The organism is Mastigocoleus testarum BC008, from assembly GCF_001456025.1.
GTDB classification, from domain to species: domain Bacteria; phylum Cyanobacteriota; class Cyanobacteriia; order Cyanobacteriales; family Nostocaceae; genus Mastigocoleus; species Mastigocoleus testarum.
Window position 1 is genome coordinate 115344 of the sequence record NZ_LMTZ01000002.1, and the last position, 83586, is coordinate 198929.

Sequence of the window (83586 nt, forward strand, 5' to 3'; positions counted from 1 at the left end):
TTGTAAATTACCTTGCAATTGTCCTTGTAAATCTGGGTGAAGTTGATTTAACTGCACCCCACTTGCATCTACAAATGCTTGATAGTTACCTTTTGCGATCTGAATATTATCTATGCTCGCTTCACCGCCAGCAAGATTCAACTTTGCTTCACCGACAGCTTCAACATGTTTGTGGATATCTTCTGGTTGTAGAGACTCTAAAGAACCTGTAACTTTTAATTCACCGTTTAAACCTCCCTGGACTTGTGATGGAACTGGAGCTAAGGATTGCAAGGGTAAATTCCGAGCAGTAATCTGAGTACGATAGCGATCTCCGACTACCTTTATATCAGATGCTGTTAATGTACCGCTACCAACATCTAAACGAGCTTCTCCTTGACCGTGAATCCCTTGTGTTTGCAAAGATGTTAAAGAACCAGCAAGATTAAACTCACCGGTTAATTGTCCCTGAAAATGTTTGGGTAACTGGGGAGCTAATTTTTCTAAAGGTATTTTATTTGCTTGTAATTTTGTCTGATATTGACCATTGGCGACTTGGATCTCTTTTGCATAGATCGCACCACCGGGAAGACTTAACTGTGCGTTTCCATTCGCTTTAATACTACTCGGGCTAAAAGACTCTGCGGAACCAGTAACATCAAACTCGCCCTTGACAAATCCCTGCAACTGTCCTGACAATTGGGGAACTAATTGTTGTAATTGAATATTATTCGCAAATAATTTTGCCCGATAAGAACCATTATCTAGTTCGATATTCTTAGCATTGACAGTACCCCCAGCAAGATTTAACTTACCCTCACCTCGAACCCGTAAATTTTTTACATTTGTCTCTTGACGCGAACCAGAAATTTGTAAAGAACCATCCAAGGAAGCATCAAGGGGGTCAAACGGAGAAACTTGTTCCAATAACCGCGCTAGCTGTACCTCATTCGCAACTAATTTGGCATTAAACTCTTGCTCGTTTAATTCGACTTCTGAAATCGCTACCGTTCCCCCAGCCAAAGATATCCGTGCATTTTGCGAACGGATGGTTGCAACCCCAAAAGAATTAGATTTACCACTAATAATTAAACGACCCTTAAGTGTCGCATCGCCCAATGATATATTTTCTAATAATTCTGGGTTTGCAAAACGTTCTACCCGTACCCCATCAGCATCAGCGATCGCCTTCCAAACTTTTTCATCCCAATTACCCCGAACGTTAACCCTACCACCAGCTACAGCTAGCTTCACATCTCTAAAAGATACACTTTTGTCCGGGGCAACAACCACCTCACCGTGCATCGGATAAGTAGCCTGGGGTGCTCGAAATTGTACCGTTGTCTGAGCACTACTGGGGGTTCCATTAATGCTAACTTGCGCTCCAACATTACCAATTCTTATTGGTGGGATTGTCTGATAGAGTTTAGCGATCGCATCCCCAGAAAAGTTCTTGGCTTGAAAATTTAACTTAACTTCTGGTTGTTCGCCCAGTTGAATTATCCCTCCCCCGATCGCCTGTCCACCAAGCACCGCTTCACCTCGAAGATTGGTGAGTTTAACTAAACCAGATGCGGGAGTAAAAGAAAATTGTCCGCTGGCACTTTTTAAATTTACTTTATCAATTTTTGCCGCTTCAATACTGCGAACATTGCCTAATAATAATGGATTATATAATTTGCCTGTTAATTTTAAGTCTGCTTTTAATAAACCAGTTGTATCAATCGGTAAAGTGAAACCAAGAGTTTTTTGAGCTATTTTACAATCAACCCCATTGACTTTTGCCTTCAGATCGTAACCATTAACAGTATGAATGGTTCCTTGACCCAGCAAAGGAAGTTTGCCATAATTCGTTGCCACATCCCGGAGTGTCATTTTCAATCCATCAAAATGTACGCGTCCATGGGACTTAACAAAAGCTTTAGGGGCTTGGGGTACTTTTAAATTAAGGTCTTCAAAATCTGCACGACCAGACAACAACGCCTGCTTTCCCGGAGACCACTGAATATTTAAATCCCCCCGAGCACGACCAGCTTGAAAATTAACTGGTAAAGGTATTAAGCGTGTAATATCTGACGCAAATATTTCTCTTGCTTTAAGATTAAAATTAAATGCTAAAGTTTGAGGGCGGGCTTCCCCTTCTAAAGCTACGCTTCCCCCTAAAATCGGATTACCTTTAACACGAAACTTAACTAACTGGTAGTCATCTGATAACTGGGCTATACCGTGAACTCCATCAAGTTTCAAGGATATTGCAGATTTATTCCCATTTAAACCAGTTGCACCTTGGGATTTGGGCACAGGAAAATTCCTGACTTTTCCTTCTTGGGAACGATAAGGTACCAAAACTAGATTGGCATTGTGCAATCGTATCTTATCTAAATCAGTTTTAATAAATCCTTCCTGACCCGTATTATTTATACTTATGTCAACCCAGGCACCTTTTTCGTCTTGTTCAATATAAACATCAGGGTTTACTAATGTTACATCGAGCTTTAATTTGCGATGAAATAGCAACTGTAAAGGGTCAAATCCAACTTCTACAGCTTCAGCAATTACTCGGTCAGAGTCAGTTGCAGTCTGTGGAATCATCGAAGCCCCAAATTGTACTCCTATAAGGGAAAAATCTTGAACATCTCCCAACTCGATTGGACGTTTGAGAATATTAGTTAAGCTTTCTTCCGCTAATGGCGCTAGTTCCTTCTCAACAAAATTTCGCAATCGCCAAAGCCCACTAGCCATTGTCACAGCTAAAATTCCACCAACGGCCATACCTGTGCGACTGATAAACAATAACCGAGTCGATTTGTTATTGAGAGAAATAGTCATGTGGTTTTACCGTTTACTAGCCCAATTTCAGGAACGCGTAATAAAAAATAATCTTTATGCAACAACTTTTATTTCCAATCCAGCATACACACCTTAGCTCAGATTATGACTCGAAACAGGTGATTCATTCAGTAGCGTGGGAATATTGGGGGAAAAACCCCAGAGAATAAAGATATCTCTTCATCATTTTGAAGTTTTAATATTTTGAGTTGAAGTTTTAAAATTTTGAAGCTTTGTTCGCAAGCTGTTATTAAGCATCAATTAATTACTTATGCAATTTTGTAGTCACAACCGCTAACAACTTCATATGGAATAATTTATTGTTGGGGTAACCTAAAAACTAACTCACTTAACCGGTTAATATCAACAACCTGGAGCTTGTCAGTAGCTTTGCCTGTTCGGCTGAAATGTCAGATCCAAAATACATCTAAAATTAATATGCTAAGTGATTTTAATCGAGTCAGGAAAATATCAGGAAAGCGATCGTTTAACCTCGACTTTCTGAGTTCTACAACCTAGAACTTTAATATGAATAAATTCAAAAAGAAAGGTAGATAAGACCCATGCGTGTATTTGTATTACTTTTCAATGCGGGAACGGAAAATGAAGGAATTCATACAATTCGCATTGGCGATCGCGATAAGGTGCTAATGTTTGAATCAGAAGATGATGCAAATCGTTTTGCATTGATGCTAGAAGCACAAGACTTCCCTTCACCCACTGTAGAAGAAATTGACTCTGAAGAAATAGATGAATTCTGTGCTAGTTCCGGTTACGAATCAGAATTAGTCCCTGCTAACGGTTCTTTGGTACTTCCTCCAGAAGCTAATGTGGACAAAACTGACTGGGAAGAAGATAAGCAGGATAAGCCAGAAGAAAGTTCCGCAAAAACAGAAGAATCAGCAGAAAATGAAAGTCCACAAACAGGTGAAATGTCAGAAGACGAACTTGACAAGATTCGCCGCAAACTAGAAGGATTACTGTAGTTTGTTATGTAGTTTGTTATGTAGTTTATTATGTATTCAATCATCATAATCACCAGTGGTCAGAGATGATTCTACAGAATAAAAATGACCGTTAAATTAACCATTTCGAAAAAATTATAGTTAGATAGATGACAAACTTGCACGAACGCGGGCATCTTTTGACAGAGCAGATTAATCCTGACAGTTTAAATTTAGATCTACTTAGTTCAGAAGAATTAGTAGAGCTATTTAATCGGGAAGACGAAAAAGCTGTTGCTGCTGTTGCATCCGCAAAGAAACAATTATCAGAAGCCATTGAGCAGACTGCTAAAAGTTTAAGTCAGGGTGGAAGATTATTTTACATTGGCGCGGGTACTTCTGGAAGATTAGGAGTACTGGACGCATCTGAATGTCCGCCAACTTTTTGTACCCCTCCTGAACTAGTACAGGGTATTATTGCCGGTGGGGATAAATCACTCAGACGTAGTTCCGAGCAACTAGAAGATAATGTTACCGATGGAGAAGCAATTATTCGCGAATACCAAATTAGTAAGCTAGATGTAGTAGTTGGTATTACAGCAGGTGGAACAACTCCTTACGTTCTCGGAGCCTTGGATGCAGCTTGTGCTCTGGGAGCAACAACAATTTTTATGACTTGCGTTCCCCAAGATCAAGTTTCCAGTCCAGCAGATATTGATATTCGTTTGTTAACCGGACCTGAAATTTTAGCAGGTTCTACTCGCCTCAAAGCAGGTACAGCAACAAAACTAGCCTTAAATATCCTTTCTACTGGTGTAATGGTACGTTTAGGCAAAGTTTATGGTAATCGCATGGTAGATGTTGCAGTCACAAACCAGAAATTACACGACCGTGCTTTGCGAATTCTGCAAGACCTCACTGGTCTAACTCGCGATACTGCTAATGTTTTGTTAGGTCGCAGTGGAAAACGAGTCAAATTAGCCCTATTAATGCATTGGACTGGCTTAGGGAAAGAAGCTAGCGAGCAACTTCTATCAGCACATGATAATAATTTGCGTGCCGCAGTAAACAGCCACAAGCAACATAGTAAATCTAAGTCGAAAACCTGAATTCCTACTCCTAAAATGTGGTAATTTTCTACATTAAACAGAATAACAGCATATTATTCTGCCGTAACTACCCGGAAATCAATAGGGTTTTTAGCTACTTTTTTTAGCTACTAAACCTTGTTTTCTGTCAAGCTAAGTTTTAAAAAACCATAACTTAGACCCTTCATCTATTGATTTTAGATGTAATAAAAATTACTTTTTTTCTTGCTTATTGGTTTTTTCAGTATAATCAAAAACATTAAATCCACGGTTCTTATCTCACTGAGTTAATTCAGGGAAAATACGACTAAAATCAATTCATAAAACATAATTTAAATACATAATACTTGTTGTAGTGTTTGATACTATTTTGTCGGTAAATAGAAAAAAATATAATTTTCAATATCTTATCGAATGCATAAAATTGCTTATGAGAGCATAATACAACAATCCATGTCTTAGAAAATGCTTTAAGAATGTAAATAACTAATACTACATTTATAGTCCAAGTAGTAAATAAATAAAATTGATTTACATTGGTATTAAAAAGTAATTTGTTATAGAATAATTACTTTCAATAACAAGCTTGAATTTCAGTGAAAATACTAACTGTAACTGTAAATGACAAGTTTAGTTATAAGTGTAACCTCTGTTGGCGTTGAAGATTGTACTCTAGATAATCGAAAATGCGAACTGCTATAAACAAGGAGTACTATTTTTAATGACACGTCCGGAACTTGGAGATTTATGCTCCGTCGTATGTTATAAAAGTGCAGTTGTAGGGATGGAAGAGGCTCTAGGAGAGAAAGCAACTGCTATTGCTTTAACTGCTGCTGGTCGTTCGCGAGGTAAGCAGTTAGCAAAAGAATTAGAACTAGCAAATTTATCAAGCTCTTTAGACACAGTTACCAGTAAAATTGGAAGTGTACTCGGTAAAGATGGGTTTCGTCTTTGTAACGTAGAAAAAATCATCTCTGAGGGCGATATTATTAGAGTTATTGCTTCTGAAACATTGTGCTCTGCCGCTGAACCCCAAGGCTCTCTGCGCAAATGTACATTCACATTGGGTGCGGTTTGGGGAATTTTAGAACAAGTATTTGGTAAACGCTTGCGAGGTAAACAAGTAGAATCTGTGTTGCGCGGAGGTAGTCATGATGTGTTTGAATTTTCTGTTTTAGGATAATCAGCCCCGGAAACATATTACTTAAACAATAAATTGATTTAACTATTCAAATTGCAAACATAGATTAAATATAGAAATAAATACTCTTATTCAATTAATGAAAAACCAAGAGGCTATCGAAAATGGCAATTAATTCCGCCAAGTTAGAAAACATTTTGCAAAATTTTGTCAGCGGTACTAATGATATTCAAGGTGCAACTCTTGTAACTCCTGATGGATTATCTCTTGCTGCAGCTTTACCTCCGGGGATGGATGATGAAAGAGTATCGGCAATGTCAGCGGCAATGCTATCTTTAGGAGAGCGAATTGGAAGTGAATTGGATAGAGGGATAACAGAACGTATTTATGTTGAAGGAGACCGGGGAATTGGAGTACTGACTAACTGTGGCGAGGAAGCTTTACTTTTAGTACTAGCCAGTCATTCGGTTAAACAAGGATTATTAATGTTAGAAATTAAACGTCTTGTTTCAGAACTTAAGTTGATTTTAATGTAGTATATTGCCCAAGTGATTCTTGTTTTATATTAATAATTCGCGCGAAGGTTAAGTTCCCAGGAAAATCTAAACATATTTTCTTGGGAACAGTCCCATCTGATTTTTTTTTGACTTTAAAAAAATACCAGCTAAATTTGTCATTTATTTTAATTAAAAAAGTATATGGAAATAATGCGTTTAGTTGTGACTGGACCTGTGGGTGCGGGAAAATCAACATTTATCCGTTCAGTTAGCGAAATAGAAGTCGTGGATACAGATCGCCACGCAACAGATGAAACAGCATTGCTCAAGCAGAGAACTACGGTTGCTTTTGACTTTGGAAGATTACAGTTCGGTTCTGATATGGCACTACACCTCTATGGTACGCCTGGTCAAGAAAGATTTAACTTTATGTGGGACATGTTAATTCGTAAAGCCCATGCTTATATATTGTTAGTAGCCGCTCATAGACCGAGTGAATTCCGTTATGCTCGTCGTGTAATCAACTATATGAATCAACAAGCGCAAATTCCAATGATTATTGGTTTAACCCACATTGATTGTCCGGGTGCTTGGACTGAAGAAAATGTTGCTATTGCTCTTGGCTACATACACGAACATAACAGACCACCAATAGTCAGTGTTAATCCAACGGAAACATCATCTGTAGCAAAAACAATTATGACTCTAGTGCAACACTATATGAATAATTCAAAGAAGGAAGCATCATCTATCTCGGGATAAATTTAAGTCATATTTTTGTTTTTGTTTGACCAAACTAAGTAACTTAATAATAAAAATTTATACTTTGGATCAATAATTTGGATCGATAATTTAGAATTTATTATTAATTGCAAATAACTAACACTATATCCACAGTTAGTTATGATTTTAGTCTTAGTTGTTTGCTAATTTATTCGCTACCAAGATTGGCAAAAATTTAGAATTTAGAAATCCATCAAAAAGTCCGTAAAGATACACTCATAAAAATATAGTCATAAAAATAGAGCTATAAAATCAAAAATACTGAAACTATTTTTATACTATTTAATCAAAATTCTTTAATTACATTAAAACTTAAATAACATAGTATAAAATTAAACAGTACCAGGGTAATTACTAACTATTGATATTTGATAAGGGAAGATATGGCATTTACTGGTTATTTATCACAATTTTCTTTACCAGAGTTATTTCGGTTTTTAGAAGAAGGATATAAAACTGGTTTACTCACAATTCGTAAATTAAATTCTAACTATTCACAATCTAACTATTCACAATCTAACTATTCGCCTTCCACTGACTCAAGTTCTAATAATTTACATCCTAATTTAACAACTGAAACTCATTATATTTGGTTGCAACAGGGTCGTATATTAGCTGCAGCTGAATCTTTAGATAATCAGGGTTTAATATCAATACTTTCCAAGCGAGGCTGGAATAAGAGTAACTTAACTTTGAAGGATTTTGAGGAACATTCTTCCACTAAAACAACAATGGGTTTGTATCTCAAATCTCAAGGGATAGTCAAAGCAGAACAGTTGATGCTTTTATTTCGCGCTCAAGTAACAGAAAAAATTTCACCTTTGTTTGAGCTTAATAATGCAGAGTTCAATTTTGAAGAAAATTCTCCCCTTCCATTAGCGGAAATGACTGGTTTAAGTATACCTGCAACGGAAGCTACGCTTATGGGTTTGCGTAATTTAGAAGAGTGGAATCAACTATCAGCAAAACTACCAGATCCAACCTCTAGCATTTTGGCTAAGACCCAAGAAAGACCAAAAATCCGCTTAGAGCATAAAGAATCCCAAGTATGGAAACGTGCGAATGGTAATTCATCTGTACGGGAAATATCCGAAGAACTTAAGTTTCCTCTAGAAAAGGTACAGCAAATAGCTTTTCGATTAATTGTTAGTAATTTAGTTGAAGAAGTTTTTATGCTAAAGGGTAGTAATAGTCTCGGAAGTAGGGATAAGTTAGGGGAGCAACTGCAGAGTCATAGCAGTAATAATGATAAGGTAAAAGTCTTTTCTGAAACAGATACTTTAAGTAAGGTTGCAGAAGCTAAAGACACAGAGAACAAAGTCAAAGAACTTCAATACCAGCAAAATACTCAACATTTGAGTACTCAAAATTTAGTAAATTCATCATACTCAAAATTATCTCAAACAAAAAAACAGGAAAATAGTTCTGTTACGAGCCCAAAATTAGAAACAGAACTCGGCACTATAAGTAAAACTAATATGAGTCAATCTTTTCTCCAAAATTTAGTTGGTTTTCTCCAGAAAAAAATTGAAAATTAAAATTATCTTTTGTTTGGAAGCAATTGAAAGGATTTTTTGATGAATTCATCTTGAGAAGCCAATATCATCACTACAAATATTTTGAGGTTTAACGACCTAATTTATCATTGGTTAATATCAAGTCAGTGTTCTCAATATTTCTAGGTAAAGTTATTTAATACGAACAGCGATTATGCTTAGACTACACTTAACTCCAGTGTTATGGTGTGTTATGTAATCTTAGATAAATTAAGGTAAAATGCCTTCTAGAGCGGAGCAGGTCGCCAACATAGTTGAGCGTAGATCGCGCTATCTTCCGGAAAAAATCGCCACAGTTGAGAAAAAGCTTCAGGCAGAAGCATCAGCGTTGTACAATTTAGAAACTCAACGAGAAGCGTTACTGCAAGACAACACTAATAATCAAGTCTTAGAAGATCTAAAGGCGATTGATTTTGGTGATATTCAATCTGGTATTAATTCTGAATTAATTGTACTGTCTAAACTTAGGAGCAGATTTTCCAGGAATACCCTAAACATTGGCGTTATGGGGTTGATGGGACAAGGAAAAAGTACCTTACTCAAAAGTTTAAGTGGACTTAGCGATCGCGAAATTCCTGCTTATGAAGGAGCAGCTTGTACAGCGGTTCGGAGTGTGGTTTGCAATCAAGTAGGTTCTGTTCAAGTTAGAGTTATTCTCCATTCAGAAAAAACTTTTTTAGAGGAAGTAATTCTTCCTTACTACAGAACGCTCAAACTCAAGCCCGAACCGTGCAACTTGAATGAATTCGCTCTAGCATCTCTACCAGAACAAGCACCCGTTGGAGCGACGGATGAAGCAGTTTATCAACATCTACTATCTGACTATTTCCAAAACTTAGAACAATATCGACATTTAATTGTTCCGGGAATAGAACCTCAACAGAAAGTTATACCTGTAGAGGAAGTCGCTGAATATGTGAGACAAGAACGCAATACCCAGGGAAAACTGATTACCTTCAAACATTTAGCTGTGCGCGAAGTTAATATCTTTTGTCCTTTTGAAAATCCTGATGTTGGTCAAATTGCTCTAGTTGATATTCCCGGTTTGGGAGATTCTAAACTGGGTGATGAAACGGTAATGCTAGAAACCCTGGGAAAAGCTGTAGATGTTGTCCTATTTATTACTAGACCAGATCCGCAACGCTACCAATGGCGTAAAGTTGACACAGACCTTTATGATACTGCTGCTCGAGAGTTAAATAATCTTGCAGGTAGAGCATTTATGGTTATTAACCATAGCCAAAGAACAGACAATATGCATGCTTGTAGGGCTCTCAAGGATAGCTTGCAAATGCAAGTAGTCAGTTGTGAAATTGCTGATTGCTCAAACTCTGATGATGCTAACCAAGTCTTTGATCGCATTCTTAATTACTTGGCAGAGCATATTTTAGAAATTGATCAAGAGTATGCTCGGCAAAGCCAAGAACGGTTGCTGAAAATTCAGCAAGATATCGATTTAATTATACAGTCTGCTCGGAAAGTCTTTAGCGGTACTGACAATAATTTATCCAGGATGATTGATGATACCTATGATGATTTGTTCGGTACTGATCGAGATGGATGGTGGCGAGAAATCACCATTGCTTTCCAAAATTTAAGACTGGAATTTGCAAAGCGCTGTCAATTACCATCCCATAGTTTGGAATCCAGTATTGAGAGAGTTTATCAAAATTGTAAGGAAAATGCTGGAATTTTAACTGCTGACGATCCTGAAAATGAAATTAATCAGCAGATTCAAGCTAGTAACCCGATGAAAGCTTACGGTGATTACCGCGACTTGCTGCGTACTCTACTTTCCGATCGCTTTAACAATTTAGATGAGGGACTAAAAGAGTCAACTGACGAAGTCAAAGCACGAATAGCAGAGATTTTAATCACATCGGGAAAATTAAGTATATTTCCTAATTATTCAGCAGACTCAGAATTCATCAAAGCTTTTAGAGAATTCTTGGAACAAGAACATTCAGACTTGAGAAGACTTCTGCTAGGTTTCCAAATCATTGATAGTTTTGAACTTTCCTACAGTGGCTTAATTGAACCACAAATTTATCAACATTTGGTTGAACTTAGTAATATTCAACTTCCCAATGACGAACCTCAAGATGTAACTTTAAAAGTTGGACCAAATACCAATGCTGACTTGATTTTCAATGCCCTACAGATTGACTACGACCGTACAGTTGCCAGAATTAAAGCTGCTTTAGAAGAGCTAATTTATCAACCCAGCATTGCTGCTTACGCAAGAATTGAAAAGTTTATTGATAATATTATTTATCACAAAGAAGCTCAGAAAGATTGGAAAAAATTTCTCCGGCGAGTAAGAACTAAAGTCTGGGCACAGGAAATTGGCAAACTTGAACAAGAACAAAAGCTTCAACAGGACTGGTTGAATAGTGTTAATAAATTAGAAGAGGTTAATCGTGTAGAAACAATTCAATTTTTAACTTGAATTTTCCAACTACCGGTTGATTTATAAAATTTTCTTAACACAGATAAAACTTTATTGTTCAGCCCGGATTTGTTTTTATGAGTAATTTGCAAGAACTAAATATTATCATGCTTGCACCTAGAGGGGTTGGCAAGACCAGTTTGTTAGCCGCGATGCACGAAGAATTTGATAAAACCTTTGATAGTGCGGGGCTGACAACATGGGTAAGTGACAGTAAAACATTAGATGCGATCGAGGAATGTAAACGTCAGCTCCGAAATATGGACTACCGGTTACAGAAGCTAGTTGAACCAACCCCACCCCAACTTAATCCTTGGGAAGATGAAGGATTTTTTTTTGAAGTGGGAAGTGGCGGTAAAAAGTTCATGAAAATTCGCTTTACCGATCCTTCTGGAGAATATTTTAAACCGACTGCGACTCCCGATCAAAAGGAGTATGTCAAGCAACAGTTAAATCAATGTGATGCGGTGATTATTCCTATTGATGCAACTGCTTTGATGGAAAAGAAAACAGGGAGAACGAAGAATACAGAAATTGGACCTTGGCATGAAACAAAAAATGATCCTGTTCGTATTACCAAACTATTAAAAGATGCCTATGAAAGTTTAACAAGACCCAGGCTGGTTGTCCTAGCCCCATTAAAGTGTGAAAGTTACATGAAAACCGACAAGGATGCTAACGATTTACTTGATCGCATCAAGATCGGCTATCGGGAATTATTAGATTTCTTCAAACAAGATGAGCAGTACCCCAAAGTCGCAGTAGTGGTAACACCCGTGCAAACCATCGGACACATTGCTTTCTCCCATGCTGAAACCATTGATGGTTACACTCGGGTCTTTTACCATAAAGTACCCCTAGATGCGCCTTATGCACCAAAAGATGGAGACCAACCGCTGCGCTATGTATTGCGGTTTTTGTTGAATGTATCCAATCAAAGTCTCAAGTTAGAATTGGAACGAGCAAAAGAAAACCTTGATGAACTTGAAAAAGAAGTTGGCGTTCAAGAAGATCGAGTTGATAGCGCCCAACGCAGGCTTAATCTAGCAGAACAGCGCCTGAATCAGCGCAATCAACTTTGGGGACCCTTGAGGCTCATAGCTAACTTTTTCGATGACGTTCATACAAGTCATAGTGAAGCTAATGACAATTATACGGATCGAGTAGATGCTTTAAAAGAGACACAAGAGCAAAAGTTTGCCGTTCAAGGTAAAGCAGATGCTACAGAAGCTCAGATCCAAGCTTTTAACGCAGCTATTTCCAAATTTGCCATTGATTGTAAACAAGAACGGGGCTTTGCGATTTTGCAAGGTAGAGCTAAATGGTTACCAATACCTAGATGAAAAATCTCTAAATTAATGATAATGTGAGGCTCCTATGAGTCATAGTCAAGTAGAAATTTACGTTAGAAGTTCTCCATTAGGCGAAGTTGGTATTCATTGGCGCAATATCAGCAAACCCGAACAGCCGAAGGAAGAGCCAGATGTGCTTAAGCAAAAAGTTATTGAGAGAAATGACGGTAAACAGGTAACAATTAATTCTCCAATCAATGATACTAAGCCGTTCCTTATTTTGGCTCGATATCAAAATAAAGTACTCCTAGAACTCACTGGACTGGATGCAGCAGAAGCTCGCTCGAGAAAAATGGGGCGGAGAATTTCTGAAATCGTTCTGTGGGTTGGCGATGATTCACCAGAAACAGAGTCTCAACTAAGAAAACTAGCTGCTTGTGCTTTACTAAGTTTTTGGTCAAAAGAGTCAACTTTTTTGAGCGCAATTCGTAGTTCAATTGACTTTGATGGACTCAATGGTTTTAAAGTTAATACCCAACAAATTGAAGAGTTATACGCTGACGCTAACACCCATTTAGATCGCCTGCTGTCAAAAGTATCCCCGAAAGTTGTTAATATTTCTGAGTCAGTTTGGTCAACCCCGAAAACAATTGATATCGAAAGCGAATTATACAATCTGGTAAACCAAATTAATCAGACTTCCTTACCTGAAACCAAGCAACCTGTAGTAGTAGTTACTGAGTTCAAACAAGAGAGCGATCGACAACAAATTATTTACAAAGGTAATATTTGGGTTGAAAAAAAAAGACCACCAGCGCCAATCCCAGAACCAGTACCAACCCCAAAACCAGTACCACCTCCAGAACCAGTACCAACCCCAAAACCAGCAGCAAAAATTCGCCTAGTAATTTTGAGGATTATTCTACCGATCCTAATCGCGCTAGCAATCTTGCTAATAACTCAAAGTCCAGTTCTAACTCCAACTCACAGTCCAAAACTAACTCCAACCCTAACTCCAACACCAATCCTAAATCCTCAGCCTGTAAAAACCCCGCTATCGCCCGACAATCAACCCCAGTCTTACCAAATTCAATCGCCAGACGCTTAACAGGAAACGATTTTGATGTGGTGCATAACGCAATCAGTCCTTTGCTGGAAAAAGACGTTTATAAACTTTATCTTTTAATTGAAGCTTTAAAACGGATCGACAAAAATGAGAGTTCCCGTGGGACAACCAAGATATTGAATGATGTAGAGAAGTATCTTAAGCAATCCTTGAACTCTTTAAATACAGATGATTTAGAATCCTTACAAGAAGAATCTGGTGAATTACTCCAAAAATTCTATAGGTGGCTGATACAAGGATTTGAAATTCATACAGAGATAAATTATCTTAGCCCGAACCGCAAAAAAGAACTGATAGCACTAGGTTACTTCTTGCAGGGAGAGTTATCAACACAAGAGGAATTCAGCTATATAAAAAAGGTTTTACGTTCTTATTTGGCAATAATTGAAAGATTCCGTAACCCTTCATCTACTCAGTAATAAGGTGTATTTAATTCATTTAAGCTGATTTTTTACACACACGACACACATGACAGCTTTATGAATCAGCCGATTGGTAAATTTCCGGGATTTACTGCATGAATATATTCGCTACCCGATGCTGGAAAACCCCTTTGATAGCAAGCTTCATCAGGTTTACCCCAACCTAATTGTAAAATTATTTCCAAGAAATCAGACTTTTCAAAAGCATTTAAAGTCGCCCATTCAGTTCTGAGAATAATTCTACCTACATCAACTCGCTCAATTTGTTTATGTTGTTTACCACTATTAAAACTCAAATATAAATCCATCCCCGGGGAAACTCGTTCCCAAAACTCTAGGATGGATTGTTTTGCTTCCTTTAAAATTTCCAAGTCACCGGAGATAGCAATTAATTGAGGATGAACTTCAGGATAGCGCAAAGTCTTACCTTTAACCTTTACTTCCTGTAAAATAATTCCAGAAACTTGGTATTCCCGTTGATAATCATGAATTGCGGCTTTAAATTCTTGATAAGCGGTAAATTTTTGCAGTCCATCTGTTCTGATAAATTGATCGATTACGGGATTACCAGAAACAGTAACCTCTAACTTCAATCGTTCTCCTTTAAGACAAGCTTGGCGTTCGGAAGCCAAAATTTGAATTAAATCGTCAGTATTATAAACCTTTGACATCAGATCCCACTCTATCTGTCATTGGGTATTCAGCGATATAAACCAGTTAAACTTATTGTCCAATAAATTATTGTTTTCCCAGTCAACTTTTATTTAAATCTATCAAACCATAGCAATATTATCTCTCAAGTCCCATTAATCTGTAGTATCTAATATAACTAAAAATTAAGGGGACAGACTGACTTGCCTGTCCAAAAAATTATTGTGCTAACTCGCTACTGAACTCATTAAATGAGCGTCGCTTCAGTTCTATGGACTCAGTGCGTGGTAGTAAATCAAACACTCTCCTAAATTCATCATCTATTTTTTCATAAGGTACTTGACCCTTCTCATTTAAGATTACATCTCCAGCCTTATTAAAAGCTACAACTTGGGGAACACCACCGGTATAGTAGTAACCTGGTTCATTAGGGCTATAGGTTTTTTTCTGAGAGATGGTATCTACATCTACTGGAATAATCTCTACCGCCTTACCATAGTAAGCTTGAACTTGGGAAACAACGATCGCATATTTTTTGCAATCACTGCTATCATCAACATAAAAAGTTAAAATTGCAGGCTTATGTTCTGCTAAAGCTTGTGCCAAGGTAGCTTGTGGTGGTACTAAAGAACCATTCCCGGCATACACCACAAAAATATTGCCGTCATACCTGTCATCATCAATACCTGCAAATGCTGGCTGAGTAAAGACGACGAGCAGAGAAAATAATATTGAGAAAAGCAACAAAAACTGCCGGAATCTACAAATAAATCGACGTAAGAATTGCAACCTGACTTGAATCATTAAAACAACCTTTGCTTTGATATTTTCATGCTGAATTATGCTGACTAGGGAACTAATCGGTAGAAATATAATTACTTCCACTACTCATCAACTTTTAAGATAACGTTTAACAGTTAACAGTTTATGGCTAACGCCACGCCCTTACGGGCTATAGTTACCAGTTACCAGTTACCAGTTAATAATTTATGGTTAATGCCATATCATCAGTTAGCTGTTTTCTGTTCCCTATTAAAAGAAACAATGACAAATAAATTTTGTGATGTGAAGACTGGCTTTTTGATTAGGGATTGGTTAAACTCGCGCTTATTATAAGACATGCCCGATTCATAATGTAGAAAGTACCATGCAGTACATTTACCTCAGATCGGGGATAAAGCTTTTGCTTAAAGCACAGTTAGGTATTCTGTTTCTAATTCAAAACACTATAAACAACTATTGTTTGACTTGAGTACGTAAAGTGGGAAAAGATATTCAATTTGCAGATAAGTTGCGATCGGGATTGGCGGTATCGGTCGCCAAAAGCGTCACCTTTTTTGTGCGATCGCTACGTTTAGGTGCAGCGTCAGTTTTACCTGGTTCTATCGCTCGTCGGATTGAACCGCAGCTTTTGACATTATTAAGCCAGCAGGTAAAAAGTGGAATTATCTTGATTGCGGGGACAAATGGTAAAACTACTACTTCCCTACTATTAAGAAGCATTTTGGAACGTAAAGGATATCGAGTTGCACATAATGCAACGGGTGCAAATCTGGAAAATGGTTTAGTTACAGCGCTAATGGAGAGTGCAAATTCTGTTGGCGGTTTAAATGTAGACTATGCCATTTTGGAAGTAGATGAAAATATTGTCCCCAAAGTACTTACTCCAATTCAACCAAAAATTATTCTTTGTTTAAACTTATTTCGCGACCAACTCGATCGCTATGGGGAAGTTGATAGTATTAGCAAACGCTGGACAAAAGTGATTTCTACCTTACCTGCAGATACGGTAGTTATTCCTAATGCTGACGATCCCACTTTATGCTATCTCGGTCAGCAGTTGAAACAAAAAGTATCATTTTTTGGTTTAAGTGAACCCGAACAGTATTTAGAAAAAATCCAACACGCGGTTGATTCAATTTACTGTCCCCGTTGCGGACATTCTTTAGATTACCAAGGTGTGTACTTGTCCCATTTGGGAGATTTTACTTGTCCTAGTTGTGGTTTCAGTAAAAGTCAACCCACACTTAATAGCCAAGAATGGGAACAAGTTTTGGTTGGGTTATATAACAAATACAATACCTTGGCTGCGGCAACAGCTGCTGTTGAATTGGGAATTGACGAAAAAACAATCCACAATACAATTCCAACTTTCCAAGCAGCATTTGGACGCGCAGAAGAATTAGAAATAGATGGTAAACGAGTAAGAATTTTATTATCCAAAAACCCCGTTGGGACTAATGAAACCATTCGCGTAGTTACTCAAAGTAACGATAAAACCACCCTGCTGGTACTTAACGACCGAGTACAGGATGGTGAAGACGTATCTTGGATCTGGGATGTTGATACCGAAAAACTGGTTGAACGTGGTGGAACTCTAGTGGTTAGTGGCGATCGCGTTTACGATATGGCTTTACGCCTGCGCTATAGCGAAAACACCGCTGACAGTAAGTTAAACCTAATAATCCAACAGGACTTAAAACAAGCAATTGATATAGCTTTAAAGAACACCCCAGATGATGAGACATTACACATCTTACCGACATACACAGCGATGTTAGATGTGCGAGAAATCTTGACAGGGAAGAAGATACGGTGATTTGGGGAAGAGTAACTAAGTAATGAGTAATGAGTAATAAGTAACAAGTAATAAGTAATGAGTAATAAGTAATAAGTAATGAGTAAAAAATTATCAATTACCAATTACCAATTACCGATTACCAATTACCAATTACCCATCCCCTATTACTGCAACTTAACTGCTGCACACTGTAGGGGTAAAACTTCTTCCAAAGTTAATTCGTGGTCTGCAGTTAAATGGCTATTACAGCAAATAGTGCTGAAATATACTTGCTGACCAACTACTTTGGAAAAATGTTGTTCTAATAGCAATCTTGAGGTGATATCGCCTAGTAAATCTCCTAAATCTTTAGTTAACTGGTCTTTATCATCGCGGTGAACCATTCTATATTTAAAAGGCTTTTCACCAACCAATTTTCTAATTTCTGAATCAAAATTATCCGGCTTACTTTGGACGTAAGCAAAAGACACTTCCTCTAAAAATTTCCAAGCTTCTGGAAAAATTCTGCGGATATTTCCTAAATGATCCTCAGTTTGGTAGACCAAAGTGGCTGTTTTGCAATCCATTACTTTTCCCTGAATAATTGTGGTGTTTACAACCAAACAAAAACAGTTTTAATGTTTATAAACTGTGCGGTATACAAGAAAATTGCTGCTCAAAAGTTAACTTTTTAGAGCTAGTCAAACAAAATATTTCTGCTTGATTTGGATAGAATCTATCCGTAGATAGGCAATTTGTTAGTCCACAGTTGTTATTTCACAATTTGTTAACCCACAATTTGCCTACTTACAAAATTCTTCTATCGCCACTGCTCATGATAACCACAAAAAATTGGCATTCAAACTCATTGATACATATTTTTTTATACTTGACACATTGTAAAACCTAGTACTAGATGCGAGTAAATACAGTTAACAAAAGAGTATGTTGATACAACATTTTAAAATGCTGGCAAGATATAATACTTTAGCGAATCACAAGTTATATGGTGCATGTTCCCAGCTTTCAGACAAAGAACTGAAACAAATAAGACCAGCCTTTTTCAAAAGTATTTATGGGACACTCAATCATATTCTCATTGGTGACAGAATTTGGATGGGACGCTTTACAGGACAAGAAATTTCTTCTACCGGACTTGACCTTATTCTCTATGATGACTTTGAAGAACTGCGGAAAATACGTGTATTAGAAGATGAGAAAATAGAAAATTTTATGTCTCATTTAAATCAAGATTTTCTGACCAGGACAATAAGCTACGTAAATAATCAGAATAAGGTTTATACCGATCCAGTTGATATGCTATTGTCACATTTTTTTAATCATCAGACACATCACCGGGGCCAAATTCACGATATGCTGAGCCAGACAGAAATTGCCCCTCCTGTTCTAGATATGCACCGCGTCTTACGACCGTAAATCAATCAAAAAAATCCCATCAACAAAACCAACCTAAATATTTGGTAGCTAATGCTGCAGCTTAACGCTATACGTTAATATGCCGAAAATCAACTTGAGCTTTATTGCTGTTTATTAAAACTTTTAAACTTATTAAATCTATGGCTAATCAAGAATTAGAATTGACTATTGGGTGGTTATACCCCACATTGATGAGCACCTATGGAGATCGGGGTAACGTTATCGTTATAGAACGTCGCGCCCAATGGCGGGGATATAGTGTCAGGATTCAAGCCTTAGACCAAAATGCTACAGCAGAAGATATCAAATCAGTTGATGTAATTGTTGGTGGAGGAGCCCAGGATCGTCAACAAGAAATTGTTATGCGTGACTTACAAGGTGCAAAAGCCGACGCCATGCGGGAAAAACTCGATAGTGGAACTCCCGGTGTATTTACCTGTGGTTCGCCACAGCTATTAGGACATTATTACGAACCAGGCTTAGGAAAGCGTATTGAAGGTTTGGGAATATTGGACATGGTATCAGTACACCCCGGTGACGATGTCAAGCGCTGCATTGGTAATTTGGTCATTGAAGTGACAGCTTCCCGTTTAGCTAAAGAATTAAAAGAAATATTGGGAGGAGCTACTCCTTATCTGGTTGGTTTTGAAAACCACGGTGGACGTACCAGGGTAAATACACAGGGAGGAAAGGTCGAAGTACTAGGAAAAGTGATCTACGGCTTAGGTAATAACGGAGAAGATGGAACCGAAGGCGCTTTTTATCAAAATGCGATCGCAACTTATTCCCATGGACCACTGCTACCAAAAAATCCTTTTGTCGCTGATTGGTTAATTCAAACTGCATTACGCTTAAAGTATCAGCAACCGTTCGCACTCAAACCATTAGAAGACAAATTGGCGATGAAAGCTCGAGAAACAATGTTTAACAGATTAAAAGTCGATTTAGCTACTCCTGCTGTTGGAAAATAAATATTTCTCTGAAAAAAATATCTGAAAATAAGAGTAACTGGGAAGAAAAACCTTATGTTTAGCTTCTTATTTGTTATTTTCCAAGTTATCTAATTACACCTAATACTGTAAAAAAGCACATGAGAAGCATTCATAAAAAGCAGAAGGCTATTTTTAACGGTTAGGAAATATCACCTTCAAGTAACTCTTTACAATTGTTGAACCTAGCAGAAACCAAGCACGTAAGCAAATCTAGTTTTTCTGATTTACGCCTGATATGGACTATGGATTTATATTTTATGAATTTATATTTTATGAATTTATATTTATTGACAAAATACAACAAATATCAGATTTTTTTCAATTAAATTAAAATTATTTTTTCAGAAAACACTGGGTTTTGTGTGAAATATCTTATAGAGGAAATATAAAATCACAAAGCATTTAAATGAAAATATTACAGTCATTAACTGCAGCAGCTATTGGCTTAGGCTATGTTTTCGCTACATTACCAGTCCAAGCCAGAGAGTGGCACCCTCAAGCTGTAGTAGATGGGGTGTATTCTGGAATTCAAAAGATTCACGGTTATAAAGCTACTCCTAGATTAATTTGGAATATTCGCGAAAATTCTCGCACTCGCTGCGGACGAATTCACAGTAGTCATTATTGCAAACTGGATCATACCGTTTACATCATGAGACGAGATATCCGCATGGCTTACCGGTATGGAGATGCAGCATTGGCTTACATTATTGCCCACGAATATGCCCATGCAATGCAGACAGCACATGGATTTACCCCCAAATATTCCCCACTCACAGAATTACAAGCAGATTGTTTAGCTGGGGTATATTTGGGTCTAATACCTGATATCGTTTTTGACGCAAAAGATATTCGAGAAATAGCGACTTTTGCTTACAGCATTGGAGATTATGCTTGGGGTAGCAGACACCATCACGGTACACCCAAACAAAGGGTAAAAGCTGTTAGCATAGGTATGCAAGGTTCTTTAAATGGTAAAGGAGTAGAAGTTTGTCGTCTCTCTAGATAATATTCTTGAACTGGGATTGCAAATAATCCTAAGATTTAAAGTTAAATAAAAATCAATAATTTAGTATATGTTAATACCTTCAGTCAGTTGATTTGAACTTAAATAAATGTATGCTACCTAAATGGTTTTGGTTACACTGGCGATTTTCTATTGTTTTATTATTTTTAAGCACAGTATGTATAGCTTTTGGATTAAATTTATATGTAAGTTTAATTACTAGTAGCCGACGTTATACTAATTATTCCGAAGTTACTTCACAACCCATAGCAATTGTCCTTGGAGCCGGGATATTTCCCGATGGTACTCCCACACCAATGCTGGCTGACCGCGTTTCAGCAGCAGCAAAACTTTACAAGCAAGGACGTGTGAAAAAACTATTAATGAGTGGTGATAATAGCCGTGAGGATTATGATGAAGTCACAGCGATGCAAGATTATGCTGTAAAACTTGGTGTACCACCAGAGGATATAACTCTCGACCATGCAGGTTTTAGTACCTATGAAAGTTGTTACCGTGCTAAGAAAGTTTTTGGAATTGAGCAAGCAGTTATAGTTACTCAAAGATTTCATTTATCTCGCGCAGTCTATCTTTGCAATCGTCTGCATGTAAATTCCATTGGCTTAGGTACTCCTGATTGGGAAGTATACCCTTTTAGAAATGTTATGTTTTATTCATTGAGAGAAAAATTTTCTACCTTGAAGGCATTGTGGGAAGTTCATATTACCCGCCCGCAACCAACTTTTCTCGGTCCCTTAGAAGATACAAAATAGCTCAAATTACACCCAGAAAATGAAATATTTCCAAATGCTTGCGAATATTTTATTCAAGCGATAGCACAATTATGCGTAGTAGCGTACCGCTTTACAATCGCGACGTTAAGTGGGATGCAATCATAGCAGAAGATAGGAATTGAGAGTGGGATTTCTTTTACCATTGAGTCTAAGTTTCAGCCTTTGAATTGTAAATCACTTATTTACAATCCTCTGTAATTCAATAAAAAATGAATTCAGTTAAAGTTAATTAAATCAAAGTCGATTCAATTTAGATTATTCTTGATATTTCAACCTCAAAATAGCTCGCCAATCTCTGATAGCACTATCCGTCCACAACCAATTTTTCCCTAGTTCATTTACCTGAAATCCCAAAGGGTCGTGGTCAAGTACGGTATTTCTCATTTTAATTGCTTCATTAAGATATTGTTCTCGTTTCCCAGGGGGTTGTGATGAAGCAGCTTTATAAAAACCCAAAGCTAATCCTGCGTAAGCTTGCAAAGCATTATTGGATAGTTTTTGTTTACCACCAGAAGAATTTACACTACTCGGAGCCCTAGAACGATTCTTTGGCTGAATTTCTAAACTCAATGCTTGGAGCCAAGCATCATTCGCTCGATTGAGATTACCCTCTGCATAGTAAGCAAATCCCACAACATTTTTATACAAAGATGAATTAGGGTCTGCTTTAACTGCACTATCCCAATAACGACGTGCATCATCTACTGTGTAGCCATTACGGGTATTTCGTTGTTGCACAAATTGCCAAGCTAGTCGACCCCGTAAAAAATTCACAGATGGATTATCAATTTGCGGTAGGGGTATTGATTTTAAAACTGCTCGAGCTTCATTTAAGGTTCCCCGGTTGAGTAATTCTTCAACTGCTTGTAAACCCGCTTCCAGTTTTCCCTTATTTAATTTACCTGTTGCGTACCGAGTCACAACCCCTGTTGCATCTTCTTTAAGATTTATTTCGGGAATTTTGGGTTCCTCCATTAGCAATTCTTTATCTTGAGGGGAACTTGGTAAATTAGATATACCTCCCTCTCGCCACAACCAACTTAAACTCACAAGTGTAATTGCAGTGATACCAAGTGCACCAACAGCAGACCATGAATTCTTTCTAAAAAAATGCTTGAAGTTAAATACAGCAGAATTATTATGTCTAGAACCAGTAATTTTTCGATTAATATGTGACGATTGAGCGCTGTGGGTAATATCTTGGTTTACTTGTTCTAATCCAGCTACTTCGTCCCATTTTGCAACTTCTTCAGTTCCCAAGGAAGCTATTTGAGAAATTGGTCTTTGTTCAAAGCTGCTATCAGTATCCGAGGCGAAACTGAAATTATCTTGCAGATTACCTGCAGCTTTATCATTTACAGACTGCTGTGCAGAATAGGGTTGCTGCGAAGACACATCATCACCAACCTCCTGAATTAACTCAGCGTTCATCATGGGTTGTTCTGTTGCTGCTTGCTCATCCAATTGACGAAACAAATCAGAAACAATTGCGGAGTCTTCCGCATAGGAGGGATCGTTATATTCAACATCATCAACCAGATCGCCCCAAGTATCTTCTCCTAGCCAATCTAAACCCGAAGATTCTTCTGGTTCATATGAAGAAATTAAATCATCAATCGGTAAAGGAACTGCAGGAATATCTGATTCATCTATTTTCTCTGAGTAAGATGTGGATGATGCACTTAAAACCGGGTTATATTCGTTGATAAATTCGTTGGGAGAAGAATTAAGGCCATTGAGATTGCCATTAAAATCTGACTGAAGATATAAAATTGGCAAAGCCCAGTACATTTGGTGAGAACCATAGGTGGAAATTAAACCTTGGCGCACTCGAGAAATGCATAAGTCCACACTATAACCCTGTGAAAGGTTACGGTAGAACAGTTGTGTAAGGTTGAGGGCTACATCATCCGGAATGCGTTCTGACATTGCCAAAACACTCCGAATACCTCTTTTAACTAAAGTTTCTGTTAAATTGCGTTCGCCAGTTTCACTATTCCGAGCAGATGAAACGCCATAGGCTCCCAAACAGGAGTTAAAAACTGCCATTTGGATATTATTGTTGACAAGTAAACCAGCCAAATCGTCTCCAGTCAGAGTTTCTGTTAGCCCTGTTCTGCTACTAACAAGATAAATTTCTCCACCATTGGGACCGACGTTACTGTGACCGGAATAATGGAGAATATGATATCTTCCTTGTTCTAGGGCTTGAGTTAGTTCTTCTCGACCTGGTTGTTGTAATAAGGTAAGTTGAATTTCCGGCAGATGATTGCCACTTTCTCCACTACGATGTAACTCAGCCTGCAGCTTAATTGCTTCTTGTTTCAGTTGGTCAAGGCGAACTTTATCAGTAGGAGAAGCAATGACCATTAAAACTTTTATACTACCTTCCTCTGAAGGAATGGGTATATTTTTTGCCGATAAACGGGAACTCATACCAATCCCGCTCTGATAGCGAGAAAATGCCACATAAGGTCCTGTCGCAAGGGGGCGATCACCTGCATGCATCACCTCCCATGGAAGGCTAGCCAGTTTATTATCTTTGAGGCCCAAACGTAAACGCAGTATCTTTTGATGATTTTGGGCAATACCTTGGGCAGTAATCCAACTATCCCTGAGAGTGCCTTGAAACAGTGCATTATAAAATTGCTGACCCAAAGCAACTAAGTTCACGGAGTTTCTAGCGATCGCATCTCCTTGTAAAACTGAAGTTAAAGGGTCGTTCATAAGATGTGCAGCAGCACTTAGCCAGTCAGCAACTGGCCAAGAAACCAGTTCTTCTGCTAATGGCACCCCAGGCGCGACTTGTTCCGTCCGCACCAAGTAGTCATCCTGCCCTACTGGGGTTACGGAAATATGAAATTCCTGGGTCACAACTTCTCCTGTTTGCCTACCTTGCCTGGTATGAAACTTTTATGTTTCAAATTGATATTTTGCTTTTTCCAATTACTAAGATGCATCCTGAAATATGAATGTTTCTCAACGTGGTAGTTCAATATATCTTCTACTACAATTTTATCTAGAATATTTATTGTATTTTTCTGAGTACAACCTCCATAGTCTGACAGTCAATGCCAGTTATTGATTTTTATATTCAAGTTAATTCATTAAATTATATTGCTGCTAAATAATTAGTAGAGATGCAGGTAAATTTGTCCGGACAATACTGCAACATATTAGAACAAATATTGGTAGATGCACCCTGATATCATCAAAATCCCTAGCTGGCTGCCACCCACTAGGGTTTTTTTTAATATACAGTAGAATTCTACGAGTCAGTTGACATACTACTTAGAAGTGAAAAACCTTTACATCTGCTCTTCACATTCTTATGCTTCGAGTAACTGACTCGCAAATTTATGTGATTTGACTAATTAATCAATATTAACGACTAACAAATTATTAGGAGAATTTATCCGGAAAACTATTACTAATTTTGGAATATTAAATTGGTAGATGCACCCTGATAATCCATTCCCCTTGCTGGCTCAAACTGGCGCGGGGATTTTTTTGTGTGTATAAACCCAATTTATTTTTTTTACTTAAATTACCCGGATATTGTGAGTCGGATTGAGTACAGAGTATTGGTAGATGCACCCTGATAATCCATTCCCCTTGCTGGCTCAAACTGGCCCGGGGATTTTTTTTGCGTATATAAACCAATTTATTTTTTACTTAAATTACCCGGATATTGTGAGTCGGATTGAGTACAGAGTATTGGTAGATGCACCCTGATAATCCATTCCCCTTGCTGGCTCAAACTGGCCCGGGGATTTTTTTTGCGCATATAAACCAATTTATTTTTTACTTAAATTACCCGGATATTATGAGTTGGATTGAGTACAGAGTATTGGTAGATGCACCCTGATAATCCACTCCCCTTGCTGGCTCAAACTGGCTCGGGGATTTTTTTGTATATATAAACAGATTTATTTTTTACTTAAATTACCCGGATATTAGAAGTCATATTGAGTACAAAGTATTGGTAGATGCACCCTGATAATCCATTCCCCTTGCTGGCTCAAACTGGCTCGGGGATTTTTTTGTATATATAAACAGATTTATTTTTTACTTAAATTACCCGGATATTAGAAGTCATATTGAGTACAAAGTATTGGTAGATGCACCCTGATAATCCATTCCCCTTGCTGGCTCAAACTGGCTCGGGGATTTTTTTGTATATATAAACAGATTTATTTTTTACTTAAATTACCCGGATATTAGAAGTCACATTGAGTACAAAGTATTGGTAGATGCACCCTGATAATTCATTCCCCTTGCTGGCTCAAACTGGCTTGGGGATTTTTTTTTGCGTATATAAACAGATTTATTTTTTACTTAAATTACCCGGATATTGTGAGTCGAATTGAGTACAGAGTATTGGTAGATGCACCCTGATAATTCATTCCCCTTGCTGGCTCAAACTGGCTCGGGGATTTTTTTGCGTATGTAACAGATTTATTTTTTACTTAAATTACCCGGATATTAGAAGTCATATTGAGTACAAAGTATTGGTAGATGCACCCTGATAATTCATTCCCCTTGCTGGCTCAAACTGGCTTGGGGATTTTTTTGTGCATACAATTCTAACTTTAGTTTTAACTAAATTGCCCGGATATTATAAGTCTAATTGAGTACAGAGTATTGGTAGATGCATCCTGATAATCCATTCCCCTTGCTAGCTCAAACTGGTGCGGGGATTTTTTTTTGCTTGAAACTTACCCAATAATTGTTTTTACTAAAATTGACCGGATTTTATTAATTAGATCGAGAACAGAGTATTTATAGATGCACCCTGATAATCCATTCCCCTTGCTGGCTCAAACTAGCGTGGGGATTTTTTTTTGCTTGAAATTGACCCAGTAATTGTTTTTGCTAAAATTGACCGGATTTTATTAATTAGATCGAGAACAGAGTATTGATAGATGCACCCTGATAATCCATTCCCCTTGCTGGCTCAAACTAGCGTGGGGATTTTTTTTTGCTTGAAACTTACCCAATAATTGTTTTTACTAAAATTGACCGGATTTTATTAATTAGATCGAGAACAAAGTATTGATAGATGCACCCTGATAATCCATTCCCCTTGCTGGCTCAAACTGGCTCGGGGATTTTTTTTATGAATATCCTTCCAATAACGGTTTCTACTCAAATTACCCGGATTTTGTTAATTAGATTAAGAACAAAGTATTGGTAGATGCACCCTGATAATCCACTCCCCTTGCTAACTCAAAATGGCACGGGGATTTTTTTTACTGACATTGGGTATCTCTGAATTTTACTCAAATTACCCGGATTTTATCAACTAAATCGAGAATAAATTAGTGGTAGATGCACCCTGATAATCCATTCCCTAGTTGGCTGCCACCTGCTAGGGTTTTCTATTACTTTTTTATCGCTTTTAAGCCTTAATTTGAAAAAAAACTGATGAGAACTTGGGCTTAACAAGCATCATAATAAATGCATAACAAGGAATTAGGTATAACCTAATACTCTATTAATGTAATAGACTAAATCTCCATAATAATTTCCGAGACACACAATTTTTTAGTGCTGTAAATTAGACTAGCATTAAACTAACAATATTTTAAACCATTGCCAACTTTTTTTTTTAATTATTCGGTGATTTTAAAAAATATGAAAAGTATGAAAAAATACGTTAATGGATTGATATTTTATGTCTTGCAATTAAAAAAAATCTATTATTAAAGCCTTCGAGACTGTTGTTCCTCAAGAGGGGGTTATTAAAGTGTATTAATTTCCACTCTTTAAGGGTTCAAAAAGACTAAAATATTATGCTTTATTTCAGAAAATCTTTATGATTTGAAAGCCAATTAATCTTAAAGATATAGGTTAAGTCTTCAAGAACTCTATCAATATATACTTGATGGAGTAAATAGAGATACCTGGCGATGAAATATAATTGATTACATTTTGTCTTTCAATCAAATTCTCTTTGCAGGTACAACATTATCCTAATGTGAAAAGGATACTCCCTTGTGAAATTGCATTGAAATAGCAAATCAAAATTCTAAGATTATGATTGGTTTATTAATTGCAATTAATTATCAAATAATTAAAATAGTTTTAATGGCATGCTATCAAAATATTTTTCCATCTATTAATTGATAATTTTTCTAATTAACCGGAAAATAAAAGAATAAATAAATTCTCAAATCAATTATTATTCCCATACGAACTGTATTGCTATCAATATTTTTTTACTCTTTTTGAAAGCTGGTTAATTATATCTATAAATATAACAAAATAAAGAATGTCAACATTGTTTTCATAGGGGATAATATCTAATATTTTATTTTTTACATTTATCAAATACGACTCAAGAAAAATAAAATATTAAGAGGATGATATGTGATAATATTTTACTCGCATGGGCGAAATAATTATGGGCGAAATAATTTATTTATTAAAGGTAAAACAATGGCTTTATCTGTGATTAAATTTTCTAGTGAAGACTGCGGTATTTGTCACAAGATGTCATTTTTTGACAAAAAAGTAGCTTCTGAACTAAATTTGGAATTCATCGACGTCAAGATGCAAGATACAGCTACATACAGGAAATATCGTCATATTTTGTTGGGCTTGTATCCTGATAAGTCACAAATGGGTTGGCCTACATATGTAATTTGTGATCATCTAGAAAATGAGTTAAAGATTTTTGGAGAAGTTAAAGGAGGTCATGCTAAAGGAGAATTTAGAAGTCGCTTACAAGCCCTTCTTAACGGTATAGAAGCGACTCAAAACTAATAAGATTAAATAAGATTAAAAGAATTCACCTCCAGCACAGGACCAATTGCAGCATTAGTCATAATATCTTCACGAATCTTGCCATTAACTTCTGCTTTTTGTCCCGACTGGAGTAATTTTTTGTCTGCGCCCCTCATGATTTGGTAGGTTGTACCTTCTTCAGTAACTAAAGCCCAAGCACCCATACCAATATCTCGACGCTCTATGGTGCCCTTCACAGTAATACTCATACTTTTTCTCAACTAGTGCCTTTCAAAATTGTCATGAAAAATTTGATAGAGTCCTCAAATAAAACTCTTTGAATTATGAGGTTCTTCTAATCCCCTCAATTTAAATCCCCTCCTAAACTCCCCTCAGGATAATTGTTGGGGGAATTTTTTTCGGAGAGGAAATTGTTTATACCCTTTGAACAACTATGTATCTTATGGGAAAAAATCTAGAAATACCATAGGAGGAGAGGGTATTTTAAGACTAATAACGCTTATATTGTGGCTTGTTCTCGATTATTGGCAGCTAAACGTGCCAGACCAAAGCAAAGTACAGCATTAACAATTAAAAATCCACGAGCGGCTATACCATTTCCAAATCCCCACACAGCCGGATCGAATATGGAGCTAACCGCCAAGCAAGAAGCTATCCCTAAAGATGTACCAATGGCAAACCACTTCCAACGAGTATTTCCTAGAAGTAACGCCATTAAAACTATAGGAACCAGTATGCTTGCAAAAAATGGATTTAAGGGATCGGTCCCTTGAAAAGTATTACCCAATTCAGGGATCGAACTACCCAGAAGCCGGAATGGCCATTGGGGAAGATCGAAAACATAAATTCCTTTCAGGAAGAATAGACCGGAACTACCGGCAATTAAACCACTAGATAAAGTCCAACTCCAAGCGAAGGGAAAGTAAACTCGTAAAAACCAAGCGAGTAGATAAGAACCTATAACCATCAAAATTTTGGGTAACAAAGCTACCACGCCGCCATCAATCCAGAAACGGGGGTTGATATAACCGTTATCCCGCAACCAACGGAAGAAATCTTGGAAACTGATTTGTCCTTGAGCCGCTAACTTAACTGCTGCTTCTGCATTCAATTTTCCGGCTCCATAGTAATTTAAGCCATCATCTTGAACTTTACGAGCAGATTGTTCCAGCACGCTCAAAACTTCACTTGGATCGTTAATACCTTTAGCTTTAATTAATGCAGCAACAGCAGATACGTGGGGTGCAGCCATGCTGGTGCCTTGTAAGCCCATGAATGTGTTCGTACCCTTATTATCGGGATCGATGGTTTCTTGGAGAATTTTTCCTGCATCGCTACCGCCAGGGGCAGAAATTTCCACTCCAGCACCGTAGTTAGAGTAGGGAGCTTTTTCACCATCTGGACCAAATGCCGAAACACCGATCGCGTGGGGATAACGGGCTGGATATTCTGCACCATTATCACTAGAATTACCAGCAGCAGCAACAATAACTACACCTTTCTTGTGGGCATATTCAATTGCTTCTTTCATTAATTGATTTTCGCCACCGCCACCTAAGCTCATATTAATTACGTCTGCACCATTATCGGCGGCAAACTTAATCGCTTCGGCAATATCAGCAACGGTTCCAGCTCCAGATTCATCCAACACCTTCAAGGGCATTATCTGAGCTTCATAGGCAATTCCGGAGACACCATAGCTGTTATGAGTTGCTTGAGCGATAGTACCGGCAACATGGGTACCGTGTCCGTTATCATCTCTAGCGTTCGTTGTATCGTTAACAAAATTGTATCCTTGAACAAATTTTGTTTCGTTCAAATCTCGTACTTGAGTTACACCAGTATCGATAACAGCAACTGTGACCCCATCACCTTTAGTTTCTTGCCAAGCCCCTTCCACATTGATATTGTGAAAATTCCATTGCTTGTCGTACATTGGGTCATTGGGGAAACCAAAAACAGTTTTCCTTTCAGCTGCTCCTTCAGATTGAAGAACTTCTCCTAGACGAGCTGTTTCGCCAAGGGGAGGAATTTCATATATATAATTTGGCTCAATAAATTCTGTAGCTTTAGCAAATTCCGATTTACGTAGTTGCTTGAGTAGTTGGGGGGTACCCTCAACAATATAAACATTATCCTTCTTGGAGAATTTGTTATCTAACTTTGGAGTAACATCGAATTGTTGCGCGATCGCATTTAAATTCTGCTTCAATGTCTCCTGAGAGATATCTTCACGAAAATCCAGCAGGATAGAATTATATTCGCCTTGGGTTGCTAATCCTTGAAAATTTAAAAAATTGAACAAAGCAAATCCCAGTCCAACCAAAAACAAGCAAAATAAGATAAACTTTCTCATTTTAAACCCATAATTGTTTTGCTAGTTTACTGACTACCTTAACTCATACCTAAACCTATACTCACTCCTAGTGCTTTGATTTTATAAAATGGTTACATAAGTCACCTAAAGAAATGATATTTTGAGCAATTCTTTTCAAGTAAATTGCGATCGAGGCAATACCAAACAATAATTCAAACAAAAACGAACAAATTCTTTTGATTGACAAATAGATTCGGATATTAAATATGGAACGCGGACTTTTATGGTTTCCTCTACTGATAGCTTTCTTCTGGTTAGCTTGGGAAGGTTGGAAGGAATTTCAGAAAATAGAAACCTATCGCAGTTGGGCTGAACAGTTTGAACAGGCAAAATACGATATATATTCAGTCTTAGGTCAAAAAGATAACAAAATTACTTGGGGCAAACCCACAACTAAAGGTCCAATACAATTAGAAACATTTTCTTTAGATAATGTAGAGAAGTTAAATATCTTGATAGATGAAAAATTAGTAGATATTGGGAGCCTACCAAGTAAAGGGAAAAAAATCGAATTAGAATTTGAGTTTAATAAAACAGAAAAATCAGTGCGGATTCCATTTACAGAAATACCTTTAGCAGCAGAATGGGGTAAGTTTTTACAGGAAAAATTGCAATCGGAGCCTAGTGATTAGTCATTACTAACACCTTGTTATTCCTTTGTTCCTGTTTCTATTTCTCAATTTCTACTTCTCAATTTCTACTTCTCCTCAATTTCTAAGTTGTTCAAATTATGAGTGTTGTAAAATCATCTTCTGTACCCACTGCTTTGACTATTGCTGGCTCTGATAGTGGTGGTGGTGCAGGGATTCAAGCCGACTTGCGCACTTTTGCTTTTCATTGCGTCCATGGAACAAGCGCAATTACCTGCGTTACTGCTCAAAATACTTTGGGAGTGCAACGGGTAGATGCAATGTCAACCGAAGGCGTAATTGCTCAAATACAGTCAGTTGCAGAAGATATTGGCGTAGGAGCAGCAAAAACTGGTATGTTACTAAATCGAGAAATTATTGCTGCTGTTTCCCAACAAGTAAAAGAATTACAAATTCATAATTTAGTTGTCGACCCAGTGATGGTATCGCGGGCTGGGGTGCAATTAATTGATAATGATGCTGTTAATACTTTGCGTGATACTTTAATCCCCCAAGCTAAGATTGTGACTCCAAATCGCTACGAGGCACAAATCTTAAGTGGATCGGAGGTTAATTCTGTGGATGATATGTGTTTAGTAGCTCAAATTATTTGTGAAAAAATAGGAGCAAAAGCTGTACTGGTCAAAGGTGGTGGAATGAAAGCTGAGGCTCGGGGAGTTGATGTTTTCTTTGACGGACAAAATTCAGAAATATTACAAACTATTATGGTAGATACCGATAACACCCATGGCACTGGTTGTACCCTTTCAGCAGCGATCGCTGCTAATCTTGCATCTGGCAAAGATCTACTAAGTGCAGTCAAACAAGGAAAAGAGTATGTAACTGCAGCCCTGAAATACGCCCTAAACATTGGTGCAGGTCAAGGACCTGTGGGGCATTTCTTTCCTTTGCTGAAATAAAGGTACACTATATTTACAACAAAAAAGTATTTACAACAAAAAAGCTGCACCTGGGTAAAATTTTCCTGTTTAATTCTGACTCTGTATTTTTTTATATTTATTTACAGAGTTATTGAGCAAGCAAATCATAAATATAAAAAGCTACTAAGAGTTACCTGAATTTATACTGATTTTAAATTATACTTAAAAATAATATGAATTCATTGAGAATTGTAAACCGAAAACTTTGCTTGCGAAGAAGTTTTCTATTATTCTAGGGCATAGTGCCTACTTTTTCGGAATTTTAAGGCGAATTCAGCTGTTATTTTCTACTTTTTGTCAAATTTAACTCTTTTTTTATCATAGTTTGCACATGAGAAGTATCTCCAATCCCGTTCCGGGAAATATCCCAACAGCAAACGCCCATCATCATTCACCTTCTGTACCCTTGTCTGTGTACCGTGAATTAGCAGTTGAATTACAGGCTGCGCAGGCAAAAATAGATAATTTAAACGATCAAAATCGAGAATTAACTCGGGAGAATCAAGAACTTCGGCAAGAAGTTAGCAAAGCTATCAGCACAGTTTTACGATTACAAAATTTTATTGATTCTCAACAACAAAGCCGAGAATATCAAAAACCTCACATAGAATATAATTCACCTTCCTACGAACGAGTTGAACAACCTTCCCACAAAAAAGTTGAACAGCGAAGTGAAAATCCTCGACGAGTGGCGAGAACTTCTCATAAAAAGAAAGTTGCTCGTCCTCGTCCCCCCGTTGTCCCACCACAAATCAAAATTCCTGATTCAAGATCCGAACAAGTATTAATAGAAGAACAAGAGGTACGTCACTATCGTCAACGTCAAACCCAATCTTCAGAGGTGAATGGCTGGTTTTTGGCTTTAGCTATTATCTTGATCGTCTTTACAGCCTTTGGTGCGGGCTATTTTATTGTCAGACCCCTATTAAAACGTTAATGAAATTTAATATTTAGTGAAAATGCATCTAAATCACCAAAACATATATGGTTATTTGCTGTAGTTTTGGGTTATAGGAGATACATGTTACAACAATAAGTTGATTGGGATAAATAATTGGTGTAAACCTTCGCAATCGTAATATTTATTGAATTAACCTCAAATTGGTAGAATTAGCATCTACTGCAAATTAATGCTGCAAATAGTACGTATCAATTTTGATGTGAAATATTAACTTGATGTGAAGCATCAATATTAAACTACTTGCTCAGCATCATTAAAATTAGCGCAAGCTAAATCAATGTTAATTCAATAAAAAATAAATAAAACTGTGGAAGTAAGGAGATAAACAATGAAAAAAGTAGAAGCTATCATTCGCCCATTCAAACTTGATGAGGTCAAAATTGCCTTAGTGAATGCAGGTGTAGTCGGGATGACAGTTTCTGAAGTGCGGGGTTTCGGACGACAAAAAGGGCAAACCGAACGCTATCGCGGTTCTGAGTACACTGTGGAGTTTTTACAAAAATTAAAAATCGAACTCGTAATTGAAGATGATTTGGTAGATCTTGTTGTAGATAAAATTATTTCCGCAGCTCGTACCGGTGAAATTGGCGACGGTAAGATTTTCATTTCCCCAGTAGAACAAGTCGTACGAATTCGTACCGGGGAAAAGAATACTGAAGCTGTTTAAAGAAGAGAACAGGGAACAGGGAACAGTTAACTGATGACTGATAACTGATTCATCAAAGCAGTAAAAGCCTTACCTCGATGACTAATTGAGCGCTTCAACTCTGGTGTCATCTCAGCGTATGTTAATTGATGTTCGGGAACGAAAAATACTGGATCGTAACCAAATCCACCACAACCGCGAGGTTCATGGAGAATTTCACCCGGACACAAACCTTCAGTTTCTAGGGCGATAGTACCATCAGGACGGGCTATTGCAATCGCGCAAACAAATTGGGCTTGTCGATTATCTTGGTTTGCTAGTTCCTTTAATAGCCGAGTGATGCGATCGGTATCTGTTTTGCCATAGCGAGCAGAATATATACCTGGTGCACCATCTAGAGCGTCGACTTGTAAACCAGAGTCATCGGCGATCGCCCATTTTTTTGTTGTGATCGCTACTTGGGATGCTTTTAAACAAGCATTAGCAGCAAATGTATCGCCTGTCTCTTCTATTTCAATTTCTGGTGGTTTTAGGGCTAATTCCCATTTGGAATCGGCAAGATAAGCTTGCATTTCCTTTAATTTACCCGGGTTACCGGTAGCTACAACAAGTTTCATCGGTTGGTGATTGGGGATTGGGGATTAGGGATTGGGAAATAATTATAAACAAATAATTTGTTTTAATAAAATTCTTGTAGAGACACGACATATCGCGTCTCTATATATACCGGAATTACAGGAAATATAGCGCTATGCACAAGTAAAAAGCTTACAAGTCATAGCTTTCATAATTTACCAATTTTATAACCTTATTGTGTAGCGCTATATTTAGGCTTCGAGTTGAACTACTAAACTACTCCGCCCAACTTTTTGCCCAAGCTAATGTTTTATGAACTGTTTCTAGGTCTGCAGCTTCACAGTAAAGTCGTAAAACTGGTTCTGTTCCACTAAAACGAATCATTAACCAGCTATTATCTTCAAGCCGGAATTTATAGCCATCGATGGTTTTGCAATCAACTACTTTCTTATCCAAGATTTCCGTTAAGGGTTGGCTCTCTAATTGCTTGAGCAAACGTGATCGCACTTCCATATTTGCAAGTGGTAAATCGATGCGATCATATGCGGAGAAAAATCCAACTTGTTGTTGTAGGTAGCGGTAATAGTCGCTCAAATCTTTACCTGACTCAACCACTGCTTCCAAAACATACAACGATGAAAGCAAAGCATCTCTTTCAGGAATATGGCTTCCATAACCAATACCACCAGACTCTTCACCACCAAGTAATACAGCAGAATCTAACATCCGGTCGGCAATGTATTTGTAACCCACAGGTGTTTCATAAATCGATAATTTATGAAGTTCTGCAACTTTCGGGATTAAATCCGAACCACTGACAGTTTTGACGATTTCGCCACCAAAATTACGTCTAACCGTTAAATGATCGATTAATATCGGGATCAAGATTTGGGAACTAAGAAAATTCCCTTCACCATCCACAGCAGCAATGCGATCACTATCCCCATCAAAAACTAATCCTACAGTCAAACTTGTGGGATTGGCTGCTCGGTGGGAGCCCATTACCTTAAACAAGTGGGAAAGATATTTCGGTAAAGGTTCCGGTGCACCACCTTCAAACAATGGATCGCGATTGCTGTTAATTTCTTTTACTCCATCACCTAACAGCATACCCAGACCACCAGCAGCAGAACCGTGCATGACATCGCCAAATACGGTCAGTTTACCTTCTCTGATGGCACCGCGAATTTTTTCAATATTGACTTTCGTTTGTAATCCCTGACAATAACTTTCCCAAGGATTAAATGTTTCTTCAGTCCCTGCTGTGTTAGCAGGTTTTACTCCTTCAGGTAATAATGCTTCTATTTTCTTGGTAACTTCTGGAGGTACGGAACCACCAAAAGCACTTTTGACCTTCAACCCCAAATATTCTCCAGGATTATGAGAAGCTGTAATTACTAATGCTCCCAAAGCATTTTGTTGTTTCGCCGCCCAGCTAAAAGCAGGTGTAGGTGCAAAGGTTTCGCTAAATACAACATCAAAACCTGCAGCCTTAACAACATCAGCTACTTTACGAGCAAAATTTTCTGCCATAAATCGTCTGTCATAACCGACAATAATTTTTCGGTTACCGACATTTTTACCATATGTATCAAATAAAACTTTAGCAGCGATAGGCGCGACCCAAGCTACACGCTCAAAAGTGAACTCATCACCAATCACTCCTCGCCATCCGTCCGTACCAAACTTGATTGATTTAACTGCAACTGGCATTGAGTAATCCTACTATCTGTATATGCAATTTCTCTTGGGATGGATTTTAACACCTTTATTAGTCAACAGTTAACAGTCAAAAGTTATCGCTATATAGATAATCAATTAACCATCAATAGGGAATAATTACGCAGATCAGATTGAACTAAAAATAAAGATTTTCTTTGAAGGTTACAAATCAAAACAAATTTTCTAATTATCAATTACCAATTAACTGTTCTCACCGTTCAATATGAACTATTGCTAAAAACATCCGTATTTTCTCTCAAACAGTCAATAAAAATGCTATAATAAATGCAGTGATAATACGTAAAACATAAAAATCCAGCGCGATTTAGACTCGATTTTGTCAATATTGGTTTTGTCAATATTGGTAAACAGATAAAGAAAAAAGTACAACTGTCAAACATCTATGCCAGTTGTTCGGAGAAAAAATTACCTCGAATAACACAATTGGCACTGTGACTAAGCCCCACATCAGATGTTTGACAGCGGTACAAAACTTCACACCCTAGGATTTTGCCTTTAAAAGTCTTCCACAAATTGGCTTATGCGGCTAATTACAGGGTCATCCTCTTGAGGAGGAGTTTTAGGAGTAGGAGGAGCAGGTTTGACTGCTTCAGCTACCACCTTTGATTCGTTTGGACTTGGAATGGTACCGCCTTGATGAACTGATACTGCTAACTGTGCGATTTGTTGGCTGAGTTGCATCATGTGGCGTTCCATCATCTCCAATCGATTAGATTCTTTGGCAAAGAAACGTTCCTCAAGATCTGCCATTTGACGTCTCAATTCAGCAATCTGCTGTTCTATGCTCCCAACGGGAGCATTTTCTACAACTTTAGAACCAGGCTTGACAGAATCTGGGACGCATAAAGCTTGCCACAAAGCTTCTTTACAAAGGTCGCTGAATGTCTTATCTGGATCTTCTTCCAGATACCTTTCTACAAGGTCTAACAAACTCTCATCAGCAACACCAGGGTTGAAAGTAACTGATTTAACTACTTTTTTTGACCATTGGAACATTAGCGTTAAGCCCTAGAAGAGCGGGAGGAAGAGAATTGAGCCTCTCCATAAATGAATTGTCCTAAAGCATTTGCTTGTCTGGAGGGCGCAGCTAAGTGAGCATTAATTTGTGCTTCTTTGAGCAGACGCTGTACGTCTTCCCAAAAGAACTCGCCGCCACCACCAGTTAAAATTACATCTGTAACACGTTCTGGCAGCCATGCTAACACACGGCTACAAATTTCACGAGAAAACATTTCTCTCAAATTCGGTAGGAAATCATCCAGGTTTGTAGGTTTGCTAGCACCTCTAGGACGATATAAACGTTCGCCTTTAGGCTTATTTACGGCTGAGATTAAAGATAAGGACTGACTGTCAGCTCCTTCTATTTCTTTGGCAACTAGTTCGTAAAATTTATTCATTCCGAAGTCTTCGCTCTTGGAAGCACCTCTTGCAAAGCGGAAATTATCTATCATTAAACAGTCGGTTGTTTGATGCCCGATATCTACAATTGCGACAGAAACTTTAGTAAAGTCAGGAGTAGCTGCTCCTTTCTTGGGTTGGGCTTCACACCACAAAAGGCTACCGTAGCCCTCCGGCATAATCCAAACCTTATTGACATTTAACTTGACTTCTTCCCCACGAAAGTTCATCACATGAGGTCCGCTAACTTGGGATATCAACTGTGATTTTTCTTTTTCAAACTGCTCTTGGGAATGATAAGGAATACTTAAAACAATTGAGATGTCGTCTTTAAGTTTAAAATAACCAGCACATGCTAATACTTTGATCAACGCATCTTCAACTTTGGATTGACCTACTCCTAAATTCGCTCCAAAGTCAGCTGCTAGTTGACCGACGGCGTATCCATCTCCTTGATACTCCAACCATAAATCCATTAGCGGATCGGTCGCACGGGCTTCGAATACTCCACCTCGGACCTGCTCCATAGTCATTCGTTTGACGTTAGCCGAAACGAATATAACATTACCAGGATCCCGGCTTATACAACTTTTGGTAGAAGTTCTTCCCAAATCTACACTCAGGATACCTTTTGCCAATACGGTGCCATTTGGTTTGGGTGTTGTTGTGGTTGTGTTTATGGGGGTGGAAGCCGATACTCTATTCATAGGTATGGCTGCGGCGTTCATTGGGGTAGCTGCTGAAGGTTGGTCTGTCATGAAAATTCCTAGTTTCTACTAAAGCTCTAACAAGTTATCATGCTCATCTTACAAAATGCGGGCATCTGAAATAATTGGCAGCGTTAAATATTGCTACAAATTAAGACAAAATTACGGAGTTTATGAACATCATCAAACCCGCTAGATGCCTGAATTACTGTTATGTTGCCACCAAACGACTAATTCCATACTTGATAATGGTATTTTTTTAGACAAATTTATGAATGTCTATTTTTATTTGGCAGCGGTATTGGCTATGTTTCTGTTCTTTTGGTAGATTTAATCACCCTGGAGATGATACAAGTGTTCTTAGTCCCAAGTCCTAAATTCTAAAAAAATTTGACCTTGGAGCTTAAAATTTATCAATAAGTTACCAGCTTATTGTTAAACAATTGATGAGTATATTAGCAAATCTACTCATCAATTGTCATAATTTCTTGTATCAAATATTAATAAAAATACGTATTATTCCTAATACTAAAGAAAATCAGACCGTAGATCGTACAATCTAATCAATAGTATTCTTTTATCGTTAATTGTCATATTTGTCAGCCCTAGTTAGTAACAATTATTTGCTTAAACAAACAAAAGGAGGAATTGACAAAGCCTCCTCCCTTTGATATGTAGTCGAGAAATAGTTTGAAACTTTTATACTGTAGGTGTCAAAGACTGTGCGGTCGTCTCAGACTGCCAATCTAATGGGTTCAAAACTTTATCTTCTAATGCCATTTGTTCGATTAAGCTTGCTAGCCGCAGGGCTTTAAGTGCTTGTTTACCACCAACTGATGGTTGATTACCACCACGTACGCAGTTAACAAAATGTTCTAATTCAGCTCGTAACGGTTCAATGTTGCTGGTGTAGACTTTTTCGATCACACCATCTTGCTTGTATAACATTTGCCGAGAATCATTTGTCCTATTACCGCTAATATGCCGATGAATCAGAATTTCGTTTTGCAGGAAATCAGCTTCGGTAAATGAGTTCTTGCAATGGGCAACAATGCGTCTAATCTTACGGTGAGTTATTTTACTGGCGGTTAATGTTGCTACAATACCATTGGCAAATCCCAAGGTGGCAGTAACATAATCGAGAAAACGATTCTCAGGAGAACGATTACCGCTAGCTGTAAGTTTGACAACTTGGGAACCAGCTACTTCTAATAAAAGATCGATGTCATGGATCATTAAATCCAGAACCACAGAGACATCGTTTGCTCGATGAGAATAAGGACTCATCCGGTGAGCTTCAAGGGCTAATATTCTTTCTGTTTTGAGTACTTTGCTTAATTCTTGAAATGCAGGGTTAAAACGTTCAATATGACCTACTTGTAATATGCATTGTGATTCCGCAGCAGCATTAACCAATGACTCTGCTTCAGAAATGCTAGCAGCAATTGGTTTTTCTAACAAAACATGAACTCCTGATAAAAGGCAGTTCATGCCTACAGCGTAGTGTAAACGTGTCGGAACAGCAATACAAACTGCATCAACTAAAGGTAAGAGTTCTGTGTAATCCTCAAAAAAACGTACCTTATATTTACTAGCCGTTTCCAATCCTCGCTCAACATCAATGTCTGCTACACCTACGAGTTCAACATCTTTCATTAAACTCATAACACGAGCATGATTTTGTCCCATGTTACCCACCCCGATCGTGCCGATACGGATCGGTCGTGGCTGTTGGCGCTGTGTATGGGAATTCTGTTCTGACACACAGTTGCTCTCTTGCACTATTGTTAATCTCCTCAACCACCAAATTTAGAGACGCTACAGTCTTTGGCGTTCAGATTTAAACACCAGTTTTGACCCGTCTAAAACCATCCAGATGGTAACATGGAGGTTCTATTTATGAAGAATTTCAAAGTTTACTGTGAGTTCCCGGCACTTGAGATTGTTTTGTTTGTTTGATGAATATGAGGTAATTCTTGTATGGGATAGAACAAAATAACGTACTTGCTCTACTCAAATTTTTCACTCAAATTTTTATGCAATCAGTAAAACAAGTCCTTTGAACATCTAAAATTAATGGGGTTTAGGGATCGATTACCAACTGAAATTGAGACAAGTAAATAAAAAGTAAATAAAAATTATTGTTATGGTTTTTTTATGGTGTATTGCTGAAACCATAACGATCCCAAAAGTAGCAACTAAAATTCTATTACACAAATAAAAACATAAATAAAAATATAAATAATAAACAATAATTTCCGTTGAACATGAAATTAATTCTGTAAACTACTTAACTTAATTTTGTTGATTTTTAGGATCGTTTTTTCATCAAGACTCCCTGACATAACACTTGGCATAAAATTTTGAATGAATTTAAATGACTTAAATTAGCTACTGCAAAAATATTCTGATATCTAACTGCTTCGCTGCAAGTTTTTTGGAAAAGCATAACGTTTGTTTTGGTTAGTTCTTGATGGAAAATTTAAATGAAAGCTGTAATTTTGTTATCTGGCGGATTAGATTCGTCTACGGTTTTATATCAAGCACACTCTGATGGTTATGAATGCTATGCAATTTCATTTGATTATCAGCAACGCCATCGTCGGGAGCTAAAATCGGCGCGGTTGGTTGCGCAATCAGCAGGTGTGGTACAACATCAAGTTGTTAATTTCGACCTGAGACAATGGGGTGGTTCGGCGCTGACAGATAATTCATTAGAATTACCCCGCGATCGCGACATTATCCAAATGTCCCAGAATATTCCAATTACCTACGTTCCCGCTCGCAATACAATTTTTCTCAGTTTTGCTTTGGCGTACGCAGAAACTATTGACGCCAAGCGGGTTTATATTGGCGTTAATGCCTTGGATTATTCTGGATATCCTGATTGTCGCCCTGATTATATTCAAGGGATGCAAGAGGTGTTTCGCTTGGGAACAAAGCAAGGAAGGGAAGGACAACCAATTAAGATTGTCACACCCCTGATTGATTTGAAAAAAACTGAAATTATCCAGTTAGGTAATAAATTAGGAGTACCTTGGGAGCTTACTTGGTCTTGCTATGCGGGGGAAGAGATATCCTGTGGTGTTTGCGATTCTTGTCTCCTAAGACTTAAAGCTTTTACCGAATTAGGGCTTAGAGACCCGATACCTTACAGGGGTAATGGGAGGTAATTGGTAATGGGTAATGGGTAATGGGTCACTACAATTGGTAAATCCCAATCCCCAATCCCCAGTCCCCAATCCCCAATCCCCAGTTCTAAGCATCAGATGTTTGTTTCTGGACAACTTTCGCTCCGTTTAAACGGCGTAATTGGATTTGATGGAGGCGCGGTCCCACAACCGAAACAACGGTAAATTCCAAATTGTAGTAGGTAAATACTTCTCCAAAAGAAGGAATTTTTTGCAAATTGTACAGAATGAAGCCACCCAAGGTTTGATATTCCTTGGTCAGAGGTAAATTGATATCCAAAACTTCGTTCAAGTCTTCCAAGTTGATTTGAGCTTGAACTAAAAATGTTTGTTCATCTAAAATCTGGATCAGCAATTTGTCGTTCTCTTCTGCATCTTCTGTATCGCCAATAATCTGAGCGATCACATCTTCGATTGTTACTAGTCCTACAGTTCCACCAAATTCGTCCACCACCATTACCATTGTTGGCTTATCTTGCTGCATCATTGGTAACAGTTCGTTCAAAGGAGTTCGCTCTGGAACAAATCTCACCTGACGCATCCAAGACTGAATTGGCGCATTCAAGTCAATATTTTCCGAAGCTAGAGCTTTGGTTAAGTCTTTAAAGTAAATAATGCCCCGAATATCATCCAAAGATTCGCCAATAACTGGATAGCACGAATAATCTGTAGCAGCCATTTCTTTGAGACAGGTTTGAATCGTAGCATTTTTGGGTATGGTAGTGATTCTGTTGCGGGGAACCATAATCGCTTCAGCTGTCACTTCCCCAAATTCAAATACTTTTTTGAGTAATTCCCGTTCCTTTGCTTCTAACCCTGTCGATTCCCGTTCGGTGGAGATAATTAACTGTAATTCTTCTGGGGTTACAGGAGTTCTCCAACTCAAACCGGTGTATTCTACGCCAAATAAGCGTAGCAACCAACGAGTGGAATGGTTCAAAATCCAAATAAAAGGACTAAAAAACCGAACAATAGCTCTAACTAATGGACCTAAAAATCGTGCTAATTTTTCTGAATAAAGTATTGCTACTGACTTAGGACATAATTCTCCCAAGACAATTTGTAAATAAGCAATTAAAAAAAATGCAATGGGTATTGATACTGAATGAGCCACTACAGGACTCATAATCTGCGGTAAAGGTAAAGATTGAAGCCACGTATTAATCAAAATCGCAATAGTACCTTCCCCAATCCATCCTAGGGCAAGACTAGATAAGGTAATACCCAACTGGGTCGTAGATAGTAATCTGTCAATGCTACGTTGTAATACTTCAACAGCGATTGCTTGAATGTCACCAGCTTTAACTAACTGATGAATGCGCGATCGCCTTACTGTTACGATGGAAAACTCTGCTGTTACAAAAAAAGCGTTGATAATAATCAGTAGGATTACTGATAATAATCTCAGCCCGATATCCGTCCAATAAAATGTAGGAGAAGCACTCACTGCACTCGAACTCGCATAAAAATGACACCCCGGTGGGGAAAATAGTGTTTGGATCTGGAATGAAGGTCTATTTGATTGATTATTGCGAGAAAAGTGTTAGTTTTCCTACTCATTCACATACCCCCTTAATTCCCTATCCCCAATTTAGATTGCTTTAGTTATTTTTCTACCGGAATATTAGAAACTTCCAAACGCAATTTTTGTGCTGGATAATCTGTAAGAGCAAGGGAAATCTTTTTCACATTGTCTAACAAGGGGGTAGGAATATTAATGCTTCCATCATGAGCTGGTCCGTTGGCTGTTAACTCCGAAGGTAGACCTTGGGTGCTCGCACTCAATGTTCTGCCTCTGTCATCAGTTACATCTAAAAAACTATACAAAAATCGTACTGAATCATCCCCTTTATTTTGCATTCTGACTTTCAAGATTAAGTCGCCTCCAGAATAGCGACTCGACAGTACGGATAATGTAACGTCTTCACTTTCTGCTGCGATTGGAAAGCCCTTCTGGGGCTTTTCTGGGGTTGCTTGCTCTGTCTTTTGCGTCTCTGCTTCTTTGTTGCTTTCGATATCTTCCTCATCTAATAATTTTCTAGCTTTAGTGGTTTTAGCTTTGCCTTGAACTCGCGCTTTAACAATTTTTAATATTTCTTCTTCCTTTAAAAAGTTTACCCCACCGTCTTGGGGATATCCGGTTTTTGGACTCGGAAATTTGCTGCTTGGACGCCCGTCAGGCGCTGATACACCCTTAAGTGCAGAACTTCCGATAGTGAATCCCCAAAAAGCACTTACAGAACCTGCTCCCAACATCATGGATAACAAAATTAATGTTAGAAGTACAGTCGAATTTATTCTCATTTTTGACAAGCTACTTTAAAATACTCTATCTGCTGATTAAATTTTGAAGTTGTTACTTCAAACAAATGCGAAAAATGTTTATTTTTACGGAATTTTACGGGAAGTCGGAGGGCTATAGGCTTTCCCTGGTGCTTATTTGACTAGTTTTTTATTATTCTCTAGCCAAAAAAAGATTAAAGTCGAGTACTAATAGTTTGCACTATTTCCTCAAAGATTTATGTAAAATAGACCAGACTTAAGCCAAATAAATTGATCGTATTTGATTTATTGAATTTCTTCGTTCTCCGGGCTTCCCTTGCTAGGTAAGAAATTTCTTCCAGTTTTAGAAGTTTTTGTCAAGCATTAATTTTCTGAAACATCAACTTTGTGCAACATCAAATTGAGAAATAATCTGCTATCCTAATTTTAGGATTCCCAAAATTGTAAATATACGCTATAATTATTTTCTGAAACCAGGGTTGGCCGAGCGGATGAGGCAGCGAACTCATAATTCGCCTTAGGCAGGTTCAACTCCTGCACCCTGGATTAATAAGTTTTACGTCTCAATATCTTTTTTCAAGCTCCAGCCTAAGTTCCAAATTTTTAGCTTGAGTCAAATCTTTAGCTTGAGTGTGGTATTTCAAATTCAAGTTTAAGTTTGAAATCGAAACTGAAAGTTAGTAATACCTCTATAGGTGGTGAATTTCAGGTTGTGAATTTCAGGTTGTGAATTTAGGGGAGAGTCATTCTTAGGAATTATGCTGGCAATTTCAAGTTTTTACCAAGCTTAATATTTGTCTTAATTTATTCAGATATCAAAAATACTTAATACTCAATTCCTATTTATCAAGCAATTGTTTGCATTCAATAGCAAATGCTGTTATCAAGTTCAGCACTTTTAAATAATTCATTATTGTTCCTAAGTGCTGAAAATTCACGTACTGAAATTTTAAATATTATTTACAAGTAAGCAGCTTTTTTGCACAACTCGAAACAAGGATTTGATTTACAAAAGTTAACTGAACTTGATATTACAGAAAAACGAATTTTCAGCAACAGCAAAATATTTTAAGGAGATGGTATTTCCTCAAAGCGGAATTCAGTACCTGTTTCTAACTCACTGCGCCTAAACTTCGGAGATGACAATAAAGAAGAATTATATGGATTTGGTAGGTCGGGGGTGCGGATATAGGGATCGCTACCAATTTGCTGTTGGAGCATATCTTGATAAACTTCGTTGACTAGTTCGGCGTCACGGGCGATTTCACTCTCTGGGAAGGAATTGCGGAATAGAGAACCTGGTCCTAACAAAAAGTCAACTTGGCGTTTGAGAGAATTGTCTTGATAAAAATTAGGGTCATTTTCGAAAAAGGCCCTTTCAATGATGTCGTTGGGTGTTTCGTAGTTACTTGTTTGTGTTTGAGCTACTACTGGACTGGATAAAACTATAGATGTAGCTAGAAGTGCGATAGGCGTAGCTGCTTGCTTGTAAACCGTACTTCTAAAAGCTTTAATTTTTAAATTCCCGTTCAAATTCAAGTTCAAATTCAAGTTCAAATTCATATTTAAATTCAAATTCACAATTTTAGTCCTTTACGTTTGGGTTTACTTTTGGGTTTGTTGTGTATTTGAGTGAGTATTAACTTATCCTTAATTAGAGAACTTAGATTAGTTCAATCTTTGGTTTAGCATAATTTTTTATACATCTGTAATGACAAATAAGCCCCAATCCCTAGCACAATCGGACTCACAGCGATATAATACTGAGTTAAATATTTTACGTGGAGAATTGCTGGATTTATTTTCCCGATTAGCATATCAAGAAGGAGACTTTGTTCTTTCTTCTGGGTTGCGTAGTTCTTACTACGTGAATAAAACTCAAGTGACCTTGCACCCTCAAGGTGCTTTACTCATCGGTCAAATCATTTTCTCTATGTTACCTACCGATACTGAAGGGGTAGCAGGATTGACGTTGGGAGCAGATCCAATAGTAACAGCAGTCAGCATCATATCAGCGCAAGAAAAACGACCCATACCAGCACTTATTATTCGCAAAGAAGCCAAGGGACATGGAACCAAAGCTTATATTGAAGGACCAAGCTTACCAGCAGGGGCAAAAATAGTAGTATTGGAGGATGTGGTCACCACCGGACAATCAGCAATGAAGGCTGTTACCAGACTTAGAGATGCAGGTTATACCGTAGAGCAAGTCATCTCGTTGGTAGACAGGTTACAAGGTGGTGCGGAGCTTTATCAGTCAGCAGGATTAAAATTTGCAGCAATATTTTCAATTACTGAAATTCAACAGCGCTTTCGGGAGTTGGGGGTATAGGGGATTGGTGATATGCCGTAGGCATCTGCTTTGCAATCGGGTATAGGGATTAGAGATTTGGAACTAGCTTTTGATGTGAATTATATAAATTCAGCCTTGTAATATCGAGAATTTTAAGAACCGTTAGAAATCACTTCTTATTTGATTCCACCAAATTAAGTGATTCCAGTTTTAATTCACATAAGTTGTAACTAGTAATTCAGATATCATTCAAGTCTTCCCAGTCGCCAGAGGCTAGAGGCTATAAATACGTTACCTTCGGCCACCGACGCCGTGAGACGCGCCAGAGGCGTTAGTACGCATCCTGCGGATGTTAGCGTTGCTAGCGTAGCGTACCGTAGGTATTGCGTGACGTAGTCATACAGCTTGCTGCATCCAAACACCGCAGGTGACCCTCAGGCTCTGACTATAGCTGCGCTACCTACGGATCCGGAGCCGTCACCCAACGCTGCAGGCAGTACGACGACGCAGTGCTATCCCCACCCAGTCGCAAATACCCAGTCCCCAATCCCCTTTAACCAGTCGTAACTTCTTTATCTTTTGCTAAAAATTTCTCCAACTCTGTCAAAGCATCAGCATCCACTTTAGTTTGCATGGGACAGAATTTTGGTCCGCACATCGAACAGAATTCTGCTGTCTTGTAAATATCTGCTGGTAGAGTTTCGTCGTGATATTCTTTAGCTCTTTCGGGATCGAGGGCTAATTCAAATTGACGATTCCAATCAAAGTTATAACGAGCGCGAGAAAGTTCGTCGTCTCTGTCTCTTGCTCCCGGACGTCTTCTGCCGATATCTGCTGCATGAGCAGCAATTTTATAAGCAATTAAACCATTACGAACATCTTCAGCATTGGGTAAACCAAGGTGTTCTTTAGGTGTGACATAACACAACATTGCGGTACCATACCATCCTGCCATTGCAGCTCCTATGGCAGAAGTAATATGGTCATATCCAGGAGCAATATCAGTTACCAAAGGACCAAGAACATAGAATGGTGCTTCACTGCACTCTTCCATTTGTTTTTTGACATTAAATTCAATTTGATCCATTGGTACGTGACCGGGACCTTCTACCATGACCTGAACATCATGTTCCCAAGCTTTGCGAGTTAACTGTCCAAGGGTTTTAAGTTCAGCTAATTGAGCTTCGTCGGAAGCATCATGGGTACAACCAGGACGTAGAGAATCACCCAAACTAAAGGAAACATCATATTTCTTAAAGATTTCAATGATATCTCGGTAATGGGTATATAGTGGATTTTGTTTGTGGTGATGTAACATCCACCTGGCAATAATACCGCCACCGCGAGATACGATACCTGTAATTCGGGTCTTAACCAAAGGCAGATGTTCAATCAAAATACCTGCATGTATGGTCATGTAGTCTACGCCTTGCTGGGCATGTTTCTCAATGATATGGAGAAAATCATTTGCGGTGAGATTTTCAATCCGACCGTGAACACTTTCCAATGCTTGATAAATTGGTACAGTCCCAATTGGAACGGGTGAGGCTTGAATAATCGCAGTCCGAATTCGATCTAAGTCACCTCCACCGGTCGATAAATCCATGACTGTATCTGCACCGTACTTAACTGCTAAGTTAAGTTTTTCCACCTCTTCAGACAAATTAGAGGAGTTGGGAGAAGCACCAATGTTAGCATTGACTTTGCACTTGGAAGCAATACCAATACACATTGGTTCTAGGTTGGTATGATTGATGTTGGCAGGGATAATTAACCGTCCCCGTGCAACTTCCTCTCGAATTAACTCAACGGGAAGATTTTCGCGCTGAGCGACGTAGTACATCTCTTCGGTGATGGTACCCTGACGAGCGTAATGCATTTGCGTTACATTACCTTGACCGCGCCGCTTTGCAACCCATTCTGTCCGCATATTAAATTTCCTGTAGTAACAGCTTCCCTCCGCCGGTATTACCCGGACTCAGGTGTTAAGGGTTTAATCTCAGCCTCTTATACAGGCACCCCTAGCATGGTTATAAATTGTACCACTTTCAATCGGTATAAGTTAATCGTTATTTAAGAATAATTATTGAAAATAATGGGCATAAGTTAATAGTTATTCAAAAATAATTATTGAAAATTAACGTATTAGGGATTGGGATTGGTCAATTGGTCACTTGTCATTTATTACTAATACTTGGTGAATTGAACAAAAAAATGACAGCAGGAAAACAACACAAAAGAAATCAGAATCGGACTATCTTGTTTTATAAGCCCTATGGGGTCCTCAGTCAGTTTACGAAAGACAATCCGGATCGGAGGACGCTTAAGGATTATATCCAAATCCCCGATGTCTATCCTGTAGGACGTTTGGACTGGGATAGTGAAGGTTTGATGTTGTTGACGAATAATGGTCGCCTACAACATCTTATTTCCCATCCTCGGTTTGGACACCAACGTACTTACTGGGCGCAAGTTGAAAGAATTCCTGATGAACAGGCTTTAGAAAAATTACGAACTGGAGTCTCAATCAAAAACTATTTCACTAAACCTGCACTAGTTAAATTGCTACCACAAGCACCCGATCTACCCGAACGCAATCCACCGATTAGATTTCGCCTCAATGTCCCCACTGCTTGGTTAGAAATGACTCTGATAGAAGGTAAAAACCGTCAAGTACGCCGCATGACTGCATCTGTTGGTTTTCCTACCTTAAGACTGGTAAGAGTCAGTATTGCTCATTTATCTTTAGAAGATCTTCAGCCCGGTCAATGGCGTTATCTTAGCTCTGCAGAATCCAAGAAGGTTTTGTCAGTTAACCGTTCTTTATCCTACAAATAAATAACCACAAAAATCGTTAAGTTAAGCTACATCTATATAACTTTTATTAAAATTCTAGATTGGCAAATTTCAAAATATTTGAGTTTCAGAATTCCAGCTATTCATGAAATTTAGCTATTCATGAAATCCAGCTATTCATAAAAATTAGAGTCACAAGCTATAAAAATAAAGACACGTAATGTAGTGTAAGACACCTTTTCAGGCCAGTCGTATTTTACCAAAAGTTGGATTGAAATCTGCACAATACCGATTTTAAAATCTTTTTAAATTTGAGATTATTTTTAAAGTTGAGATGAATTGTTGGGTGCAATAATGGACTCTAGGCAGCTACCTACCAGGCATTCTATTTGCCATCAAAAAATACCAATGAATGAACCTCCTTGCTGGAAATTTTTACCTGAAGGAAATAATTATGTGGATAATTCTTTGTTTGAAGTTTTGTTTCCAGTAAGGAATGATTCCTTATGTGAATCTTGTCTCTACAAGAATTCTCCTCCTGTATATCTGTGCGTAGACCTAAGTGGCAAAATTTTATCTATTAACCTAATAGGTGCTTTATCCCTGGGCTATCGACCTGAGGATTTACTTAGAAAATCTGTATCTCAGTTGTTCGCTACTTCTGAAAAACCGTTATTATCCGAAGCTTTTACCAGATTATCACATCAAACTATAGGGAATAAGAATCACTATTGGTATTTTCAGCTGGAATGTCCGGGCTGGGATCGTGCTTGGGTGAAAATTAATGCTAGAACCTCAGCAAGTAAAGACCACAAGCCCGTAATTCTGATGGTATTTGAAAAAATTACCGCCTGCAAGCACACAAAATATGCAATGAAAGAGAGCGAGCAAGATTTTGTGTTCCTTGGGGCTGGCGTGGATGATATTCCAGCGATGTTGTGGATGAGTAGCTCCGATGGGTGCTATTCATTGTTCAACAAGCAGTTACTCACATTCATTGGTTATGATACGTGGACTTGCGAACGGCAAAGTCCAGAAAAAATCATGTATCATCGAAAACCATCCGATCTAGATTGGTTGAAACTTATTCATCCAGATGATAAAAATTTGTACTTAGATCGTTTTGAAAAAGCATTCGGCACTAAAGAACAGTTCCAAATCGAATATCGTTGTAAAAGAGCTGATGGCGAATATCGTTGGCTTCTAGATCGGGGTTCGCCTAGATTTGAAAAAAATGGTAATTTCTTAGGTTATATTGGTTCCTGTGTTGATATAACTGAAAGTAATCTCGCAAAAACAGCATTAGAAAAAAGCAAACAAGCTTTACAAATAGAATTAGAAGACAAAATAGCACTGAACCACCTAAGGAATGAATTTCTCGGTAAAATATCCCATGAATTGCGCGCGCCATTGAGTAATATGAAAATGGCTATTCAGATGCTAGGGATAGTCTTAGAACAGAGGGGTAAATCCCTCCCAACACAATCAGAAGCCAGATACGAGTTCCCACCTAAGGCAGATATTTATTTACAAATATTAAATAATGAGTGCGAACGAGAAATTAGCTTGATCGACAACTTCTTAGACTTACAACGCTTAGACAGCAATCCTCGGGGATGGGTTCTTGAAAGTATTTCCGTCCCACAATGGCTACCACAGGTGGTGAGAGTATTTCAATCCCGAAGATGTAATTCCTGCAAGCACGACCTGCAATTAGATATTGCAAGCGATATTCCTTTAATAACTTGCGATCCATTTAGCTTGGAACGTATCATCATCGAATTATTGACTAACGCTTGCAAATTTAGCCCTTCCGGTGAAAAAATTATTATGAGCGTCCAAGCTAAATCTCAAAATATTCAGTTCCAGATCACAAATACTGGAGTAGAAATTCCGGAAGCTGAATTAGCTCGTATTTTTGATAATTTTTACCAAATTCCCAGTAATGACCCTTGTAAACAAGGTGGAACCGGCTTAGGCTTAGCATTAGTGAAAAAAATTACTGAGTCTTTAGGAGGAAATATTACAGTCAAAAGTGATTCAAATTATACTTGTTTTACAGTTCAATTACCTGCTGAATAGATCGAATCCACGCCATGCAACTAAACTAGGGTAAAACTCTGGAATAAAACTCTGGAAAACTTATATATACTCTGTAAAGCCTACGGATATCTTATCCAGGATCTTATTTCTAAGTTTAACTAATTTCTAAGTTTAACCAATCGCTAAGTTTAACTGCTTTCTAAGTTCATCCAAATGTGATCAAGGATATCTGTTCAAATGATGTCATACACAGATATCTTTACTTTGGATTATTTACATCAATAAAGTTGTCCTAATAAACTAAGTTTATCTAGGAGCTAGTCTTTAAAGTTCATTTACCCATGCTTTGTTTATATTGTTTATGAAGTCAATCAAATTGTTAAGATATATGTTGATGTGTGCCTACTATTTCAATTTGATGACAACTTAATTTGTAGTAATTCACTTGCCGATAATTTAAAACTAAGCGTTAATATACATAATACTTAATAATGTTATATAAATTGTCTACTAAGAATGCAATTTTTTACCAATAAATATACTTAAAGTATGTGAAAAAATGGTAATTGCAATTGTAGTTGATAGGAGCACCTTGGAACGGGAATGAAGGAACTTCCGAAATGCTGATTTGCCCTCAGTGTAAATTTGAGAATCCGAATAGCAATAAATTTTGTCAAAACTGCGGTACTTCCCTGACCCAAAAGATCTGTCCCGAATGTGGCACTGGCGTAGCGATTAATGCCAAGCAGTGTCAGAACTGTGGTGCTGAATGTGGAATGGTATGGTTAGCAACCATTGTCAAAACACCAACGGAGCAAATTACGGTTAGTACCAGAGAATCTAGTGGGGATAGTTTAAAAGAAACTGAGACAACAAATAGTAATGAACTAATTAGTTCCGAACAAGTTGTTTCTTGGCCACTGGAAGTAGGTTATCATTTAGACTCACAACAACGCTACCAATTATTAGAAAATCTACCCATTTGGGAAGAGATTGAAGCAAAAAGTGAGATTTGTGTCAAAGTATTGGACTCCCAACCATATCAGATATCACCGCTAACGGCAGTTTTGGAGAATATTTCTACAAAGACCAATAATGCAGTATTAGAATCAGAAAGAATACCACATATTGCTAAAACTTATATCGCTTTATATCCTCAAGTGCATTACGGAATACCCCTAATTCATGATGCATGGCAACAAGGAGATATGCAAGTAATTTTGCTTGAAGATAGGTCTAATTGGAAACAACTGTTAGATTTATGGAGTGCAGATACGACTACATCATTCCAAATTTTACATTTTTGTCACCAAATGACCGTACTTTGGCAAATTCTCGAACCGTTTAATTGTTGCCGAAGTCTTTTGCAATTATCTAATCTTAAGTTGGATGAAGACCAAGCGGTAGCGTTACAAAAGTTATACTTTGAGCCTGTCAGCCAGTATATAAATAATGTTGGAGTTTCATCTTCTGTTACAGAAAGAACAAACACCACGCCCGTACAAAACTCACCATTGAAGGTTCAAGCTTTAGGAAGGGTTTGGCAAGCTTTGTTTCGTCAATCTCAACGAACTCAGGTTGGTGCTTTCGTTGAGTTATTAGGGGATTTAGAATTTGGTAAAATCCAAACCCTGAAGCAATTACAATTACGCCTAGAGGATATAGGAACTCAATTACAATGCTCTAACAACATTGCTTCACCAACACTTTTGCAAGTAAATGATGATATGGAAGAAGGGGAAAAAATGAATGAAGATTCACCGACAGTAACACTACCTCTCCATCTTATTAGTTTGGAAGATGCAGGAGTAACCGATGTGGGGTCCCAACGCGACCACAATGAGGATTACTTTGGGATTGAAACTAAAATTAGTAAGTTGGAACTACCCAGAAGTGGAAATGTCGGAGCGCGTGGCTTGTATATTCTTTGTGACGGAATGGGCGGACATGCGGGGGGAGAAGTTGCTAGTAAATTAGCAGTTGATACTCTACGAGAATATTTTCAAACACACTGGACAGATAGCTTACCAAGTGAAGAAACTATTTTGGAAGCAGTTAGCTCGGCAAATAAAGCAATTTATGATGTCAACCAACAAGAAGCTCGTTCTGGTATCGGACGGATGGGGACAACCCTGGTAATGCTTTTAATACAGGATACTGACGTAGCAGTTGTTCATGTCGGTGATAGCCGTCTTTACCGTTTAACTCGTAAACGCGGATTTGAACAAATTACTGTAGATCATGAGGTCGGTCAGCGAGAAATTATTAGAGGCGTGGATCCTTCCATTGCTTACTCTCGTCCTGATGCGTATCAACTGACACAAGCATTAGGACCGCGGGACGATAGTTTTATTTCTCCAGAAGTACAATTTTTTGAGATCGAAGAAGACAGCTTATTTCTTCTAGTGTCAGATGGTCTGTCAGATAACAATTTATTAGAGAATCACTGGCAAGAAAGTTTGCAACCTTTGCTTAAAAGTGATGCCAGTTTACACTTTGGACTTAGAGAGTTAATAGAACTAGCTAACAAATACAACGGCCATGACAATATTACAGCAGTACTTATTCGTTCAAAAGTTGGAACAAATGTTCGTTGTTAACCAATATTAAAAGATTAAAAATTAGTTCTACTATGTTCACTCAAGAACTGAACTCAAGTACTAAATTAAGAAACTAAGTCAAACGTATTCAAGCCGTGTATTTGATACGTATTACTAAGGTATAATAATTTTTTTCTTGTAGTGTTTGATGGCCTTTCTATTAGAAAGAGTATTTATTTGCAAATGTTAGCAAAGACTCATTAAACTGTTTAATTTTGCAGATATTTGCTCAGCTTTCTAAATTCTATTCAATCTTTAGCTTCTATTCAATCTTCAAATTCTAAATTAAAGGTGTGATCGCGCTGACTTTGTTAGAACTGCAACAAAAAACGCCAATTCGGGAATGGCATTTTGAAGGCGAGTCAATCATTCGCATTGGTCGCGCTGTGGACAATCACATTGTTTTAACTGATAATCTTGTTTCTCGACATCATTTAGAAATCCGTCAAACCCAAAATCCTGATGGAAGTATTTGTTGGCAAATTATTAGTCAAGGTATTAACGGTACTTTTCTCAATGGGGTTCTAGTAACTCGTAACAAACTGCAAAATATCGAAAATAACTCAGAACTACAACTAGCCCAGGGAGGTCCCTTATTAAAATTCGAAATCGATCCAGTTAATCCCGACAAGCCATTTATTAGTTCATCTCCAGCATCTAATAAATCTATTAATACTTGTACCCATGAAGGGAATAAAGCTAGTAATTTATTTTGTATTCACTGCGGACAGCCGTTAAATATACGACATAGAATTTGCCATTATCAAGTGTTGCGTACCTTGGGACAGGGCGGGATGGGAACTACTTACCTTGCTTGGAACGAACGAGGTCAATTTGCCAATCAATCCCAACTATTGGTATTAAAAGAGATGAATACTGATATGGCAAAAATTTCTAAGGCACAAGAATTATTCGAACGCGAGGCGAATACCCTTCGCAGTCTCAATCATTCTGGCATCCCCAAATATTATGATTTTTTTGTGGAGGCAGGCAAAAAGTATTTGGCAATGGAACTCGTCCACGGTAAGGACTTAGAAAAATTAATCTATACAAACGGTCCTGTATTGCCAAGTCAGGCAATTACTTGGATGATTCAAACCTGTGACATTCTTGAGTACCTGCACAGTCATCAACCACCTTTAATTCATAGGGATATCAAACCTGCTAACTTGATGGTAAGAAATGCTGATAATCACATTATGGTTCTAGATTTCGGTGCAGTCAAAGAAATCGGTACGACACCAGGAACTCGTATAGGTGCTGAAGGTTATTGTGCTCCAGAGCAAGAAAGGGGACAGCCTTTGACCCAGTCTGACTTGTATGCGATTGGACCAACTATGATTTTTCTACTTTCTGGAGAAAACCCATTTAAGTTTTATCGTCGTCACGGTAATCGTTTCCGATTCGACCTGAGTAGTATTCCTACATTTACTGACAAACTGAAAAAGGTTATAGATCGTACCACAGAACCTCTGCCACGCGATCGTTATCAAACAGCAAGAGAGCTAGCTAATGCTTTGGGTGATTGCTGCTGAAACTTTTTTAGTTTGCTTGAAATATACCTCATCATGTAACACTTAAATCAAACTAGACCACTACCCTGGCGGAAATATTAAGAGCGGCAGGCTTTTAAAGATATCAGCGCGACATTCTGCAGACAACCACAGGTTTTTCTAATAGGAAGTAACAGCAATACTAAAATGTGACCTGTTGTCACCCATGCAAGAGTTGACTATCCTGTCGGCATAAGTCCCTAACTGCGTCACATAGTATTCATTTCTAGGTGCATAAAATCTACTAACAAAATTTTAATGCCCATACACTTTAAGTCCGAACAACGACATCCTGACTAACCTAACAAATTAGTGTGATATGTCTAAGAGAAGTGAAATAGGTCTTAATTATTACTCAGGATTCCTAAACAAAAACAATGCGAACGCTACATTTATTCTGTACGGGCACTGGGATAATACAGGGAACAAAAATTCTTACAGCTAATTTCTAGACTGTAAACTTATACAAAATCATCTCTGCTAGAAACTACTAAAAAATGCTGGAGGCACACAAATATAACCCCGTCAAAAAATATCAAGAAATCTATCCCAATAAATTTATATCAAGATATGTACGGGGGATATTATCTTGTATGCTCTTTTCAAACTATTTTGTACTAGTTTCTTGGAATTGATATCCACACTGCAAGTACTTATTTTCCTGAATACACTATGGATACGATCAAGACCCTAGAACTTCACTTACGGTAAACGATGAAAATTGCTATTTACAAGCAATTTGAATCTTTAAAAGGTGTAAAAGCTATTGCAAAACTTGTCAAGGATGTTACATCTACTGATGATCACACCCATATGAAAACCAGAAATAAATGTCAGTTGGTTTTGCTACCTGAGTACTCAAAAAATAAGTATTTCTTAGCGATAGCGAATATGCTATTTGCAAGCTATTACTCTCTAAGAGTCAGTCGCTACCGTGTTTTCACTTCACATTCACAGCCAAAAATTTGATCGTTTCAAGCACAATAGTGCAAACATTTTTTAGTCTTGGGTCGCAGATGGATGCATCGCCGATGTCAATTATTCCAGTCAAGTACTAAGTGCGATCGTCACTAATTGGAGTGAAATATCTAGTAAATCCAGAATCACAATCGCAGTACTTTAACTATTTCGCAAAAATGGTAACTTGTCTTAGTAAATTTGTTACCAAATCATGAACTTATATCTCACACTTGGCAAGACTATAAAAAATCTTCTAAGTTTCTATAATCTATCGTAATTTGAAAAGTTCAAAACAATACGCACGTAACACTAACTACGGTGGGAGTCTCTGCAAAAGATTAATTAAAATAGCTTCTTACTCCTCATCCCAAGCTTCTACTGCTAACAACTCACTAACCGGATCTTGGGTACTGAAACCAAAGTCCAGTAGTTCGCGCTTCCAATATTGCCATTCTTCACCAAAAAGCAGAGCGATTTTTAAAATACTATCGCTAGGCTTGATAATTTTTGAATCTACCAGTGATTGCACGTTCCGTTGCAACTTCACCATGGGGTGAATTACTTGTTGAGCCATAACCTCAATTGAACTCTGATTTGTTTTAGTAAATACTTGAAATCAAAACCGCTTTACAAGCAAACTTCAGACCATTACTTATATGTAGAGTTTTGTACTTTGGCAAAGCAAGTCTTGCATTTTTAACTATACCACACTTAACCCAATAAAGTAACAGTAAAACTCATTTGTACGGTAATCACTACCCCAGTTAATAAAACTCAGTAGGGTAATGACCTCGATGAATGATTGGCATCAGCATTCACATCGCTAATTGCAAACATCCTAACACTTCTGCCTGTTTGCCTGTTTTTACTCTTCATAAGAATCTAAAAACCGTCTGTTTACTGGCAAATCCTTTGAATTAAGGACTGATAGTAATTAATCGATTTTTTGGAATTAATCATTGACGACTAGCTAGAGTATGGATCCAAAGATATTTGCTGTATGCAGTGAGACTTCATATAGAGTATCGCAAACATCGGCCTCCTAACATAAAATAAAAAAAAGCTTTATAAAATTTTAATCTTTCAGATAGAGTTCCCTGTCTTTAGTTAACGTCCGGAAATGGGAAAAACAGCAAAAACCATGCATAACCACTTAACCAAATAGAGATTATGCTATGGACTTGTTTTTCCATAATTATGCTTTCATCACCCAACAATCTATATTTTTGGGCAAAAATCAATATTATATCCGTCCTTTAACATAAAAATCAAAATTAATTTTGCATTTTGCCACACAGCATACTTGAATGATAACAAAAGTGATTTAAACTACATTTGATTGGTGAACTAGAATATTTTTAAGTCTGAGCACACTATTTTCCGCAAAATTGATAAATTTAAGTGACAGTTAAGAAAAATTTTCTACCCGTTGCTGTGACAAGAATTCCTCTTAATACAGCTAATAAGTACAGCTAATAAGTAAAATCTGGGAAAAATATTTTCAAATGACAGTGACAGTCTAATAAATAATAATTGCTAGGCAATAAACATATTATTTAATTTTAACTATAGTATAAAAAAAATAAAAATAAATTATTTTATCGCAATCCTATTTGACTCGCGAACAGATAAATTGTGGAGAAAGGTGATGGTGCGGCATTAAGCCTTACATCAGAGTCTACGGTGATGATAAAGCCTCTGGCTGTGCTTACACCGCAGGTGCAGTTCAATCTCTGTGGCTTATCTGTGATATTGATTTTATTAATGATTTAGGATTGTTATATATAATCATTAATATAATAAGAAAAAGTGGATAATAATAAATAAAAGTGGATAGAAAATCTATCCACTCCAAACAGAGAATTATTTTGAGTAAATAAAAGTTACTATAATTCTCAATTATTAGCTAGATAAACTCTTATAGTCTGCTGGACATTTAACTTCGTTTGCAGTAGCAGTAACATCCTGTTTCCCATCTTTACCGCCAGCACTTCCAGGTTTTAAGCCTTCACACAATGTAGCTATAGTTGTTGCTTCGTTTGTATCTTTAACAGTTCCTACAGTAACTCCACCAATGTAAGCTTTTAATGCACTTTTTGCAGCTTTTAATTGTGCTTGATTGGTGACTAATGTTTTACCACTACCACCACCTGATATTACATACTTATAATTATCAGTTTCTGTCTTAACACCAAGACCTAATCCACCAAAACTATCTTTATCTGCAAATGCATTATTTTCTAAGTAGTATGTTTGTTGGGCTCTATTCATAGAACCAACAATTGTTTTCGCTTCAGATTGTTTAGCTTTATTTGCTTGATTCAAAAAGGATGGTAATGCAATAGCAGAAAGAATTCCAATAATGATAATTACAACTAATAATTCAATCAGAGTAAAACCTTCATCACCTTTCTTTTTACTCGATAAGTTTTGAATAAGTTTAGCTTTTAAATTGGTTTTCACGTCTGAATTTCCTTTTATGCTAAATACTGTTTTATTGCTTTCTAGAAATAACTTACCCACCTCGAAATATTTTCATATCACTTCTGAAAAAATTTTTTGGAGCTATTTTCAAATTAAAGGCTGAATTCTTGGCCCTCATAATATTTAGAAGCTTTTGAGAACTAATATTTTTGAGCAAATATGGGTTTAGGCTGATGACTGCAGGGGTCGCTGCAACTAGAACGAAATATTAAAGACCAGAAACATTTGCATTTATGTGTTCGGGGTGTAGCACAATGCAACAAGGCTCTCACTTCTCCTAAGCTCTAGTACTTGGATAAAGGTCCGATAAGTTGTGATTGTGTTATATTAATCGTAGTCGTTATGATTATGAATAAAATGTCCAATCAAGCGGTAGAAAATATAGTCATAATTGGTTCTGGTCCTGCTGGGTATACAGCAGCGATTTATGCAGCCAGAGCAAATCTCAAGCCTGTGGTATTCGAGGGTTTCCAAGCAGGGGGATTACCTGGTGGTCAATTGATGACAACAACGGAGGTTGAAAATTTTCCAGGTTTTCCTGAAGGGATTACAGGACCTAACTTAATGGATAATATGAAGGCTCAAGCTGAACGTTGGGGAGCAGAGTTGTATACCGAAGATGTGACAGAAGTAGATCTGTCTCAACGCCCTTTCACGATACGTTCACAAGAGCGCGAATTTAAAGCTAATACCATTATTGTTGCGACAGGAGCAACGGCAAAACGCTTGGGCTTACCAAGTGAGAAAGAGTATTGGAGTCGAGGAATTTCAGCTTGTGCAATCTGTGATGGTGCGACACCAACCTTTAACAGTCAAGAATTAGCAGTGATTGGTGGTGGTGATTCAGCTGCAGAAGAAGCTGCATATCTGACTAAATATGGTTCCAAGGTGAATTTATTGGTGCGTTCTGAGCAGATGCGAGCATCTAAAGCGATGCAAGACCGAGTTTTAAATAATCCCAAAATCGAAGTGCACTGGAATACAGAAGCCGTGGATGTATTTGGAAATGGCTGGATGGAAGGGGTTAAAGTTCGTAACCGGAAAACTGGCGAAGAAAAAGAACTGCAAGCAAAAGGTTTGTTTTACGCCATAGGTCACAACCCGAATACGTCTTTATTTCAAGGACAATTGGAATTAGATGCAGGAGGATACATTGTTACTAAGCCTGATTCAGTAGAAACCAGCGTAGAAGGAGTATTTGCTGCTGGTGACGTACAAGACCATGAATATCGTCAAGCTGTAACCGCTGCTGGTACGGGCTGTATGGCAGCATTACTTGCAGAACGTTGGTTGTCTATGAATAATTTGGTGCAAGAATTTCATCAAACAGCAGAAGCAATAGAGCAGAAACGAGAAAAACATTCAACTACAAGTACAACACCAGAAGAATTTGATATCGATCAAGTGCACCATGTCGGTAGTTATGCTTTGAGAAAACTATTTCACGATAGCGATCGCCTGTTGATAGTCAAATATGTCGCTCCCGGTTGTGGACCCTGTCATACACTCAAGCCCATATTAAATAAAGTAATAGATGAGTTTGATGGGAAAATTCACTTTGTAGAAATTGATATCGACGAAGAGCGAGAAATTGCTGAACAAGCAGGTGTTACTGGAACTCCAACAATCCAATTTTTCAAAAATAAAGAATTGTTACGTGAAGTCAAAGGTGTGAAGCAAAAAAGTCAGTACCGCGAACTAATTTCCAGTAATTTGTGATTTTCAGTAATTTAAGTAATTTATCATTTTTCATATCCCACGGACGCTCTGCGCTAATACTGCAAATTCTTGTGATTCCCCATCTATTACGCGTGGGGATTCTCCATTTGTAGTTTTATAGCAGATACCAAATAATTGAGATAAAGGTCACAGATATTTCATTTCTGGCTCCTGTCTTCTGCTGTGCTTACACTCTAAAATGCCTGCAACAGTACGCAGTGTGAGTGCAACGGCAACGAACGGGACGTGCTGGCTGAAGTGAATATGTAAGTATATCCAGCCACAATTCTGCTATAAATTGCTAATCTTGTCCTACTATCTAGTAAAAATGACTAAATTGCCTATTAACAATTACTTGTCATCTATATAACTGGTAGTGTAAACGATTGAGTTTTTGATATTGAGTTGAGAAAATTAACTGAAAAATTTAAACTGTCCTCTGTTATCAGATACCCGTAGACAGCTTACGTCTAAATATATACGTCTTAATAAGAGGCCAAGCCAAAACGTTAGCACAAACTAACCGCAAACGGTGAGCGTTAACATAACTTACAACTCATAATCCGTAAATTACATATAATATGACAGCTGTCAAAACTTCTCTGCCTAGATTATTTCGTTTGACTAAAAATCCTAATCTTTCCCAAAAGTTAACATTTATAGGATTAATTATCACTCTGGGATTCGTTTTTCTAGCTTTATTTGCACCTCTGTTCCAGGTTGCGGGGTTATTACAAGATCCAACTGAATTCCTTGACAATCCAATTCACACCTTACCTTCATTGCAACATTGGTTTGGTACTAGTCGTCTGGGATATGATATTTTTTCTCGGACAATTTTTGGCATACAAGCTGCGCTGCAAGTAGTAATTTTAGCAACAGCGCTGAGTATGGCTATTGGGGTACCCTTAGGAATGGTAAGTGGCTATTTAGGCGGCTGGCTAGATCGGGTATTACTGTTTATGATGGACAGTATTTACACATTACCAGGGTTGCTATTATCAGTGACTTTAGCTTTTGTTGTTGGCAGGGGAATATTAAACGCCGCGATCGCAATTAGTATCGCTTATATACCTCAATATTACAGAGTCGTCCGCAATCATACAGTCAGCGTAAAAACAGAGGTATTTATTGAAGCAGCCCAAGCAATGGGAGCAAATACTTGGCAGGTGCTTTCCAGGTATTTGTTTTTAAATGTAATTCAAAGCGTACCTGTGCTTTTCACCCTGAATGCTGCAGATGCAATTCTGGTTTTGGGAGGTTTGGGGTTTTTAGGTTTGGGATTACCAGCAGAAGTACCAGAATGGGGTCATGACTTGCGCCAAGCCTTAGAAGCTTTACCCACTGGGATTTGGTGGACAACACTATTTCCTGGTTTAGCAATGACTTTAATGGTTGTGGGGCTATCTTTACTTGGTGAGGGGTTGAATGAGTTTATCAATCCCCGTACCGGGAAAGAATAATTTGCTTATAGATTGCTTGTTGTTGGAAATTCGTATTTGTGAAGCAGTAGTTTGTAATTGGTGTTTGGTTTGGGACTTGGTATTTAGAACTTAGTATTTAGAACTTAGTCTTTAGAACTTAGTCTTTAGAACTTAGTCTTTAGGAGTTGGTATTTGATAATCATAATCAGTGATTTGTCGCGAGTATTTTGTTGTGAGTCATTTGTTTGATTTAAAACAAAAAATGCACAAGTATCTCACGACAGGGTACGAATACCACTAACACATTACTTCATGGTCTAACATGATTGATTATCTGTTGTACTTTTATGCGAGATTTTGGTGTGAAAGATAACTTATCTTTAATTGCTGCGGCTGCGGGCGGTTTTATGCTTTTTGTTGCCCTGACTGGTGTACTGCGAGGAACTCCCTTGGTTTCTTGGCAAAGTAATTCAAGTTTTTCTCGCCCGGCTAGTGAGCCAGAACAAGCATATGCTATTCCCACTCAAGTAGAAGAATTATGGCAAACTTCAAATATTTTCAATACAAATACTTTCAATAATTAGTTTATAATCTTTGCCCTGGCGAATTTTACTCGCTGCAATTGCTATAAATAAATATAAAAACAGGAGTTATCAGTCAGACATTTGACACAAAACCATTTGAAAAAATCTTCAGGGGACGATTTTCAGGTAGTCGGTATTGACTTGGGAGGAACAGCAATTAAGTTAGGACCAGTTAGGTTACTGCTGACGGTGGCTGTTTGTAGTTCCTAACTGTACCTACTCCCCAACCGGCTATTCCAAAAGCAGCGATCGCAGCAATGGTAGATACGATCGCCAAAATAGATTCAGAAAATAAAACTCGGGCAATTGGTATAGGAACTCCCGGACCTGCCGATGCAAATGGGAAAATAGCCAAAGTTGCAATTAATTTACCTCAATGGTATGATATTCCTCTTGCTTCAGAGATAGAAGCAAGGGCAGTTATAGCAAATCATGCAAACTGTGCTGGTTTAGGTGAAACTTGGTTAGTAGCTGATCGTCGTTTTCAGAATTTTATTTTTCTGACTTCAGGTACTGGAGTTTGAGGTGCAATCATTCTAAACGGCAATTTATTTTTTGGTCACCAAGGGGCTGCAGGAGAATTAGGTTTAATTACTTTCAATCCCCAAGAGCCAAAATGTAAAAGTGGTAATCAAGATTCATTAGAATAATTTACCTCTGCGACCGCTATTTATCAGCGCACGGGTAAAAAACCCATGAATTAGCTGAAGCTGCGAGAAGCAGTAATATCAATGTCTTGAAATTTTGGTAAGAATATGATCACGACTTGGGCATCGGCTTAACAAGTTTAATTTATATCCTTACGCCAGAAGCAATTGTAATTGGAGGTGGTGTTAGCGCCAGTGCACATTTTTTTAACCAGCTGCGATCGCAGAAGTGGAAAGACGAGTGATGTCAACTTCTCGCATTGGCTGAGAAATATTAACTTCTAAGTTAGGCAACTCAGTAGGAATGCTTGGCGCTGCAAAATTAGCACTTCACTTACTTTGATTGTGTTTGATAACGGGTAATTGGTATACGCCCGCATCGCTTACGTGGTGTTAGCAAAGCGTGGCGTTAGCTGTAGGTAACTGGTAACTCTGATTTACAAAAAAATGTAGGGTAAATAATCAAATGTCTGATATGACTTTACTTTTGACTTTCTGCAAAGTGATATCCTGTCTCCTTGTGAATATACTCTAAGACTTTTTTGTAAGAATCTGAGTTACTTACAGGATTAATTATGATAGGTATGGTGCTATCTGGCAACCAGAATGTTATCCTGCCATTTGGCTCGTGACAAAAAGAGCTAATGCAGTTGAGGTTGATAATGTATTCATTTCTGTCGTAGAAAATTTTTACCCAATAAGTATTCTCAAATTCCAACTCTGTAAATCGCTTGATGTACTCCAGAACTTTTTTATAGTCTTGGGGATTACTTAAGGGATTAATGACGATGGGTATTGCACAATCTGGCAGCCAAAAGGTTACTCTGCCATTTGCTTCACAGCAAAAAGCAGTTACTCGCTCAAAATTCACTACATATTCATTTTTCTCGTGAACTATTTTTGCCCAGTACGCCACCCTCATCTCCTCAAGTTTATTTGTCTTGATGTCGTCAGCATACTTCAGTACAACATCTCCTATGGAAAGTATAAGGGGTTAAGTACTGTAACGTTCTGCGTATATACTCGGACAAAATATCAAAAAATTGGCGAAATTTAAGATACTTGTACGGGAGTTTGCGGAACAGAAGAAGTCTGAGAGCAAATAATCGCAGCCTCCATTAAGCCTTTGAATAAAGGATGAGGGGCATTAGGACGAGAAATAAATTCAGGATGAAATTGACTGGCGATAAAGAATGGATGCTCCGGCAGTTCAACCATTTCTACTAAGCGTCCATCGGGTGAGGTTCCGCTGATTACATAGCCGGAGTCTAAGAATAAATTACGGTAAGCATTATTAAATTCATAGCGATGGCGGTGTCGCTCATTAATTTCTTTTTGTTGATATAGCCGGGCAGCCAAACTGTTAGCATTAAGGCGACAAGGATAAATTCCTAAGCGCATGGTCCCACCCAAGTCAACCACATCTTGCTGCTCTGGCAGAAGATTAATAACTGGGTTTGTAGTAAGTGGCTCAAATTCGGCACTGTGAGCATCTTTTAATCCGACAATATTTCGCGCCCATTCAATTACTGCACATTGCATTCCCAGACATAATCCTAAGAAAGGAATTTTTTGTTCCCTGGCATATTTGATTGCAGCAACTTTACCATCAACGCCCCGAATTCCAAAACCACCAGGAACAACTACAGCATCAACTCCTTTCAGGTGTATCTGTGCTGGCTCCACTTCCAAGTCTTCTGAATTCACCCAACGGATATGTATTTCGCTATGGGTCGCGATCGCTGCATGACGTAGAGATTCAACTACAGAGAGGTAAGCATCACTCAAGCTAACATACTTACCAACAATCGCAATTTCAACCCGGTGTTTGGGACTGTATAATTTTTTTACTAAATTCCGCCACTCACTGATATCAGCTTGACGTTGCTTCATATTTAATAACGAAAGTGCCTGGAAAGCTAATCCTTCCTGCTCTAAGATTAGCGGGACTTCATAAATACTTTTGGCGTCAATTGCTGGGATTACGCACTCAACTGGAACATCACAAAATGAGGAAAGTTTTTCTTTAATACCTTGGGGTAAAGAGCGATCGCACCGACAAATCAAAATATCTGGTTGAATACCAATTGACCGCAGTTCTTTGACAGAGTGTTGGGTTGGTTTTGTTTTCATTTCACCAGCCGAAGCAATCCAAGGTATCAAGGTAACATGCATATACAGCACATTTTCCCTACCTACTTGTTTGCGAAACTGACGAATTGCTTCTAAAAACGGTAGAGACTCAATATCTCCCACAGTACCGCCAATCTCAGTAATCAATACATCAGCCTGAGTATAATCAGCAACCCCTAATATTCTTTCTTTAATTTCATTGGTAATATGGGGTATTACCTGAACTGTACCTCCGTTGTAATCACCTCGGCGCTCTTTGTTAATAACAGCTTGGTAGATTGAACCGGTAGTAACACTATTGAGGCGAGACATGGAAGTATCGGTAAAGCGTTCGTAATGCCCCAAATCTAAATCGGTTTCTGCCCCATCCTGAGTGACAAACACTTCACCATGCTGAAAAGGACTCATGGTGCCCGGATCGACATTAATATAAGGGTCAAGTTTAAGAATCGACACAGAATAGTTGCGCGATTTTAGCAATCGACCTAAGCTAGCTGCTACAATTCCTTTGCCGATACTGGAAACAACACCACCAGTGACAAATACAAACTTAGTCATAGTATTTCGAATTTCTAGCAACCTCTAAAAAAATACATCCCGTCATTGTGCCACAGTAAATGTTGAGAAATTTGTTTTCTGTTAGCGTCAAACCTCTTATTGGATTAGCTCTGTTAACGCCTATCATCGTTAATCACTCCCCTGCTGTAGCACAAGAACAGTCTCTGAAGGTGGTTTATCCCCGGACGAACCATAAAACATCTTCGGATAAAATTTTCTTCATTGGTACAGCACCGCGAACCGGACAGGTTTTCATAAATGGTCAGTCAATAACACGTTCCCAAGCTGGTCATTTTGCTCCCAGTTTTCCCCTGAAATTAGGAGAGAATAAGTTTACAGTCCGCCACGGGAATCAAAAAATTGAAATAGTGGTGACCAGAGTAGCCACTGAACCAAAAATTCCCCAAGGATTAGCATTTGCCGTAAATTCTCTAACTCCAGCAGTAGACATAGACAGAATGCCAGATGATAGGATCTGTTTTAGCGCTATTGCTCCCCCAGATGCGAAGGTATCTGTTAGATTAGGCTATCGAAATATTCGTCTTTATCCCCAACCACAACAAGCTAAATTACCAAGCAATTTAGCTGCCCTAACTGGGACTAATCAGCCTTCTCACAAACAAATGACTGGCAAATATGCAGGCTGTACTGTTATAGAAAAATCTGGCAATTTTGGACGACCCATTTATAAGCTGGATCTTCAGGGCAAGAAATTTACTCAAAGAGCGCCAGGTAAAGTATCTATTTTATCACCTGCTAGCCTACAAGTGGTTGAGGTCACAGCGGATGCAGGAGTAGCACGTACCGGACCAAGTACTAATTATTCTAGACTGACGCCATTACCAAAGGGAACAAGAGCGGCAATTACTGGCTCGGAAGGTGAGTGGTTACGCTTAGACTACGGTGCTTGGATCAAGGGTAAAGAAACCCAGATTTTAAATGGTGCTATCCCGCCAGCAACTGTAATTCGTAGTGTTGGATCGCGAAAATTTTCTGATGCTACTCAGATAACTTTCCCACTACAAGTTCCGGTACCTATTAGCGTCCACCAAAGCGATCAAACTTTTTCTCTTACCCTACACAACACGACGGCACAAACTGACATTATTCGTTTGGATGATAACCCGTTCATTTCACGACTGGACTGGCAGCAAATAACCCCAAGTCAGGTACGATACACTTTTAATCTTAAATCAGAACAGCAATGGGGACACACACTGAGCTATGAAGGCACAAGTTTAGTGTTAAAGCTACGTCATGCTCCGAGAATTTCGCGTCGCCGACGTAAACCACTGTCTGGTATTAAAATTTTACTCGATCCTGGACATGGTGGTAAAGAGAGTGGTGCGGTTGGTCCTACAGGTTACCCAGAAAAAGATGTGAATCTAAGTGTTTCTAAATTACTACGGGATGCTTTGGTGAAGAGGGGTGCAACGGTTGTCATGACCAGGGAAGACGATCGAGATGTTTCTTTGAGAGAACGTCAAAAAATTATTGCCCGAGAAGAACCAGCACTTGCACTTTCAGTTCATTACAATGCCCTTCCAGACTATGGAGATGCAGAGAACACTAGAGGTGTAGGTATTTTTTGGTATCATCCCCAAGCTCATAGTTCGGCAATATTTTTGCACAATTACTTAGTCAAAAAACTTAATCGACCATCCTATGGTGTATTTTGGAATAATTTAGCGTTAACCCGTCCAGCAGAAGCTCCTTCACTTTTATTGGAGCTGGGTTTTATGAGTAACCCTTCAGAATTTGAGTGGGTAGTTAATCCCAAATCTCAACAAAAATTAGCTAACACCCTTGCAGATGGGATTGCGGAGTGGTTTAAGACTGTGCGTTAAACAAAATTTGCGATTTCCAAAATTTCTAGCCAGCCTTTATAAACACCATACCGTACAGATACAAATATACTAACAGTATAATTCTGGCTCAAGGGACTAAAAGATTCCTACATAGTCTGATAAAGAATTTTACTGTTAGGTAATAAATTGAAAATAGGTGTAAAATAATTTACTCATTGATATGTCATTAACTCAAAATGCTACAAGTTCTGATTTGCTAACTTGATACTTGTATCCAAATTTATTGGAATTAATTCTAACTATATGCCATCAAAAAACATCGACTTAGATGATATCGTACTGATACAAGAGCATTAATATGCACGTGAAATATCATTGTAAAATTTGGTTTATTCACTTACAACTTAACTTCTTGCTGAGCTTCAACTAAATAAATATTTTCTACATCCTATTGAAGTTTCACTATTGAACTTTATATATTCCAGTTTGACGTGAATTATTCAGTACATACCTATGTTTTCCAGAAGATACACTCTAACTTATATCTTCTTAATTAATTACTATTTATCAATGGTATGTAATTTAACTCAAATCTAGTATATCTGATTATTAGGGTATCAAATATAAACTCAGTGCAATGTATTTAAATTTCACAGAATGTAAGTTTTATGAGTGCAGATAAAGCTTAATATGGATGTATATTAATTATCATTTAAGTAAGTATCAATACAGAAAATAAATAGATTGTTTTGGGTTTAAAATATCAGAATGTTCCCACAAAATACTTTTGAATTAGTTTGATTTTTGAGATATATATTTGGAGTATATTTGGAGTACATATTCGGTGTACGTAGTTGGAAATTGTATGCACAATCGCTAGAACCAGTTATTATTGGAATAAAATTCATTAAAAATACACATATTCCTATGGTAAAAAGTTCTTTGCTTCACAATCCAATGTAGAGCTTTAGACAAAATAAACAATATAATTTACTAGATTGAATTTCGTGTATAAAGATGTTTCACACTATAAGGATAAATAATTACTGAAAACTAGCAATTCTTTTAGCTGAAAAACTTCTGCTATAAAAAAATAGTGTACACCCCTATTGAGATGGGTGTGATCAATTAAAGAAATGTCAAAAATAAACAATATTAAAATTGAATTGATATGAATAGCTCGTAGTTTTACGTATTCATACCTTCAACATGATTCAAAAAGATAGGACTCTGAGGTTTGTACTTAGTATAATATTTACCTAGAGTATCTTTAGACAACTTTCAAAATAGATTTAAGAAACCTAAAATATTTTTTGGAATTTGTTAGTATTCTAATTACTGTTGGAGGAAGTAATTATTCTACTTCCTTTATTCATATATCCTAGTTAATTGTACCTGGTGAATAATTAATATTTAGTATATTTATTCATTTTGTTTTGAAAATAATGATGAGACGGGTGACGCTATTAAATACAACCATTCACAATATCAAGATGGTTGATTTGCTGGAAAATTTACGCGGTGGTGGAGTGGTATTTACACCTAATGTGAACCACATAGTATGCTTACAGAAAAATAAGGAATTTTATTCCATCTACCAAGAAGCTGATTACAGAGTTTGCGATAGCAAGATACTGATGTACGCATCTAATTTTTTAGGATCTCCGATTTTAGAAAAAATATCCGGTTCTGACTTATTTCCAGCTTTTTACAAATACTACCAGAACGATGAAAATATCAAGATATTTTTACTAGGCTCCAAAGAGAAAACTGTTCAAACTGCGAAAAAGAAAATCAACACTAGGGTTGGAAGAAATATTATTATCGCGGCACATTCACCATCATTTGGTTTTGAAAAAAAAGAAGATGAATGTAAAAAAATAGTAGAATTAATTAATAATTCTGGGGCTACTGTTTTGGCTATAGGTGTAGGTTCACCCAAACAAGAAATGTGGATAGCCAAATACAAAAAGCAACTGAAAAATATTAATATATTTTTGGCTATTGGAGCAACAATCGATTTTGAAGCTGGCAACGTCAAGCGTTCACCAAAATGGATGAGTGAAATTGGTTTTGAGTGGTTATATAGACTCTTGAATGAACCAAGGCGACTATGGAAAAGGTATCTGTTAGATGCTCTGCCATTTTTATGGCTCATTTTAAAGCAACGGCTACTACTGTATAGAAATCCTTGGTCTTCAAATATAAGAAGAAAAGAGTTATAAGACTAAAATCCTTAGCCAAAACTTATAGGAGAATGTACAAAGAATAATTGAGCTACATGAAAAACTGAGTTCGATATAATCAATATCTCCATAACTCAATAGTTTTGTAGTTTTTTTCAGTGAGTGTCCTCATCAAAAGGTCAATGCAATGGAAAATAAAGGCTATCCCGAAGAGATAGATCTTCAGAAATACTTGCTAGTCCTCAAACGTCGCTGGCTTATAGCATCGGGAGTATTTGCTGTATGCTCAGGGCTAGCCGGACTCAGTTTACTGTTACAGAAACCGGCTTATGAAGCCAGTGGAAAGCTATTATTTCAATCGAGTAAGGCTTCTTCTCTGACGGGGGTTGGAGAAAAAATTGGGCATCTCGATTCTATCCGTAAGGAAGCAAATCCACTCAACACTCAAGCTCTGTTAATCAATTCAGAATCAGTTTTAAAAGAAGTAGTTGATACCCTTAAACTTAAGGATAAAGATGGTGCTCCTCTTGATGCTGGAGCTCTTGCTCTTGATATAGAAACGGTTAGTGGTACAGATGTTTTAAAAGTTTCTTTTTCATCAGAAGATCCTGTATTGGCAAAAGCAGTTGTCAATCAGGCAATGAACGCTTATATAGATGATAACACTCAAAGAAATCGCTTAGAAGCTTCAGGAGCTGCTGAGTCCATTCAAGAACAAGTACGTACGGCGAAACGCGAACTAAATGAAGCCGCAGAAGCCCTGAGAAGATTTAAGGCAAAAAACAAGATTATCAACCTGCAAGAAGAGACCAGCGGCACCGTTAAAAATATCACAAAGATTGACGAAGAAATTAATACAGTTAGGTCAGAATTAGCAGATTTGACTGCTCGAGAGCAACAAATTCGTCGTCAATTAAAGGTTGCTGATAGCTCTGTTGACATTGCTTCTTTAAGTGAAAATGAAGGGGTACAAGGTGTCCTCAAACAACTGCAAGAAGTCCAAGCTCAAATAGCTACTAATAGCAGTCTTCTACAACCAAATCATCCAACACTGGTTGACCTAAGAAATAAAGAAGCTAATTTACAAGCTTTATTGGATCAAAGAACTAATCAGTCTTTGGGCTATGATGCACAGATTGCTCCCGAAAAATTACAAATGGGAGATATCAAACAAGGATTAGCAACCGAGTTAGCAAGAATAGAATCTACTCGATCTGGTTTACAGAATAAAATTAATTCTTTAATCTTGATCCGAGAAAAATATAGACAAAGAGCTGATACTCTTCCTAACTTGGAGAAAAGACAAGGAGATATACAAAGAAGATTATCTGTAGCACAAGGAAGCTATGAAGACTTACTGACAAAAGAACGAGAAATTAATATTGCCCAAAAGCAAATTGTCGGTAATGCCAGCATATTAGAGTATGCCAAAATTCAAAGTAGCATTAAAGCTTTGAAAAAAAATATCCTGATTGCTGGTGGTGGGGTATTCATTGGACTGCTGTTAGGCGTTGCTGCAGCTTATTTTGTTGACCTGATTGATCGAAGATTGAAGACACCCCAAGAAGCAGAAGCATTATTTGGACATACCCTACTGGGACTAATACCTAAATATGAGATGAATCATCCATCCTTTGTAGAAAGCGAAGGCTTGGAAGGAATTTCTCCTAGGGTAATTGTTGCCACATCACCCCGTTCAATGCTTCATGAGGCTTACCAGATGCTTCAGGCTAATTTAAAATTCGTCAGCTTGGATAAGAAAGTTAGCAAAATAGTTGTTACTAGTTCTATTCCTGGAGAAGGTCGAACTGAAGTAGCTGCTAATCTAGCAGCAGTTATTGCACAATCTGGTAAAAGAGTTCTACTAGTAGATGCAGATATGCGTCAACCAGCCCAACATCACCTTTGGGGTTTAATTAACTCGGTAGGTTTGAGTAACGTGATGGTAGGACAGCAGTTGTTTTCAAAGGCCGTTCAAAAAATAACTCCAAGCTTATCCGTACTAACCTCTGGCGTAGTTCCCCCTAATCCCTTAGCTCTTATAGACTCTGAGCGTATGACATCTTTTATTGATATGCTCAACGAGAATTACGACTACATTATATTTGACACTCCATCCTTAGCTGGAACAGCAGATGCTGCAGTTTTAGGTAAAATGGTCGATGGAGTGCTAGTTGTATCTAGACCTGGGCTTGTTGATTCTAAGAGTGCATTAGCAGCGAAATCCTTGCTAACTCGTGCAGAAGTAAATGTTATGGGTTTGATTGTTAATGCAGTAGATGTAAGGCAGTACGGTGAGAATAATTTCTACTATAATCATTCCCGTTCAGACTCCTATTCTAGAGAAACTGAAAGTACAAATGTATTTTCAGAATCAAAGTTTACGGGCTAGAACGTCATAGTTTAGAACTTTACAGCATAGTTCAAGCTTAAAAAAAGGAATTGAAAAAACTGCTTCAAAAAAACTACTTCAGAAAAACTAGTTCAAAAAAACTATTTCAGTCCGGCTTGCGCGTTCACAAAATAAGTAAATAGTTGCAAGTATTTATTCGTATTTGCAATATCTTTACTCAAACTTTTTGTATTTTCGCGTAAGTCTCATTACAAAATATATTTACCCCATGACAGCTTTTGGGATTGTGAATGGGGGTAAAATCTTATTTTTGCCATATGCATATTTACCTTACTGTGCCTCATTAGTACAGCGGGGGGTTAGCATAAAGTGCATGCGCAAAGCTAACACGCTGATTCCAAGCCACTACTATAATAATGGACACACAATTAAAATCCAAAATTAATACAGAAAGTAAAATAAATGCAAATTTGAGCATTTGGCAGCAAATTCATGAGGACTGGGTTGCTCACGGACGCGATTGGACTAAGCCGGGATTTCGTGCTGTAGCGGTACATCGCTTTGGAGTTTGGCGAATGAAGGTTCAACCAAAGTTACTTCGAGCGCCTCTGAGCATTTTATATAGAATGCTGTTTCGTAAAATTCGCAATACCTACGGAATTGAATTACCTTACTCCGTGAAATTAGGTCGCCGTGTTATTTTTGAACACCAAGGGGCAATTGTAATTCATGGTAACTGTGAAATTGGAGATGATTCTATCATCCGTCAGGGCGTAACTTTAGGTAATCGGTATTTAGAACATCCCTTTGATGCGCCAAAATTAGGTCGCCATGTCAATGTTGGGGCCGGTGCTAAAATTTTTGGTAGTGTCACCATTAACGATGGAGCGAACATCGGTGCCAATGCTGTAGTATTAATCGATGTTCCAGGTAAAGCAACTGCTGTAGGCATACCTGCAAAAATTATTACAACTGAATCCAAATCTCATAAATAAATTGGTTGACAAATTGCATTTTGCCCTGGAACTCAATCAATAATCTAATCATTAGTAATTAAACAAACAATTAGGGGTGCGATAGATACCTGTGATTTCCGTAAATAATATGATTATTTTTGCTACCGAGAGTCTGTTAATAGCTGGAGCAATAATTGTATTGATCCCATGCTTAATGCTTTTCATTGAGTGCTTCTTAGCCCTATTCCCAGTTAATACACAACCTGGTGGTAAAAATAGGCCAGAGGGAACCAAGGTTACAATTTTAATTCCCGCCCATGATGAAGAAAGTGTTATTTGTGCTACTCTTAAACAACTGTCTCAGGCCCTACAACCTGAAGATCGGGTGGTTGTAATTGCTGATAACTGTCAAGATAGAACAGCAGAAATAGCTCGTGTTGCAGGCGCAACAGTCATCGAACGTCACAATTCCGACCTCAAGGGTAAAGGTTATGCCTTAGACTATGGATTGAATTTTTTAGAAAACGATCCACCTGATGTGGTTATATTCGTAGATGCTGACTGCTACGTCGAAACTAATGCGATCGACATACTCGTTGCTCAAGTCATATCTACAGGAAAACCAGTACAAGCAAGTTATTTGATGGAAACTCCTCCCAACCCTAGATATAAGGATTTAATTTCTACCTTTGCTTTCAAAGTTAAAAATTTAGTCCGTTTTGAGGGATTAAAACGTTTGGGATTACCTTGTTTGTTAACTGGGACAGGAATGGCTTTTCCTTGGAAGGTTATCCGGAGCATTGACCTTGCTAGCGGTCATATCACTGAAGATATGAAGCTTGGTATGGATCTAACCCTTGCTGGATACGAACCAGTTTTTTGTTCTCGAGCTATTGTTAAAGGATATTTACCTTCAAACGATGAAACTGCGACAAAACAAAGAACTCGTTGGGAGCACGGTCACTTACAAACTTTGTTTACTTATGTCCCCCAGATGCTTTTAGAAGCATTGCAGCAAAAAAGATTGCGATTGTTTTTGAGTGCGCTAGATTTATCCGTACCACCCCTATCTTTGTTAGTAGTTATATGGTCTGGTGTTTTAGGGATTTCTTTATTGGTGGGAGTTTTAGGAATTTCTTGGATCCCAGCGATAATTTTAACAGTTGCTGGTTGTTGTTTGTTATTAGCAATTGGTATAGCTTGGGCAAAATTTGGACGAACCGATATTCCGTTACATAAGCTTTTGATAATCCCTATTTACGTGCTTTGGAAACTTCCTATCTACTTGAAGTTTTTAGTTAAACCTCAAAAAGTATGGGAACGGACAAACAGAGAATCAATTCAAAATAATGCAACAGGCTAGGCTATTTGTATGATGTCATTAAGCAACCTAAGCTATTGTGTTTAAATTTATTGAAAATCACAGAGGTACTGGAATAATGCCCAAACAGCTTCGGATTCTGTATGCGTCTGGTCCTGAAGATGTAATTGAGGCTTATAATTTCTGGATTCAGAATCAAGATGTACCTTCTCAGGTTTCGGTACCTTATTGCAGACAATTTTATGAAGTTTGTCGCGCTCTTGATGCTCACGCGTATATCATCGCTCCAACAAAAAAATCGGAATATTTGCACGAAGAGCAATTTATTGTTGAAAGTTGCCCTCTACCGATAAGAAACGCTTCTGGAATCGTATATCACTTGCAACAACTTTGGTGTGCGTTACGGTTGCTTGTGAGAGCAATTCGCTTTAAAGCAAATGTGGCAGTTATTTCTAGTGGGAATACCCACTGGTTTTTATTACCAATTTTTTCTTGGTTCGGAATTAATGTGGTACCTTCCCTACATTGTGTCCTATGGCGAAAGTATGCGGCTAAACGTTTAGCCGATAAACTGAGCTTGCAACTGGGGAGTTATTTTTTCAGAAAGAAATGTCGAGGAATACTAACAGTTTCCCATGATATTGCCAAACAAGTGGATGAACTAACACAAGGGGAACATCCGCCAATTTTTGAGTTTTTCCCAACCTTTCGTCAAGCTGATTTTATAAATATTCCAGAACCACCAAAAAATGGTCAAACCTTTAGGGTATTATTTGCCGGACGAGTCGAAGAAAATAAAGGTGTATTCGACTTATTGGAAATTGCCAAACGATTTTCGGAGCAGGGAATCAAAGAAATAGCATTTGATATTTGTGGTGCTGGTTCAGCTTTAGATCCTTTACGTTTAGCAGCTTCCGAGGCTAAAGTAGAAGAAAATTTTATATGTCACGGTTATTGCAATAAATCGCAAATGCGAGAGATGTTTGGTCGTTCGCATGTTGTTATAGTTCCGACTCGAACTGATTTTGTTGAAGGTTTCAACCGCGTAGTAGGGGAAAGTATTCTTGCTCATCGTCCAGTCGTCACTTCTGCCGTTTGTCCAGCTTTATGTTATGTCCAAGATGCGGTTATGGAAGTACCACCTAATGACATTAAAGCCTATGGCGATGCATTACTGGAACTGTATCAAAAACCTGAGCTTTACGAAACAAAAAGACAAGCTTGTTTTAGGGTAAAAGAACAATTTTATGATTTGGAGAAAAGTTGGGGAACTGCTCTCAAAAATATACTATTAGCAATACAGGAAGGTAAAGAAGTAAGAAAATTAAAGACTACCGGTATCTAGTGACTTTAGTATTCGTTATTGGTTACATATCAGGGATTAATAGTTTTTATTCCAGTTTTGATTTTAAGTACTATATAGCGCTACCCTTCGGAAGAATACTCCAGGGGCGCTGATAGTAATAACCACCGATTTTAATTTTTGCAAGCAAAGCAAGTATAAAATGCAAATTGGAGCGAAAGCGCAGGACAAAAATCAATATACTTCCTCAGAGCAATCTTCTCACATGCCACAACCAACTCTGGACAAAGTGGAAAAAATAATCGCCGTTTTAGGGTTGTTATTTTTTTCTGGTATGTTTGCTCAAATCGCACCAACGAGTGTGGTCTCAATCGTCAGATACATTGTATGGTTAGGACCAACGGTATTGATGATTTTCCGTCACAGAAGTACCCGAAAAATAGCATGTCGCAGTAAACTCCTTTGGGTCCTCATTGGGATACTCCTATTGTCATTTCTGTGGTCTGATTATTTGCCATCAACTTTGGCTGATAATCGAGAGGTTCTGCAAATGAGTACCTTTGGTTTATATTTTGCTGCCAGATTTGACCTGAGGCAACAGCTCAAACTTATAGCTTTATCTTTTGCTATTGGTGCTGTGATGAGCTTTATTGTTGCTCTTGCTGTACCTGAAATTGGTATTCACGGAGCAGACCACCCCGGTGCTTGGAAAGGAGTATATGGCTATAAAAACAACTTAGGAAGTATGATGATTTTGGCTACATTGGCATTTGTATTTGTGCCTGTGCGGCCAATTCACCGCTTTTTGAAATGGATATGTTTGTTTATGTCGATTGCTTTGATTTTGCTTTCGACTTCCAAAACTTCCTTGACCATGGTGTTTTTACTCTTCCTAACTTTGTTTTTCTACCGTAAATATCGCTGGCGTGGCAAAGTCACGGTATTATTTTTGGATATAGGTATTTTGTTATTAGGATGTGTCGGAACAATAGTTTTTGCTTACTGGGTAGATATCTTGGCTGGTCTTGGAAAAGACCCAACTTTAACCGGACGCACCTTGATGTGGGGGGTAACTCTCACTAGATTAATGGATAGACCGTTGTTGGGTTACGGACGTACAGCATTTTGGGCCCCAGGAAGTCCATATGCAGTAGAAGCAGGTCGTGCTGTGACTGAGAATTTCGTTCCACCTCATGCCCATAACGGTTTTATTGATTTAGCCCTTGATGTTGGCTTGATAGGCTTCGCGTTATTTACAATCATTTTTTTCAAAACATATTTCAAAAGTCTTCAAAGGGCTTACGCCGCAGTGCGTCCAGAAAATTTATGGTACATAGCTTTTCTTTTGTTCCTATTTATGAACAATATAATGGAAAGCTATTTGCTCTATAAAAGTAACATATACTGGGTACTTTTTGTTACGACTGTACTTTCTGTTTGAATCACAAAATCCTATAAATTAAATTATTGGAGCGATAAAATACTATCAGCATAAAATTGCGAAAATGTATAATATGTATATTTTGCAGCAATTATATGTCTCTACAAATTTTTGATTAAACTTGAATTTAGCACTAACAAGCTAAGTTAGGACATATATTAACCCTAAAAGCCATACGTATTAGGCTTATGTCCTACGGACACGCTATCCTAATGACTTTTCACTTGCACATAGCGCTACATAAAGGTTTTAGACTTATTTAGTAAATCCCATGTAGAGACCTCCCATGTAAAGTCTCTACATAATTTATTCTCATAAAATCGTTTAGGATTGCTATATAGGGATTACATCAACCATAGAGTATCTTTGGCTCCAGTTAAGGAAAGTACCTTCTCAGGCTGACTGCAATTTTGTACTTAACCGCTAGGTCAAAGCTTTTAACCTCTTCCTTGATTCAGCTAAACTAAGCTCATCTGTCTAGAATTTTCGTGCTAAAAAACCCATCTACAAAACCCTACATGCTTTGGTGTAATTATTTAATTGCCGCGATCGCACTTCTTTAAGCAATTTACTTGTAGCACGCCACTGTATGGGTGCTTCGTTTTTTAATGGACCAAGAGGTTTTAACCATTGAGCAACCGGTGGATGAGCCTGATCCAAACAATCAACAAAGGTTTCCCAAAACCAGGGCCACATAGCATCATGGTAATGGACTATTTTAGTAGCTTTGAACTGTTCTTCACTGTACCATTGGCTGTGAGTCTTACTACCCATGCCATAGTTATAGGAGTAAGGTAAAGCACGCCACTTCAGATCTCTTTTGAGCATGGCTAAAACTAAAGCCACTTGCTCGTGAAAGAAAATACTGGATTCATGGTTTGCAATTTCAGCATTAAGAATGTCAAAACATACTTGGAGATAATCTTTTGCCAATCCTAAGGATCGGCGATATGCAAAAACTCCACTATTCCAGTAAATACGAATATTTTTCTTTTCTCTTTCTGTTACTATCCAGGGAATATTTTCAATATTTAAATCGAATATTGTGTAGAGTTCTTTCCAAAATTTATCTTGGGGGTCTTCTAATCCCGCACTTCCAATATTTTTGTCAGAAGCACAAGCTACAAAATCTTCCCCTTCCTTGAAGATTAGCTCCTCTGGTTCGCCTAAAATCAAAACATCGCTATCCAGCCAGCAAACTGACTCGGATGTTATGCATTCTTCTGCAGCAACTAGAGCCAAAGGTTTATTCAAAAAACCAAGCCATGAATAATTGGTTCGAGGATTACAGCGAATATGATTGACGTTCAAACGAGCAAAGGTATTCTTTGTATGTTGCGATAAAGGAGGTCCAAAGCGAGGAGTCACAGCATATATTGGCGCATCCGCAAACTTTCCTCCCCATTTTCGCAGACTCTCTATCATTCGCAACGTATAATTCTCAAGCGCACCAGACTCAACGCAGCAGACAAAAGAAGTCTGACATTTATCGGACATAATACTCCTTTAGAGATTCAACACCCATATACAATTTAATTTTATTGCTGCTTTCAGGATTACTTTAGCCTTCAAGCTTCAAAATTTTAGCCTTATTTTGGCAAAGTAATAATCGGGAAACTAATAAATTTGTAGTTTAAAAAAGCATAACTCAAAGAAACTATAGCTCAAAAAAAAACTATAGTTCAAAAAACTATAAATCTAAAACAAATACTAAAACTCTTTACCAGATAAAAACATCAAACACAACCACCCTTACTGGCTTTTATTCTTTTTGCTGGTACTCCAACAGCTACAGAATAAGGAGGGATATCCTTAGTTACTACAGCTCCCGCCCCAACTACACTACCACGACCTATAGTTACTCCGTCCAAAATTCTAACCCCTGTACCCAACCAACAGTTATCTTCAATGGTAATTCCTTCTCTGCTCAGTCCATATTCTCTGTGATTGTTAGCATATATGCCCGTTTGCGAAGCGATTAGGCATTGCTGACCGATTTTGATATGACCAGGTCCGCTCATACAAACATACGGTCCTAAATAAGAACTATCGCCAATTTCGATCGAACAATCTTCTCCAGCAACATTGATATCAACACCTCGATCCAGACAAACTCTGTTGCCCAAGCGAATAAAACTATTGGTTGTCTTCACATTCAAGCGAACGTCTCGCATAATCTTGACGTCATTGCCAATCTCAATGGCATTAGCACCTAAAAACTCTGAACCTGCTTGAATGTAAACATTTCGTCCCATACGTGCAAATATTATTTTGTACAAAAACTGTCTCATGATAGTCCCTAAAGGACGGGGAATACCTCCTAACAAACTGGTTACTATGTGTGCCGTGATTTTTTGACGTTGGATAACATGATTAGTGTTTTCCAAAGCAAGTGCTGTTTTCATGGAGTTACGAACTATTTACTAAACTGGGAGACTAAATTTAAGTTGCGACTAATTTTTTGGCTTTAATTAATCGAGCGATACAACACTAATTTTGATGAGTTTTAAAAAGGTGTATCAAAGGGTATCAATAATAACTATACAATTATTTTGTTATCTCTAAAAGCTATGTTTCTCGTTATTTATGAGTGCTAATAATAACTTTATGACTAAGATTTATAGAAAAAATAAATTTTGAATAAGCACTGTGTGCTAAGATGCCTAACATATTATTCTGAAATAGAAAAAAGCTGAAGTCTTCCATCCTGAGTATAGTTAAAGAATGGACTATTGGACGATTAAAACAGAAAAATGTAAAAAGAAAAAGCAATTCTATTTGATCTGATAATTGTCATCCAGAAACATTAGAAGTAATTTTAGTTTTCAATAAATTAAAATTGTGGGTAACAATTTAAGCTCACAAATAAAAAAATCATAAATTTAAGAATATTTATTTTTTTATTACATCTCTTGACTTACTAAAAATGCTGTACTGTCAAAATTAAAATTTTTTGACTTTTAAAGATATTAAGGTAAAAAAATAACACGTAAATTAACCAGCGAGGAAAATTATGACGTCAGTTGGTGTAGTTGTCATTGGTAGAAATGAAGGTAACCGTCTTAAGGAAAGTCTGCTATCTGCAATTGGAGAAAATAGAACTGTTGTATATATTGATTCTGGTTCTACCGACGGTAGTGTACAATTAGCCCAATCTTTGGGTGTCGGGGTTGTAGAATTAGATTTATCAATTCCATTCACCGCTGCTCGTGCAAGAAATACAGGTTTTGAACATCTGCTGCAGATGGATCCGCAAATCGATTTTGTGCAATTTGTGGATGGAGATTGTCGGATTGTGCAACAATGGTGGGATGTTGCTCTGAAAAAATTACAGCAAAACCCAGAAATTGTAGTGGTCTGTGGTAGAAGGAAAGAAGAATTTCCCAACAGCTCAATTTACAACCGTCTTTGCGATATTGAATGGGATACTCCTATCGGAGAAGCCAAAGCCTGTGGTGGTGATGCGATGATGCGCGTCAGTGCTTTTAAATCCGTCGGTGGATTTAATCCTAAATTAATTGCAGGTGAAGAACCAGAATTGTGCGTACGTTTGCGACAAGCTGGAGGCAAAATTTTCCGGATCGATGCTCCTATGACTGTACACGATGCGAAAATTAGTCAGTTTGGACAATGGTGGAAGCGATCGCTCAGAGCGGGTCATGCATATGCTGAAGGTTCTTGGCTGCATGGTCGCTCTCCCGAGCGACATTGGTTGAAGGAAAGTCGTAGCATCTGGTTTTGGGGACTGATACTACCTGTAGTTGCTTTGCTGGCGGCATGGTTTACCTTTGGGGTGAGTTTATTATTACTTTTGCTTGCTTATACTTTGTTGACTTACCGAATATACCAGTCGGGACACAAAAGAGGACTGACAGCATCAGATGCACGTTTGTACGCGATATGGTGTATGTTAAGTAAGTTTCCTCAACTTCAAGGTCAATTGCAGTTTCATTTTTCCCGAATACTACGGCGGCAACAACAGTTAGTGGAATACAAGAATACAAGCGTAGTATCATAAGAGTAAGTAAATAATGAACCAATAATTCCCTGACTATTCGGCGCAGCGACCACGCAAAATAAAACTTTGATAGGTGTAGGTTTTTAAGAAAGGAGTGATTAAGGTAAGGTGATTAAGCGCTTGAATTGAGTACTAAAATTTTGTAGAAAAGTTTTTTATCCCAAATACTATGAGAGTATTTCCCTTGTTTCCGTATTTTCATGTTTTCTCATCAATAAAAATCACTAACGGAACTCAGACAAAAACAAACAGCGAAAAGCCTCAAAGCCAGTTATGATAATGGATTAGCTTCAAAGGTCTAAGAATTCCTCTTAGGAAAGCACGGCGTTAGTCATAATCCAGATATGTCAAGAAAAAATCAATTTAAGTAAAATCATTGATTTGTAAAGCTTTGAGCTTTTTTTGAATTAAAAAATGTCTGAGTCCCATTAAAAACAAAAACCTACACTCGGGAGAAGCTCAAACCAGGGTTTTCTCCACGCCCTTTGTAAAAGATTCAATATCCTGAATCCGTAAGTGTCACAGTTTATAAAATTGCATATTTTTTTCATATACATAGGACTTACGCATTGACAGAATGAGGAAAATATGAGGTATGTATTTGAGGTATTAAACATCAATTTTCCGATACCTTTTATGCAATTACTTTAATTATGGAATTATTGACAATAGTCTGAAACAACGTATTTTCGTTCATTTAGAGTAGTAAATTTGTACGATGCGTAAGTCCTAATACATTTAATTTTTATATGTCGCAGAAAGTTGTGAAACAATCAATTACTCCACTGCCTTATCCTGTAACATTTATATGTCGTTATCCTGAGCGCTGGGCTGAACTTTTCTCATCAGAGGTATCAATATCTGATCCTGAGCATATTAATCATCGATTTGTTAATGCTGAGGACTGCTGGATTATTCAAACTTACTTACGCTTAAAGCAGAATAACTATAACGTATTTTTGTCAGACAGGTTTATTCCGGGTGAAATTTGCATTGTCAGTTCTCTTGATTTGAAAATTAAGGACCTCAGTTTTTCTTCATTTGTTGTCGGTTGTCGTGCAGATGGACCAAAACCTACTCTGTGTAATTTTGCTATTGTTCAAAACGAAACTTGTGTCGAATCTCAAACAGATGCCTTCGTTCCTCATTGGCCTCAACCCGGTCTGATACGACGAAATCAGACTCGTGGTACTCGAATTGAGAATATAGTTTTTAAGGGCTCGGAACTTAACTTGTACGAGCCTTTTAAGTCTTCTGAATTTCTGCAAAAGCTTGAGAATTTGGGGGTCAGATTACAGGTCAGTGGCAAAACCAAGGAACTCGTTGTCTCTTGGAACGATTACAGTGATGCAGATCTGGTGCTAGCTGTACGCGATCTCACCGAAAAAGATGCTTTAGTCAAGCCGGCAAGTAAACTAGTAAACGCATGGATGGCTGGTGTCCCAGCTTTGTTAGGCCCAGAACCGGCATTTCGTCAACTCAGACAATCAGAACTCGACTACATCGAGATTAAAACTCCTAACGACGTCATAAACGCAATTCGACACCTTAAGGAAGAACCCGAACGCTACGAAAAAATGATAGCTAATGGTTTTAACAGAGCCAAAGACTTTACTGTGGAACGGATCGCTGAGCAATGGCAGGAAATTTTAACAGGGCCGGTCGCGCAACGATATCATGAGTGGCGTTTGAAACCAAAGATAAGCCATTTGACAGATTTTGTCTTTAAAGCAATTCAGCAGAAAAAGGCTCGTTCAGAAGCTGTGTATCATCGTAAACATGGATACAGAATAATTTCTGGTCAACATACTTAATGTACTTGAACTACGAATTGTTGAATTTAATCGAACTAAGAATAGTATTTATCCGAAACATATAGCGGTTTGCAACTTAATAAGGTAGATTTGATTGGACAAAAACGCTTCACCACAAGATATATCTGTACCTCACCGAGTAGAAATCCGCTATAATTTCAGAGTTCAGAAGAACTTTTGGCGTCACAGCGAAGAAAGAAGGAACAGGGAAGAGGGAAGAAGGTACAGAATGCACCCCCGCAGAGGCTTAACGTCGTCGCCGAAGGCTCTGCCGCCTGGAATTAAATTCCTCCAGGTGGATCGGGGGTTTTATGTTGCCGTTAGAGGCACCTGCAGTGAACGCGAAGCGCGTCCAAAGTTGCTTGGACTCCTCCCTTTGGACGCACCCACGGTGAACACGTTCGCTTGGAAAGCGCGTCCTCAGTGCATACAAAACATTCTGGGTCCTATAAGAACGAGGCTTGTATCCTTCTGTCTTTAGGAAGGAAGATTTTTGTGGGAAATGCGTTTCTTAACATCTTCCTTCTTCCTTCCGAAGGAGTCGGTCAAACTTTTGACTGAGAACGCGCTCAATAAGTAGCTAGTACAACGCAGTGTAATTTTTGTCAGGGTTAACCATCTATGGAGGCGAATATTTCCTGTCTAAATAATCCTACCCGGATTTACACCTTGGATTACTGGGCTGCTCGAAATTCAAATTGAAATAAAAAGTTAGGCTATAAAAGCATGAATGACTCAATTGAGTAATCTTCTGCTGTAATACCAACTCTATGTGAAGTTGCATATAACTGTAGAATAAAGAATGAAGAAATAAAAGAAGCAAAAGCGAACAATGGGGCGTCCC

Annotated in this window: 61 protein-coding genes, 1 tRNA gene, 1 pseudogene and 1 riboswitch (1 of these 64 cut by a window edge); of the genes and pseudogenes, 41 read left to right on the forward strand and 22 right to left on the reverse strand. The window is 37.9% G+C overall.

The window, feature by feature from the left end; all coding sequences use genetic code 11:
- On the reverse strand, nucleotides 1-2808 hold the beginning of the coding sequence (locus BC008_RS01455) for a translocation/assembly module TamB domain-containing protein (RefSeq protein ID WP_027842385.1). 3111 nt of this gene lie to the left of the window's left edge; the window shows 2808 of its 5919 coding nt (coding positions 1-2808); it begins with the start codon at nucleotides 2806-2808; its stop codon lies off the left edge, out of view.
- Nucleotides 2809-3371: 563 nt separating this feature from the next.
- Here BC008_RS01455 and BC008_RS01460 point away from each other — a divergent pair.
- The 10 genes from BC008_RS01460 to BC008_RS01505 all read left to right on the forward strand — a co-directional run bounded on the left by BC008_RS01460 (nucleotide 3372) and on the right by BC008_RS01505 (nucleotide 14103).
- Nucleotides 3372-3794, forward strand: coding sequence for a DUF3110 domain-containing protein (locus BC008_RS01460; protein WP_027842386.1), 423 nt, complete (start codon nucleotides 3372-3374; stop codon nucleotides 3792-3794).
- 128 nt (nucleotides 3795-3922) lie between these two features.
- The gene (murQ, locus tag BC008_RS01465; protein WP_027842387.1) at nucleotides 3923-4861 is read left to right on the forward strand and encodes an N-acetylmuramic acid 6-phosphate etherase; all 939 of its coding nucleotides are present in this window, start codon (nucleotides 3923-3925) and stop codon (nucleotides 4859-4861) included.
- 700 nt (nucleotides 4862-5561) lie between these two features.
- A complete protein-coding gene (locus tag BC008_RS01470; RefSeq protein ID WP_027842388.1) occupies nucleotides 5562-6023 on the forward strand; it encodes a hypothetical protein in 462 nt (153 codons plus the stop codon).
- A gap of 122 nt (nucleotides 6024-6145) precedes the next feature.
- Nucleotides 6146-6517, forward strand: coding sequence for a roadblock/LC7 domain-containing protein (locus tag BC008_RS01475; protein ID WP_027842389.1), 372 nt, complete (start codon nucleotides 6146-6148; stop codon nucleotides 6515-6517).
- Between the two features lie 162 nt (nucleotides 6518-6679).
- Nucleotides 6680-7240: a GTP-binding protein gene (locus BC008_RS01480; RefSeq protein ID WP_027842390.1), complete on the forward strand. Its 561-nt coding sequence runs from the start codon at nucleotides 6680-6682 to the stop codon at nucleotides 7238-7240.
- Nucleotides 7241-7644: 404 nt separating this feature from the next.
- On the forward strand, nucleotides 7645-8799 hold the full coding sequence (locus tag BC008_RS01485) for a DUF4388 domain-containing protein (RefSeq protein ID WP_027842391.1): 1155 nt from the start codon (nucleotides 7645-7647) through the stop codon (nucleotides 8797-8799).
- Nucleotides 8800-9037: 238 nt separating this feature from the next.
- A complete protein-coding gene (locus BC008_RS01490; RefSeq protein ID WP_027842392.1) occupies nucleotides 9038-11266 on the forward strand; it encodes a dynamin family protein in 2229 nt (742 codons plus the stop codon).
- Between the two features lie 77 nt (nucleotides 11267-11343).
- On the forward strand, nucleotides 11344-12609 hold the full coding sequence (locus tag BC008_RS01495) for a TRAFAC clade GTPase domain-containing protein (protein WP_027842393.1): 1266 nt from the start codon (nucleotides 11344-11346) through the stop codon (nucleotides 12607-12609).
- A gap of 34 nt (nucleotides 12610-12643) precedes the next feature.
- Entirely contained in the window at nucleotides 12644-13666 is a 1023-nt protein-coding gene (locus tag BC008_RS01500) for a hypothetical protein (protein ID WP_027842394.1), read from the forward strand.
- A 17-nt stretch (nucleotides 13667-13683) separates the two neighbouring features.
- Nucleotides 13684-14103 carry a hypothetical protein gene (locus tag BC008_RS01505; RefSeq protein ID WP_027842395.1) on the forward strand — a complete coding sequence of 140 codons (420 nt, stop codon included), beginning with the start codon at nucleotides 13684-13686 and terminating at the stop codon, nucleotides 14101-14103.
- 65 nt (nucleotides 14104-14168) lie between these two features.
- Here the strand turns inward: BC008_RS01505 and BC008_RS01510 are convergent, their stop codons facing one another.
- Both BC008_RS01510 and BC008_RS01515 read right to left on the reverse strand, forming a co-directional pair.
- A complete protein-coding gene (locus BC008_RS01510) occupies nucleotides 14169-14777 on the reverse strand; it encodes a hypothetical protein (RefSeq protein ID WP_027842396.1) in 609 nt (202 codons plus the stop codon).
- A gap of 199 nt (nucleotides 14778-14976) precedes the next feature.
- Entirely contained in the window at nucleotides 14977-15561 is a 585-nt protein-coding gene (locus BC008_RS01515) for a thylakoid membrane photosystem I accumulation factor (RefSeq protein WP_027842397.1), read from the reverse strand.
- Between the two features lie 123 nt (nucleotides 15562-15684).
- Between BC008_RS01515 and BC008_RS47965 the strand changes: the two genes are divergently transcribed.
- Nucleotides 15685-15873, forward strand: coding sequence for a hypothetical protein (locus tag BC008_RS47965; RefSeq protein ID WP_153009505.1), 189 nt, complete (start codon nucleotides 15685-15687; stop codon nucleotides 15871-15873).
- A gap of 145 nt (nucleotides 15874-16018) precedes the next feature.
- Complete coding sequence (locus BC008_RS01520; RefSeq protein ID WP_027842398.1) at nucleotides 16019-17356, forward strand: Mur ligase family protein; 1338 nt, start codon at nucleotides 16019-16021, stop codon at nucleotides 17354-17356.
- A 146-nt stretch (nucleotides 17357-17502) separates the two neighbouring features.
- Here BC008_RS01520 and BC008_RS01525 read toward each other — a convergent pair whose 3' ends face one another.
- Nucleotides 17503-17904, reverse strand: coding sequence for a hypothetical protein (locus BC008_RS01525; protein WP_027842399.1), 402 nt, complete (start codon nucleotides 17902-17904; stop codon nucleotides 17503-17505).
- 358 nt (nucleotides 17905-18262) lie between these two features.
- Between BC008_RS01525 and BC008_RS01530 the strand changes: the two genes are divergently transcribed.
- The 4 genes from BC008_RS01530 to BC008_RS01545 all read left to right on the forward strand — a co-directional run bounded on the left by BC008_RS01530 (nucleotide 18263) and on the right by BC008_RS01545 (nucleotide 21525).
- On the forward strand, nucleotides 18263-18754 hold the full coding sequence (locus BC008_RS01530; protein WP_027842400.1) for a DinB family protein: 492 nt from the start codon (nucleotides 18263-18265) through the stop codon (nucleotides 18752-18754).
- A gap of 140 nt (nucleotides 18755-18894) precedes the next feature.
- Nucleotides 18895-19725 carry a type 1 glutamine amidotransferase gene (locus tag BC008_RS01535; protein WP_027842401.1) on the forward strand — a complete coding sequence of 277 codons (831 nt, stop codon included), beginning with the start codon at nucleotides 18895-18897 and terminating at the stop codon, nucleotides 19723-19725.
- Between the two features lie 427 nt (nucleotides 19726-20152).
- Nucleotides 20153-20755, forward strand: a complete 603-nt coding sequence (locus tag BC008_RS01540) for a neutral zinc metallopeptidase (protein ID WP_027842402.1) — start codon at nucleotides 20153-20155, stop codon at nucleotides 20753-20755.
- Nucleotides 20756-20865: 110 nt separating this feature from the next.
- Nucleotides 20866-21525, forward strand: a complete 660-nt coding sequence (locus tag BC008_RS01545) for a SanA/YdcF family protein (protein WP_027842403.1) — start codon at nucleotides 20866-20868, stop codon at nucleotides 21523-21525.
- 276 nt (nucleotides 21526-21801) lie between these two features.
- Here BC008_RS01545 and hetF read toward each other — a convergent pair whose 3' ends face one another.
- Complete coding sequence (gene hetF / locus BC008_RS01550) at nucleotides 21802-24420, reverse strand: cell division protein HetF (protein WP_027842404.1); 2619 nt, start codon at nucleotides 24418-24420, stop codon at nucleotides 21802-21804.
- A gap of 3567 nt (nucleotides 24421-27987) precedes the next feature.
- Between hetF and BC008_RS01560 the strand changes: the two genes are divergently transcribed.
- On the forward strand, nucleotides 27988-28314 hold the full coding sequence (locus BC008_RS01560; RefSeq protein WP_027840910.1) for a hypothetical protein: 327 nt from the start codon (nucleotides 27988-27990) through the stop codon (nucleotides 28312-28314).
- Nucleotides 28315-28319: 5 nt separating this feature from the next.
- Here BC008_RS01560 and BC008_RS01565 read toward each other — a convergent pair whose 3' ends face one another.
- The gene (locus BC008_RS01565) at nucleotides 28320-28544 is read right to left on the reverse strand and encodes a hypothetical protein (protein ID WP_027840909.1); all 225 of its coding nucleotides are present in this window, start codon (nucleotides 28542-28544) and stop codon (nucleotides 28320-28322) included.
- Nucleotides 28545-28795: 251 nt separating this feature from the next.
- Nucleotides 28796-30652, reverse strand: a complete 1857-nt coding sequence (locus tag BC008_RS01570; protein ID WP_027840908.1) for a DUF5942 domain-containing protein — start codon at nucleotides 30650-30652, stop codon at nucleotides 28796-28798.
- A 227-nt stretch (nucleotides 30653-30879) separates the two neighbouring features.
- On the opposite strand from BC008_RS01570, the gene BC008_RS01575 reads away from it, so the two are divergent.
- The 4 genes from BC008_RS01575 (at nucleotide 30880) to BC008_RS01590 (ending at nucleotide 33871) form a co-directional block, all read left to right on the forward strand.
- Nucleotides 30880-31305 (forward strand): hypothetical protein, encoded by a 426-nt coding sequence (locus tag BC008_RS01575; RefSeq protein ID WP_027840907.1) that lies wholly within the window; start codon nucleotides 30880-30882, stop codon nucleotides 31303-31305.
- A 98-nt stretch (nucleotides 31306-31403) separates the two neighbouring features.
- Entirely contained in the window at nucleotides 31404-32222 is an 819-nt protein-coding gene (gene thiD, locus BC008_RS01580) for a bifunctional hydroxymethylpyrimidine kinase/phosphomethylpyrimidine kinase (RefSeq protein ID WP_027840906.1), read from the forward strand.
- A gap of 352 nt (nucleotides 32223-32574) precedes the next feature.
- The gene (locus BC008_RS01585) at nucleotides 32575-33180 is read left to right on the forward strand and encodes a hypothetical protein (protein ID WP_058182988.1); all 606 of its coding nucleotides are present in this window, start codon (nucleotides 32575-32577) and stop codon (nucleotides 33178-33180) included.
- A 352-nt stretch (nucleotides 33181-33532) separates the two neighbouring features.
- Nucleotides 33533-33871, forward strand: a complete 339-nt coding sequence (locus tag BC008_RS01590) for a P-II family nitrogen regulator (RefSeq protein WP_027840904.1) — start codon at nucleotides 33533-33535, stop codon at nucleotides 33869-33871.
- 26 nt (nucleotides 33872-33897) lie between these two features.
- Here the strand turns inward: BC008_RS01590 and rdgB are convergent, their stop codons facing one another.
- The 5 genes from rdgB to BC008_RS01615 form a co-directional block, all read right to left on the reverse strand.
- Nucleotides 33898-34467: an RdgB/HAM1 family non-canonical purine NTP pyrophosphatase gene (gene rdgB / locus BC008_RS01595; protein ID WP_027840903.1), complete on the reverse strand. Its 570-nt coding sequence runs from the start codon at nucleotides 34465-34467 to the stop codon at nucleotides 33898-33900.
- 235 nt (nucleotides 34468-34702) lie between these two features.
- Nucleotides 34703-36139 (reverse strand): phosphoglucomutase/phosphomannomutase family protein, encoded by a 1437-nt coding sequence (locus tag BC008_RS01600; protein WP_027840902.1) that lies wholly within the window; start codon nucleotides 36137-36139, stop codon nucleotides 34703-34705.
- A 525-nt stretch (nucleotides 36140-36664) separates the two neighbouring features.
- Nucleotides 36665-37165, reverse strand: coding sequence for a hypothetical protein (locus tag BC008_RS01605; RefSeq protein ID WP_027840901.1), 501 nt, complete (start codon nucleotides 37163-37165; stop codon nucleotides 36665-36667).
- A gap of 5 nt (nucleotides 37166-37170) precedes the next feature.
- Nucleotides 37171-38325: a ParM/StbA family protein gene (locus BC008_RS01610; protein WP_027840900.1), complete on the reverse strand. Its 1155-nt coding sequence runs from the start codon at nucleotides 38323-38325 to the stop codon at nucleotides 37171-37173.
- 648 nt (nucleotides 38326-38973) lie between these two features.
- Nucleotides 38974-40056 (reverse strand): Gfo/Idh/MocA family protein, encoded by a 1083-nt coding sequence (locus tag BC008_RS01615; RefSeq protein WP_027840899.1) that lies wholly within the window; start codon nucleotides 40054-40056, stop codon nucleotides 38974-38976.
- 704 nt (nucleotides 40057-40760) lie between these two features.
- Here BC008_RS01615 and queC point away from each other — a divergent pair.
- A complete protein-coding gene (gene queC, locus BC008_RS01620; RefSeq protein WP_027840898.1) occupies nucleotides 40761-41447 on the forward strand; it encodes a 7-cyano-7-deazaguanine synthase QueC in 687 nt (228 codons plus the stop codon).
- An 85-nt stretch (nucleotides 41448-41532) separates the two neighbouring features.
- Here queC and BC008_RS01625 read toward each other — a convergent pair whose 3' ends face one another.
- Nucleotides 41533-42912, reverse strand: a complete 1380-nt coding sequence (locus BC008_RS01625; RefSeq protein WP_036264462.1) for a hemolysin family protein — start codon at nucleotides 42910-42912, stop codon at nucleotides 41533-41535.
- A gap of 158 nt (nucleotides 42913-43070) precedes the next feature.
- The gene (locus BC008_RS01630; protein ID WP_027840897.1) at nucleotides 43071-43769 is read right to left on the reverse strand and encodes a hypothetical protein; all 699 of its coding nucleotides are present in this window, start codon (nucleotides 43767-43769) and stop codon (nucleotides 43071-43073) included.
- A gap of 452 nt (nucleotides 43770-44221) precedes the next feature.
- Between BC008_RS01630 and BC008_RS01635 the strand changes: the two genes are divergently transcribed.
- A tRNA-Ile gene (locus BC008_RS01635) sits at nucleotides 44222-44294 on the forward strand.
- Nucleotides 44295-44816: 522 nt separating this feature from the next.
- Here BC008_RS01635 and BC008_RS01640 read toward each other — a convergent pair.
- Nucleotides 44817-45329: a hypothetical protein gene (locus tag BC008_RS01640; RefSeq protein WP_235595770.1), complete on the reverse strand. Its 513-nt coding sequence runs from the start codon at nucleotides 45327-45329 to the stop codon at nucleotides 44817-44819.
- Between the two features lie 130 nt (nucleotides 45330-45459).
- Between BC008_RS01640 and pyrE the strand changes: the two genes are divergently transcribed.
- The gene (gene pyrE / locus BC008_RS01645) at nucleotides 45460-46080 is read left to right on the forward strand and encodes an orotate phosphoribosyltransferase (RefSeq protein ID WP_027840895.1); all 621 of its coding nucleotides are present in this window, start codon (nucleotides 45460-45462) and stop codon (nucleotides 46078-46080) included.
- A 514-nt stretch (nucleotides 46081-46594) separates the two neighbouring features.
- Here the strand turns inward: pyrE and thiC are convergent.
- Nucleotides 46595-47971 (reverse strand): phosphomethylpyrimidine synthase, encoded by a 1377-nt coding sequence (thiC, locus tag BC008_RS01650; protein WP_027840894.1) that lies wholly within the window; start codon nucleotides 47969-47971, stop codon nucleotides 46595-46597.
- A 7-nt stretch (nucleotides 47972-47978) separates the two neighbouring features.
- A riboswitch (TPP riboswitch) is annotated at nucleotides 47979-48074 on the reverse strand.
- A gap of 181 nt (nucleotides 48075-48255) precedes the next feature.
- Between thiC and BC008_RS01655 the strand changes: the two genes are divergently transcribed.
- The 4 genes from BC008_RS01655 to BC008_RS01670 all read left to right on the forward strand — a co-directional run bounded on the left by BC008_RS01655 (nucleotide 48256) and on the right by BC008_RS01670 (nucleotide 55015).
- A complete protein-coding gene (locus BC008_RS01655; RefSeq protein ID WP_058182994.1) occupies nucleotides 48256-48879 on the forward strand; it encodes an rRNA large subunit pseudouridine synthase E in 624 nt (207 codons plus the stop codon).
- 366 nt (nucleotides 48880-49245) lie between these two features.
- A complete protein-coding gene (locus tag BC008_RS01660; RefSeq protein ID WP_036264459.1) occupies nucleotides 49246-50919 on the forward strand; it encodes a sensor histidine kinase in 1674 nt (557 codons plus the stop codon).
- A gap of 581 nt (nucleotides 50920-51500) precedes the next feature.
- Nucleotides 51501-53480, forward strand: a complete 1980-nt coding sequence (locus BC008_RS01665) for a serine/threonine phosphatase (RefSeq protein ID WP_027840892.1) — start codon at nucleotides 51501-51503, stop codon at nucleotides 53478-53480.
- 293 nt (nucleotides 53481-53773) lie between these two features.
- Nucleotides 53774-55015: an FHA domain-containing serine/threonine-protein kinase gene (locus BC008_RS01670; protein ID WP_027840891.1), complete on the forward strand. Its 1242-nt coding sequence runs from the start codon at nucleotides 53774-53776 to the stop codon at nucleotides 55013-55015.
- 1333 nt (nucleotides 55016-56348) lie between these two features.
- Here the strand turns inward: BC008_RS01670 and BC008_RS01680 are convergent.
- Together BC008_RS01680 and BC008_RS01685 are read right to left on the reverse strand one after the other, a co-directional pair.
- The gene (locus BC008_RS01680) at nucleotides 56349-56567 is read right to left on the reverse strand and encodes a DUF4327 family protein (protein ID WP_027840889.1); all 219 of its coding nucleotides are present in this window, start codon (nucleotides 56565-56567) and stop codon (nucleotides 56349-56351) included.
- Between the two features lie 1328 nt (nucleotides 56568-57895).
- Nucleotides 57896-58456, reverse strand: a complete 561-nt coding sequence (locus tag BC008_RS01685; RefSeq protein ID WP_027840888.1) for a type IV pilin-like G/H family protein — start codon at nucleotides 58454-58456, stop codon at nucleotides 57896-57898.
- 378 nt (nucleotides 58457-58834) lie between these two features.
- Between BC008_RS01685 and trxB the strand changes: the two genes are divergently transcribed.
- The 4 genes and pseudogenes from trxB (at nucleotide 58835) to BC008_RS01705 (ending at nucleotide 63194) form a co-directional block, all read left to right on the forward strand.
- Entirely contained in the window at nucleotides 58835-60196 is a 1362-nt protein-coding gene (gene trxB / locus BC008_RS01690; RefSeq protein WP_027840887.1) for a thioredoxin-disulfide reductase, read from the forward strand.
- A gap of 581 nt (nucleotides 60197-60777) precedes the next feature.
- Entirely contained in the window at nucleotides 60778-61659 is an 882-nt protein-coding gene (locus BC008_RS01695; protein WP_027840886.1) for an ABC transporter permease, read from the forward strand.
- A 323-nt stretch (nucleotides 61660-61982) separates the two neighbouring features.
- Nucleotides 61983-62204, forward strand: coding sequence for a hypothetical protein (locus BC008_RS50255; protein WP_153009506.1), 222 nt, complete (start codon nucleotides 61983-61985; stop codon nucleotides 62202-62204).
- 96 nt (nucleotides 62205-62300) lie between these two features.
- Nucleotides 62301-63194 (forward strand): annotated as a pseudogene (locus BC008_RS01705) (ROK family protein).
- A gap of 138 nt (nucleotides 63195-63332) precedes the next feature.
- Here the strand turns inward: BC008_RS01705 and BC008_RS01710 are convergent.
- Nucleotides 63333-63767, reverse strand: coding sequence for a hypothetical protein (locus tag BC008_RS01710; protein ID WP_027840884.1), 435 nt, complete (start codon nucleotides 63765-63767; stop codon nucleotides 63333-63335).
- A 137-nt stretch (nucleotides 63768-63904) separates the two neighbouring features.
- On the reverse strand, nucleotides 63905-65542 hold the full coding sequence (locus tag BC008_RS01715) for a CTP synthase (RefSeq protein ID WP_027840883.1): 1638 nt from the start codon (nucleotides 65540-65542) through the stop codon (nucleotides 63905-63907).
- A gap of 59 nt (nucleotides 65543-65601) precedes the next feature.
- Here BC008_RS01715 and BC008_RS01720 point away from each other — a divergent pair, with 59 nt between their 5' ends.
- The 7 genes from BC008_RS01720 (at nucleotide 65602) to BC008_RS01750 (ending at nucleotide 76910) form a co-directional block, all read left to right on the forward strand.
- Nucleotides 65602-67389, forward strand: a complete 1788-nt coding sequence (locus BC008_RS01720; protein ID WP_036264456.1) for an N-acetylmuramoyl-L-alanine amidase — start codon at nucleotides 65602-65604, stop codon at nucleotides 67387-67389.
- Between the two features lie 1409 nt (nucleotides 67390-68798).
- Nucleotides 68799-69575, forward strand: a complete 777-nt coding sequence (locus BC008_RS01725) for a WecB/TagA/CpsF family glycosyltransferase (RefSeq protein WP_036264466.1) — start codon at nucleotides 68799-68801, stop codon at nucleotides 69573-69575.
- Between the two features lie 148 nt (nucleotides 69576-69723).
- The gene (locus BC008_RS01730) at nucleotides 69724-71928 is read left to right on the forward strand and encodes a GumC family protein (RefSeq protein ID WP_027840881.1); all 2205 of its coding nucleotides are present in this window, start codon (nucleotides 69724-69726) and stop codon (nucleotides 71926-71928) included.
- A gap of 377 nt (nucleotides 71929-72305) precedes the next feature.
- Nucleotides 72306-72884 carry a serine O-acetyltransferase gene (locus tag BC008_RS01735; protein WP_027840880.1) on the forward strand — a complete coding sequence of 193 codons (579 nt, stop codon included), beginning with the start codon at nucleotides 72306-72308 and terminating at the stop codon, nucleotides 72882-72884.
- 175 nt (nucleotides 72885-73059) lie between these two features.
- Nucleotides 73060-74208 (forward strand): glycosyltransferase family 2 protein, encoded by a 1149-nt coding sequence (locus BC008_RS01740; protein WP_235595771.1) that lies wholly within the window; start codon nucleotides 73060-73062, stop codon nucleotides 74206-74208.
- Nucleotides 74209-74284: 76 nt separating this feature from the next.
- A complete protein-coding gene (locus BC008_RS01745; protein WP_027840878.1) occupies nucleotides 74285-75511 on the forward strand; it encodes a glycosyltransferase family 4 protein in 1227 nt (408 codons plus the stop codon).
- Nucleotides 75512-75671: 160 nt separating this feature from the next.
- Entirely contained in the window at nucleotides 75672-76910 is a 1239-nt protein-coding gene (locus BC008_RS01750; RefSeq protein WP_235595772.1) for an O-antigen ligase family protein, read from the forward strand.
- A gap of 504 nt (nucleotides 76911-77414) precedes the next feature.
- On the opposite strand, the gene BC008_RS01755 is transcribed toward BC008_RS01750, so the two are convergent.
- Both BC008_RS01755 and BC008_RS01760 read right to left on the reverse strand, forming a co-directional pair.
- Complete coding sequence (locus BC008_RS01755; protein WP_027840876.1) at nucleotides 77415-78407, reverse strand: glycosyltransferase; 993 nt, start codon at nucleotides 78405-78407, stop codon at nucleotides 77415-77417.
- A gap of 239 nt (nucleotides 78408-78646) precedes the next feature.
- Nucleotides 78647-79315 (reverse strand): acyltransferase, encoded by a 669-nt coding sequence (locus tag BC008_RS01760; RefSeq protein WP_027840875.1) that lies wholly within the window; start codon nucleotides 79313-79315, stop codon nucleotides 78647-78649.
- A 608-nt stretch (nucleotides 79316-79923) separates the two neighbouring features.
- Here BC008_RS01760 and BC008_RS01765 point away from each other — a divergent pair.
- Both BC008_RS01765 and BC008_RS01770 read left to right on the forward strand, forming a co-directional pair.
- Nucleotides 79924-80928, forward strand: a complete 1005-nt coding sequence (locus tag BC008_RS01765; RefSeq protein WP_027840874.1) for a glycosyltransferase family 2 protein — start codon at nucleotides 79924-79926, stop codon at nucleotides 80926-80928.
- A 749-nt stretch (nucleotides 80929-81677) separates the two neighbouring features.
- Nucleotides 81678-82742: a glycosyltransferase gene (locus BC008_RS01770; protein ID WP_036269169.1), complete on the forward strand. Its 1065-nt coding sequence runs from the start codon at nucleotides 81678-81680 to the stop codon at nucleotides 82740-82742.
- The last annotated feature ends 844 nt before the right edge of the window (nucleotides 82743-83586 follow it).

Bases quoted from the DNA above. Each gene is read 5' to 3' on its own strand.
- BC008_RS01460 (WP_027842386.1), top strand. From the start codon at position 3,372: ATGCGTGTATTTGTATTACTTTTCAATGCGGGAACGGAAAATGAAGGA.
- murQ (WP_027842387.1), top strand. From the start codon at position 3,923: ATGACAAACTTGCACGAACGCGGGCATCTTTTGACAGAGCAGATTAAT.
- BC008_RS01470 (WP_027842388.1), top strand. From the start codon at position 5,562: ATGACACGTCCGGAACTTGGAGATTTATGCTCCGTCGTATGTTATAAA.
- BC008_RS01475 (WP_027842389.1), top strand. From the start codon at position 6,146: ATGGCAATTAATTCCGCCAAGTTAGAAAACATTTTGCAAAATTTTGTC.
- BC008_RS01480 (WP_027842390.1), top strand. From the start codon at position 6,680: ATGGAAATAATGCGTTTAGTTGTGACTGGACCTGTGGGTGCGGGAAAA.
- BC008_RS01485 (WP_027842391.1), top strand. From the start codon at position 7,645: ATGGCATTTACTGGTTATTTATCACAATTTTCTTTACCAGAGTTATTT.
- BC008_RS01490 (WP_027842392.1), top strand. From the start codon at position 9,038: ATGCCTTCTAGAGCGGAGCAGGTCGCCAACATAGTTGAGCGTAGATCG.
- BC008_RS01495 (WP_027842393.1), top strand. From the start codon at position 11,344: ATGAGTAATTTGCAAGAACTAAATATTATCATGCTTGCACCTAGAGGG.
- BC008_RS01500 (WP_027842394.1), top strand. From the start codon at position 12,644: ATGAGTCATAGTCAAGTAGAAATTTACGTTAGAAGTTCTCCATTAGGC.
- BC008_RS01510 (WP_027842396.1), bottom strand. From the start codon at position 14,777: ATGTCAAAGGTTTATAATACTGACGATTTAATTCAAATTTTGGCTTCC.
- BC008_RS01515 (WP_027842397.1), bottom strand. From the start codon at position 15,561: ATGATTCAAGTCAGGTTGCAATTCTTACGTCGATTTATTTGTAGATTC.
- BC008_RS47965 (WP_153009505.1), top strand. From the start codon at position 15,685: ATGGCTAACGCCACGCCCTTACGGGCTATAGTTACCAGTTACCAGTTA.
- BC008_RS01525 (WP_027842399.1), bottom strand. From the start codon at position 17,904: ATGGATTGCAAAACAGCCACTTTGGTCTACCAAACTGAGGATCATTTA.
- BC008_RS01530 (WP_027842400.1), top strand. From the start codon at position 18,263: ATGTTGATACAACATTTTAAAATGCTGGCAAGATATAATACTTTAGCG.
- BC008_RS01535 (WP_027842401.1), top strand. From the start codon at position 18,895: ATGGCTAATCAAGAATTAGAATTGACTATTGGGTGGTTATACCCCACA.
- BC008_RS01540 (WP_027842402.1), top strand. From the start codon at position 20,153: ATGAAAATATTACAGTCATTAACTGCAGCAGCTATTGGCTTAGGCTAT.
- BC008_RS01545 (WP_027842403.1), top strand. From the start codon at position 20,866: ATGCTACCTAAATGGTTTTGGTTACACTGGCGATTTTCTATTGTTTTA.
- BC008_RS01560 (WP_027840910.1), top strand. From the start codon at position 27,988: ATGGCTTTATCTGTGATTAAATTTTCTAGTGAAGACTGCGGTATTTGT.
- BC008_RS01565 (WP_027840909.1), bottom strand. From the start codon at position 28,544: ATGAGTATTACTGTGAAGGGCACCATAGAGCGTCGAGATATTGGTATG.
- BC008_RS01570 (WP_027840908.1), bottom strand. From the start codon at position 30,652: ATGAGAAAGTTTATCTTATTTTGCTTGTTTTTGGTTGGACTGGGATTT.
- BC008_RS01575 (WP_027840907.1), top strand. From the start codon at position 30,880: ATGGAACGCGGACTTTTATGGTTTCCTCTACTGATAGCTTTCTTCTGG.
- thiD (WP_027840906.1), top strand. From the start codon at position 31,404: ATGAGTGTTGTAAAATCATCTTCTGTACCCACTGCTTTGACTATTGCT.
- BC008_RS01585 (WP_058182988.1), top strand. From the start codon at position 32,575: ATGAGAAGTATCTCCAATCCCGTTCCGGGAAATATCCCAACAGCAAAC.
- BC008_RS01590 (WP_027840904.1), top strand. From the start codon at position 33,533: ATGAAAAAAGTAGAAGCTATCATTCGCCCATTCAAACTTGATGAGGTC.
- rdgB (WP_027840903.1), bottom strand. From the start codon at position 34,467: ATGAAACTTGTTGTAGCTACCGGTAACCCGGGTAAATTAAAGGAAATG.
- BC008_RS01600 (WP_027840902.1), bottom strand. From the start codon at position 36,139: ATGCCAGTTGCAGTTAAATCAATCAAGTTTGGTACGGACGGATGGCGA.
- BC008_RS01605 (WP_027840901.1), bottom strand. From the start codon at position 37,165: ATGTTCCAATGGTCAAAAAAAGTAGTTAAATCAGTTACTTTCAACCCT.
- BC008_RS01610 (WP_027840900.1), bottom strand. From the start codon at position 38,325: ATGACAGACCAACCTTCAGCAGCTACCCCAATGAACGCCGCAGCCATA.
- queC (WP_027840898.1), top strand. From the start codon at position 40,761: ATGAAAGCTGTAATTTTGTTATCTGGCGGATTAGATTCGTCTACGGTT.
- BC008_RS01630 (WP_027840897.1), bottom strand. From the start codon at position 43,769: ATGAGAATAAATTCGACTGTACTTCTAACATTAATTTTGTTATCCATG.
- pyrE (WP_027840895.1), top strand. From the start codon at position 45,460: ATGACAAATAAGCCCCAATCCCTAGCACAATCGGACTCACAGCGATAT.
- thiC (WP_027840894.1), bottom strand. From the start codon at position 47,971: ATGCGGACAGAATGGGTTGCAAAGCGGCGCGGTCAAGGTAATGTAACG.
- BC008_RS01655 (WP_058182994.1), top strand. From the start codon at position 48,256: ATGACAGCAGGAAAACAACACAAAAGAAATCAGAATCGGACTATCTTG.
- BC008_RS01660 (WP_036264459.1), top strand. From the start codon at position 49,246: ATGAATGAACCTCCTTGCTGGAAATTTTTACCTGAAGGAAATAATTAT.
- BC008_RS01665 (WP_027840892.1), top strand. From the start codon at position 51,501: ATGCTGATTTGCCCTCAGTGTAAATTTGAGAATCCGAATAGCAATAAA.
- BC008_RS01680 (WP_027840889.1), bottom strand. From the start codon at position 56,567: ATGGCTCAACAAGTAATTCACCCCATGGTGAAGTTGCAACGGAACGTG.
- trxB (WP_027840887.1), top strand. From the start codon at position 58,835: ATGTCCAATCAAGCGGTAGAAAATATAGTCATAATTGGTTCTGGTCCT.
- BC008_RS01695 (WP_027840886.1), top strand. From the start codon at position 60,778: ATGACAGCTGTCAAAACTTCTCTGCCTAGATTATTTCGTTTGACTAAA.
- BC008_RS01715 (WP_027840883.1), bottom strand. From the start codon at position 65,542: ATGACTAAGTTTGTATTTGTCACTGGTGGTGTTGTTTCCAGTATCGGC.
- BC008_RS01720 (WP_036264456.1), top strand. From the start codon at position 65,602: ATGTTGAGAAATTTGTTTTCTGTTAGCGTCAAACCTCTTATTGGATTA.
- BC008_RS01725 (WP_036264466.1), top strand. From the start codon at position 68,799: ATGAGACGGGTGACGCTATTAAATACAACCATTCACAATATCAAGATG.
- BC008_RS01730 (WP_027840881.1), top strand. From the start codon at position 69,724: ATGGAAAATAAAGGCTATCCCGAAGAGATAGATCTTCAGAAATACTTG.
- BC008_RS01735 (WP_027840880.1), top strand. From the start codon at position 72,306: ATGGACACACAATTAAAATCCAAAATTAATACAGAAAGTAAAATAAAT.
- BC008_RS01740 (WP_235595771.1), top strand. From the start codon at position 73,060: ATGCTTTTCATTGAGTGCTTCTTAGCCCTATTCCCAGTTAATACACAA.
- BC008_RS01745 (WP_027840878.1), top strand. From the start codon at position 74,285: ATGCCCAAACAGCTTCGGATTCTGTATGCGTCTGGTCCTGAAGATGTA.
- BC008_RS01750 (WP_235595772.1), top strand. From the start codon at position 75,672: ATGCAAATTGGAGCGAAAGCGCAGGACAAAAATCAATATACTTCCTCA.
- BC008_RS01755 (WP_027840876.1), bottom strand. From the start codon at position 78,407: ATGTCCGATAAATGTCAGACTTCTTTTGTCTGCTGCGTTGAGTCTGGT.
- BC008_RS01760 (WP_027840875.1), bottom strand. From the start codon at position 79,315: ATGAAAACAGCACTTGCTTTGGAAAACACTAATCATGTTATCCAACGT.
- BC008_RS01765 (WP_027840874.1), top strand. From the start codon at position 79,924: ATGACGTCAGTTGGTGTAGTTGTCATTGGTAGAAATGAAGGTAACCGT.
- BC008_RS01770 (WP_036269169.1), top strand. From the start codon at position 81,678: ATGTCGCAGAAAGTTGTGAAACAATCAATTACTCCACTGCCTTATCCT.